Origin of the sequence: Pseudoalteromonas sp. 13-15, assembly GCF_001468205.2 — a bacterium.
GTDB lineage: Bacteria > Pseudomonadota > Gammaproteobacteria > Enterobacterales > Alteromonadaceae > Pseudoalteromonas > Pseudoalteromonas marina.
On sequence record NZ_CP019163.1, the window covers coordinates 518394 to 633736 of the forward strand.

Sequence of the window (115343 nt, forward strand, 5' to 3'; positions counted from 1 at the left end):
CGCTAAAGAAGAGCTTGCTTTATAGCACTCAGATTAACAATAGTTGAAAAAGCCCCTGTAGGTATTTATCTACAGGGGCTTTTTTAGATTAATTTTTAAAATGTTGCAGGGTGTGTTAGCTCAAAGTACGTCGTCTAAAACGGGCAATGCAGGAAAAGCACCCTTTGATAAACAGGCTTTTGAGCCACAACGAAGGCCAAAACTTAATGCGTCTTTAATTACTTGTTTATTATTGAGTTTGTCGCTTGGTAATAGCGCCTCGTTGTAATGATTTAAATGATATAACACACCTGCAATAAACGCGTCTCCGGCACTGGTTGTATCTATTGCATTAATAATCGGTGCAGCTTCACTTACGTTAAACGTTTTATGGTAAACAGTGGCAGGCTCGGGTCCATCGGTTAAGAAAATTAAACTAACGCCTAACTCTAATAGCGATTGTAAATATTCATCACCTGATTGACTGGTGTGTTCTGCTAAAAAATTTAACTCATCACGTGACAGTTTTATAATGTCGCAATGGGCGTAGCAGGCACGCACATTAGGCTCAATATCACGAATATTATGCCAAAGGCTGTATCGTAAATTTACGTCAAAGCTAACAAGTTTATTATGAATTTTTGCTTGTTTTAAAGCGCTCAATGTTGTGTTTGCAATGGCAATACTTGTTAGCGTATTTGAGCAAAAGTGTAGGGTACTTATTTCATCCCACTGAATTTGCTGTAAATGTTCAGGAGCAAGGAGTAGGTCGGCGGTGTTATGGCGGTAAAAATTAAAGCTGCGTTCGCCAGTTTCATCTAAGCTGACAATAACCATCGCTGTTTGCGCATTTTTTATAGTAAATAAATACTCGGTGCCGACATTATATTGCTTTAACGCGTCGGTAAGTTGTTTGGCAAAGTAATCATCACCCATACCACCACAAAATGCAGCGCTACCACCTAACTTTGCATAGCCTACTGCTACGTTTGCAGGTGCGCCACCAGGAATAGGTAAATACGCTGTGTTGTGTGAGTCTTGTGGCAACATATCAATAAGCAGCTCGCCAAGGCTTAGTAATTTGGTCATGTTATAAATCCTAAAAAACCTAGCAAGGCTAGGTTAAATGTAAGGGAGAGTAATAAAATTTAAGTTGAGTAGGGAATAAAGCGCTGAAATAAAACTGCATTTCAGCGCTCAACACACTCAGACTCGGTTAGTTAAACGCGTATTTAAGCGTTAGTGATGTTGTACGGCCATTAATTGTACGTGCGCGTATAATATCGTTTGCTGGTACAGAGCCTTCCTCTGCTTCTGTAATGCCTACTGTATCAAATAGGTTATTTACATTCAGTGCCAGGCTAAGGTTTTCAGATAGGTCGTAGCTTACAAAGCCATTTACCTGTGTGTAACCATCGAATTTAAGGTCGTTATTATCTTGAGCGTAAGCGTCAGTTGTACCAATAAAGCTTAGACCTGCTGCCCCTTTTTCATAGCTGTAGCGAGCCATTAGTGAGTAAATTAAATCCGCTTGACGGCGTGGTGTGTTACCTACAACGTCAGGAGATAGTGCATCTTTAGCAATTTCAGCATCAGTCCACGTCAAGTTACCACGAAAATCCCACGCATCCATGAAGTACGTTGATTCAATCTCAATACCTTTGGCTTCGTATTCACGGTCGAAGAACTTTTGTGATGTTGCTTCAAAGTTTTGCTCTTCAGTTTCTGCGTAGAACGCTGTTGCAAATACCGATAGTGAGTCAAAACGTTTTTTAACACCAAACTCAAATTGATTTACTTCATCAACTGCATCTTCATCAGCTACTGAGCCATCTGAGCGTACTTTACCAAATAAAAGACGATCAGCGTTTGCACGTCCGCCTTTACTGATACGCGCAAATGTTGCAAGGCTAGGGTCTATTTGGTAGTTGGCACCAATTGAGTAAGACGAGTAGCTCCAGTCATAATTTACTGGGCTTGAGTTAGCATGATCAATACCGACAACATTCTGCTCGGGTACTGAAATAACACCATCACGGTTCATATCAACAGTAGATGTTACTGCTCCTGCGTAGTTACCGCGTGCTTCACCGCTGTCGTAACGCGCACTTGCATCAATGCTTAAGTCACCAAGTTTAGTTGAGAAAGCAACATAGGGTGCACGTGTGTCGTATTCAGTGTCGTAGTCGCGCTGACAACAGTTACCCCAAAATGGCGTGCCGTATGCGTATAAACCATTTTCTGAAAACTCAGTGCCGTCGGCAGCCGTTACATTTAACAGTGCTGCGTTGTCACCTTTAAGCTCCATAACGTAAGAGTTCCACAACCACGACATCGCTATGTTTTGCGTTGATGCGTAGTAACCAAACGTAAGGCTTGTGTCATCGTCAAACGATTTTGTTAGTTTAAAGTCGTTAACAATAGAGTCAAAGTCATTCATTGTTACGTCAAACGTATGGATACGCATAGCTAAATCGCCATTGAATGCGTCACCTGTGTTTGCATTGCTCAGTGTTGCGCCTGCTCCGCCAATGCTTGCAGCCATTGCCGATGCATCGCCTACTTCAGCTGGAATAATAGAATTAAAGTTTCCGCTAACTGACGATTTACGAAAACGGTTTTCAATACGCCAATCGTTGTCTAAGTCAAATACAGCTTCAAAGCCAATAGAATCAACATTTGGGTTCATACCATCGCGAATGTCACCATTGCTAATTTGGTTTTGACCATTTAAGCGAACTGTTTTAGTGAACAGTGCTGAATGCGGTGTATCTGACTGAGAATCAAACCCTGGAACTGAATCACCATTTGAGTACATTGGCATTGGAAGGTAACCAACGCTTTTGTCGTCTAAGTGTTTGTAGTAAAGACGCACATAGCCGTTTTCGAAATCTTTAGTCAAATTAGCTTTTATTTGACCACCTTTATTTGATGTGTAACCCGTTTCACGTGGGCCTTCACCTTGGCGTACAAAGCCACCTACATGAAAGCGAACGCTGTCGGTTAAATAAGTACCGTATTCAAAATCAGTACGTACACTGTCAAAATCTAGGCCAACAGTGGTTGCAACGCTGCCCGATTCGTTTTCGCCGTTTTTAGAGATAAAGTTGATGATACCGCCCGGTGCATTACTTGCTGCTGTAGACGCTGAACCACCACGAATTGACTCAACCGTTTGAACCGTGTTGTCAAGGCGCATAAAAATATCAGCATTACCAAAAGCGATGTCACCGTATTGCAGTACAGGTAAACCGTCTTCTTGTAACTGTAAAAATTTAGCGCCACCTGATGCAACCGGTAGACCACGAACTGCAATGTTTGCATTACCTTCACCGCCAGTAGATTCTGAACGGATACCCGGAATGATTCTAAATGCTTCAGCGGTAGAGCGAGGTGTTGAAACTTGAACTTGTTCAAGCGAAACACTGCTTACTGATACGCTTGAAGCCATAATTGTTGTACGGCGTGGAACACCGGTTACAACGATTGTTTCAAGTCCTTTGTTTTGTGATGCTTCTGGCTGAGTTGTTTCTGCTTCTTGAGCATTAATGCCTTGGCTTACTGCAAGTGCTAATGCACTGATTAAATATAAAGGAGTGTTGTGTGTTGTCATGTGAACGCCTCGTTATGTTGAACCTAAATGGTTATTTATTTTTACTTAATCGATTAAGTAAAAATAACAAAATTTTTACAAGATGCAAATTATTTTATTATTAATTTGCTCTTTTTTTACTCACCCATTGATTTATAGGGTAATTTTTTTGTTAAATAATTATCAAATTAATTAGTAACTACGTTATTTTGCTCTAAAGCTGATGCTGATGGGTCACGTAAATAATTAAATAGCATAGCCAAAAATAGAATAACTGCAAAACCAGTTGCTAAGTAAAAACCGTAACGCACATGACCAAAGTAATCACTGATCATGCCCATTAAAAGTGGGGCTAATGCTGCTGACAATGCGGTAAAAAATAATATAACGCCGGCTACAGCACCATGTTGTTGAACAGGGAAACAGGAAATGCCCTTAGAGTTTAAAGTAGGGTAAACCATTGACATAAATAAACCTGAAAGCGGAAGCAATCCAACGGCCCAATCTACACCGCCAATTAATGTGCCTACATAACATAGTGCTATGCCAAGGCTCAGGTAGGTCATTACACCTTGCCAACTAAAGCGATTAAGTAACCATACCGCTATAAAACGACCCGCTGCGCGAAGTATAAAGAATATGGTTAGTGCGTAGGTTGCAAGTAATGGCCATGAACCTGTGTAGTCTTGTAGTAGTGTTGGCATCCATACATAAATAGCCACCTCGGTTGCTACGTATAGTGCGATAGCCATTGAAAAGCCCAGTGCATAAGGGTTTTTAATCATTTTCATGGTGGTGGCAAGTGAGGCGGGTTTTTCGGTTGTTTTTACAACTGGCGGATAATCTGCACGCCACGCCAGAAGCGCAAGGATCAAACACATAACACCAGCAATAATGTAAAGGTATGTCCAACTTACATTTTGAACGAGTAAAACACCTACCAGTGCAGGACCAACAATGGCACCTATTCCAAAAAAGCCTTCTACCTTGTTCATTGTTTTGGTGTGTTCTTCGTTACTGTGTGAAATATCACCCAATAAAGCTAATGCACCTGTTTTGAATAAACCGATTGCCAAACCAATACAGCAAAGAAGTACCAAGAAAAAATTAAAACTAGAACTTACTGCAAATAAAAAACAACTCCCAGAAAAAATGAGTAACCCCAGCATAATGGTTTGCTTTCGTCCAAGGCTGTCGGCTAAAAAGCCTAAAAATAGTCCACTAAAAGCAATTAAAGCCATTGGCGCATAATGAAAGGCACTGGCTTGGGTCATACTTAAGCCAAAGTCTTTTATAAGCTCAGGGATGATCATGCCGACCGCATCAGAGGTCATGGCAAACATAAAAAACATCATGTATGTAAGCCAGCGTATTTGTCGCAACGGATCGCTGCTTACTTGTGTGTGTGGTTTTGTCATTTTATTTAATCCTCGTTAAATGCAGGCTAATACGCGCTAAGTCAGTTAGTTACTTAGTGAAGTATTATTCATGCAACGATATTTGTATGTAAAATTTTTAAAAATTACTTGTAAATTCTCACTCTCTAGTTAAAGATATATCTTAATCGATTAAGATTCAACATGGTAATCACACAATGATGCAAAACAAAGTTCAATTGATCACATATGCTGATCGAATCACTGGCCAAGACATTAATGCACTCACTACACTTTTAAATGGATCTTTAAAAGGTGTATTTGGCGGTGTGCATTTGTTGCCATTTTATAACCCAATTGACGGCAGTGATGCTGGCTTTGATCCAATAGACCATAGTGAAGTAGATTCAAGAATAGGTTCTTGGGAAGACATTAAAGCGCTTGGTAACAACCATGATTTAATGGCCGACTTAATTGTTAACCATGTTTCGGCGCAATCATTTCAGTTTCAGGATGTGCTTGCTAAAGGTAAAACCTCTGAATTTTGGGATTTGTTTTTAACCAAAGAAGACGTATTTCCAAATGGCATGAGCGACGCAGAGCAAAAAGCAATTTATCGTCCTCGCCCTGGTAGTTGTTTTACACCAATGAAATGTGGTGATGGCGAAACGTACGATTTTTGGACTACGTTTACCGATAACCAAATTGACATTAATGTAAAGGTAGAGGCTGGCGTTGCGTATCTAAATAATGTACTCACCAAGTTCTCTGCTAACAATGTAAATATTATTCGCTTAGATGCAGCGGGTTATGCTATTAAGCAAGCGGGCACTAACTGTTTTATGCTAGATGAAACGTTTGGTTACTTAGATAACTTATCTAAGCAAGCAAATAAATTAGGTATGGAAACAATTGCTGAAATACACAGCCATTATCAAACTCAGGTTGAAGTGGCTAAACGCGTAAACATGGTTTATGACTTTGCACTGCCGCCGCTTATTTTACATAGCTTGTTTAATAACGACGTTGATGCACTTTTAAAGTGGCTAAAAATATCACCACGTAACTGTTTAACTGTACTCGATACACATGACGGCATTGGTATTATTGATGCTGGGCCAATGGGCGACAAACCAGGTCTACTAAACGCTGAGCAAATTGATAACCTTGTTGAAACAATGCATGCAAACAGTAATAACGAAAGCCGACAAGCAACTGGAGCTGCAGCCAGTAATGTTGATTTGTACCAAGTTAACTGTACTTATTACAACGCATTGGGGGCTAAAGATTTTGATTATTTATTGTCTCGCGCCATTCAGTTTTTTGCACCAGGTGTCCCACAAGTTTACTACGGCGGTTTATTTGCATGCGAAAACGACATGGAGCTTTTAGCCAAAACAAATGTTGGCCGTGATATTAACCGCCCATATTTAAATGCAGATAAAATAAGCGAATCACTTGATAAGCCCGTTGTAAAAGGCTTAATTGAACTGATTAAAATTCGTAACGAACACCCAGCGTTTTCTGGGGAGTTTTCAGCGCAAGGTGAAGGCGGTATGTGTTGTTTAACGTGGCAACTTGGTGAGCAATCTATTTCATTAAGTGTAGATTTTGAAGCAAGAACCGCCCTTATAACGCAAGTAAATGGTGATGAAGAAACATCGATAAGTTTAGATTCTTTATTGTAACGAATAGAGTTTTGCTTAACAAAAAGCCAAGCTAGTTAGCTTGGCTTTTTTATTAACTGCTGGCACCAATGTCGAGTTCGTAGCTGACTTCTTGTATTTTGTTTTCTTTAGAAATAAATAAGTTTGCAGCAATTACGCCTTTTTCTTCACTGTTTTGATGAATAGTACTTAACCTAGGCACGAACCGTGCTGCTTCATCAATCCCATCAAATCCAACAATACGTAGGTCTTTTCCAATTTTTATACCTTGCTTGATTGCCTCTCGCATTGTGGCGAGTGCAATTAAATCACTCATACAGATAATAACGTTAGGGCGAGGTGAAGCTGATAATACTTCTTTTGCAGCTATATTAGCAAAGCGCTCACTGCTTTCAGGTATGTTCCAAATACGATCGTCAGCAACACTGATATTTGCCTCAACTAATGCACGTTGATAGCCACGTAAACGCTGATGAGAAATTGACTCTCCGGTTTGAAACTCGTGATGTTCATAAACGCGGCATAATACGTTTTCATCGAGAAGTCTTAGCCCTAGAATGGCGACTTTATCGTTTATATTGTGCAAAACATGCTTGGCAATTTCGTAGCTAGCTTGTTCGTTATTGATGTTAACCGACGCATTGCGATTAATGTCAAAATCTACAGTGACGACGTGTTTTGGCGTTGTTTTAAGTTGCTCTACGAGGGCATGGTTACGAGGACGACCATAGCAAATAAAACCATCTACAAAATCAACAACACTATTGAGGTTATTATTACTGCCAGAGAACAATAAAACGTTAATATTGTTTTTTTCGAGTACAGAAGTTACGCCACGCACAAAGCTGCTGGCAACTGGGTCTGATACCATGTATTCAACGCTGTCGGGTAGCACCAAAGCGACAATGTTAAACGTACCGCTTCTTAATGATTGCGCTGCTTTATTTGGGCCAAAGTAACCAAGCTCTTTACAGGCTTTGAGTATCGCTTCTCGGCGTTTTTCTGAGAGCTGATCTGGTCGATTAAATGCATTAGATACCGTTGCATTAGACACACCTAACTCTTTAGCAATACTTTTTAGGGTCCATCGAATTTGTTTACTCATTAACTACTCTTTGCCGTAAAACTACATTACACAAATTAACATATTGAGCTGTTTAACATAATAAAAAGTTTAGGTTTTATCGTTAATTTTTTTAGTTATGAGGCTGCTGCATTTAAATTGTAAGCGATTAGTAACGCAATTAATTTATGCCTATGCAAAAAAGGTGTTTTTATAATATTTGCGGCGCCAGTACATGAACGGGTTAAATTATTTTTACCCGATAATAATGTTAAAAAATTTACTAATTTATAACTATGTGATGAAACTTGGTTATATATTATGGTTTTAGGTTATAAATAACTTCAGTATGCTCTTGTAATAATAAGCTTGATTTTTAAACAAACTGTTGTAATCTAAATCAGGTACACCAAAATCATTACCATGGAGAGAACAATGAGAATAGCTAAAATTTTACCTTTAATTATAGCGTCGGCCTTATCAGCTAATTTGGCTTATGCAAATACAGACCAGGATACAGACGCACTTCCTTTGTGTGAAACTGCTGAATGTACATCGGATTTCAAAAAGCTCAGAAATTTTGCCATTAACGGTAGTAGCGAAGCTGCTAGCTTACTTGCCATTGCTTATGCAAACGGTGAAGGCGTAAGCCAAGACGACGCATATGCCAGAAAGTTTATGTTAAGAGCTATTAAGTGGAAAGACCCTTTTGCTATCCATCAGGCTTCGCGTTGGTATAGAACAGGGCACATTTTTGATAAAAATGTAGCAAGAGCTGATGAGTTATTAAACCGAGTTGTTGATAGAGGTTTTCCGCCAGCTTTGGTTGATAGGGCGAAACAGTTGTTTGCTGAAAATAATAAAAATTCAGACAAATTAGCATTCGATCTGCTAATTAAGGCAAAAGAGTCAACTTATTTGCCAGCTTATGAGCTGTTAGCTGTTTTTTATGAACATGGTATAGGTACTGAAGCTAGTTTGTATCAGTCAGCTAAAATGCATAAAACGCTGGCTATTCGTGGTCATGAAGGTGCGCAAGAAAAATTAGATAAATTAGTTGCAATAATTGAACAGCAAAACATAAACATTGACGGTTTAAAGGTAAGTCAAGACATTGAGCGTTTAGATCCTGTTTTATTGGACGTCCATTCAGAAATTAAAGATTTGATTGCCAAACTAAAGACTACGGATTATGACGGTAGAAGCACTGTTTCTAGAATACAAGGTCAGGTATGTTCAGATGCGGGCAATGGTTGTTATATACAATTTAATAGAAACTCTCCAGGTATGATACCTAATGTTGTTACAGGGACAATTAAAGGTCGCTTTTTAGGTCAATAGGCCTTGACCGTTTGAAAAAGGAGAGCGTATGCTCTCCTTTTTTGTTTGTATTTAAATAATTATACTTAATTTTATTTTGCAAGCTGCTTTAGGTTATATTTGCTTATTGCTAGTATTGTATTTCTTAAGTTTTTGTAGTCATCTTTTTAGTTATTTTCCCAACTAGCTTCTTACTGCCCAGTTTATTTTCAAGGATGTTTATTGTTATGAAAGTTGTCTCAATGCTTACGCAGTTTAGCCTTTTTATGCGAGTGATGCGTTAGCGTGCTCGGCAAGTACCAATCCTAAGCAAGTAGTGCAAGCGCAATTAGAGGCTTATAACGCAATAAATATAGGTCTATTTGCAAGCTGTCACTCGGCAGATATAAAAATTAAAAATAGCCAAGAAGGCGCTCCTGACATTATTGGGCAAGAAAGCTTAATCAAAGCGTATCAGTTTTTAAAAACAGCGCCAAAATCATTTAAAGTGATTCTTGAAAATCGAATTGTGAATGGGCCTGTGGTTGTTGATAATGAGCGGTTAACTAGGCTTGGTGAGAGGCGAGATGATATGTTTGCCGTTGCGGTGTATGAAGTGCGTAATGGCAAAATTGTTAGCGTATGGTTCCCACCAACTAAATAACAAAAGCTTGCTTAAAACACCTTGAGTAGAGGCCTACAGCAAGGTGTTTTAATGTTACCGCTTAAGCATATTTTCAATAATTTTTAGCTTATCGTTATAGCTTTTAATGCCACAAGCATGCAGTAACGCTACCGCACTAAATGAGGCTAGGTTAACTAATTGCTTATGTTGGCTTGTCATTAACTGAGTGAAAATTTGATACACCTTAGTGGGCTTAAACTGCTTGGGGCGTTTAATTTGCCATTGATCAATACCGTCTTTTGGTAATAAACATGGAACATGGCCAGGGTATGCTTGCCAAGGCGAATCTAAGGCTTCGGGGAATGCATAGCGTAAAAAATCATGATAAAAGCGATGCTTTCTTACTTGTGACGTTGGCTGCGACAAAACATGTCTAAGTACTTTCCAGGAATAAAAGGGCAGGCAAAAATCCATTTGATACTCGTCCACTTTATCGAATGGAATGGCTAAATGGTGATGCTGATCGTTAAGTAATAAAAACAGGTAGTAAGCTTTTTCAAGAGGAATATCTCCAAACTCTTTTAATGACGTTACGATATTAGCTTTTAGTCTGGCTTGCATTTTATCAGCGTTATGGATTATTGATTTGGGAATATAAGCAAATTGTTGCGATAAATAAGCGTCAGCAAGGTGCTCAGGTTCTTGTGTTAAAGCCGCTTCGTAAACTTCATCTGAGTAGTAAATAACACCCAGCCCAACACTGCCTCCATTGCCAGACCATGCTAAACGAGGACGTGTTACTTTAGGGTGGTCTGGATGTTTGCCGTTTAACCAATGCTCGCCTAGTCTGTCTTCAATTGTTTTTGCCTGCGTATCGTTAACACGAATAACATCAAGCTCAATTTTTTGGCTTTTTGCGAACGCCGTTGCGCAGTATAAGTCTTGTGTTTGATGCTGTGAAAAATTAAGCGCGGTGATGTTTACATTTTGCCTTTTAAGTAAGCACGCAATCAACCTTGAGTCTAATCCACCCGATAGCGTAGTAAGCACGTGATTATCGTTATCAATATATTTGTTTACATTGTTAGATAGGTCTTGCTTTAAGCTATGCAGTGTTTTTTCGTAATTATCATTATTTTTAGTAAGGCTGCTCCAGTCAAAATACTGTGTTTTAGTAACCCCGTTAGATGATGCTTCTAGGCGAGTTCCTGGGCGAATACACGAAATTTCGTTGTAATGGGTATGCTCAAATAGGTAATACCCAAGTGTTGCATATTCCATCATTCCTTCGTGATTACAGGTAAGTGGTAAGCCTAAGTTTTTGAGTAAGCTATATTGGGTACTAAAAATAAAAGCACCTTCATAATACATATAGTAAAAAGGGCGAACCCCAAGGGAATCGGTAACTAAGTTTAATACATTCGTAACCTTGTTATACCGTGCCATACAAAAAACACCTTCACATTCTGTAAGCATTGCATTGGTATAATGTGAGTTTAGGGTGTTTAAATCATTATTTCGGTTCGCGCTTAAAAGTGGGTGACCAACCAGTGTTGCAATATGCGAATCTGTTTGCAAAAAAGCATGTGGGCCAAAGGTTTCATAATCTAAACTAGCTAAGTAAAGAGCTTGTTCATGTACTTCGTTAATTGTGCCACCGTTTACTTTAGCATCTTCAGCTTTAAATTTATTAATAATAAAATCATGATGTTGAGTTAGCCCAGATGCACAATAAATTCCAAAAAATTTCGCCATAACCCGTACCTGTAAGTCGTTTTGTTATTAATTAGGTATCAAGGTTTGTACCAAGATTAATTAATACTTTGCTAGAGATTCGCAGTACTAATTGAATTTGACTTTTTAGGTACAAATTAATTGCCTCAAAACAAAAAACTATATAACTTATTAAGGTGCATACATCCTATAAAAGTAAATTTATCAATCAGCAGGAAAGCCGAATGAACAATAAAATACTCAAATCATCTACTGCTACGTATCAAAGCGGTGTGGCAAAAGCCGATGGTAAATTTTATATAACGCAAGGTGAGGTACGTTTTGAGCCATACAATGAATGTGCTGGTTTAGGACCTTATACTTTAACACGCAGCGCAATCGTAAAAATTGAAAAGTCAGTAGGTACAGGTGCTGGCATTTTACCACTAACAAGCGATGCAATAACAATCACCTTAGAAAATGAAGATACTTATGATTTTATTATAGCAAACCCTGATGAATGGATTCGTTTACTCAAGCATTAAATGATTAGGGTCTGTTGACCTTTAGGTTAAATTTGCAGCAGTCTGTTTGGTATCATGCAATGTCTCTATTGGACATAATAAAAGAGCAACCCGAAATATTTAAAGCTGTAGCTGCGGGCATGGCTTTATCACTTAAAAGTGGTGATTCATTTTATTTAGAACGAGAGACTAATACGCTAAATAACGTACCACAAGAGCCGTTAGTGAGTGACTTTAAAACTAAGGTGTTTGTTATAGTGCCGCCGCTATGCGCTAGTGCTTGTTTAGATGCGCTTGATAAGTTTAAGCTTTTTGAAAATACCACGTTGTTTGGTGCTCCAAGTAGCGCAGACTCGCTGTATATGGAGGTACGTTTAGCCGATTTACCTTCAGGCTTAGGTAAAGTTGTAGTGCCAAATAAAGTATATGTAAATAGAGCGCGAGGGGCAGGTGATTTTTACAAGCCAGATATTGCGTATAACGGCGTTGATTGGACAACGAATATACTATTAGAGCAGATTAAGCGCATCCCATAGCTCAAAAATAAAAAAACCGCTCTTAGAGCGGCTTTTATTTGGTATTTATTTAAGTTTAGTTACCCATTGAGTATCTAAAACCAAATGCATAACGCGGTCCGTATTGTGCAGCGCTTAAGAACTGGCTTTCAAAACGACTGAACGAACGCTCTGTCTCGTTTGTTAAATTAACGCCTTCAAAGAATACGGTAGTGCTTTCATTCACTTCGTAGTTAACGCTAATGTCCCACTGTAAATATTCTTCAGCATATTGTGGTGGAGCCGTAGCACCCGAATCCGGTAGGCCTTGCGCAATTAGGTATTCATCACGCCATGCACCAGTAATTTTAACTGATAAGCCATCTTTTTCGTAAAAACCTTGTAGATTGGCAGAATCACTCAAGCCAGCTAATACAGCTTGAGATGCAAGGTAATAGTTGTCGTACTCTACATCACCGTCAACAATAGTGGCATTAAAACCAGCGCCAAAACCTGACTCGCCGAATAAGTGCTGTATCGCAAACTCAACACCATTTACTTTACGAGAACCTACGTTTTCTGGTGAGTTGATTGTCCACTCTATTAATGGATCAGTTGCTGAGTCAGGAAGTACACGGTTGTTTTCGCCAATTCCTACGCCATTTGCCACAATCTCATTATAGATAGCAGAGTCAGTTGCCTGCTCGCCACGTCCTTCAATTGCGGTTACTGCATTATTCCAGCGTTGACCTAAATAAACATCATGCAGGCCTTCAAACGTGGTTGTTACTTGCGTGTTATCAATCCAATTATCTACATCTTTCCAGAACATACCCACTGCAGCGTAGCTACCTTCATTGTAGTAATATTCAAGGCTAAGATCGAAATTTGTTGATTTAAACGGTTGTAAATTTGGGTTACCACGGCTACCGCTTCTTGAATTTAACTTAGGTGACGGTGTTAAGCTTAAGTTGCCAAGCATGTCGCCAAGGGTAGGGCGTGTGATTGTTTGGCCCCAAGATACACGTGACACTAAGTTATCAGAAAGGTCGACTTTTACATCTATCATAGGTAGAAGAAGATCGTAATTACCTTTGTAATCAACCTCAACTAATTCGCCGCCACTGGCAAATTCAGTTAGCCACTCAGAACCACCTGCCCAATATACTTGCTGAGCAACACGGCTTTTAGCTGGGCTTACAATGTCAGTTTCTTCGTAGCGAAGGCCTAAATTTACAAAAACATCGTAGTCGCTAACGTTAAATACCCAATTTGTAGAAAGGTAAACACTGATTGTTTCTTCTTCTACTTTGTTAGTTGGGAAGCCATCAAAGGTGCCTATTTGGTAAACATCACTGCCTATTACGTCTTCAGTTAAAAAAGCGCTTTGGCGAGCAAATGCTTCATCAAGATCATAAGTGTAAGCATAGCCTGGCGCTACACCGTTAGGACCAAATGAAAACTCGTCAAGAAAGTCACTTAAATCAACTCGCTCGAACATACTATCTGGGAATATCTCAGCAAATGTACCGTTATTAAAGCCTGGTGCATTGGCATTATTAGAGCCACCCCAGCCACTAAGTGTTTGCTTAGTGTATGCAGCACCAAATTTTACTGTTTCTAAACCAATGTCAGTGTAAGTAAATAGTTTACCGTCTAGTTGTACTTGAGATACTTCTGATTCACCGGGTGTTCTTGTAAATATACTAAAGTTAGAGCCAATTTGGTTTGGGTCAACTTCTTGCGTGCCGTTATTCCAATTTACATTAAAACCAGGTACGTCACCTTCACGGAAAGAGTACTCTTTAGTTGAAATGTCTGCCGAGCCTAAAATGATTCGTGCGTTAGCGCCTAAGCCAGGATCTTTACCATTATCGGTCGTTGTTTTAGATGTGTGAGCATCAAAGTTAAAGCTCAGGTTTTCGGTTGCTAACCACTCAACGTTAATACCTGTTGCTTTTGAATCTACTTCTGATGTTTCACGAAATGCAGTAAAGGATGCATCGTCACCTGCAGAGTTGTAATAAACAGCTGTGCCATTTTCATCAAGTTCATAAGCATTGGCATTACCACCAAACGATCCGTTCCAAATCCCCCAAGACAATGAGTTATTCCCGGTCGTTGCTTGTGAAATCGTATGATCAAGCGTAAAGGTTAGGTTATCTGTTGGCGCAAACTGAAATGTTGCTTGCGCATTTAAGCGCTCACGTTGAATGTCATCTTTTGCAAAACTAACTTCTTGCGGAAAGAAAGCGGCTGAAACAAATTCACCATTTTCCCCAGCGTTTGGGTCAAAGAATTGTTTAGCCGGGTTACCTTCAGCATCCATTGGGCGGTTATCAACAATATTAGCTGCATCAACCGAGAGATTTGGATTAACTAACCAAGAGCGAACATTTGCTGCTTGTCGTTGAAAATCACGACGATGATATGAAAAGTTTGCCGACACACCAAAACGATCGTCATCAAAGGTATTACTGTAGATACCTGCAATTTCAGGTGTTACTTTATCGCCTTCTTCTACAGATGTATCGTGAATACCTTTAGCCATAAAAGAAAAGCGCTCACCAGGCTTTTGTAATGGTTTTGCGGTAACAATATTTACAGTTGCACCCAATCCACCGGTTGGTGAATCAGCGCGTGCAGTTTTCATTACTTCAAGTGAACTTACACCTTCTGATGATAAGTTTTCAAAGTTAAATGAGCGTGTAAAACCTGTTCCCGCCATTTGGCGACCATTAAGTGTTACCAAGTTAAACGATGGACCAAAACCACGAACAGTAATTTGGCTACCTTCACCGTTTGATCGGCTGACAGATACGCCAGTAATTCGTTGTAATGATTCTGCTAAGTTTGTATCTGGGAACTTACCCATTTCTTCAGCCGAGATGGCGTCAACTACACCAGAAGCATCTCGTTTTACATCCATTGAACGGATTAATGATCCGCGAATACCTTTTACTTCAATGATTTCTAGTTCAGGTTCAGCAGTATTTTCTTCTGCTGCATAGGCTAAATTAAATGTACTTGCAGCGATGATAAGTGACACAGAAGCTGCTAACTGGCTCTTTTTAAAAGTGAATGTGTTCATAATTGCTCTGCTTTTCTAAATTTATTACAGTTAGTGGGTGCCTATGTAAAGGCACCTACCATTCAATGGTTGTTCTACGGGTTTGCGATAATTACGTTATCGATACGATAAACCGCGCCTTCACCCGTACTCCATGCTGGGAAAACCATTAACACGTTGATATCACTGATGTCTAAACCGGCGTCAAAAAGTGATTGCAATGTAAATGTGTACGTTTGCCATTGACCAATAACCGGTACTTGACCTTCAACACTTTCTGCAAGAGGAAGCTCCACTGCAGACGCAGCGCCAGTTGATTCAATTTTAAATAACCATTGAGCGTCTGTTGCGTTAGGTGGAGTCACCATTTTCATTTCAAATTGTACAACCCCATTTGCAAGGATAGACGAGGCATCAAAAGAAACACCTTCATCGGCTAAAAAGCCCATAACAGTTGGCGCTGAACCAATTACAAATTCAGCAACGGTACCGTGATCGCTATCGTCTGTTTCCTCAGTAGGTGTTGAACCACCACAACAATCCCATATGCTCCATTGCTCTGCAGCAGTATCTTGGAATATTGTAATTTCACTTCCTGCAGTAGATGCTGCACTTGGGTCATAAATTTTAGCGTTATCTACACGGTAAACTGCGCCTTCACCCGTTCCCCATGCTGGGAAAATCATAACAACATCTATCGCGCTAACATCTAAACCTGCACCTGCTAGGTCGGCTAAGGTGTAAGTGTAAGTTTTCCATTCACCTGCAACTGGCGCGTCACCTGCGTCTGTTAACGGAAGCTCTACCGCTGAGTCACCCTCATTAGATTCAATTTTCATTAACCAAGTTGAGTCAGGGTTATTAGGGTTTGACATTACTTTTAGTTCAAACTGCAGAACGCCATTTTCTAAAATACTAGTCGCATCGAACGGTGTGCCGCTTCCACCCGCAGATGTGCGTGTGTTAAAGCCCATTACTGTAGGCGCTTCACCAATGCTAAACTCTGCAGTTAAACCGTGCTCTTCGTCGTCTAATGCTTCAACTGGGGTTGAACCACCACAGCAATCCCACATAGGCCAATCTAAACTTTGTCCGTTGTCGAATAAAACAACCTCAGGAGAAGCACCCAAGTCACCTTCAATTGCTACATTGGTGATAAGGTACTCAGCACCTTCACCTGTTTGCCATGCAGGGAATACCATAAGCACATCAATTGCGCTTAAATCTAGGCCTTTTTCTTGAAGTAGTGATAATGGAAAGGTATATGTTTGCCATTGACCAGTTACAGGTGTTACACCTTCATTACTTTCACTTAATGGTACGTCGCCTGTATTTGGGCCACCGTCACCTGCTTCTGCTTTAAGTATCCATGTAGTATCCGACGTTGGAGGCGTTACCACTTTCATGTCAAACGTTAAACGGCCGTTTAATTCAAGTAAAGGAGATGCATCAAATGGAGACGATGTTCCTGTAAAGTCGTCTGGAAAGTGACCACCGCGCGTAGAGAAGCCAAGCACAGTTCCGTTGTTATCATTTATATTAAATTTAACAGCGTCACCTTTGTCTGCATCAGTAATAACCTCTGGTACAGTGCCGCCACAACAATCCCATGCAATCCAGTTAGCGTCTAGGCTACCGTTAAATACATCAAGGTTTCGGGCTACGCCGTCGCTTGGTGGAGTAGGTACAGGTGCTGCACCTTCTACAAGTGCGTCGTCTAGGCTGTCGTAACCTGGGCGAACTGTTTCACAGCCTTTGCCTGTGCTTGGGTCTGATGCACATTCGTATACTCGAACGTAATCAATTTCAAAGCTTTGGCCTTGTGCAAATGCGTCTGCATCAATACCTAGGTTGTTAACGTTTTCAGGCCAATCTCCACCCACTGCATGGTTTAATATAAGGTAGAAATCTTTATCGAAAGGGGCGTTATCCCAATGTGTTGTAAGTTCGCCGCTTCCTTGTTCAAAGTATTCCGCAAACCAGCCTTTGTGCTTAAGGCCAACAGCTTCGTCTTTTGAATTGTAACGAACTTCAGAACGACGTTGTGTAGCGTAAAGGTAATCATCTACATACCAGCGGATTTCACCTTCTTGCCACTCTACAGCGTAAGTATGAAAATCATCAGCTGGGTTCATATCTTCAGGTAACAAATAAGCTTTACCTGAGCTAGAGTTATTTGGCCACTCACGACCGTAATGAAGAGTACCGTGCACGTAAGATTCAATAGTGCCATCTTCAGCGGCTACTTTTAGATTTACAGCTTCTAAAATATCAATTTCACCAGAACGTGGCCAAGTGCCATACTCTTCATCAGTTGGCATCATCCAAAATGCAGGCCAGCTACCCTGACCAGACGGTAATTTTGCGCGCATTTCAAAGCGGCCGTATGTAAAGTCTGCGTTGTAACGGGTATTTAAGCGGGCTGATGTGTAAGGTTTAGCTGCGCCTTCTTCTGCAGGGAGTGCGACGATGTTCAGCATGCCGTCTTTGATAAAGGCATTTTCTTCGTTATCGGTATAACATTGCTTTTCGTTGTTACCACCACCAGCACAGTTTAATTCAAAGTTCCATTTGTTTGTATCAATGCTAGTGCCGTCAAATTCGTCATTCCATACCATGCGCCAGTCTGAGACTGGCTCTGAAGAATTAACGACTTCTGTATTTGTGTTTGTTGTTGCAGCGTCACCACCACAGCCGGCCAAAGACGCTAATGAAATAGCTGCCAGAAGGCGTGTAATGCGTGTTGTTTCAATGTTCATAACTGAACCCCGTTCAACTGATAATTGTCAGAATATGTGTTTAAGTTTAGTTGATTTTATAGCTTTTATACTTTCTGTAAGCGCTTACATTTAAGTGTGTAATTGTAAGCGCTTACAAATAGTATTGTGCAGTTGTGATTTGGTCAACATATTTGTCTAAATTATTTACAATTAATTTACTGTTTAACGAATAAATAGTAGTTCTAAAATCATTAAACTGCGTAATTTTGTTTAATGATTTTATTTTTTAAGAGGATAGTTGTTACTTTTTTTGAAATGGCATGGTTAACAAAGCCCAAAGAGACGCGTTTTGCTTTTCGCTTGGGTATTCTTTTAGGCCTACATCTATGTCGTTATCGGTTTTTTGCGCTTCATTTTTGTAACTACCAAACAGTTTATCCCACCAAATAACGCTAAATCCGTAGTTTGAATTGGTTTCGCTCACGCGTTGGCTATGATGAATACGATGCAGTATTTGGGTCATTAAAATTAATCGAAGTGGTTTTTCTATTGCTTGTGGTAAGCGTATATTTGCATGATTAAATAATGCTAATCCATTAAGTGCTATTTCAAATATTAATACAGCAATAGCGGGTACACCCAAAGCGGTAACGGCAATCAATTTTATAAGTATGCTGAGTACTATTTCGACAGGGTGAAAACGCAAGCCTGTGCTGGTATCTACATGGGCATCGGCGTGGTGTACACGGTGCAAGCGCCACAAAATAGGCACTTGATGAAACAGCCGGTGCTGCCAATAAATAAGTATATCAAGTAGTAATATGCTTAAAATAATAGCAACACTACTTGGTGTGGCTATTTGATTAAATAAACCGATACCGTGCTCTTGATTATAAAGCGCTACGGCGGTTAAACCTATTGGCACACTTAAGCGGGCAATTAGTGATGAAGCAAACACCAGTCCAAAATTAGCCAACCACCGGGTGGTACTTTTTATCGGCGATTTACGGGCAGGCATACGCGATTCTAGCAGCATCATAATAGCCAAAATGCTAAAAAAGAACCCTAATCGCCACCAAATTTCATTACTCATTGGCTTGTGTAACCTCATTAGCTTCTTGGAGTTTTAACGTGTTATAACCACCATGTATACGTGTAAAAATAGTAATAGCGCACGCAGTGGCAAAAATACTCGCCATTATGGCAAAGTGCTGCGGCCAAATACAAAAGGCTATAAATAACGCGATAGTTTCTGTACCTTCGGTTAAACCATTTAAATAGTAAAAGCTTTTGTATTTAAACTGAGGTTTTTCGAGCTTAAATTTTTCGGCGGCTATGGCAAAGGCTAAAAAGCTTGAGCCTGTACCTATAAAGGTGGCCAGTAATATGCTACCTGCAATGGCGTTTTGCTCGGGGTTTGCCAAAATAAAGCCAAGCGGAATTGCCGCGTAAAATAAAAAATCGAGGGTAATATCTAAAAAACCGCCAGCGCTTGAACTTAAATTTGCATGGCGTGCCAATGCGCCATCTAGCCCATCTAAAATACGATTTAAAGCAATAGCTGTTAACGCTGCGTACCACATTTCAAACGCAATTAATGGCACAGCTAATAGGCCTATTAAAAAGCCTGCCACAGTAAGTTGGTCGGGCGTTATACCACGCTTGTGCATTAACGCCACAACAGGGGTTAACAGTGGCTTTATTACGGGGGTGATGTATTTGTCTAACATGCTTGGTGCCTTGTACTTTTTGTGCGTTTATTTGGCTAAATTTAAGGTGATCAGCTTGCCGTTTGCGGCCTCTGCATCGCTATGATCGTGGGTGACCATAATAGCGGCCAGTTTATGCTCACGTATTTGGCTAAATACCAGCTCGCGGGTATCTACTCTTAATTGGGTATCGAGCTTGCTAAATGGCTCATCAAGCAAAATAGCTTTTGGCTCGCTTAATAGCATACGCAGTAAAGCTACGCGTGCTTGTTGACCACCAGAGAGGTTGTCGGGGTGGCGATTAGCCATGCCTTTCAATCCTACTTGTTCAAGGGCGTGCTCTATTTTTTCAAGGCGCTGTTTTTTATTGCCTTTAGGCATAGCAAAGGCAATGTTACCGCTTACCGATAAATGCGAAAATAATAACGCATCTTGATAAAGCACACCTATGTGGCGTAAATGTGCGGGTAAATTATTAATATTTTTACCGTTAAGCCACACTTCGCCATTTGCGCTAAAGCCGCTGGGTAATGTGCCGGTAAGCCAGTTTAATAAACTTGATTTACCACTGCCTGATGGCCCCATAATAGTAAGTATTTCGCCGCCTTTTACATGCTCGTTTAAGCTTAGTAATAGCTCGTGTTGACGATAAAGCTCACAATTTTTAATCTCTAAAGATGACTGCATTAAAAACCTTTTAATTTATGGGTTAGCGATGGGCGCTTTTAAAAAAGTACTTAGGTAACACCCACGCCAGTATAAAGCCAATGAGTGGCAATGCCATTTGCATAATGGCATACACCGCACTGGTGCGCCTACTTGCGCCATTTGCAAGGGTAACCGCTTCGGTTGTAATTGTTGCTATGCGCCCGCCACCGGCTAAAAGTGTAGGTAAATATTGGCCAAAGCTAATGGCCAAACCAAGTGCGGCCGCAATTAAAATAGGGGCAAATAACTGGGGTAACTTTACGTGTAAAAACACTTTGCAGGGGGTTGCGCCAAGGCTTGCTGCTACATGGGCAAAGCGAGGGTCTAATCGCCTATAACTGCTCGCAAGCGATAAAAACACATACGGCAGTACAAACAATAAATGGGTAAATACCACATTAAAAAACGCGGCTTGGTTATTTACTAGTTGTTGCAGCCACACTAGGCCAAATAAAAACGCAATACTTGGTACAAGTAACGGTAAATAAATAATTAAGCTGGTAAAGCGCGACATGGGTTTTGCACTTAATTGCTCTGACTCTAAGCACAAAAGGGTAATAATAATGGCAAATAACGTAGTAACTAGCCCTATAGCAAGGGTATTATAAAGCGGGGTTTGCATTTGCATTAGCGCACTTTTAAAGTGAAGTAGCGTGAGTTGATCGGGCAGTGCCGCCGGAAAACGCCAAAATCCGGCAACCGACCACATAATTAAGCCAATTAATGAAAGCAAAATAAAGCCAATTACAAATACTGTTAATACGGTTGTTATTTTTTGCCAATAAACACCGCCATATTCTCGCTCGCCATTGGTGAGTAAATCACTAAATAATGCTTTTATCGCTTTTTCGCCGCCAAGCCAAAGTGCTAGTAAACCACCAGTAAGTACAAGCTGCAATAATGCCCCAGCAGAGGCTTTAATACGCAGGTTTAAATCTACATCGTTAAACCAGTGCATAATAGCGACTGCCAAGGTGGGTGGAGTATTTGGCCCTAGAATAAGTGGCATTTCTACACTTGCGCTGGCATAAGCCAATACGGCTAAAATGGGTAGGCGCAGTAATGGGTAAAGGCTTGGTAATACTACTTTAAAAAAAGCAGTCATAGGGCAGTAGCCTAAATTAAGCGCGACTTTATGTTGTTGGCGCAGTTTTTTGCCAAGCTCAGGTTGGGCAAGCACACCTAGCGCCATTAACAGTAAAAAAGGCAGCTCTTTAAGGGTTAAGCCTAAAATTATACTAATACCAAACGAGTCATGCGGAAACATGCCGTTAGGCGCAAGTTCCCACCCACTAAACCAAGGCGATACTAAACGCGAGATCATACCCGAAGGAGCAATTAAAAAACCAACCGCTATAGCCGCTGCTGCGTGGGGTATTACGAGTATTGGGCTCAGTAAACGCTGAATACGGTTAAGCCACGGGCTATTAAAAAATGCCGCTAAAATCATTAACGTAATGATAAAGGCAAGTAAGGTACTTATTAATCCGCTGCCAACACTTAGCATAACCATGTGTGTTAGGCCGGGTGTTTGCATAAGCATAGTAAAGCCATGTAGGCCAAGTGTTGTGTGCTCAAGTACCGGCGCATAACCAAAAGCGGGCAATAGCACGCTAATTAAGCCGCCTATTACAGGTAAAATAAGCAATGCCAGTAAAAAGCGTGGGCTTAATGTAACTAATTTACTAAACATATCGGCGCTTTTATGTGGTTTAAGCGTTGGGCTTGCTGCTAACTTATTTGAAACAACACTCATTGGCTTACTCCAAAACGCGCTTGCCAACCTTCCATAATAGCGTTTACCCAGCTTGGGTGAGGCTCACTTAGCGTGCGTTTAATACTATTCAAAGGCAGCGCGCTTGGATGTGGTTGCGTTGTTTTAAATAAGGCTTGCTGCTGTGGTGTTAGCGTTGACTGAATAAGTACACTTTTATCGCCCCATATAGGCGCTTTTTGTTTTTGAGCTTGCGCCTCTGGACTTAATAAAAAATTAGCCACTAACTGCGCACTTTGCTGGTGGCTTGCATTATAAGGTATGGCTACAAAGTGGGTGTTACTTAAACTGCCATCTTGCATTGCATAACTGCGAATACTTTTAGGTAAATCATAACGTTTAACGGCGGCGGGGACTTCGGGTGCTGAAAACGTAAACGCTATGCTTAGCTCTGTGTCGCCTACTAAACGGCGCATTTGTGCGCCACTTTGCATAAAGTGTTTCCCGCCGCGCCAAAGTGTTGGGTGCAGTTTATTTAAAAAGTCCCATAATGGGTTTAATACTTGGGCTGTGTTTTGTGCAGTAGCAGGCTGATTTAACTGCGCTTTAAGTGTTTCATCACTTTGTTGATGTAGCATAACAAGCGCGTATTTTAAAAAGCTCATTCCTAAAAAATCAGGTGGCTTTGGGTAACTAAAGCGCCCTGGGTTTTGTGCGCTCCAGCTAAGTAATTGGTTTAGGGTTATTGGTAGTGTGTTATTTGCAGTGCCGTCAATTGCTAAACTGTCGTAGTAAAAGGTGAGTGAAGCTTGACCCCAAGGTGCTTCCATTCCATTAGTGGGTATTCCAAAATCAAAATTAACAGCGGGATTATTGCTAGGGTCGGTGTTGCTAAAATTAGGCAACTTATTAGCCCATTGTTTAAGTAATAATGAGTGCTCGCTCATGGTGGCAAAGTTAGCACCGTTTATCCAAATTAAATCTACGCTGCCTTTATCGTTATTGTTTGCTGATTTTTCGGCAAGTACGCGGCTTACTGCTTCGCTGGTATCACTTAGTTTAACGTGTACTAAGTTTATGTTGTATTTGGCTTTTACTTGCTGCGCAGCCCATTGAATATACGCATTTATTTGCGCATCGCCGCCCCACGCATAAAAATATACGCTTTGGTCTTTGCCTAAGCTTTCAACTTGCTGCCAACGGCTTTGTAATTGTGTACTTGCTAGGCTTTTAAAGCTGATAACAAGGCAAATGCAAAACGCGACACAGCAAAAGCTGTATCGCGATAATGTTTGCCAACATTTATTGGCGAGCATTTAAATCCCAGTTGTAGTCTAAAAACTTAACTTTCATGTCGTTATTTTTAAGCGCTTTTTGCTGAGCGGGTATCAGTTTTAGTGCTTTAGGGTATTGCATAAAAAACTGTTGCAGCGTATTCGCACCTTTAAAGCCTTGTTCAAAATCATCGCCGTACCACTTAAATATTGAAGACACACTTAGCGTGTTATCTTGCGCTATATTACGGGTCATGTCTGATAAAAAGCGGACTGTTTGCGCTTGCAATTGGCTTTCTAAATCAGTGGCTGTGTAGGCTTCTTCACGTAGTGCTGGGCAGCCAATACTTGCGCAATTTACAGCAAAGTGAATACGTGGGTCGTTGTATTTACCACTGCCACGTATTAAACCATGTTCTATATCATCAAGGCTGCGAGTTTTACCAAGTAATGGCACAAACTCTTTGCTCCATGGTGAGCTAAAAAAGCTGCCTAAATCTTTAATTGACTTAAGATCTGGGTATTTTGTTAATATAAGCTCAACAGTAGAGGCGTTATATGCGTTAATTAAAAACGCCAGCTGCTTAGGTTTTTCCCATGTATCAAACTCATTTTGCGTAACAGCCGATAGCGAATCTAAATAGGTTTTAAGCTCGCTGTGCTTAGCTTTTATTGCTGAATAATCAACCTCTGTGCTGTGGCCATGATTAATAGCTACAACATGGTTGTTTAATAATGTATTCCAGCCCTCGTGCATATTTTGAGCTTTGCTTGCAAACGATGTTGCAAGCAAAGCAGACCCTAACAATAGCGTTTTTAAAGGTGTTTTAAACATATTAGCCTCTGCGCCATGTGTGGTATTTTTCAAGCATGTTAAGTACTTTTTCAGGTGCGTGAGCGCGTTTCCACTCGCCTGCTGCGTACTTGTTACCTTCAGCCCACGTGGGGTAGCTGTGAATAGTGCCTAGTATTTTGTTAAGGCCTAAACCGTGTTTCATTGCTAGTACAAACTCAGCTATTAAATCGCCAGCGTGCTCAGATACCACTGTAACACCGAGTATTTTGTCTTTGCCTTTTGGTGTAATTACTTTAATGAAGCCTTTGGTGGCGCTGTCGGTAATGGCGCGGTCTAGCTCTTCAAATTCAAAGCGAGTGATTTCATAGTCAATGCCTTTATCAATAGCGTCTTGCTCGTTTAAGCCAACACGTGCTACTTCTGGGTCAATAAACGTAGTCCACGGAATAACACGGTAATCGACTTTAAACTTTTTAAGATTACCAAATAAGCCATTTACAGCTGCGTACCAACCCTGATGAGCGGCTACGTGCGTAAACTGATACGGACCTACAATATCGCCAGCGGCAAAAATGTTAGGGTAAAGCGTTTCAAGGTATTCGTTAGTGACTACAGTACGGTTGGTTTCTATGCCAAGTTCTTCAAGGCCGTAACCTTTAAGACGAGCGCTTCGGCCCACAGCACATAGTAGCTCATCGTATTCAATATCGATTTCGGTATCGTTATGTTTTACCACAATGAACTTTTTACCATCGCGCTCTTCACAGCGCAGTGCTTGATGCGAGGTTAAAATGTTTACGCCGCTCTCAATAAGCGCTTCGTGAGCAAAGGTAGACACTTCTAGGTCTTCTTTGATCATGATGCGTTCGCTCATTTCAATTTGCGTAACGCTTGACCCTAAGCGTGCAAAGCTTTGTGCAAGTTCGCACCCAATTGGACCACCGCCAAGTACAACAAGCTTTTTAGGGGCTTCTTCAAGCTCTGCAAATTTAGTCCATAATGTATCGCTTGTTACATAGCCAGTTTCTTCAATACCAGGTAATGGCGGTACAAATGGGCGTGCGCCAGTGGCAATAACAATAGTACGGGCGGTTAATGTTTGTGTGCCGCCATCGTTAAGCTTAATTTCTACAGTCCACGGGTCTAATAATTTACCGTAGCCTTTTACAACATCTACGCCTAGGTTTGTGTAGCGCTCAACGCTGTCGTGTGGTGCTACGTCGGCAATTACTTTATGGATACGTGCCATTACTTTTTTAAACGAAAACTGCGGTGTGGCGTTTTCTAAGCCGTAGTGTTCACCGTGGCGAATTTGCTCAGCAATTTTAGCGCTTTTAATAACGGCTTTACTTGGCACACACCCGTAGTTTAAACAGTCGCCTCCCATTTCGCCGGCTTCAATTAGGGTTACTTTGGCTTTAACCGCTGCTGCAATATAGCTTGTCACTAAGCCGCCAGCACCTGCGCCAATAACAATCATGTTACGGTCGAACTTTTTAGGTTTAGTGTAATTTTTGTATACGCGACGTTTTTTAAACACGTTTAGGATTCCTTTAGCAATGAATGGGAACACACCCAATAAAGCGAACGATAAAATAAGATCGAGCGATAAAATGCCTGATAAGCTCTCAATTTGCGCAAGTTGCGTACCCGCGTTTACAAATACAAAAGTACCTGCGAGCATACCTACCTGACTTACCCAGTAGAAGGTCCACGATTTAATTGCAGTAACACCCATTAGTAAGTTAATTAAAAAGAACGGGAATACGGGTACTAAACGAAGGGTAAATAAGTAAAACCCACCTTCTTTTTCAACGCCTGCGTCAATAGCGTCTAAGCGCTCAGGAAAACGTTGTTTAATTGTATCGCGCAGTAAGTAACGAGATACTAAAAAGGCAAGCGTAGCACCTACCGTAGAGGCAAACGAGGCAACCAATAAGCCTTCAACTAAGCCAAATAATGCACCTGCGGCCAGTGTTAATATAGCCGCACCCGGTAAAGAGAGAGCCGTTACTACTACATAAAGTAAAAAGAAGCCGCCAATAACAAGCAGCGGCGACTCTGCTTTGTACTGATCAAATTGATCCATTGACCCTTTTAAGCCATCAAGTGTTAGTAACTGGTGTAAATTAAAATGAAAGAACGCGCCAATAGCAGCGGCGGCAATCACTATTAATAATAATTTTTTTATCATGTTCTCTCTCTTAATTAGGGCCTATTAACCTTTTTGGATTGCACTAGGTAAATCCTTTGGGCTGCGCCTGTTTAGCATTAATTTTACTTTAACGCCTATGAGGAATAACCACACCACATAGGCTTTACCTAGCTTTATAAGAAGCAAATTTATGTATATTTAACCTTTAAAGCTAAATATTCATAAATATTAAAACTTATGGGTCAGAGTCAGCTTGGCATTTATTGGCAATTCAGGGAATGCCAAGGTTGCGCCAAAGTAGCCGCCTTCAAAAACAGGACGCCAATTTTTTTGGTTTGTGATGTTATTTACATCTAAACGTAACTTGGTACTAGGCGTAAATGCATAGCTAATATTTACGTTTAGCGTGTATTGATCACGAATTTTAACTGTTTGTAAAAAGTCTAATGGGTAACTCTTTGTATATAGACCTGAAAAACCAGTTTGCCATTTCGAGGTAATTGAATAATTACCATTAAAACTAAACGATTGCTCTGGAATACCTTGTACTTGACTGTTTGACGGTGCAAATGGTGTAAAGCTTGGCGCGCCAACGCCCGTACCAGCAATAATGTCTGGGCGTGAGTTATCAAACGCATCAGCGACTTGAGCTGAATCTTGGCTGCTTGCAGAGTTATCGTAGCGGGCATCTATGTAGCTGTAGCCCGCACTTAGCCAATAAGGGTAGGCATCGTAAAATACTTGGCTTTCAAAGCCCGTGGTACGAATACCTGTATTGCTGCCATCGCGATTACGTAAACTACGGCGCTGGCTAAATACCGCGCCATCAGCGTACCAGTCGCTGTTGGTTGGGGCGTATTTTAAACCAAATTCTACGAGTGTGTTTTCTGTTGCAAAGTTTTGTGCACTAATCACGTTGCCGCCACCCAGCACATTACCGCCAGCCATACTGTTTGATGTGGCCTCGTTATAACTTGCGGCACCGTAGCCTGTGAAATCAGCGTTTAATTTGTAATTAAAGCTTACCTGACCTGACTGAAGCGTGTCGTTAATGCTATCACTTGCTGCAGTTTGGCCTTGTGGTGCAATAGGATCACGTGCTTCTACATCATAATAATCTACCCGGTAACCTACGCTTGTATGAAGTTTATCCGTCCAATCCGAGTCTTGCTGAATAGCAAAACCTGTTTGCCATGAACGAGAGTCAGTGGTGTCTGATAGGTTAAAGTCGCCGCTACCGTCGTTATCTATATCGTACTGTGCACCAGGTGATACGAACACACCCGGGCGAAGCTCAACCAAACGTGCCTTTTGTGCGTCTGTTAAAGGAATGCGGCGATTTGATAATGGGCCAGTTAAATCAATAGGTAAGTCGGCCTCTGTGGTGAACTGGCTGTAGCCAAGCACTTTGTTATAGCGTACGTCAAAAGCAAAAATAGTTTGTTGTTCGTCGTTCCAACTATACGTTAGTTCTGTTCGATTTTGCGCCGTGTCGGCGCCGTCAATAATTTCAACAAAGCTATTTTGGGCAATCTCTTCACGCTGTAAATGTTGAAAGTAGGTGATGTTTTTAAGTGAGGCATTTGCACTTAGCTCACGTTTATAAATACTGTGAATTAAATAGGTTGTAGCTTCGTTTTGGTTATCAGGGTCAGTAAGTACAGTGCTGCGATCAATGTTTACTTGCCCAGTAGGCGACACAATCGAACCCGCCGCCGGTACTGTACTGCCATTTGCTTGCACGCCTTGGCCAGTAATATAAAGGCCATCATCAATTAAAGCTTGGGTAGGGCGGTTAATACCGGCGTTGTCGGTAAATTCGACTTGGTATAGCTCAAAGTTAATATCCCAAGTGCTTTTATCGTCTGGCAAAATGCGTAGTGCTGCAAATAAACTGTCGCTTTTAGTACCTGAATAATCGTAATAGCTGCCATGGTCAAGATGTTCATAGCTTACTCTAAACCCGACTTTGTCTTTAATAATTGGCGCAGTGTAATCTATTTGCGCACTGTATTGGTCCCAACGACCGGCCGATAAACTCGCTTTGCCTTTACTTTCGTCCGTTGACGCTACTTTTGACTGTAAGTTAACAAATCCACCGTTGCGTTGGCTTGAACCAAACAAAACCGGCGGTGCGCCTTTTACTACATCTATTTGTTCGACAGAATTGAACGATAACGGCACGCCAAACCCATTGTTACCTGCTTGACGACGTGTACCATCTTGAAAAAGCTCACCCAATTGACCGCGAATAGTAGGTAAACTTGGCGCGCCAAAGCCACTTGCAGAGTATGTGTTTGGGCTTACTGCTAATACATCTTGTAAAGTAGTAATGTTAAGCTGTTCTATAAGTTCGCTTGAAATAGGCGTAACTGAGCGTGCTATGTCTTGAAGTGCTAAGTTATCACCAAAAGGACCGTCAATTGTTTCATTTTTAACAGAAAGCCCTTGAGACTTTATAACTTGACCAGCCACCTCAATGTGTTCAATCGAATCTTTCACTTGCGTTTTTTCAGCTGCAAAAGCAACAAGGGGAGTGTTTAATATGGTGGCTAACGATAGTGCTAAGTATGCGTGTTTCAAGGGTTGTCTCTCTAGTGTAATTAGTTATTGGCGATAAAGACCGAAAGGAATAAAAATATCTTTCAATTAAAGTATAACTTTTTTAATTTTTAGAATGGATGCGTGCAAATTATTCTTATTATAGTCTTAAGCTTTAAATGTTGTTGAATACCTACTTGGATTAAATCTAAATAGTTTGAAATTAATCATAACTTATACGGTCTTGTTCTGTTCTTGGTTTATTTATATATTTTTAAAGGAAATTTCATGACGGATTCTTTAAGTAGTGATGTTCAAAATCGTTTGCAGTGGTCACTTTTATCTTTGCGTGTAGGTGTGTTTATTGTAATGGTTATGTGGACATTCGATAAGTTTGTTAACCCTGGACATAGCGCACGTATTTTTGAGCATTTTTATGGGATCAGTGGCTCTACAGATATGGTGGCTTACATTATTGGTGCGTTGCAGCTAGTACTTGTTTTAGCGTTTTTAGCAGGTATTAAAAAACGTATAACTTACGGTATTATTTTTATAATGCACGGCCTATCAACGCTGTCATCTTACAATCAGTACATTGATGGCTTTAATAACTTATTATTTTTTACTGCGTGGCCAATGTGGGCAGCGTGTTTTGCGCTTTATTTATTACGAGATCAAGACGTAAAATATACTATTAAATAAAACAGCCAAACAAAAAAATGGTTATAAGCCAATTAGCTTATAACCAAAAGTACACAGGGAGGTGTATGAATTCTCACTTTTACGATTAATGCATTGCGTCGTTGTATTTGTCGCCTAAGCGCTCTTTTTGCCCTTCAGACAGCGCTTTACCTGCTAGTTGAAATACTTCATGTTCTTCTTCATCTAAGTGATGATGCACTAAATGGTGTAGTTTTTTAGCTTCTACTAACCATGCTGATGAGCTCATTTCGGTGTCTTCAAGTTGTTCAATTAGTTCATCAATTTCATGATGCTCTGCAACACTGTGGCGTGCTTTTTCTTGCGTTAGATCTTCACAAATTAATGGATTATAAAAGTAGCGCTCTTCAAATTTTGCATGTTCTTCTAGCTCTGTTTTTAGCTCATCCATTAAGCTATGACGTTTTTTTGTGTCGCCCTTGGTTTGAATAAGCGCGTCAACTAGTTTGCGTTGTTTGTCATGATCATTACGTAGTGCTTCAAAAATATTCATAAATCATCCTAATCAATTACGTTGCTTAATAACTATTAAGCAAACGCAGTGCCAGATTTCAAGTTATTGAAAATAATGAGTTTATATATTTTAGGCTATATTTTTGGATTGTTTGTGTATTTTTTACAGACGAGAGGATGAAATAATTTCTTACTTTTAATACGAGCTTATACTTCACGTGCAGCTTTTTACAATTAGCTTGTTAAAAACATATTGGGGGGTTATGTGTTTGTTAAGCTTGAATACGCCTAGGGCTGCTCAACGTTAACCTGATTGCGGCCACTTTGTTTGGCTTTATAAAGAAGCTCATCAGCATGAATGATCAGTTTTTCAAGTGAGCGGTTAGAGGAGGAGCTAATTGCTGCACCTGCGCTAAACGTAATGGTTTCAGTATTATTTAAGCCTTCTATTTCGCTACAAATATCTATCAGTGTATTGGCAATAGAATCGAACGTTGTTTTAACGCTTTGTTTATCAACAGTGTTTAAAACAAATAACCATTCCTCACCACCATAGCGGCCAAATTGGTCGTCACCAGCAAGTGTATTTTGTGCTGCACGAGCAAAAGCTTTAAGAACGGAGTCACCCACATCGTGGCCGTAAGTGTCGTTAATGTGCTTAAACAAATCTAGATCGACAATGGCAATTGTAGCATTGCTTTGCTTAAGTTTTTGAGCCGCTTTTTGCATAATACCGCGTCGATTTAAACTGCTAGTTAAGTAGTCAGTCAGCGCAATGTTATAATATTTTTTACGTTGTAGTACTTGTTTATAAATAAGTAATAACGACACAATAACTAAAATAAACGCAATTGTTGCGCTTAACCGCCAAATTATTTTTTGTTGATACTCTTCTTTGGCGAGTAATTCGTTAATGTTTTTGTCGTATTCTAGTTGGAGTATTTTTTCTTCTTTTTCTTTTACTTCAAATTTTATTTGCAGTGTTTTAATGTTTGTTTCGCTGGTGGCTTCGTAATGCTTTTTCATAAATGTAAGCATTTGCTCCATTGCGTCAAATGCATCGTCTGTTTTGTTGAGGCTTCGTTTTAACTGGTATCGCTTTTGAAGGTAATCGGCTTTATAAATGCTGCGGCTAAAATCATCGATCATCGAAAATACTTCATCGTTCATTTTATCGGCTTTTTCAAGTAAACCTTGTTTTTTATAAATATCTAGCATCAATATCATCGATGCGAGTTTCATATCACCTATTCCGGCTAGGTGGGCAACCTCAATATTTTTTGTGGCTAAGGCGAGCGCATCTTCGTAGTTTTCTTGTTTGTATAAAATATTAGCAATTGAATACTGAGCAAAAGACAGTCCTTTTTGCATGTTAACAGATTCAAAGTAAGAGAGTGCTTTGTCTAGATAAATGAGGGATTCGTTTGGTTTATTTATTTCAAGTAATACATTGCCCAAGCTCCAGTAAGCTTTAGCTGTATATAAGCCATCTTGAGTTTGCTGATATGCGATCAGCGCTTTTTTAGCGTATGTTATTGCTTTTTCTTTGTTTTCTAAATAATTATACGCATCGGCTATCTTCCTGTAAAAATAGCCTTGCGATGCAATATCGTTGTTTTGCATCGCCAGTTCTAATCCATCAAGTGCCACGCTCAAGGTTTTTTTCAGTTCATCTGTTTCGGTATAAAAGTATGCAAAGGCTCTTAAAATAATGATTTTTTCAGCCGGTGTAGATTGAGAAAATCGCGTTTTTAGTTGATTAACAACATCGTTTGCCTTTTGGAGTTCTTTTTGTAGGCTAAGCAGTTTTAATTGTGACTCCAAAAATAGCAGTAATACGTCAGGTTGTTTAGATAATTGCTGATTTGATAAGTAAACAGTGAGGTGTTTATCTAATTTTTCGTACTTTTCTTCCCTAAAAAGCAGTTCGGCATAAATGGCTGCAGCTTCTAAATGCAAAGCGTCATTCTGTTTTAATTTACTTTGCTCGTAAGCTTGAGTGATTTGTTTTTTGTTTTGCAGGTAATCAAGTTTATCTGTTCTTACACTTTTAATCAGCGCGCGTACGTCTTGCTGACTGAGCTCAGGGGCAGCGGAGTTGTTTGAATAAGCAATACTTTGAAAGGCGGCGAGTAAAAAAAACACAACAACAAGCTGTTTAACCAACACCGAGAGGTAACTTGCTTTAAATTGCATGTTATTAGTCATATTAAGCCCTTACTAACTTGATACGTGTTTTTTTTGAAAAACGTAGGGTTAGTTAAATTTTGGCTAAACCTCATCCATATACTTTTACTAATCAAAAACTTAAGCAGGTTGTAGCCTTGAGAGATGTTTATATCTAGCATTTTCAATCTCTATTAAGTATTGGTTAACCATTAATTATCCAATTACATTACCATAAAAGTTATTTTATAAAAATATCTACGCCTATAATCCTAGTATAGGCGTGATAGCAGCCTTATTTATGGTGGTTTTAGTATTTGTCAGTTAAAAATCAGCATCAATTTTAAACTCTAAACGCTCGTGATTAATCGGGTGCGTGAATGCTAGATACTCTGCATGCAGGTGTAACCGGTCTGCTTTTTTACCATAATGTGTATCACCAATAATAGGGGTGTTTAAACCTAATACGTGTGCGCAGTGCACACGCAGTTGATGTGTGCGCCCTGTTTTAGGGTAAAGCTGCAAGCGAGTTGTGTTGTTTTTTCGCTCAAGTACTTGCCATGTTGTAAGTGCAGGCTTTCCTTTTTGGTAACACACTTTTTGACGCGGCTTATCATCAAAATCTGGTGTTAGTGGTAACTCTATAGTACCGCTTTCTTGTTCTATATTCCCGTCAACTAAAGCAACGTAGCGCTTTTCTATTGTGCGCTCAATAAATTGTTTTTGAATGGCTTTATGTGCCCGTTTATTTAGGGCAATGATTAATAGTCCTGAGGTTGACATATCCAATCGGTGCACAATAAGTGGGCCTGTAGCTTCTGGAAATTGTGTTTTCATACGCAAGAATACAGAGTCGTCTATGGTAATGCCCGGGACCGATAAAAACTCTGCCGGTTTATTCACTATGACCAAATCGTCATCTTGGTAAACAACAGTAAGCTCTTTACCTTGTGCAGGGTTATTCAACAGTGGGCTAGGTTCTACATTTAAGCCTTTTAGCATGTGGCCTAAGATAGGCTGACATTTACTAAAGCAAGATGGGTAGTAGTTTTTATGCTGCCTAACCGCAGATTTAGGCGGGGCTCCCCACCAAAATTCACCCATGGCAATGGGTGTTAAGTTATGTTTAAACGCATATTGAAGCAATTTAGGGGCTGCACAGTCACCTGCCCCCGATGCCGGCGTATGCTCAGGTAATTTGGCAAAAATAGCATTGAGGTCTTCTATTTCGCCGTCAATATTAAGAAATTGATATTGAGCAAATAGTATTTTTTGTAAGCTTTTGGAGAGCGTTTTACGGCGTTTTTTTAAATGTTCAAGTTCATCGTTTATTTTGCTATGCGCTTGTTCAAGTGTGACTAGCTGTGTTTGCCATTTTTGCTTTAATGCCTGAAGCTGCTTTTTTTCTTCAATGCTTTGTGTTGCTAGCTTTTTTTTGAGTTGTTGGATTTTGGTTTTACTCGATTTTTTTTCAGCGTCGCTGCGTTGTTTTTTACGCTTTTTTCTGCTTTTTTGCATTAAAGCATGCTGCGCTTGCAGCTCTTTTTCAAAGCCTTCGTTGGCGGTAGCTAATAATTGGCTAATGCTCTTTAGCTGCTCACTGTTTTCAAGTTCGTCTATTTGTGCGTTCAAGTCATTTATTATTTTGCTTTTAGCTAAGTAATTTTCATCGTTTAATTGCATACTTGAAATAGGGGGCACAAAGTTAATACTGGCTTTGTTTGCGTCAACTTGCCCTGAGTAGGCAGCTAAAAAGCCCAGTTCGTTTTGCTCATTTTTAACCACTAACACGCCAAACATTTTACCCGCGTTTTCAGCTTTTAAATGTGGCAGTGTTTCGAGCTGGTGTTGCAATTGTTCGCTTGCTGCAATAGTTAACGGGTGTGGCTCGTAAAAAAAGGGGTAAGTAAACTGTTCCGGTAAAGGAATAGTGGAAACAGGTTGAGCAAATGGGGTAAAACAAGGGCTGTTAGACATAGCGGTCGAATTATGAAATTGAGGCGAAGAATTAATTTAGATTTTATCACAGCATGAGCTTGCTAGGGGATATTGGTTCTACAAATAATAAAAAAAGGCCAGCAACAATGCCGGCCTTGATATTTTAACTTACCACAAATTATTTATTGGCATCTTTTACTGCTTTAAGTTTTGCTGCGTGGTCTATTTCGTAATCAGGCATGTCTTTTTTACCCTCTATTAAATAGTTATCCATCCAACGCATTAAACGTAAGCTGTAGTCGTATTGTGCTGCCACTTTACGGTTGCCGTGGCCTTCACCCGGGTAATAAACAAGGCGTACATCTTTACCTTGTACTTTCATATAGCGGTAGAGTTCCATAGATTGCGCAGGGTGAACGCGTGGATCGTCTTTACCGTGCATAATAAGCAACGGTGTTTCTGACTGACCAGCCCAGTAAATTGGGCTGCGCTCTAAATACCATTGCCATTTATCCCACGGGTATGAACGGGCATGCACTAGGTGCATTTCGTTTGAAATATCAGTGGTACCAAACTTAGAAAGTTGGTTAGTGACACCCACAAACATAACACTTGCTGCAAAATGTTCAGTTAGTTTTGTTGCACCCCAAGCAGAGGCGTAACCGCCGTAAGAACCACCTGTGATACCAACGCGTTTGCTGTCAACTAGACCCATGTCGACTAAATGGTTTTTAAAGTCCACTAGGTCGTCAAACTCTTTACCAGCGTAATCGTTTTGCCCTAGCTTTGAATAATCAACGCCTTTACCTGTAGAACCACGATAGTTGGGATAAAATACTGCGTACCCACGTGCAGCACCCATTTGGCCAGGGCGAGAGTAATTGGTGACCCACCCATCTTTGTCGTGACTTTCTGGGCCGCCATGTACTGACATTATAAGTGGGTAGCGTGTGCCTTTTTTGTAATCGAGCGGGTATACAAGTACGCCGTCTAGTTCAACCCCATCACGCGCTTTAAGTTTAATCGTTTCTTGTTTAGCAAAACGTTTATCGTTCAGCCAGCTGTTTGAGTCTGTTAAACGCTTTGCTTTTTTACTACGCACAATAAACACTTCGTTAGGATGCTTAGCACTGTTACCACGAAGTGCCAATGTTTTATCTGAGTCAGAAACACTTAACTGCGTTGCAATAAATTGGCCTTCATCAACTAGCTTTTTGTATTTATTAGAGCCTGCTTTGATACTGGCAACAAAGCTTTGCGTACCTACATTGGCAATAAAGTTAAGCGTGTTACGCTTATGCGACCATTCAAAATCAACGACGTGGCCCATAAAGTTAGGTAGCCACTCAGTGATTTTTGCGGTTTCAGTGTCAGCAATAAATAAACGACCTGTAGCAGGGTCATGCTTATCTTCTGCGCCTAAAATAGCGACGTATTTACTATCATGCGACAGCTCGGCATCGCCCAATTTACCCTGTGTTTTAAACGATAAAGTTACTTTTTCGTTAGCAATATCGTAAAGGTGCCACATTGATTTAGTATAGCGATCGTCAATAAGTGCTGTAGGTTGAGTTTTAACGAGTAGCTTTTCACTGTCGGCTGACCAGTTAACATCGCTTACATAGCTATTAATGTTTATGGCTGTTGGCGATAATGGTTTATCTTCTTTGGCCAAATCAACAACAAAGAGTTGTTTGTTTTTTAAACCTAGTTCGTATACTTCTGCTTTAAAACCAAGTTTTTTTAATTCTTTATCTGATTTGTCGGCAGCGGGCATCGCTAATAACGCAAGCTGTTTATTGTCTGGGCTTAGTTGATAACTTGAAATAGAAGTCCCTTTTAACGACATAACTGCTTGTGCTTGTCCGCCATCAACAGGAATTTGGTAAAGCGAAGTAAATTTATCGTCTTTAAGCTTTGCCAAAAAGTAAATTGTTTTGCTGTCGTTTGACCATTGTAGGCTTTTAATATTAACCGAACCGGTAATGAATGGGCGTTCAACACCTTCATCGTCTACAACGTAAAGTTCGCTGTAATTGCTGCCATTTTCGTCAACGTAAAGTTTGCGTGGTAACGAGCGTGTAAATGCAACGCTTTCACCATCTGGGCTAATACTTGTTTGTATTACCGATTTTACTTTTGGAATGTCTTCAACTGTGATTGCTGATTGCGCAAATGCAAGGCTGCTTGAAAGCCCGATTGCTAGCGCTAAGCTTGTCTTAAGCATTGTTATATCCTTTATTTTTAAAATCCAGATTAGTATAACAAGCTAAGGTTAATAAACTAAAAAATGCGATTAATGCTCAAAAGAGGGCGTTAAATGAAGGTGATAAAATAAATAATGAATAGCGCGGAATGTACCGCGCTGCTTTTTATAAACTTTTTTTAGGCGGTAAGGCAACGTTTGCAAATATAAGCCCGGCTACAAGCGACATAAATATTAAAAATGTTTGCTGGCCTATATGCTCTGCATATATAAAGTCTTGGCCTTCAATAAGTGAATTTAAGCCAATGTAGGTTTTGCTACCTGGGACTAATACAATCAAGCCCTGCATTGCCACAATTGAAGCCGGCGCATTAGCAACACGGTTAAATAAATTACTAAAAATACCCACCGATAACGCGCCAACAAAAGTACCCAATGTGTAATCTAAATACATTGCTGACCCAATACTTGTGCCATAGGCTATAAAACCTGATGCAATAGACCAACCCGCATGTTTTAGTTTGGTTCTAAATATAACTATTAGGCTGCTACACAGTAAAAATATAGCAAGCCAAGGTGTCCAGCTGGGTAAAGGCTCCGGTTGAACAAAGTCTGCTTGGCCAAAAAGTGCAAAGCCAATGCCTATACCTATAAAGCCACCAAAATAGAGTTTAAACAGCAACATAAATGAGTCCATTACTCTTGCTGTACCCGAGACCAAGTGGCGAGCTGCAAGCTCTGCCAATCCAAGTGCAAGCGCAAGGCCCGGTATAAATACAATAATGGCAGAAAGCACCACTAAGCGTATGTTTACTTCGGGTGTTATATAAACGCTTACAGCACAGGCCATAATTGCTGAAACAATAGCAACAAGTGGTTCAAGCATATGCGCTACACGTTTAGAGCGCATAGACCACAATACAAACATATACACCACAAGGGTGAGTAACGCAGACCAAATTACATCGGTCCAACTGGTGCCCATAAGCATTGCAAATGCGCCGCCCGAGGTTGCAAATGCAATACCTGTCGTTAATTTATTGTAAGGGTTAGGGGCATCAAAAATTATATCTAGCTGTTGGTCTACTTCTTGAAGAGACAATTCTTCATTAAGCATTTTATTTACAAGGTCGTCGGTATCGGCAAGTGATCCTAAATCATGATCGCCTGGGTCAACTCGTGCCACATGCGTATACTCATCTTCATGGCCGTCGGTCCAAATAACAAAGGTGACCGAGGTGGGCGACATAACAAACGACGATTTGAGGCCTAAGTATGTGGCGACTTCCATTAAGTGTGCTTCTAGGCGGTAGGCAGGCGTACCGTATTTATGAAGCATTTTACCCAACTTAACGATAAATTTGCGTTTTTCTGTAAAGGTTGCAGTTTTCAAATCTTATTTAGGCCAGTGTGTAAATAAATTAGCTAAAAGTATAGGCTAAAACGCCCATATGTAATGGGCGCGATTTTAAAGACTAATTGGTGTGTGTCTAGTCATTTTTAATCTAATTTTTTATTTTTCTCCGCTATCCATTGCGCCATGTATTGTGTGCTTCGCATTGTATGATGTTTGAGCATTTGTCCGGTAAAGTTTTTTTCACGATGCGTGCTTAAATCGCTGCTTATTGCATCTATTTTATTAATGAGTGCCGCGCTCAATTTTACTTTGTCGTATACGGTGTTAAGTAGCGTATTGCCAGCTTGCTGGGCATGTTCAAAATCGGTTTCATTGGTGTAAAGCTCAACGGCTGCATTTGCAAAGTCTTCGGTATTATTAGCCACTTTACCAGACCAAGGTAAATCGTTGTGCATGCCCTCTTCACCAATACTAGTGGTAACGCTGGGTGTTCGCATAATCATGGCTTCAAGTAATTTACCTTTAATACCGGCGCCAAACCTAAGAGGGGCTAAACATACGCGCGCACTTTGCATTACATCATAGGCGTTATCGGCCCAGCCTTTTATTAAAAAACCCGTTTTAGGGTTATTAAGTGCTGTGGCTTTAGGTGGCGGGTAAGAGCCATAAATATGTAGCTCAGCTTTTGGTAGTTGTTTACGAATTAACGGCCATATTTTTTGCAAGTAAAGTACTGCGTCCCAGTTTGGCGCATGCCTAAAATTACCTATCGTCATAAAGTGCTGACGTTCATCAAAGCTTTTTATGGTTTCGGGCAGCGAGGTTAAATCGACCATAAACGGTAAATGGTGTAATAAGCTTGGTTCGACCTTAAATACGCTATTGAGTAATTCCATTTCGTAGCTTGAAATAATTAGGCTTAGGTCGCAACGCAAAATAGCCGCTATTTCGCGTTTTGCTATGTCTGAATGTAAATCGCTGGTTGTAAATTCACGCTCGCCTTTGTGCGCTTCATGGCGTGCGTTTCGCAGGCACTGTAAATCTTCGGTATCGAGAATCTTAATGGCATTGGGGCAATGCTTATCAACGCGCCAACCAAATTGTTCTTCCATCATAAACCGGTCAAACATTACAATATCTGGGTTATAGGCTTTAACGTATTCGTCAAAGCTTTCGCAATTAAGGGCAATGCTTTGGCTTGTTATACCAAAGTCGTCAAGGTTTACCATGTGCTCTGTGCGTTGAGCGGGAGTAGCAAACTCCACTTGCCAGTTTTGTGCTGTAAATGCGTTCAATAATGACATCATGTGCGTACCCGCAGCGGATGAGTTGGGCTCTGGCCATACGTAGCCAATTACCAGCACTTTTTTCATTGGCTAGACTCTTTAATTTGTAAGTTAACATTTACCAGTGTTTTAACCGGTGGGGCTGTATTTTGTAATAGTTCTTGTAGTACTAAAAGGCAACGTTTTGCGATTTCATGCGTGCTGATTGCAACACTCGTTAATGTATCGTCAAGTAAGGCGCTATTTTTAACTTGCTGACAGCTTACTACTTTGATGCGTTGATTAGCTGCTAAGTTTAATGTGTTAATGCTTGCTAGCACGCCGTGGGCGATAATGTCATTCGCACACACAATGGCGTTAATAGCAGGGGTGCTTTTATAAGTCTGTGCAAAAGCATTTTTGGCACTAAGAGCGGAATTTTCACCACATTCGATTGCGTTTAGTGGCGATATACTGTGTTGTGCACATGCGGTATTAAAGCCGTGTTGAAGTGTTAAGCAGCTGCTTAATTGTAAATTGCTGCCTATAAACGCAATGTTTGTAACCCCTTGAGAAAGTAAATGCATGCTAACTATATGGCTTGCTTTTTTGTAGTCGGGTAACACACAAGGTGCATTACTAAATGCAAGCTCTTGCATTAACGTAACAACGCTATGCTGAGAGCTTAATGTGTCTAACCATTGGGTGCATGTATTAGTCACAGGGCAAATTATAAATCCGGCGGCGTTGTATTCTTTTAGTTTATTAATTGCCTGTGTTTGCTGCTCAACGTTATTGTTACTGCTAACAATAACGGCCTGAAAACCTTCATTGTTTAATATTAGCTCAAGCTCGGTGGCCAACTGTGCCATAACAGGGTCAGTTAAATCATTTATAACCACAGCGATTAAGTTAGAGCGCTTTGAGCGCATAGCTGCGGCATCGCGGTTATAAACGTAGCCTAATTCATCAATTGCTTTTAATACTTTTTGTTTGCTTTTATTACTGACTTTTTTACTTTGAGTCAGCACCAAAGACACCGTTGACTTAGACACACCTGCAAGGTCGGCAACATCAAAAATTGTGACAGATTTAGCTTTGTTATGCATAGTTGTGTTTGTCGTAGTGATAAATTAAAAACGCGTTAGTGTAGCTTAAACAGGGCTGTGAAGTCATCTTTTGCTATGTATTGAGCCACCTTAATGCTTTATGAACAAAGCAAAACGTGTTTATATACACTTAATTGTGTAAAAAATAACAAAAGGATAAAAACATGAACGCTTTTAGGCTGTTAGTTGCCTTTATTTGTTGTGTTGTATTACTACCATTTAGTCATGCAGAGCCGGGCTACCAAACTCCTTCGCCTGATTTAGCGGCAGTGGTAGATGCTAAATTGGCGCCCACAAGTTACTTATCAAGTGATGGTCAGTGGCTTGCGCTATTTGAACGCAGGCGTGTTGTATCGCTTGATGAGCTTGCAATTGAAGAGTTAAAGCTTGCGGGGATTAAACTAAACCCGGCTAATTTTTCACGCACACGGGTGCGCGCAAATTTTAGTGCTGTAGAACTTAAACATGTGCAAAGTGGCACTGTTATTAATATTAATAACTTACCAAATGGTATTATTCGCTCGCCTAAGTGGTCTTCTAATAGCAAATACTTAGCGTTTATTGTTGAACAAACAAACGAAGCAAATTTATGGCTTTATAGTGTTGAAAGTAAACAAGCAAAAATGCTTTCAAGTGCTGCGTTAAATTCAGTTTTAACGGCATCGCCATACCAATGGTTACCAGACAGCACAGCCATTATTGCAAACCTAGCTGTAAATGTGGGTAAACCAGGACTAGAAAACAACAGCCAAAATGTTGTGCCAGTTATTCAGCAAAGTACTGGTGAAAAAGCCCCTGCACGCACGTATCAAAATTTATTAACGAGCCCATTTGATGAAGCTCAATTTAAGTTTTTTGGCCAAGGCCAGTTGGCTTACATTACCCTTGATGGAAAAGCCCAAGCTATTGGCAGTCCTGCACTTTTTAAATCGTTTTCGGTGTCGCCCGACTCGACTAATATTTTGGTGGCGGGAATTAACGAGCCGTTTTCGTATCAAGTGCCTTACAGCCGCTTTGCGACAACGTGGCAAATATGGGGTATGCGCGGTTTTGCATTAGCCGAGCTTGCTAAGCAACCTTTGGCCGATAATATTCCACAAGGTTACGACAGTGTGCGTACAGGAAGACGTAATTTTGAATGGCGAGCAGATCAGGGTGCTGAAGTTATTTGGGCAGAAGCGCAAGATGGCGGCGACATGAAAACTGACGTACCGCACCATGACTACATTTATAGCCTACGTGCACCGTTTAAACGCGAGCCAAAGTTATTTGCAAAAGTAGAACGTCGTTATGCGGGTATGGAGTGGGCTAATAACGACATTGCTATGCTGAGCGATTGGCGCTTTAGCGACCGTCAATTGCGTACGTATGTAATACAGCCACGTAATGCCGATAGTAACCGTGTGCTGTTTTCAGAGCGTAGTTATAACGATGCTTATAAAGATCCCGGTAATGCTATTTACGAGCGTAACGATTTAGGCGCTAATGTAATTAAAGTGGTTGGTGGGCGTTATATTTACCTGCGCGGCAATGGCGCGTCAGAACAAGGTAACATCCCGTTTTTAGACATGTACGATGTAAAAACAAATAGTAGCAAGCGTTTATGGCAATCACAAGCGCCTTATTACGAGCGTGTAAGGGCGCTGCTTGATGACGAAGGCGAACGCTTTATTACTGTTCGTGAGTCTAAAACTGAGCAGCCTAACTTTTTTATTCGTGATTTAGATAACGATTCGTTAACCCAACTAACGCAATTTGAACACCCATACCCTGCTTTTAAAGGTGTAACAAAAGAACAAGTGCGTTATACGCGCGACGACGGTGTTGAGCTTTCTGGCACGTTATATTTACCACCAGGGTACGACAAAACACAAGGCACTTTGCCTGTGCTTATGTGGGCTTACCCGCTTGAATACAAAGACAAAGCCGTAGCGTCGCAAGTTCGCGAGTCGCCTTACGAGTTTACGTATATTGGTTACTGGGGCCCAATGCCGTACCTTGCCAAAGGTATTGCCGTGTTTGACGATCCTAAAATGCCGATTGTAGGTGTTGATGGTAGTGAGCCAAATGATCACTTCAGAAAACAGCTGGTTTCTAGCGCCAAAGCAGCAGTAGATGTACTGGTTGAAAAGGGGATTGCTGATAAAGACAAAATAGCCATAGCAGGGCATTCATACGGTGCATTTATGGTTGCTAACTTATTGGCGCATAGTGATTTATTTAAAACAGGTATTGCTCGAAGTGGTGCGTATAACCGTACGTTAACACCGTTTGGTTTTCAGGGGGAAGAACGTGATTTTTGGCAGGCGCAAAGTGTATACGCTAATATGTCGCCGTTTTTTCACGCCGAAAAAATCAATGAGCCAATGCTCATGATACACGGTAAAGAGGATCCTAATTCAGGCACTTTTCCAATGCAAAGTGAGCGCATGTATGCCGCGCTTAAAGGCTTAGGAAAAGATGCCCGTTTAGTTATGCTGCCTTACGAAGCTCATGGCTACCGTGCACGTAAAAGCTTATTACATGTATTGTGGGAGCAAGAGCAGTGGCTAGATAAGTATTTGTTAAATGATACACCACAGCCAGTAGAGGTTGTTAGCGAACCTGCTGTTAATACCCAGCAATAACAATACACATAGGTAAGCAACAGCGCGGCTAATTATAGCCGCGTTTTTGTTATGAATACGAGAGTAAATTAATGATTGATGTAGCAGCACTGGCAGTTTTTATTCCTACGTTCTTTTTTGTATCTATCACACCGGGTATGTGCATGACGCTTGCCATGACATTAGGTATGAGTATCGGTGTGCGCCGAACCCTTTGGATGATGATAGGTGAGCTTTTAGGGGTTGCAAGTGTAGCTATTGCGGCGGTACTTGGGGTTGCAAGTGTCATGCTAAATTACCCTGATGCGTTCGCTATTTTAAAGTGGGTCGGTGGTGCCTACTTAATTTATATAGGTATAAATATGTGGCGCGCCAAAGGTAAAATGTCGGTTAATACACATAGCCCAAGTGATGTAAGTAGGCAGTCGCTTTTTACGCAAGGGTTTATTACCGCTGTTGCTAACCCAAAAGGGTGGGCGTTTATGATCTCACTATTGCCGCCGTTTATTAATGTTGACCAGGCTGTTGCGCCACAGTTATTTATTTTACTTAGCGTAATTATGATAACCGAATTTGTAAGTATGTTAGCGTATGCAACAGGTGGTAAAAGCCTACGCTTGTTTTTAGCCCGAGGCGATAATATTAAATGGATGAACCGAATTGCAGGCAGTTTAATGATGCTTGTAGGTGTTTGGTTGGCCTTAGATTAATAATAAAGAGCCCGTGGCTCTTTATTATTTTGTGCATAACGACTATTAATTTTTAATTAGAACCTGCGTGATTTGACTGCGCTTTTAAAAATGGCGCCGTTTTACTTTTTTGTGACTCAGCGACCTTTTCAGGTTTACCTTGTGCAACTATTACCCCGCCTTCGTCGCCGGCTCCTGGGCCAATATCAATAACCCAATCACTGTTACTGGCTACTTGCATATCGTGCTCAACCATAATGACGGTGTTGCCAGCATCAACTAAGCCATTTAGCTGCGCCATTAGCATGGCTACATCTTTTGGGTGTAGGCCTGTGGTTGGCTCATCTAAAATATAAAGCGTATCGCCGCGCTGTGTACGCTGTAGTTCAGTGGCAAGTTTAATGCGCTGGGCTTCACCGCCCGAAAGTTCAGTAGCAGGTTGCCCTAAACGTAAATAGCCAAGGCCCACTTGTAAAAGCGCATTGAGCGCGCGCAAAATAGCGGGTTCATTGGTAAAAAATGTATGTGCTGACTCTACCGTTAAATTAAGCACATCGGCAATGGTTTTCTCTTTGTAGGTAATATCGAGTGTTTTTTGGTTATAGCGTTTGCCATTACACACAGGGCAAGGCGAATACACGCTGGGTAAAAATAACAGCTCTACGCTTACAAAGCCTACGCCTTCGCAGTTTTCGCAGCGGCCTTTTTTAACATTAAACGAAAAGCGACCGGCATCGTATTTTCGCTTTTTTGCCTCAGTGGTGTTTGCAAATAGCTTACGTACTTGATCGAATAAGCCCGTGTACGTTGCAAGATTTGAGCGAGGCGTACGGCCAATGGCTTTTTGATCAACCGTTATTAGGCGCTTTATGTGTTCAATGCCCTGAGTTATTTGCCCGCCGGTTGCTACGTTGAGCTCTTGCTCGAGTAACTCTGCTTCGTCGGTTGGCATTTGTGGTTGCGATTTTTGCCCAAGTGCATCGTATACCAAGTCAACAAGTGCTTGGCTTACTAAGCTCGATTTACCAGAACCAGATACTCCCGTAACACTTGTAATAACCCCAAGCGGAAATTCTACATTAAGCTTTTGTAAGTTATTACGTTCAACATTTTTAAGCGCTAGCCACGCTTTAGGTTGGCGTTGCTTGTTTTGTATGGGTGCCTGCTGGGTTTGGTTATTTTTAAATAAATACTGACTAGTGTGTGAGCTACTAATTTGCTTTAAGCCTTCAACAGGGCCGCTATAAACTATATTACCGCCATGGGAGCCCGCATTTGGTCCAACATCGACTACCCAATCGGCATGTCGAATAACACTTACGTCGTGCTCAACCACAAATACAGAGTTACCAGCGGCTATTAGTTCATCTAATGCGCTTAAAAGTGCTTGTGTATCGGCAGGGTGTAAACCTGCCGAAGGTTCATCTAACACATACACAACACCAAATAATTTTGAGCGAAGTTGCGTTGCTAGCCGCAAACGTTGTAACTCCCCTGGTGATAACGATGGGGTGGTGCGCTCAAGCGATAAATACCCTAGGCCAAGTTTAGTCAGTGACTCTATACGTTTAATAATATCGCTTGTAATACGCTTAGCGACGATGGCTTTTTCTGGGTTTGAAGCGTTACTTTTAGCAGGGGTATTAGCGGCAATGCTTAATTTATCTGCAAGTTCGTTCAATGTTAACTGCGAAATTTCGCCTATATCAAGGCCTGCGACTTTAACCGATAACGACTCTTTTTTAAGCTTTTTACCTTTACAGCTTGGGCATGGGGATATTTGCATAAACTGCGACACTCGTTTTTTAATACGAGGACTTTGTGTTGTAGCAAAAGATTTAAGAACAAAGCGCTTAGCACTGGTAAAAGTACCTTTATAGCGAGGTTTTTCGCCATTTTTAATGGCGTTTTTAACCTCTAAAATAGTGTAGTCTGGATAAACAGGCACAGTGGGGGTATCGTCTGAAAATAAAATCCAATCGCGTGCTTTTTGCGGCAACTCATACCATGGTATGTCGATGTCGTAACCAAGTGATACCAGTATGCGACTTAAGTTTTTACCTTGCCATGCTGGTGGCCAAGCTTCTATTGCACCTTCGCGTATCGTTTTTGTATTGTCGGGCACAAGTAGTTGTTCGGTTACCTCAAAAGTGCGGCCAATGCCCGAACACTTTGGGCATGCACCTTCGGGGGTATTTGGAGAAAACGCATCGGCATACAAAATGCTCTGCCCTTTAGGGTATTCGCCAGCGCGTGAGTAAAGCATTCGCAGCGCGTTAGAAATAGTAGTTACGCTGCCAACCGATGAACGAACAGAAGGCGCACCGCGCTGTTGTTGCATTGCAACTGCTGGTGGTAGCCCTTCAATTGAGTCTACGTCGGGTTCGTCAACCTGATCGATTAATCTGCGTGCATAAGGCGACACCGAATCAAGGTAACGATGCTGCGATTCAGCAAATAATGTTCCAAAGGCGAGCGATGATTTACCTGAGCCCGATATACCAGTAAACACCACAAGCGAATTACGGGGCAGGTTTACATCCACATTTTTTAAGTTATGAACACGTGCGCCTCTTACTTGAATGCTGTGCTCAGTGTTTAATAAAGCCAATTGCGAATGTTCAATCGCGGCTGAACTGTTAAATGTGGTTGCCATGTAATTTTCTCCGTTTCATCGCCATGCTTATTAGGTGAAATTAAAACTAAGGTTACACAAGCCACCCTGAATGAGCGCTTAGTGAGCATTACTGTATTTGTTGTGTATGTTTACATAATAGGTAAATGCTGAGAGTATGCTTAACTATGTAGACTATACAAACGTCAATAAACGCTCGAAGGGGGTTATTAATATGGTTAAAGCATGGATTTTAATGTTGATTTTACTGTCGTCTTCGGTATTGGCAAATACTGAGAACGTAATAAACGTAGACAGAGCCATACCTAATAGCTTGCATTTAGCATTTCCAAACGATGCTAACATTACGCCTAAAAAAGGCGACTTCAATGTTTTAAATTACATATTAATGAGTAATAACGAGGGTGAACGCTGGGCGGTAATAACACTCACTAATTTATCGACGGCCAATCGTGAGCTTAACGAAGACCACTTACTGGCTTTATTCGCTGATGGAACGCGACTACCTCCTCAACCTTTTAAGTTAAGTTTTAAGGGTAACGAAACGCAGTCGGTAACTGTCTCGTTTGCTGAATATAAATTTCCTATTTTAAGTGTTTACTCAAGTAATGATCAGTAGCTAACTTTAAAATAAGCCTAAATATGCAGTAATTGTTTTAGCTTATCGGCACCGGCTCTGCTGGTGCTTAGCTCCGATTTTACATCGTCGTTTACAATCACCATCAATTTGCCGTTAAACCAGCGCTGTATTTCTTTTATATGGTCAATATTAACCAAATAACTGCGATGAATACGCACAAAGTTGTGCGCGGCTAGGGCGTGTTCAAGCTGATCGAGCGTGTCGCTCAAATGATTAAACGTTTCTCCATTCCACGCTAAGCTATTTCCTTGCTCTGATTTAATAAATTTAATATCGCTTGGGGAAAGTAAAAATATGCGCTCGCCACTTTTACTAACCAGTTTGTTTAATGAACTTTCTGTAAGTGTAAAAGCGGGTTCACCTGCGCAGCTAGTTACATGAGTGTGCGCTCGTTGTTGCTCTAATTGCTGCTGCGCTTTGGCTAACGCTTTTTTTAATCGTGCAATTGGAAAAGGTTTGAGTAAATAGTCAGTTGAGGCGTGCTCAAATGCTTCAATCGCAAATTGGTCGTACGCGGTGGTGTAAATAATAATGGGTTGGTAGTTAAGTAAATCAATAAGTTCAAGGCCATTAATTTCAGGCATTTGAATATCAAGCAATACCACATCAGGAGTCAGCTCATTAATTAATGCAATGGCCTCTTTGCCATTTGTGGCTATGCCTACCACGTCAACATGCTCCATTAAGCTTAATTGATGGTTTAATTTTTCGCGAGCAGGAAGCTCGTCATCGGCAAACAGTATGCGCATTTTAGTCGTTTTATTTGGCAGGTTTATATTGTTCATAACGCTAGCTCCAGCGTAACAACAGCACCATTATCATTACTGAGCAATACTTTACTTTGTCCAAGTTGATTAACGCGTAGCATAATGTTTTTCATCCCTATACCTTTTCCGTAGCCACATTTTAATACATCGTCAGTAAAGCCTTTTCCGTTGTCGCTTATCACAATTTTTACCCCGTTAGACATTTCACTCAGGGTAATATTAAGTGTAAGTGAGGTTTGTTTAGCATTGTGCTTAATTGCATTTTCAATAATAGGTTGAATAAGTAGCGGTGGTAGCGTTTTGTTTTTAAGGGTATTAGGAATGTGGTAATTAACCTTAAGCTTATCGCCAAAGCGTGCTTTTTCAATATTTAGGTACTTTTCTATTATGGTAAGCTCTTGCTGTAAAGGTATTTGCTGTTGCTCTGCGGTATCAAGCGAGTACCTTAAAATATCAGCCAGTTCATGCAGTACTTCATCGGCTAAATCGGGTTTTGTGTGTATGTAAGCGGAAATTGTATTTAAGCTATTAAACATAAAGTGAGGGTTTAGCTGGTATCGCAATGTAGCAAGTTGGGCTTGTTTAAGCGCATGTTTTTCGGCAGTTACGCGTTTTTTGCTTTCAATAAAAATACTGGTAAGGTAAATACACGAGCCCCAAAGTAAGCCGTTAAATACAACAAATATCCCCATTGATTTATGCCCATCAAAAAGCAGTGTCAGTAATACATCGGTAAGCACATTACCGAGGGCCATAAATACAACGGCAATTAACCATTCAAGTGCTGTTTTATTAATGTGCTTATTGCGCAGGTAAAAAATAACCGCTGCCGCACTCCATACCGGAACCCAATAAAAAGTAATAAACCACACGGTTGCGGCGAGTGCACTGCCGCCTGTTAAGGGCGCAGAGTTAGCAATTATCAGCCCAAGGGCATAAGCAATATCAACAATAAGTAGAATAAAAAAGCTGTATTTGTAAAAAGGATGTTTGAGCATAATAGGTGCTTCTTTTTGTAAGTGATTAAACCATAACAAAAAACAGTCAAAACCCAAAGAGTTTGTGTTTTGACTGTTACTTATTTAAAAGTAAGTTAGCTCTTTGATTTGTAGTGTATTTTTTAACGGCTCGTTGCTTGCGCCTGGCATTTTACGCCACATTAAGTTAACCCCTGTTAATTCTGTTGCCGACCACGTAACGGGGCTACCAAACCCAAACTGTTTAAATGTAGTGAAAGGTATATCAAGCGTGGTCCACTCATCGCGTGGTTTTAAAAGTACACTAAAGTGATCCCAATCTTTTACATCACTATGATAAACAGACATAGCAAAAGGTGTAGTTGAGCCTTTATAGGTTAAGCGAATACCTTTAAATGTTGAGGCATCAGCCGGTGACGAAAACTTAATTTCAGCGCCCGCCCATGCACCAAAGCTGGTAGGCTTTGTAATGGTTGTATCAATAGTTAAGCTATTTTTATGCGTGGTAAGCGTTGCAACAGACTGCCCACCCATTACCGAATCGCTCATAGCTTGCCATGGTGTATCACCGGTAAAATCATCAATAGTATGCTGTGCTTGGCTGCTTTTAACTTCTTCATTGCAGGTAGGGCCTTGTGGTGTAATGGCCTTGTTTTGAGCAATAAGCGCTGAGCGGTCTACTTTTAAACCTGTTTTATACACCTGTGAGATAGTGTGAATATGATTTATATCACTAAGTGGGTTTTGTTTAAGCAGTACAAAACTTGCCTCAAAACCTTTAGTAAGTTTGCCAATGCTCCCGGCTTTATTAATCGCTTTTGCGCCGTTAACCGTTGCTGCGTTAATTATTTCACCATTAGTTAGGCCTGCTTTTTTAAGCGCATCTAACTCGTTGTGTAACCCTGTACCGTGCAGCGTGTAGGGGTTTCCGGCATCAGAGCCTGTGCCAATAGCAATATTAGCTTTATGTAGCTTTTGTATATTTGCATAAGCGGTTTTACGCTCATCCCACGCGTGCTCTTTCCACTTTGAAGGTGCAGGCACCTTTTCAAACAAACACCCTTGAAGCTTTTCAGGAATGGTTTTTAGTAACTCGCTTTGTGAGCTAATAGTGTGGTTATGCTTTTCATCGCTATGATTGTGATACACCGCAAGGGTAGGTATGTAGGTTACATCATGCTGTTTCATTAGCGTAATAAATTCATCGTCAATCGCTTCGCTATTAATACCGTGCGCTAAAGCCGTTGCACCGGCTTTGATAGCACGTTTACCATCATTTAGTGTAGAAACATGCACAAAATACGGTAAATTAGCGGCTTTAGAGCGCTTACCTAGCTCAGCCAGTTGGCTATCAGTTAACGATTTACCTACACCGCCAAAGGTTTCAATAACCGCTTTAGTTACATGTGGATTAGTGCTTATATGTTTTTGCCACAGCGCTGCTATGTCTTCATCTTTTGCAATTTCGTATGCTTGACCACCAAACTGCGTGCCATGCCCGCCAGGGTTGGTAAACAAAGTACCCGCATAAAAAAGGTTAGGGGTTAGTTGGGCTGCTTTTAATTGCGCAGCTTCGTTTAGGGTTTGCTCAAACGAAAACAAATCAACAATATTAGTTACGCCTAAATACAAATTAGAATTAAAGTGCGATTTAACCGGCAAATACTGAAACTCAGTAAAGTTACTACCCGATGAACCCAAATGTACATGTAAATCAATTAAACCAGGTATTGCATATTGGTTGTTAGCATCAATAGTTTTATCGGCGTTTTGTAGTGGGTCAGTCGCTTTAGTAATGCTTACAATTTTGCCCTCATCAATATACAGCGAACTTGGCGCAGAAAAGCTTTGTGAACTACTTTGGTACAAACGAATGTTATCGACTCGCAGGTCAATGGCGTGAGCACTAAAGTGGCTTGCTAAACTCAGTGCTATAACTGTTTTTGTAATAATGTTCATGACTGTATTCCTTATCAAAAAAATAGGTGTTTGGCGTTTTGTTGATAAGAAAGTTAGCGACTTTTATAACCTGCTTCATTAATGTTTATCTGAATCGACATTATTGGCAGTTGAACCGACACAAAAGTAAATAAGCGTTGTGGTGGGACGGTTCAGGTTCACTAAATTAAGTGCTTTGAATGAGCGATAGGTTTTATTAACGGGGGGCCTATTTTAAGGCAAAGCTATAAAATTTGATCATGTTTGAATGGTTATTAAGGGCTGCAATGAGCGAGAAATAGTTAGTCAAAAGTCTCAATGTCTGAAGTCAAGATTTGACCCTCGGCTTTGAAGGCGGTTATGAGCTGTGAGAACCGGTCATTGAGATTAGCTAAATATCGTCGTTAATTGATTCGTTAAACTGCTCTTTGCGCATATATTCATGAAAATGAGCGCTGCGCGCATATTGATTCGCTTAACTTTATCTAAAAAATTTAGAATACTTAGAGATAGTAATACCTTAGGTTATTTGTTAAAACTATATAAAGTAGATAATTGAGCGTGGCGTCAGTAGAAATATGCGCGGTGAGCGCACTATTAAATTGTTAAGTGCAAAAACTATGACACAACATACATCACCAGTTGGATGGTACGTAGGTTCATATATGTTGAGGTTTTTCGAGCTTGAGGACTCAGCAAAAGATGATCCAGAAAAGAGATTTCTTTCCTGGGAGAATACTGTGCTTGTACGAGCGGATTCAAAATCGGAAGCATATGAGAAGGTCGAGAAAATTGGTCGAGAGCATGACTATCCGTACAAAGGTGGCCCCGAAGGTGTTGATGTGAAATGGGAGTTCATTGGTGTTACACAGGTTCTAGCGATTTACGAAGAAATTGGAGATGGGGGCGAAATTCTATGGTCGGAATCTACCCGTAAACTCAAGAATCTAAAATCAAATATTCTTAGTAAAAGTCAATGTTTGGAAGGGTAACACTTAACAAATTGCTCCAGTTGACGTATCGGTCTACGCTCCTTTTTGTGCATTCGCGGTGCTCCTTTTCGCACAAAAATCCACTACAACCGCTGCGCAACTGAGCAAGGCGTTATATTTCAAGGAGCAATTGATGCTCAAATACTTTTTTGGACTTCTAATTTCACTATCATTTGGCGCCCAAGCAGGGTGTAGTATTTCAGATGAAATGATAGAAATGTATAACGCCAAGTACACAGAGCAAATATCAATAGATGTAAAACTATCTGGGCATAACTACACAGTGTTGATTTCAGCCCCAAAAGCACTTAACTCTGAGCCGTTTCAAGGTTTCCACTTAGTCGCTGACAGTTTTAACGAACCAACGTTTGCGGCAGCCCTAGAAAGTTTTGAAGAAGGAAGTGAATTTAAAACTTGGTTTGACATCGACGCAGGCTTAGTTCGAAAACACTTGATAGTCGTTACATTCGGTGAGGATTGTGGCTTTGATGTCACCAAGGAAGTCTTTTACCAATGAAATATAACAAACAAATTATGGCACTCGCTGGCGTCCCATATTTGGAAGTTATGTGTACAAGGACAATTGAGCATTGGAAAACACTCCAGAATATCCTATTTGCATCGTTTATGAGGACGAAACAGAAAATGTTGTGTTAGCTAACGCAATGGAGGTTATGACTCACCTCGAATGGTTTGACTCTGATGATCCTGAATCTTGTGCTCAAGTAACAGATGCAAAAAATAAAGCTGTTAGCCTTAAAGTTGAAGCTCTGGAAATTATAGAGCTAAAGTACACATAACAAGGCAAATTAAAAAGGGCGGACAAAAACCAGTTGGCTTTGTTCGTGCCTCACAAACTATAGCCAACTAATTTTTGCCGTTTATTTGCGGCGTTATGACAGAAAGGATTCCGCCAAATGGTTCAAAATTTAGTTTTAATCTTTCTTTTATTCTTTGCCAGTTATTCACTGGCTTTGGACAGTGAGGATATAAAGCAAGATAAATCTGTTAGTCTCGCAACGATTGCAGACAGCATCGCCATGCAATACCAGCAGATGGGCTGGTTTTCCGGCGCATTACTGATAACTAAAGATAATGAGGTGGAGTTTGCGTCATCTTATGGCTTTCAGAATGTCGAAGAAAAAATAAAGAACAGCATTCAAAGTCGCTTTAATCTTGGCTCAATCATGAAAGACTTTACCAAGGTCTTGATCTTGCAACAGGTTGAGGCTGGCAAATTAAAGTTAAGTGATAAACTAGTTAGCTTCGAGTTGGGGTTCAAACAACCTGATGCTGATAAAATCACGATTGAGCACCTACTAAATCATAGTGCAGGCTTTGCTGATATCTTTGTGGCCGAATATCGTCAGAATCAACTTGCATTTGATACTCTAAACAAGAAAATAAAGATATTGATAAATAACCCCCTTTTATATACACCTGGAACTGATCGAAAATATTCAAATTATGGGTATGTGGTATTAGGAGTGATTCTTGAGAAAGTAACTGGAAAGCCTTTCGAAGAACTACTCAAAAACAATATCTTTAATCGGGTTGAGATGTTTTCAACGACCTTCAGGCCGGTTAATTCTCATGAATATCAGTCAGTCCGATATACATTCCAGTACAATGGCAATTTGAGAAAGGTCGGTATTAATGAACACCCTAGTCCCGATGGCGGCATTGAATCGACCGTTGTGGATGTGCAACGATTTTATCGAGCGTTATTCTATAGTAATAAGTTATTAAAAAATTCAGACGCGATTAATCGCCACCTATTTGCAATGGACGGCTCCCATTGGGGCGCATATGGAGGTGGTCAGGGCGTCAGTGCAGCCGCGGAAGTAGATTTGGACACTAGCTATGAAATAGTTGTTCTGGCAAACACTGATCACTTAGTTGCCGAACGCATTTCTGGTCGAATACACTCTTACATCAAAAATGGTGAGTATCAACCAATTAGACAATTGGAAAAAAACTTTGCCTTTAAGTACTATCAATCAAAAGGAAAACAACAATTCTATAAACACTTCAAACAGGTTTATAAAGACAATGGTTACAGTCGATTCATCGGCAGAACAATTAATGAAGTAGGAATGGAACTACTTAGTACAAAATCATGGACCGAAGCATTTGATATTTTCGAATATTTAGTTTCATTGTTTCCCAATGCACCGCAGGCCTACGACAGTTTGGCATTCGCCTATTTATCGAAAGGAGATAGCGAGGCTGCGAAAAGTACTTTTAGCAAATCTTTAACTATTGATGGTAGTTTTAAAAGTGATTACGTGAGTGATAATTACGGTCATAACAATATGCTCAAGTAATGACAGGCTATCGCCAGCCGCTTAGCTTTGCGTTATGTGCCATGAGTAACAGAAAGTTTAGACTCCTGTTTAGAGTCTTACTTATGCTTCTAGTCATTTCAGGAAGTAAGCGGGGTCAAATTTTGACTTCAGACATTAAAGCCTTCGATGTCTGCTCATGGCACTTTGCAGATTAAACCTAATCTATCGAGTTAAATGAAAATTTAACGGAATATGAGTCAGGTGAGTTAAAGCAAGTACAGGCATAACTATCTGTAGTGTTATTAAATTGATGATTTACGCCAAACATTTTTGTTATTGCTTTCCCGGTGATTGCTTAGCGGTTTAGTGTGAAGTGGTACAGTGATGTTTACGGTTACTGCATTTCCTTTTGGTTTTAAGTGTTTATTTCTGTTTTTATTTACCTAAATATTGTCTTACTTAGGTTTTGGCTGAGTTTTAGCACGGTAGTAATAGCAATAATAAACGGTTAGATAACGGTAGTAAAAATACTTTATTATAGTGAATGTAGGTTCCTACCCTGTTGTGAATTTTATGTATAATGTTACTTAAAATATAAGGATTTAAGCAGTGGGATCAAAATGCTAATACAGCTTATTATTGGAACATTTGTTATTTGTGGCACGGTGCTAATACAAGCAATGTTTATTGGTGTTTTGTCTAAAGCGCTGGCTAATATTAACGATTGGTTACTAAATGGCTCAAAAACTCTAAAGATGATTTTAGTCGTCACGGCAATGGTAATTTGGTTGGTAGGAGGCTTAACGGCGAGTGCGTGGTTATGGGCTGCTATATTTTTAATTTTTGATGTTTTTAGCGAATTAGAGCCCGCACTTTATTTTTCGGTTGTTACCTTTACAACACTTGGTTATGGCGACGTTGTGTTGGGCACTCAATGGAGGCTGCTTGGCAGTTTAACGGCTGTTAATGGGTTAATAATTGTAGGGCTTAATACGGCTTTTTTAATGGAAGCTATTTCTCAAATAAGAAAAGTTCAATCTAAAAAGCCAAGTTAAATGCTCTCTATTGCAATATATAAAAGCTCTCTAGTGAAAGCTGGGAAGTTTATTGTGTTATGAATATATAAACCTAAGCTTTAACTTTGGCTTATAAATTCACTTTTACTAAAGCAATGCATAATTAATGGCTATTGCAACGTAATTCCTTGCTCTAATAGGTAATTTTGAGCCTCGTCAGTATGAGGTTTAAATGCCTTCCAACGCCCAATGGCTTTGTTGTTTAGCGGTTGGCGTACTTGCACTTTACTGGCAGTAGATACCGGTGCGGTGTTTAAGTGAAAGTCTATACACTGTGCTTGCCACTCTAAATCACAAAAGCTGACTAACTCTTTTATTTGCTGCTCGGGCTGTGCGACTAATTCTTCGTATTTCACAATTTTTATATTGCTGTGCACGGTGCTGAAGTGCTGTATGAGTTTATAAAAACGGCTATAAAATTTAGCAGTGTCGAGTAGGTCTAGCGAATACGTGTAGTAAGGGTTGTTAATAGTAAATAGTTGGCGGTAGTTACCAATACAGGTGTCCATTGGGTCGCGCAGCATGCAAATAATTTTAGCGTTTGGCAGTGCTTTAGTGATTAAGTCGATATAAAAAAAGTTAAACGGGAGTTTATCTATAAAATGTTTATGGCTACCGGTAGTAACGCGGGTGGCGTTTAAATATGTTGAGCCAAGCTGATTAAAATCAAGCTCATACGCTTTAGTGAGTGTTTGTATATCGAGCACGTTAGGTGTGGGTGTGTTGCTTAACCTTTTTACACTTAGGCCGAAGTCTTGTAGTTCACCAGCCGATTGCACGTCGCTATGGCTCGATAATATTCTCTCAACTAATGTGGTGCCAGAGCGGGGCATACCTAGTACAAAAATAGGCTCAGCAGTGGGATTACCCCCCGTTTGTGGAGCTTTGTGCTTAGCACTGAGTTGTTTTATATGTTCAAACAACGCATTTGACGACGCGTTATCAAACGGGGTAAGCGCATGCTTTGCTGCTTTACCTTGTTGTAACGCGGTAAAGGCGTCAGAAAATGCCCCAATATCTTGGTATTCTTTTGCCAGTGCATGACCTATGTGTAATTTAGCATCAGGGTGTGAAACCTGCTCAAACACTTGCTTTAACCGTGTAATATTATTTTTTTGCTTTGTTACTTTAGTTAAATCACTGAGTGCAAAGTGGCTTTGGTGATGAAGCGGATTAATAGCAATGGCATGTTCAAAAGCGGTGTGTGCTTTGTCAAATAGGCCCAAAAACTTGGCGCTTACTGCAAAGTTGTAATAAAACTGGGGTTGAGGTTGTTGTTTGGCATTGGCTAATGTGAGTGCACATTCAAAATAATGTAAAGCGTGTTCGTGTAGGCCTGCTTGCGTAAGTGCAACGCCTAGAGTATCGGCGTCGAGTGCTTTATTTATTTGTGTAATAGGCACCGACAGCGCTACATTTTTTGCTTTTTTTAAGTCACCGGTAAGCGCATAACATTTTGCCAGTTGAGCAGTATATTCAATGCTAGAGCCAAGCGTTAAGGCTTTTTCGATTAGCTTGATGGCTTTAAAAATTTGCCCTACTTGCAAGTTAACCATTGCCAGTAAAAAATAGCCGTCGGCAAAGTCAGGTTTATGCGAAACCAGTTCAACTAAGCTTTTGTGGGCAAGTTGTACTTTGCCTTCGTTTAAATATTTAATGGCGCTTTGATGGAGTTGTTTTAAATTTGGCTGCATTTTTTATTTGTATTGTTTAGTTACGCGTTAATAAAGAAAAAAGGCCCAAATAAATTTGAGCCTTTTGATTGTACTTAAACTTAACAGTTAATTATATTTCAAACTTATAATTAAATTTAATGCCTACCGTTAATGGACGGTTGATAAAGTAACCATAGTTACGTTGTATATCAGTTCTATTTGCCGAGGTAATATCGGCATCTGAACGGCGAACAGACGTAACGGCGTATTTATTAAATACGTTGTCTACGTAAACGGTCGCTGACCACTCATCGGCGGTTAATTTAGCCGAAATATTGCTTAAGCTATAACCTGGTAATGTTTCACCGTTATCGCGTAAACCAACACGAGAAATTACATCGCTTTGTGCGGTAATACCGTAGTTAATATCAAGCGTTTTGTCGTTAAACACATCGGTTTGATAGTTTACACCCATTGAAAACTGGTGCTCAGACGAGCCTGGTAAACGGTCGCCATCTTCTGCGCCATCTGTGCCATCTGAATTAAATAAGAATGGTGCGTCTGATGTTAACTCTGCTTTTGTGTATGCATATGTAGAATACACAGAGAATGAGTCAGATAAAATTGCACGCGACGATATTTCAATACCTTTCGCATTGGCTGAACCGGCATTAGACAAGTACGGTAGTTGGCCTACCTCGGTTGCACCCGCAACTTGTGCATCGTCCCAATCTATATTAAATAATGCAGCGTTAAAGTGTAAACGGCTTCTTAACCATGTGCTTTTAAAACCAAGCTCGTAGTTAGTTGTTGTATCTGCATCGTAAAGCATTTCACTTGGGTTACCACAACCCGCTTGGTTAGCTGGTAATGGATCAGGACAAGGTGCTAAACCATTTGAACCACCAATCCTGAAGCCTTCACTTATTGTTGCGTAACCCATTACTGAATTAGTAAATTGATACTTGGCGTTAAACTTAAATAGGCTGCCGTTGTCGCTTGCTTCATTTTGTTCAAAGTTAAGTGTTACGTCGTCTGGGCCTGCGCCGCCGAATAAGGTATTAAATAATGGAAAATCGACCGCTGACTCAGATTCTACATCGTATTTGTAAAAACGAGCGCCTACAGTAATATCGAGTTTGTCGGTAACTTGGTAGCCAATTTCACCAAATAAAGCCGATTCTGTTATTTCAACGCGGTCAATTGAGTAGTACTCAAGTTGATCTGGACGAGATTGATCTGCGCCAAAATTTTCTACTGCAAAGTCGCCAAAGCCTGGCGTGTATTCTTGGCTAGACGCATCGCTTTCAATTTTGTTGTAAAAGCCACCTACAATCCAGTTAATGTCACTGTCGTTTTGTGATACTAAACGAATTTCTTGTGTGAACGTGTCTTGTTCTTCAATTTCACGTGTGAACGATGAAAACGCAGGAAATTCTTCGTAGCCGTAATCAAGGCGAATAAGTAAATCGGTTTGGTCACGTTGGCCGTCTGCATCAAAATTTGAAATACCTGTTGCCGATACTAATTCAGCAAAACCTAGGTCTGCTTTTAACTCTAAGCTTAGTAGTTGGTTTTCTTTTTCACGCGGTTCTTCGTAGCGATAACCTGACTCGTATTCACCAATTAAATCGCTAAGACCGTTATCGGCGCTTAATGTATTGTAATGAACAATTGAACGACCTTCGCTGTCTTGGTTTTGGTAAAAGTAGTTAAGTGTACCTTCAAATGTTTCGCTTGGTTTAAAGCGAACAGAAATACGCCCTGTAGTGGTTGATTCACCGTTGGCGTCTTCTACATTTTTAAGGTTGTTGTTAACTGCTGCGCTGTCGGTCCAATCTGGGTCAGGTAACGATACGCCCGGCTCACGCACTACGTAACCATAGTCAATAAAACCTGGGTCTTCGTAAATGTTTAAACTAGCACGAACGGCAAGTGTGTCTTCAATTAATGGTAAGTTAAATATGAATCCACCTTCACCGCCAATAGAGTCGCTTTCTTGTGTTTGCGATACATTGCCGAATACTTCAAGTGATGTGAAATCAAGCTCAGGCTCTTTAAGCATGTAACGAATAGCACCACCTAATGTACCTGCACCGTACAGCGTACCTTGTGGCCCAATAAGAACCTCTACGCGCTCTACGTCGACTAGGCGCATATCAATGGCGACTGGGATCTCGTTAATGTAAGTTGCAACCGTGCCACCGTCTGATGATGGACCTGAAGAGTTTGTGTTTAAACCACGTACAATAATAGGTGAACCAGAACGACCACCTTGATCGGTAATTGTTAAACCAGGTACCCAACGTGCTACATCGGCGAGCTCGCTGATGTTTTGGTCTTTCATTATGTCGGCATCAAGCGCTGTAATGTTAAGCGGTGCGTTTTGCACTGAGCCGCTACGTCGTGTTGCTGTTACTTCAATAACTTCAAGTGATTTGTCTTTTGCGGCTTCTTGCTCTTGGGCAAACGCAGTATTTGGAAGTAAAAAAGCGCTAGATAGGGCGCCCGACATAGCCAAGGTTAACAAGCTTGGTTTAAACATAAAAATGATCCCTAGTTCAAAGATTTAACATAAGTAAAGTACAGTGAATATGATATCAGTCACAATCGAATCAGGGAATGTGTAAATTGAATTAAAATTCACTTTTTTAGAATAAAAAAGGGTTAGATGAGTGTGGTTTGTTGGGTTTGTTAAATTTATCACCCATTTATTATTAGCTTTACCCGTGCAAGGTACAATTAATGTACGGTTTTAATTTTTGTGAATATTTGAATGACTATTCATGATTTTTTGTATGCTTGGATTTTGGTGGTGTTAATTTTTTGTAAGTTTATTTGGCTGGACAGGGAGCCATTTATTTTTTAGTAAGTTGTAGCGGTTTAAAAAAAGTTTTACCTCCCCATAACCTACTTTTAAATAAAGGTTTTTATATGACTAAATGGGCGAATGTGTTTATTAGTTCGTACATTTAATTTTTAATTTTTAATTCGTATGCATCAAGGATCTGTTATGAGCCAGCTTTTTTCACCGTTATCTTTGGGTAAGCTCAGTTTACCTAACCGCATTATTATTGCACCTATGTGCCAATATTCAGCTATTAATGGTGAGGCAACTGATTGGCATACTATTCATTTAGGTCAACTGAGTTTAAGTGGAGCCGGTTTACTTATTATGGAAGCGACGGCGGTAAGCCCTGAGGGGCGAATAAGCTATGGTGATTTAGGTCTGTGGAATAATGAAACCCAAAAAGCATTAGGTAAAACTTTAAACACGGTTAGGCAATATAGTGACATGCCTATAGGTATTCAGCTTGCGCATGCAGGGCGTAAAGCGTCAACCGGTAAACCTTGGGACGACGTAGGTGCTATTTCACCTAGCGATAAAAATGGTTGGCAAACTATTGCGCCATCGGCACAGGCTTACGATGAGCACTCGTTTGAACCTGTTGAAATGAGTAAAGCAGATATTGGCCAATTAATTGCGGACTTTGCAAGCGCTGCTAAACGCGCCGACGAGCTAGGCCTTGATCTGATCGAATTACATGGTGCTCATGGGTATTTGTTGCATCAGTTTTTATCACCTTTGAGTAATAAGCGTGACGATGAATATGGAGGCAGTTTACAAAACCGTATGCGCATTGTAATGGAGGTATTTAAAGCTGTTCGCGCAGAGTTTAACAGTAACAAACCCGTGGGTATTCGAATCTCAGCGACTGACTGGGTTGAAGATGGTTGGGATTTAGAGCAATCAATAGTGCTTGCTAAAGCGCTTGATGAGCTTGGTTGTGATTTTATTCATGTAAGTACTGCGGGTTTAAGCCCTTTACAGCAAATACCTGTTGAGCCTTGCTTTCAGGTGCCTTTTGCTACTGCAATAAAACAGGCCGTTAATATGCCGGTTATTGCGGTAGGTTTAATTACCGAAGCGCAACAAGCAGAAAATATTTTAAGCGAGCACAAAGCGGATGCAGTGGCTTTAGCTAGAGGTATTTTATATAACCCACATTGGCCATGGCATGCAGCAGCTGAATTGGGTGCAACAGTTAACGCACCTAAGCAATATTTACGTTCAGGCCCGCACGGAAAGCCTTCGCCCATAAAGTGACCTAATAAAACCTCAGTTTTTTGAGGTTTTATTTAATTAATTTTGAGAATGCCATGTCTAATTTAAGCGCAGACCCTGTGCAGATCAGCCATACTCTTGTAAGCGTTATTGCACTATGTTGCGGCTTAATTGTTGCCAACATTTACTATGCACAACCTATTATAGAATTGTTAGCTCCGGATGTGGGTTTAAGTGCACACAGTGCCAGCTTTATTGTGTCTTTAACTCAAATTGGCTATGCCATTGGGTTATTTTTTTTAGTGCCGTTAGCCGACTTAGTTGAAAATAAACGGTTAATGTTAATTACTCTGTGTATTACATTTTTTAGCCTAATTGGGCTGGGGGTTGTTCAAACTCCAAATACAATGCTGTTTTTGTGTTTGCTAGTGGGGGCAAGCTCGGTATCGGTGCAGGTACTTATTCCGTTGGCGGCGCATTTATCGTCAGACGAAAAGCGGGGGCAAGTTTTAGGTAATATTATGGCGGGGCTGTTGTTGGGTATTTTGCTAGCAAGACCTGTAGCCAGCATAATTGCTGATCATTTTGGCTGGCGTGCCGTATTCTTTTTTGCCGCGGGATGCATGCTATTTATTGCTTTAGTTATTTACTTTGCTATACCCACAAGGTTGCCAACGCATAAAACACGTTACTTTGCTTTATTACGATCGTTAAAATCGCTGGTAATAAGTCAACCTGTGCTTCGTCAACGTGCTTTTTATCAAGGGCTAATGTTTGCGTCATTTAGCTTGTTTTGGACGACAGTGCCTGTTGTGCTTGCCAGAGAATATGGTTTTTCGCAAACTCAAATAGCATTGTTTGCTTTAGTAGGCGCAGCCGGTGCTGTTGCAGCGCCTATTGTTGGGCGTTTAGCTGACAAAGGCTATACCTACGAAATGTCGTTATTAGCCAAAGTGATTGCATTATTGTGTTTTTTACCCAGCCTATTTGATTTACCAAGCGGCATTATCATATTGGCGCTAACCGGTGTTTTAATTGATTTTGCAGTGCAAGCCAATATGGTACTTGGTCAGCGGGTAATCTATTCGCTAGAGCCACAAAGTCGTGCTCGGCTTAACGCCATTTACATGACCAGTATATTTTTGGGCGGTGCAGTTGGGTCATTAATTGCTAGCTCATTATATGAGTTTGGGGGGTGGGGAAGTATAGCTTTAGTTGCGGCTGCAATGCCGCTTATTGCGTTAATAGGGTTTGTATATTCTGCTAAAAAAGAAAAACAAAAAGCACATATAGCTTAACAAAAAAGCCATCGTGGTTGATGGCTTTTGGTTTAGGCTACTTTTTTGATTCGCCAGAGAAGGAGCTTCCTGCCGAGGCTATAATTACTAATAAGATGGCTAACCACTGCCAGAGTGTGAGTAGCTCCCCTAAAATAAGAAAGGCAGCAAGTGATGCAATGGCAGGTTCAAGGCTCATCATTATGCTAAAGCCTTGAGAAGGCATATTACGCAGTGCCACCATTTCAAGCGTATAAGGTAACGCACTTGATAAAACTGCAATACCAATCCCCAGAGGAATAACTTCCCATGTGAATGCGCTTGCTTGCATAATGCCTCCGTAGGGCACAAGCACAATGGCCGCAACGGTCATACCTAGGGCAACCGTTGCACCACCTGAGCTTTGCATTCCGGTTTTTTTACCAAACAATATATAGCCAGCCCAACATGCACCTGCTGCTAAAGCTAAAATAACACCAACAGGATCTAAGCTCTCTTCACCGCTCATATCTGGCAATAAAAGTAATATACCGGCAATGGCGCAGGCAACCCAAAATAAATCGCGTTTACGGCGAGAGCTAAATAAAGCAACGGCAAGGGGACCAGTAAACTCCAGTGCTACACCAATACCCAAGGGTATGCGCTCAATAGCGTAGTAAAACAGAATGTTCATTCCACCTAGGCTTAAACCATAAACCACAATAGCTAAGCGGTTTCCTCTAGTGGGTATATGTTTCCATGGTTTAAATACTAAACATAATATAAGTGCAGAAAAACCAAGCCTAAGCGCGGTCGTCCCTTCGGGGCCAACAATGGGGAATAGTTGCTTTGCAAACGACGCACCCGATTGAATGGTCATCATGGCAATTAATAAGCAAACAGTTGCTAATATGAAGTCTTTGGTACTTGATTGCATTGTTGTCCCTAATTTAAAGCACTGTTAATAGGGGTTAATAAATTTCCACTATTTAAGATGCAATGGCTATATTTTGTGGCGGGATAATATCTGCTTTTAGTACGATTGGTAAGTGTTTGCGATTAAAAAATAGGTGTGGCTGTACAGAGTAAGAGCTAATGAAGGGCAACAAACTAGCAAACAGGTGTTTGCTAGTTTGTTTAAACTTAGTGAGCGCTTTTATTAACGAGACCGTCCAAAGAGTAAAGACCGCGTTTTTCGTCATTTTTACGTTTTATTTCTTCAAGAGCACGCGCTTCTACAGCGTCAAACAATGCATTTATTAACCGGTTGAAGTGTTTATGCATGGCCGCACGGGCTGCACTTGCGTCATGTGCTTTTAGTGCCGTGTAAATAGCGGTGTGCTCATCCATCACACATTCGTTGTTATTAGTACAAACACTACTGTAATCGGCAACAATTTGTGGGTTTTTTAATCGTAAATCCCACAAGTTAGAAACAGCAAATTCAAGCGCTTTATTGCGTGTTGCTCTGGCAATTATTTCATGGAATTCTCGGTCTGCTTGCTCTACATAAAGCCCTTTTTCCATTACTATTAGCGTTTGATTTAGCTGCTCAAGTTCTTCTTCTGTAATGCTTTGAGCGGCAAGTGCTGCAATTTCGCCTTCGATGAGTGCGCGGGCCTGAGTTAATTCAAATGCGCTGATCTCTTTTGATTTTATAGAGGCATTTTTTTGTTCAACAACATAAACACCCGAACCGGTTTTAACTTCAACCCGTCCACGTACTTCTAATGCAATAATTGCTTCTCGAATTGTTGGGCGACTTACGTCAAACATTTCTGCAAGTTCACGCTCAGGAGGTAAACGACTCCCTGCAGTAAATTCGCCTTGATTTATTAAAGACTCTATTTTATCAACAATGCGCCAAAATAAGCGACGATTACCCATATTGTACCTTCATACCCTAAGGAATATTGACCATTTAGGTCTAAAAATTTATATCATTTATTAACCGACAAGGTTACCCCAAACCTCACTAATATGTCAAAATTCTAGCGCTATGATTTGGTTATAAAACAATATTGTTTGTTGGTTTAATTTGTGTAATACCAATTTAGTTTAAAATTAAACAATTGGCCAGCTTGATTGGTTGTGTTTTTGTGTGTTAGTTTTGATTTACGCCGTTAAAATGAGCAATGGCTGTTTTCTGATTAAGATTGAGTAATAGCTCTATTGTCAGTCAGTAATTGGTAAATACTTTAGGTCATTTTATCAAATTGATTGCCCACGGATGGGGATCGTTGTTGTAATGTGCGTAAGTAAAAGTGTGTAGTTAGTATAGTGATTTGCATTTCCCCATGGGCGTTAACTGTCGTTGGTTAACGCCCATATACAACTTACCCCAGTCAAGGGCTAAATTAATGTGTTTTATCGTTTGGATAAATCACACCTAATTGTTTACGAGCTTCGTCAAGTACATTCATAACATCTAATGACAACGCGAAGGTGTTTACATCAGATTCCCACTGTTTTTTTTCTATGAGTTGCATAAAGTGAGCAACTTCAAACTTCATAAAATGCTTATCAAATTGCTCAGATATAATTTCTGATTCGCCATTGTTAGCAATAAACTCTACTTTTTTGAGTTGCGATACGGCTTCAATACGCATTCTGCCTAGTTCACCTTGTATTTCTGTTATGTTGTCGCCTTGCGATATTTTTGAGTAGCTAATCACAGCTTGCTTATTTGAATAATTAAGCAGTACATCGCCTGCGCCATCAACACCGGTATCTAGTAATACGCCACTTGCATTTACACTATGCGGCGCGCCCCAAAGTGCAATTAACAAGTAAAGAGGGTATATACCTAAATCGACCAAAGCACCGTTGGCAAATTCAGGTAAAAAGGTGTTAGGGCGCTCCCCATTTTTGTACTTATCGTAACGAGATGAATATTGACTGTATTGACCTATGTACTTTCGAGGAGTGCCTATTCTGCTAAGTGCTTGCTTTAACAATGTGAAGTTAGGTAAATGGGTGGTCATCATTGCTTCCATGTATAAGCACTGGTTTTGCTTAGCGGTGGCAATGATTTCTTTTAGTTCTTGGCTATTGGCTGCAGACGGCTTTTCACCGAGTACATGTTTACCTGCGTTTAAACACCTAACCGCATACTGTTTGTGCAAGCTGTTGGGCGCGGCTATATAAACTGCGTCAACGCATTCGTCTTGGCAAACTTGTTCAATACTGGTAAACGTTTTTGCATGTGTATTTTGCGGGTGTTTTGCTAAAAATGCTTCGCCGCTTGAAAGCGCGCGAGAGCAAACCCCGTATAAATTAAAATCAGCGAGGGTATTAGCAGCGTCAAGTAATGTGTCGCTGATAAAATTAGTACCTACAATTACAAAGTTCATACTCATTCCTTAGAATTATGTTTATTTAAGTTTATCATTTTTTTAGCTCTGTATGCTCGCGGAGAATAACCAAACCAACGTTTTACACTGGCGCTAAGAGTTGCTTGTTCTTGATAACCTAATAGCTCTGAGATGGTTGAAATACTGTAATGGTTTTGCGCCAAATAGTGCGCAGCTAATGAGCGCCGGGTTGAGTCTTTTAGTTTTACAAAGCTTGTGTTGTGTTTATTTAACTCTCTGTGCAATGTTCTTGGGTGCATACCCAGCGCTGCTGCTATGGTTTCGTTTGTGCATTGATATATTGGCAACATGGGCCTAATTAACGCGCTTACTTGAGTTGGCAGGGATTGATTTTGCTGTTCGCTTTGAGCTAAAAACTGCAGCGCGGCAGGTACTTTATCGTACTGGGGTTGTGCAATTGATAATGCTAAATCTGTTTTTAAAATAACAATACCGGCACTATTTCTATTGTGCGTGACTTTGCAGCCAAAGTAAGTGTTATATGCGCGGGTATTAGCAAGTTGCTTTTGAGGTAAGAATACCGATTGTGGTTTACAGGTGTTATTACTTAATTTTTTTATTACTCCCATGGCGAGGCCGATAGTTAGTTCTAAAACCTGGGTTGTTTTAGGTAATGGGGTTAAGTTTATTTGAAATGATAAAAAGAGTGTTTTATCAGCCTCTAACGGATGAATAGTTAAGCTTAAAGCGGGAGTGTGTAGGTGCAAATATTTAATAACCCAATTGAGGGCGTCACCTAAATTAGTGCTACTTTTTGCTGCTATAGCAATAGGGCCAAGTATATCAAAGCTCTGCTTATTGGCTAGTTGCAGCCCAAAGCTTGGGCAGTTGAGCGTATGTGCACAATGCTCAAGGAGCTCGGCGTAAGTACTATAGGGCAAGTATTGTTGCTCTAAGTTATTAAAGCAAATGTTAAGGCCAAGCTGTGTCATTATTTGTGATATGTCAGCGCCTAAGCTCTTAACAAGCGAGTCTATCCCTTGTAGTGATGTGGCCTTAATAAAATTTTTCATGCATTACTCCAGCAACTTGGTGTCTAAAAATATCAAGTTTTGATGTGTTTTTCTATGCAGTATTAATAAGGTATTAATTTTTCATAAGGGCTCACATGCAGAGCACAACATTTGATTACATTGTTATAGGGGCAGGTAGTGCTGGGTGTGTTATTGCTTCGCGTTTATCTGAAGATAAAAATGTGAGTGTATGTTTAATTGAAGCCGGCGGGGGAGATAAAAGCGCTCTTGTTCAAATGCCAGCTGCAGTTGCTGCCAGCGTGCCTTATGGTATTAACAGTTGGCACTATAATACAGTACCCCAAAAAGCACTTAACAATCGGTGCGGTTTTATGCCAAGGGGTAAAGTGCTCGGTGGTTCAAGCTCAATCAATGCAATGGTTTATATTCGAGGTAATAAACACGATTATGATGAGTGGGAAAAGCAGGGGAACATTGGCTGGGATTATAAAAGCATGTTGCCCTATTTTATAAAAGCTGAAAACAACAGTGAATTTATAAATAACCCATTGCATGGAGTTGGTGGACCGCTTTATGTACAAGAGCTAAATACGCCAAGTTCTGTTAATCAGTATTTTTTAAATGCTTGCGCTGAACAAGGGGTACCGCTAAATGATGATATTAACGGTAAAGAACAAAGTGGTGCACGTTTGTCGCAGGTTACACAGCATAAAGGAGAACGTTGTAGTGCAGCGAAAGCGTATTTAACACCTAATTTAAATAGGGATAACCTAACCGTATTCACACATTGCCACGTTAAAAAAATAAATATAAAAAATAAAACTGCGCAAGGAGTGCAAATAACACGTAACAAACAGCAAATAGAGTTAACGGCTAATAAAGAGGTGATTTTGAGTGCGGGGGCTATTAATTCGCCGCAAATTTTAATGCTATCGGGGATTGGACCAAAAGAGCATTTAAAATTACATAATATTGATGTGAAGGTTGTGTTAGAAGGCGTTGGTGAAAATTTACAAGACCATCTAACAGTGGTTCCACTTTTTAAAGCCAATAATAGTGCCGGTACGTTTGGTATAAGCCCAAAAGGTGCGCTTCAAGTTACCAAAGGGGTTGCAGATTGGTTTAGTAAACGAAACGGATGTTTAACAAGTAACTTTGCGGAGTCTCATGCGTTTATTAAATTATTTAAAGATTCGCCGGCACCTGATGTTCAACTCGAATTTGTAATTGGGCTAGTAGACGATCATAGTCGCAAGTTGCATTATGGGCATGGGTACAGTATTCATAGCAGTATTATGCGACCTAAAAGTAGAGGGACTATCAAGCTTGCAAACAATGACCCCTATGCAGCACCACTGATTGATCCTAATTATTTAAGCCATCAAGATGACTTAAACATAATGTTGTTGGGTTTGAAAAAAACACTCGCAATAATGAATAGCCCAGCCTTTGATGAAATACGTGCAGATATGGTTTATCCACTCGATATAAATAATGATCAGCAGTTAATAGAGTTTATTCGTGAAACAGCTGACACTGAATATCATCCCGTTGGGACATGTAAAATGGGTAAGGACGAGATGTCGGTTGTTGACAGCAAGTTAAAAGTGCATGGCGTTAATAATTTACGTGTTGTTGACGCGTCGATAATGCCCACAATTGTCACAGGTAACACTAATGCCCCTGTTATAGCGATTGCAGAAAAAGCGGCTGACTTAATTAAGGCAGCCAATAGTTAGCTGTAAAAGGTGTTTAGCCAGTGTTGCCAATCAGATTCTAGGCGTAACATTTGTAAGTGCTTTTTAGCTTTAAGATGTTTTGCTTGGTCTTCTTCTGCGATGAACGGTCCAACTCGGCAAAGCGCGCAATGGTTTGATGTCAAGTAGCTGGGTTTGGTTAATTGTTTGGCTAGTTGGGGTTCTAAGGTGCTACTTTTTGGGCTAAATACATACGTGATCCCGCTTGTGTCTTTGACGTGTTTGTCACGGTCAACATTACGAATTTTATAGCCCGAAAAACGTGTTATATCAAATGGCATTTGGCCACAATATTTGCTGCTTAAACGTTCGTTTAAACTGCCTTCTATGTTCCATTCACGATAAGGTTTTACATCTTTAGAGGTTATAAAGCAAAGCATTGGGCCATTTGGGTTTAACGCAAACTCAGTGGCATATTTAATAAATTGATGTAATAGGGCTCTGTTTAAAACGTTCATACTTGATTTACGAGTGCTAGCTTCAAACGCCTCTTTACCTACAAATGCAGGAATAAGTGGGAACTGAAAAATGACTACATCAAAGTATTGGTTGTTACTTTTTAATGTTTGCCAACACGCTTTGCTCGTCACATCAAAATTATTAAGAACGTCAACACTGCATTCACGCAATTTTTTTAAAGCGTTATCAGGGTATTTTTGTTCTATGGTTTGTGCGCTATCGTAAGTTGAGGCGACTAACTTATTTGGTTTTACGTGCTCAAAAATCGCATGAGAAAACGATAAGTCGCCATCGCCAACAGTAAGTATTCGCCAATTAGGATTTAAGTACATACTTTGCTATGTGTTTTGCTTATTAACGTTTTGAAGTTGCTTATTCGCCGTATTTAAACGCTCAAAAGCAAGCCTTGTTTTTAGGCCTTCGATGGCTATTTGCTTAATAATTAAGTTAAAAGTGATTACAATTGCAAATGCAAAATGCAGTGGGCCATCTGTAAACCCACCGTCCGCTTTATATAACGTTACGCCAAATAATATGAGCAAAACAACTAAAAATATCTCAATAAGTTGATTTGAATAAAAGTTGAGGCGGTTTTCATTTTTGTGATCTTTTTTAATGCTAATAGCGCAAAAAAATGGAATGACCTTGATTTTGAAAGCGGCGTTTTTTTCTACATAGTTTTCGCCAAGCTCGTCAAGCTGCTGGCGTAATTGGTCAATCATGGTGAGTCCTCAAATAGCTGTGCGCGGATGGTACATTATTACCGCGCAATATTTAAGGTAATAGCTACTATTTTGGGTAAATACTCATACCAATAATAAATATGTGGCATACAAACACGACCGACGTCAGCACAAAGCGCATTTTTTGATAGTCTTTGTCGTAGGTTTGCCACTGTGATGTTGATTTTTCAAAAAGTAGAACAAGCCAAAAACTCAGCGATAACCACCCTAAAACCCATTCAACAGGTAAAAATGCTAAAAAAGGTACCGGAATAACAGGTAGTACCGCTTTTATTGCATCAGCATAGCTTTGCTGGCCGGCATGCCAAAGATTACCTGCCATAAAAGCAAGAATAGCAATGCTATAAAACGTAAAAAACTCTAAGTTAACACTGTTACTACCGAGCATCAGCGGCCACGCTAAACAGGCTAGAAATGGTATTAGGCCAAGATAGCCTAATTGGATGTGATTGATAAACTTGTTCATAACAGTGTGCCCTGGGTGTTTTTAATAGTAAGCGAGGCAATTGTATCAGCCTTACGCGTGTAAACCGATATATTGTAATAAATTAAGTACGAATCTAGTTATTATTTAGTTTCATCCTAAAAATCGATTGTTTTAATCTAAACAATCAATTTTATTTAATTTATCGATGGGCTTATTATATTAATCAAGCCAGCAAGGTTAGCCAACAAATCTCGCTTTGCTTGGTAACTTAAATTAATACATTAAATATAAATGAGGAATACTATGAGCACTTCATTAATCAACACAAAAATTCAACCTTTTAACGCAACTGCATACCACAATGGTGATTTTGTAGAAGTATCTGAAAAAGATGTACTTGGTAAGTGGTCAATCTTCTTCTTTTACCCAGCAGATTTCACATTTGTATGTCCTACTGAACTTGGCGATGTTGCTGATTACTACGAGCAACTTCAAGAAATGGGTGTAGAAGTTTACTCAGTATCAACTGATACTCATTTTACTCATAAAGCATGGCACGATACGTCAGACACAATCGGTAAAATTAAATTCCCGATGATTGGCGACCCAACAGGCCGTATTACTCGCAGCTTTGGCGTTATGATTGAAGATGATGGCCTAGCACTTCGTGGTACGTTTGTAATGAACCCTGAAGGTGAAATTAAAGTAATTGAAACTCACGATTTAGGCATTGGCCGTAGCGCTAAAGAGCTAGTGCGTAAAGTACAAGCTGCACAATACATTGCAACTCACGACGGTGAAGTTTGTCCTGCATCTTGGCAGCCAGGTGAAGACACACTTGCTCCTTCATTAGACCTAGTTGGTAAAATCTAGGTTTAGATTACCTCAACTGTAAGGGCAGGTAACTGCCCTTAAACCAATAAATATTCGTTTATTGGTGCCTCCTATCTCAATTTGATGATTAAGCACATGCATTAATTGGCATGGGAGGCTTGCTGTTTAAATTTTCCTAAAAAGGGTTAAGCCATGTTAGATAACAACATTAAAAATCAATTAAAAAGCCATTTCGAATCGCTTACTCAACCTGTTGAGCTGCTTATTGCCTTGGATGACAGCAAAAAATCAACAGAAGTAGAAGACTTAGCAAACGATTTAGCATCATTAAGCGATAAGTTTAAGGTAGTTAACAACCCAGATACCAGCGCACGCCGCCCGTCTATGGTTGTACATTCACCAGTTAAAAATACCCATATTACGTTTGCAGGCGTACCAATGGGACATGAATTTACAAGTTTAGTGCTAGCGCTTTTACACACTGGCGGACACGCAAGTAAAGCAAAAAGCGAAGACATTGAACAAATACAATCACTTGATCAAGAACTTAATTTTGAAATTTACATTAGTTTGAGCTGCCAAACGTGCCCTCAAGTAGTGCAGGCGCTAAATACAATGGCCGCGACTAATAGCAAAATTAAAGCAACAATGATTGATGGCGCACTATTTCAAGAGGAAGTAGAAGAGCGCAACATTTTAGCCGTACCGGCTGTTTATTTAAATGGCGAACCATTTAGCCAAGGTGCACTAAGCCTAACTGACATTTTAAACAAGGTAGATAGTAAAGGTGCAGCACGCCAAGCAGCGGCACTGAGTGAAAAAGATGAATTTGACGTGCTAATAGTAGGTGGAGGACCTGCCGGTGCATCAGCTGCAATTTATTCTGCACGTAAAGGGCTAAATACCGGTATTGTTGCAGAGCGATTTGGTGGGCAAGTTGCTGACACATTAGCTATTGAAAACTTTATCTCGGTTAAAGCCACTGAAGGGCCAAAACTTGTTGCACAGCTTGAAGAGCATGTGAAAGAGTACGATGTTGATGTAATGCATAACCAACGTGCAGCAGGGCTTGAACGCGTTAATAACAAATACGAAATTACGCTTGAGAACGGGGCTACTTTAAAAGCTAAATCACTAGTTTTAGCAACCGGTGCACGTTGGCGTGAAATGAACGTACCCGGTGAGCAAGAGTACCGTGGGCACGGTGTAGCATACTGCCCACATTGTGACGGTCCTTTATTTAAAGGTAAGCCTGTAGCTGTAATTGGTGGTGGCAACTCAGGTATTGAAGCTGCAATTGATTTAGCAAACATTGTTGAGCATGTAACAGTGCTTGAATTTGCAGATACATTGCGCGCCGATGAAGTACTTATTCGCAAAGCAAACAGCTTAAATAATATTACTATTATTAAAAACGCCCAAACTACAGAAGTACTTGGCGATGGTAAAAAGGTAACAGGACTCACTTACACAGACCGAGTATCAGGTGATAGCAAGGCACTTACTCTAGCGGGTATTTTTGTACAAATAGGCTTAATTCCTAACACTGAGTGGTTAAAAATTAGTGACTTAGCGCTAAGTAAATTTGGTGAAATATTAATTGATGCAAAAGGTGCTACGTCATTACCAGGTGTTTATGGCGCAGGTGATGCTACAAATACCCCATTTAAGCAAATTATTATTGCCATGGGCAGCGGTGCAACAGCAAGTTTAGGTGCTTTTGATTACTTAATTCGCAACAGCGAAGAAAGCGAGCAAGACAAAACAGCTGCTTAACGTGCAAAACCTCTCTTGATATAACAGCAAGGTACACCCATCGCTGTTTGTTAACCCAAGCCGCCCTCTCCAAAGGCGGCTTTTTTATGGCGTAATTAATCATATATAAATAGGTTAATCGCCACCGCCACCACAGCCAGAATCTGAACCGCTGCAATTATTATCAGAGTAACTTGTACTAGTATTATATGTGGTTGCACCTTGTTTTGAGTTTGTAGTGACAAAGGTAAGTAGTAGCAAAAAGCCACTAACAATTAAAATTACCATGATTGACTGCCAATCCTGTGACGAATAACCGACATAAAGTGACAAAGCTAAAATAGTAATCAAAATGGTCCGAGCTATTAATTTCATTGTTATTTCCTTTTACTTACTGTCAGGTACATTTAATGTAATTTTGGCTTAACGGTTTTTATTGCTGATGCGATAGCGAGCTCAAGTGAGTACATTTTAAAAGGTTTTGATATAAACATATCCATGCCAGCTTGTTTACAGGCAAGTTTATCTTGCGACGACGTATTAGCCGTTAATGCAACAATATACGTTTTATCTGCGGGGCAAATTTTTTGCTCTCTTAACTGCTTAGTCGCTTCAAAACCGTCCAAAATAGGCATAATACAGTCCATAAAAATAAGGTCATACGGCTTTTGCTTACATTTTAAAACAGCGTCTTGACCATCAACCGCAAAGTCGGGGTGTATATTAAGCTTATTTAGGGATGCGTTAAGCACTAATCTATTGATGTCGTTGTCATCAACAACAAGCACAGATAACTCGCTTGTGTTTAAATCAATGTTAGCGAGCGGTTTATCTTCAAGTACTTGCTCTTCACCTCGGGTTATAGGGATATAAACTGAAAATGTAGAGCCTTTATTAATTTCGCTACTGACTTCAATTTTACCGCCCATGTACTGAACAAGTTCTTTTACAATTGCTAAGCCTAGACCTGTACCGCCTTTTGTATTTTTAGCATCGACTTCTTGCGTAAATGGAGAAAATAGCGATTTAAGAAATTCAGGAGTCATCCCTCTGCCTGAGTCCGTCACGGTAATAGTGAGTGACAAAGCGTCGTCAATATTGGTCAAAAACGTGTCCAGCTTTACACTACCTTTTTCTGTAAACTTTAATGCATTACTGAGTAAATTGGAGGTAATTTGGCTTAGGCGTGTGTTGTCGAAAAAGGCCCAGCAATCGTCATTAATTTCATTTTTCACTTCAAGTGCGACACGCTTTTCAGTAAATAAAGGGGTATAAAGTGAAACAAGGTCAGTGAAAACAGTTTTTAATAAAACATTATTTGGTTCAAGCTTAAGCTCGCCATGATTAATTTTTGAGAAATCAAGAACCTCATTAATAATATTCAATAATATGTCTGAGCTGCGTAGCGCAACTTTAATTTTTTCTGTTCTTTTTTGTTCATCATGCTCATCTATCAAGGTGGTGAGCATGCCTGTAATACCATTGAGTGGCGTTCTAAGTTCATGGCTAATTTTTGCAAAAAGCATGCTTCTATCAAAAAGTAAGCGTTCAGCCTCTGCTTTTTTGCTTTTAAGTTCTTCACGAAGTGTCATCGACTCTGTTACATCTTGAAACGTGCCAAATAACCTTACGCAGGTGTCGCCTTCAAATTCAGCTTCTCCAAAGGTCGATACCCAAATGTTGTTATTTTTTGCAGTAACAATTTCAAGGTCTAAATTCCACTTTTTGCCTTTGCTAACGGCTAACTCTACTGCTTTGGTAATATTTTCTCGGCTTGATCCCTCTTTATAGAAGTTAATTGCGGTTTCCATCATAGGTTGATAGTTTTCATCAACTTCGTGAATTAGTTTGGTTTGCTTGCTCCAATAAATTTTATTGTGGGCAATATCAACTTCCCAAGTTCCTATATTCGCAACGCTTTCAAGCTTAACAAGGCTATTACTATTTTTTATTAGGCGATCTTTTGTTTGGTTTCTGGCAAATTCCGCACCTAACCATTGTGCAAATAATTCTATATAATCATAGGTTTGGTCTGTAAAAACAGGCGATGAATCAGCAGAAGAAAAGTTAACGGTTCCAAACACTTCATTACCTATTTTAATAGGAGCACCAATGTAGGATTCCAGTTGGAAATTAGCAAAGCAAGGGTGGTCTGCAATTTCGCTCTGAGATACATTGTGAAAAGCGAGGGCTGAGCCTGCTTTGAGGGTGTGTGTGCAGTAAGTACCTTCTAGGTCAAATTGTGTACCTATAGCAAGATCGTTGTTGGGGGTAACCGCATATAAAACAGTGTAACACTGGTCTTCAACCTTACTAATAATAGCTAAATTAAGATGAAAAACGTTAAGCCCAAACGTTAAAAGCTTTTGCGTTTTGTTGTCAAATGTTAAACTTTGATCAGAGACTATGTCGTGAAATTGCCTAAGAAAATTCAATAGAAAAACCCTATAGTATTAATTTTTTTAAACTTTATTTAGCAAGCTTAGAATAACGTTAAAAAGTGATAAAAAGCTATTACTATCTCGGCAACTAAATACATAAAAAACGATTTTATTAAAACATAGATTTAGCGTATTTGTGTGCACGTTATCTAATTTGTAATTTAGTATGTTGAGTTAGGTGTGTACTCTGGGTTGATATTTCCATCAACTTCTTCTGGATCAACATCGTTTATCATAAGTGTTTCTCTTACGGCTTCTATATGATCAAGGACCGTTTGATAGTGCTCACCATATTCATATTTAGTCACTTCAATAGCTTTTGGCATATATGTAAACGCTATTTTAAGAGCATGAAGTGCATCGTCATTTATTTTTTCACTCATATTTTTTTCCTGACTAAATTATAATTAATATCGGCGGTTAAAGTATTTTCTTTAATTGTTTATTTTAGAGGGATTGCAAGTATGCACGTGCCTCAGCTATGCCCATTTGGTATCCTTTATTTAAAATATTAAACGATTTAGTGGTTCTGCCCACTTTAAAGTGCTTTGGTGGTGCAATAATATTAACTATACAATCGCTGGGTGGGTTTTCTATAAAATCGATACTTTTATTATAAACGTCAGCTCTATTTAATGCTGCATTTATGAGTGCAGGATAGCCCTTATAAATTTGTTTAGTGAGCCAAGACGTTTTTGTCGCTTTTTTTTTGTACCCTCGTGAACGTGACAAGATAACCGTTATTTCGCGCGCCCCCATTTCATACGCCTTGATAACAGGAATAGAGTCTGCAACTCCACCATCCGTCATAGGTGTGTTATTTATAATCGGGTAATCACGATATGCAATAGGAATTGCGCAGGATGCTTTTAATTGCTCAACCATATTGTCGTTTGTTGCTTCTAAATAATAGGCTTTACCTGAATCTATAGCGGTAGTAACAATATAAAACGGTTGTGGGTTTTGCTCAAATATTTCGGTTTGTAGACGAATTTCACGAATAGTTTCTTCCCATAACCAATCAAGGTCAAATAAGTGACCACCTTTTAAAAACCGAGCCAGATTAATAAACTCCGGCCTACATGAATAATCTGTGATCACTTTGTAGTTTCGCATGGGTTGCTTACATAAGAATGCAGCTACATTTGTTGCTCCTGCAGAAACGCCAAAATAACAATCAAAGGGCTGATGATTTTGCGATAAAAATTCATCAAGGACACCTGCAGCAAATATACCGCGCATTGCGCCACCTTCGACTACAAGTGCATGTTTTATATTTTTAGCCATAATTGTAACTCCTTTTAATCTGACTTTATGTTACCAACTAAGGCCAGTGAGGGCGAGCTATAAAACACATATTATCAATAAGTTGCATTCCTATTGAAGGTTAATTCAATAATAAGTAAACAATAAATAAGACATTTAATTTAATAAATATGTCGGTAGTTAATATATTAATTAATTGGCATGATATTTTTAGTAATTTTATGGCTGTAATTCCATCGCACTGAGTTATATTTTTTGTTAATGTTAGGCTTCAAGCTTATGTTAATAATAAACCTTTAAAAGGGTCACTGATTTTGCAACATTAAGATGGATAATATGCGTCAATATTTTTGCATAAATTGACATTGTTATAGTTATTATATCGCGAACGTAAGTCAGCATAATTTAGCCGTTGTTGCTTTCGAGCCCGATAATTTAAGAGCCTTGTACTGCGAATAATTGTACCAAGGTCATAGTTTGCTCCTACAAGGTAAATAAACTCTATAATGAGCGATTTTAAAATCACCTTATTTAATAATACGCAAAATCAGCTTGGCGAAAGTCCGCTATGGCACCCAATGTTGGCAACACTCTTTTGGGTTGATATCAATGAAAAACTGTTATTTTGTCGTTCACTCGATGAACCAGCAAATGCTTACTCGGTTGAAATGCCTTTTATAGTGACAGCTATAGCTTGGCAAGATAAAGAGCATTTAATTTTAGGAACTGAATCTGGGATTTATCGTTACAATATAAAGCGTAAAATACCTCAGTTAATTACGGAACTTGAAAGTGGCGAGACGAATAGGCGCTCAAACGATGGGCGTGCCGATCCCTGGGGTGGTTTTTGGTTAAGTACAATGGATATGACTGCCGAAAAAGGGCAGGGCAAGATATACCGCTATTACAATAAAAAGCTAAATTGCATTGTGACTGATTTAACCATTCCTAATGGTTTGTGTTTTGATAAAGCTCGCTCTCGTGGTTACTATAGTGACTCTTTTACAAGCTGTATTTATGTTCTTGACCTTGATGTTAACACAGGTGAAGTTGCTGGCACGGCGAAGGTATTCTATCAATTTAATAACACCGATGTAGATCCCGATGGTTGCGTAATCGACAGTATTGGTAACTTGTGGTTAGCGGTATGGGGAATGGGCTGTATTATGTGTTTATCGCCTGATGCAGAAGTAATTCATACAATAAAAGTAAATAACCTCAATCCTACATGTACAGCATTTGGCGGCAAACAAGGTGAGCTGCTATTTGTGACTTCAGCAGTGTGCGAGTCTAATAAGGACTTACAAAATATACAAGGGACGACAATTCAAATTAGCGGGATAAAAAACGGGCAACTAGAGCCACCCGTTATTTTATAATTTGTTTACAGGTTACTGGGAGACTGGTTTGACCCACATAACGCCAACATCTTTTTTCATAACGTATACGCGAGTGCCTGCAGTAATTGTTTGCTCACTTTTTAATTTCCAGCTAATACCTGAATAATTATACGTAGTTAACCCTTGATCGGTAACGTCGTCATCTAGGGTAAAAGTAAGCTCTGCAAAATCGTTTGTTACGGGCTTTGTATCCACACGGTTTTGCATTTTTTTTAGAGGTTTCCACAGGCCAATGGCTAAAATAGCCGTTACCACTGTGTTACTCCATAGTGCAGTTGTTAATGAGTCAGGCAATATTCCTATACTCATTGAAAAACCAGTTATCAGTAGTGATAAGCCAAAAAATAATAGAATAATAGTAGAGAGACCCAGCACGGCTACTTCTATTATTAAGGCAATTATACCAAGCACCATAAGTGCTTGTGGTAAATTTTGCATAATAAAATCCATACAAACCTCTTTAGGTGTTAACCTTTATTTTGCTTGTTTAAACTATTAATGATTGCCATGCCTTGCGCAACCATTGAGCTTGCATCTGTTGCGTTGTCAGGGAGAAGAACAACAGATGATTCACGTGCAATGGCTTCTTTAGCCGAAATGGCTTTAGTTGCTAAATCAAGTTGAATCGCTTTTTGCCCTTGCTCTGTATCAGCGGCTTCACCGACTTTTAATAGTGCATTGGCTTGTGCTTCAGCGACGGTTGTAATTGCGGTAGCTTCACCTTCCGCACGTAAAATTTGCTCAGCTTTATCTGCTTCTGCAGCAAGCACTTGTGCTTGCTTTTTGCCTTCAGCGACATTTATATTTGCTTGACGGTCACCTTCAGACTCTAAAATTTGAGCACGTTTTACACGCTCGGCCTTCATTTGTGCTTCCATAGCTTCCATAATCGAGTTCGGTGGCACAATATCTTTAATTTCGTAACGCAGTACTTGAATACCCCATGGCTCAGATGCTTGGTTTATTGCAGCTACGATATTTGTGTTTAGTAGGTCACGCTCTTCAAAAGTTTTATCTAGCTCCATTTTACCAAGCTCTGAACGCATTGTTGTTTGCGAAAGCTGAACAACCGCAAATGTATAATCGTCAACACCATAGGTAGCTTTGTACGGGTCTAATACTCGAAAGTATAATACGCCATCTACAATTAACGAGATGTTGTCTTTTGTTATAGCTGATTGAGATGGTACATCTTGCGCCTGTTCTTTTAAGCTGCGGTCGGCAGATATTCTATCGATAAACGGAATAATAAAATTAAGGCCGGCTTCTTTGGTTGATTGGTATTTACCAAAACGTTCAATTAGCCAAGCTCTATTTTGAGGGACAAATTTAACACTGCTTTTTAGAAGCACAATAACAAATATGAGTAAAAATGCCTCAACAGTAAATACGACATCGAGGATTTGTGACACTGGATCCATTTAAATATTCCTTATAATAATTAATCATAAAATGGTGTGTTGTTTTAATTTTAAACTAATAAAGACTACCACTTTTCAATGTAATTACCTACAAAAAGTGGGCACTTAAGAAGTACATATTATCGAGGGGGGCTCTCGGAAATTTTATTTCGACCAGTTTCTTTAGCGTTATAAAGAGCAGCGTCTGCTTTTGCAATAATGTCTTCTGCTATTGTTTTTGTGTTAGGAATTAAGCTATAAAAACCAATACTTAAAGTAAGCATATCACTTACTTCTGAATATTTATGCTCTATGCCCAACTTGGCTATTTCTTTTTGAATTAGAATGGAAAAGCAATATGCATTATCAGTATTGGTACAGGGTAAAATAAGTGCAAATTCTTCACCACCATATCGAGCTGCTAGATCGCCGGGGCGCTTACATAAATTTTGCAGTGTTTCAGCAACTTGTTTTAATGCCTCATCCCCTTTTTGATGACCATAACTATCGTTGTATTTTTTAAAAAAGTCGATGTCGCAAATAAGTAAGCTAATGGGTTGTTGGTAACGAACGCATCGTTGTATTTCGTCATCTATAGTTTGATCAAAGCACCGACGATTAGCTATGTTAGTCAAGCCGTCTGTATTTACCAGCTCACTTAATTGTTGATTTGCTGTGATAAGTTGCTGCTGAGTAAGTTCTAATTTTTGTTTATAGTTTATATTTTTGAACGCGTTGGTTAGTATTTCACCCACTAATTTTATTCTGATTAAATCAAGGTTTGTCCATTCACGTTTTACTGCTACACAATCGCAACCAATAAAACCAACAAGCTCTTTTTCGTAGCTTAAGCCAATGCACATTACTGATTTGATTTTTTGTAGTTCAAATTCTTTTTTTTCACCACCTGCAGAGGCTGGTAAATCCGCCACATCATTTACTTTAAAAAGGTAAGTGTCGTTCATTAATTTAAAAAAGTAGGGTAGTTCACTTTTAGGTACATTTTGCAACGAATCCTTAAAAGGCATTATGCCTTTATTTACCCATTCATGTGTATTACTCATTTGTGTGTTTTCGTCGTTAAATTTAAATAAATAGCTGCGATCTGCATGGCATACAGTGCCAATTGCTTTTAATGCATAATTAATATGTTTATCTACATCATCGTTTTGAATATCAATGAGATCGGCTGATATATTCGATATAACAACATCAAAATTATATTGTTCATCAATTGTTTGTTTTTCTATTTCAAAGGTGATCATTGAAACGGTCTCGGTAATATTGGCAAATTTAATGTTCAGTAAGAAGGCTGTTTGATCTACTTCAAGCACCACTTTATTTTGAACATTAGGTATAAGATAAACATCAAAAAGGTTCTGTAATAATAAAGTTTTTTTACTTAAAGGGCTTATTAGCTTTATGTGACTAAAGTGATTTTCATTCAAGTCAGAATGCTGCTTTAAATTAAACAGGTTTAACGCGGATTCGTTTGCTTTGTAGTTGCGTGTTTTTGAGTCGTGGACCAAAACAGCAAAAGGGAGACACTTTAATGTACTCCAGATCTCTTTAATCGAGTTCAACGTTTAAGTTACCTCATTTTCTATAAAAGATAGGACATATCCGATTGATTTTTATTCTTATAATATAGTTTTAGTACAGTTTTGTTGATATTACTAACTTTTTTAGTGCGTTTATGTGAGTCACGCATTATAATTGATACTGTATATCATTACTCCTTTCTTCAGTGAGCCTTTAGCGGCTTACTTGCATTTTAAGTATAGGTAATCCAAGTATTTCATGACCGAAATTACAACACACCAAGCTTCTCGTAGGCGCTTACTCATTGCGCTTGCAATAACATGCTCATTTATGATCATACAAGTAATTGGCGCGTATTATGCTAATTCGCTTGCTGTATTAGCTGATGCAGGACATTTGTTTGTGCATAATAGTTCGCTATTTATTGCCTTAATTGCTTCAAGTTTTGCTATTCACTTAGCTAAAACTTTCAATGATGGCTATCAACGGGCTGAGTTAATGGGTGGGCTTATTAATGGCATTTTATATCTCGCAATTAGTTTGGTGATTCTATATGAAGGTGGGGAGCGATTTATTCATCAGCATGAAGGTAACGAACTTGAGATAAATAGTTACTTAATGTCGGTAATTGCGGGGCTGGGCTTTTTGTTCCACGGTGCCGCTGCTTGGGTGTTATACAAGGGACGAAAAGCAAGCATTAATGTTTATGCCGTGTTCTTACATTCGTTTTTTGATTTGATTTCTACTGTGTCCACTTTTGTTGCTGGTGTATTAATATATTTCACAGGCCTTGCGGTCATCGATATTTTATCGAGTATGCTTATAGCGTCGTTTGTATTGTTTACGGGCATTAAAGTAATTATAAGTTGTATTAAAGGTTTGCGTTTAAATAAAGCAAAACTTCCTAAGGTAGCAGATATTGAAAGCGAAATCACAAGCATAGAACACGTACATAACGTACATAATGTAACTGTAACACGTAATTACGATGGCCTAGTGGTGGGGGCTCATGTGGTACTCAAAAAGCACTGTACTATTGAAAAGCATGACGAAGCATGTCGCTTAAAGGTAGAGAATCTGCTTGCTGAAAGGTTTAGAGTAACGAGTAGCGTACTGCAAATTGAAAGCCATGAATGCCATCATATTCACTAGAGTTTATTAACCTTTCAAAGTTAAATTCCAACGGCCTACATGGTGCTTAGGCAAGACAGTGCACATAAGGTGTGTACCTTCACAAATAGTTGATAACGCAGAATTAATGCAAGCAGACGCGGCCCCAAAGGAATCTCCCGGGGCAGTTTAATTCTTGTTGCTCGGCTTTGGTTTACTGTTACACCGTGTAAAGGCTGAAGAGTAGTGCAGGAGTAGTAGCCAACCTGGTGCTGCGATTAAACCGCTGTTAGTTTTAACAAACACTAACCCACAAAGGTCATTAGAACTGTGTGTTAGTGGATGGGGGTTCTAATGCCTTGCTAGTTGCTTCAAATAAGCTCAATAATTTTTCTAAAACAACTATTTTCATTAAGTGCTTCGGCGCTCATTGGTTTTGCAAAGTAATAACCTTGAAGCACATGGCAACCAGCGTTAACTAAAAACTCCATTTGGTCACGATTTTCAACGCCTTCAGCAATACAATATAAGTTTAAATTTTCAGCTAAAGAAATAATAGTTTTAATAATTGACTCGTCTCCTTTGTCCTCACCAATACTATTTACAAAACTTTGATCTATCTTTATGACGTTAATTGGGAATTGGCTCAAGTAAGTCAGCGAGGAATAGCCTGTACCAAAGTCATCAAGCAATAATTTAAATCCTGCTGCTTTTAATTTTTGTAACTGCTTAGCAGCTTTCAGTTTATCTTCAAGCAATATAGTCTCTGTAATTTCGAGCCTCAGTTGCTTTGGCAGAATACCCGCGTCTGCTAGTATGCATTGTAAACGTTCGGTTATGTTCTCCTTTAAAATATGTTTTGGTGATAGGTTTAAGGAAATATAAAATAATGGATTGTCATTCAGTAGTGGCGCTAATTCAATAAGTGCGCGTTTAAGGGCTAACTCAGTTAAGCGCTCGATTAAACCTGTTTCTTCTGAAATTGGAATAAACACTGCGGGTGAAACAAATTGCTCTTTGTTTTTCCAGCGCATTAGTAGCTCTACACCATTTATTGTTCTTGCTTCAATATCAACAATTGGCTGATAATGATTAAAAAATAAGTCGGCTTTTACTGCATCTTTTAAATCATTTTCGAGCATTAGCTTTTGTTTTATTTGTTCGTTCATTTCATCGCTAAAGAAGCTAAAACCATTCCTGCCATTTTGCTTTGCTTGCATCATAGCGACGTCTGCGTTACGAATTAAAATGTCGGTTGTTATTGCATCAAATGGGTACAAAGCAACGCCTATACTGGCAGAAATATTAATCGCAAAGTCTTCAATCATCACTTTATTTGCTAATTCTTTACTAATTAGCATAACTGTTTCTTTTAATGAGTCCTGAGATTCTACATTTTTAATAAGAACTAAAAACTCATCTCCACTTTGGCGGCCAAGCTGTGCATTTTCGTTAAGAATATTATTCACCCGTTCAGTAATATTACAAAGAAGCTTGTCACCTACAGCATGACCAAAAGAGTCATTTACTGGCTTAAACTTATCTAAATCTATAAATAAGAGTGCGCAATGTGTATTTGAACTTTCGGCTTGTTTAATGGCTTCCTCAATTTCTTGATACATTAAACTACGATTTGGCAGTTTTGTTAGTGCGTCGTAATTGGCTAAATAACGCAGCTCATTTTCAGCTCTTTTTTGCTCTGTTAGGTCAGAAATAACAATTACATAGTAGCTTACTTCTGTTGTACTTTTTGCTACAGCAGTCACATTAATATGCACTGGGTGCTTACTGCTTTTAGCTGTTTTTATTAACGTATCAATATGCCAGTTTTCAGTTGGTTGCAATTTTTTAAGTATTTTTGCGAACTCTTTACAGTGTTCTTTACCAATAGACTTTATAAATAGTTTCGGGCTAATATTTGTAAATTCCTCTGAATCAGAGAACGTTCTTATAAAACTATTATTTGCTGAAAATGGCATTAAATGATCGTCTAAAATCAGTAACCAATCGTTTATTTGGCTAAATGCTTCACCTAGTATTTTGGCTTGTTCTTCATTAGCACGCTGCTCTGTAATATTGGTATAAATACCAGATACATACAAAGGTTTGCCTGTTTGAGTGTCAAAAATTATTTGGCCAGTGTCTTGATACCACAACCACTGCCCATTTTTATGGCGGAGACGATATGTTGATTGCCAATTTTTATTTTTACTTTTTTTGCTTATAAAGCTTTGCCATTTGGTTTCAAATCGACGCTTATCGTCAGGGTGTATAATAGAAAAAAACAGCTCTATCGATACTCGTTCTTCAAGGTTCTCATAACCCAGTTCTATGCCGCGTAAGGTATTTACAGAACCATCTTTAAATCGAAAATCCCATATTCCACTTTTATTATTTTTAAGAGCGAGCTCTGTTTGTTTTTTCGAATTTATAGTATCTGTATGCGCTTGTTGAATAACATTTTGGCGGTTACGGTATTGCCAGAAAAATAAAGCGAAGAGACTTAACATAACTATAATATAGGTGAATATCGCAAAGGGAGACTTCCAAGGAGCATAGGCTACATTCATGCTCAGCTTAACTGGTGGGGCTTTAATTAAACCATCTTTAAAATGTGCGTTTATGGTGAGAGAGTAGCTTCCCGGTTGAAGTTTAGTAAAAAACACCTGATTTGATTTTAAGTTGTCATAGGTAAGTGATGTTGGGCCATCAAGAACCACATCATATAACGTTTTATTTGTATCTGGGTAAGAAAAGTCAGAAAAGCTTACCGTTAACCCCATATCATCATGGCTCAATTTGAGGGGGTGATTACTGTATGCAAGAGGTGAAAAAGGTAATTCTCTTGTCAATAGACTGACATCTGTAATTGCTAATTTATGTTTTTTAGTTGTTGCTTTTGTATTGAAATCAGCAGGATTAAAAAGAAGGGCGCCAGCATTACTACCTAATATTATTTGCCCATTATTCAATTTTCTTTGCGTGTAGTCTGTAAATTTATTGGTGCTTAAACCATCTTTAACAGAAAAACTTGTAACATTAAGTGTGTTGAGGTTTACCTTGTAGAGCCCATTCTCAGAGCTTGCCCACAGGTAATCATTTTCATCAGGCACTAAAGACAAAATTGAATTTGAATTTAAAGAACTTTTAAGCCCCAGAGAATGTTTACGTTCATAGCTTTGTGGGTCTATGCCAATTAAGCCTTCATGAGTAGTTGCAAGCCATAAAACATTTCTTTTTAAGTCAAGGTAATAATTATCTACAGTGTAATAGATGTCGTCTCTATTCTTTGATGACTGAAATATTTGGTTTAAGCTTTGTGTGGACTCATTATACCTATATAGGCTGTTGGTCATACTAATTAAAAGTTCATTTGGGTGTGTTTCTATTGGCGGAAGGAACACATAGGCATATATCGGGTCTAGAAAGTTTTTAAGTCCTTCAATAACCCTTATATCACCCGTTTTTTCGTTAAATAGGTAAAAGTTTTTGTCGTTTGCAAATGCATATTGATGAGTGCCAATTTTGGCAAAACCGAAAACAGTAGGTTGAGTAAGTAAATCGTTATTAGTACTTAAATTTGATACTAATTGCTTACTATTTTTATCAAACAATTCAAACCCATTGTAAGAATATAGCCATAAATATTGGTTGTTTCCAAGAGAGGAAGCAAAAATATCATAAACTGCTGACGAACCAAACACTGCTTTAGCGTCGGTTGAGTTTAAAAAAGTACGTGTAGTTTTTGTTTTAGGGTTGTATTGAGCTAGGCCATCGTTTGTACCAAACCAAATAGTATTATCTTCGTCTTCGTGAATTTTGTTTATCGTATTATTGACGGGCAACTTAATATTTTTAAATCGTCTTGTATTAATGGGCCACGTGAATACCCCTTGGCTTCTTGATGATAACCAAAGTACTCCTGTTTGGCTTATTGTTAAATCGTCAATTGAGTTATCGTTTATATTAAATTTACTTTTTTCATAATTTAATATGAACTCTATTTCGCCGTTTATTCGGCTAAAACTAAATAATCCTTTTTCTGTTGCTACAAACTCACCCTGCTCAGAATTAATGTAATCCCAGATATTAAGATCGGGAATAAGCGTCGTTATTTTAGAGCTGAGTACAAGGTTATCTTCTGAAAATGCGAATTTATACAGCCCTTCTACCGTGCCAACTAGAAGACCAAGCTCTTTATCTACCTGTAAAAACTTTACATTGATGTTGTCTATTGTTGTTTTTTCGACAGGGTGAAGCGGTATTTCTGTAAGCTGATTACTAACAAGGTTGAACGTGAATAGCCCATCATTGGCACCAATGAAAAGTGTATTATTGTGTAGTATTAGAGCACGTATATACGACGTTTTGTTGGGTAAAGCCGCTGTTTGTGTGAAAGCTCCAGTGATTTTATTGTAAGTGAGTATTTGGTTATCAATTGCTAAGTAATAAAGTTCGTTTTTTTCGGCCATTGCTGAAACAGGTGAATAAATTTGTTTTTCTTTATCGAGCTGTCCTGAGTAGATTTTTTCTGTTTTTAAAGTTTGCGGGTCTATTAGGTATGCACCAGCTATATCAGTAGAAACAAGTAACTTACCGTCTTGTGTTTTTAGTACTGTAAAAATGTAATGTTTGTCTAGGTCAAAACCACCGTCGAATGTTTCAACGTTATAGCCATCAAACCTATTTAGTCCTTGTTGCGTTGCAATCCAAATGTAGCCAATCTCATCTTCTTGTATTTTTACAACGTAATTTTGTGAAAGACCTTCATCAGTAGAAAGGCGTTGTAACTGTTGGGCATAATTTTGCGATGCAAATGCATGAGGAATACACAACATTATAAATAGAAAAAAAAGGGATAATTTACTTATTGGCACTGATGACCGATCTCCAAAACAGGTGCAGCTACATGCAGCTAAGTGTTAAATATAGCACAGTTTTTATTTTGTTTTTACAAAAAATAAACATATTTTGTCAGTGCAAATTTAATGCAATGAACTAATATTTAACATTATTTAAGGGTTTTAGGGAGGTCTTAAAATGGCTTTAACTAACATACAAGCCAAAGATAGTCTTTTACTGATCATAGATATTCAAGAGCGACTTTCCCCCATGATTAGTGATTTTCAAAGTCTTTTAAAAAATACACTAAAATTAGCGCAGGCATCTTGTGTGCACGATATACCAACACTTATCTCAGAGCAGTACGCCCAAGGATTAGGAGAAACCGACAACAAAATTAAATCTGTTTTACCGCGTGCTACGTATTTTAGTAAGGTGCATTTTAGTGCTTGTGAAGAAGCTGGCTTCTTAGATAAGTTAATTAGTTTTAACAAAAAAACGATTGTTGTAGTGGGCACTGAGGCGCACGTGTGTGTTTTACAAACGTGTATTGATTTATTAAAAAATGGATTTGAAGTGGTTTTAGTGACAGATGCAATAGGCTCTCGTAATGCTGAGCATAAAATTATTGCAACAGAACAACTAAAGCACGGCGGAGTGGTAATTTCATGTGCAGAAATTATTATATTTCAATGGACAAAAACTGCAGCTACGCCTACGTTTAAGAAAATATTACCTATAATTAAATAGGTTACTTGTATATAGTGTAAATTAAATGTTTATTAATATTAAATTTTAAATTATTCATTGATAATATTGGTACTATTTGGCTGTATTTTCACTAGGCTAAATGTATTAGTAAAATTAAAAGTTAGGGTCTTTATGTCTAGTGTTAGCCGTTTATTAACAGTAATTTTTGTCATCTTATTCGTCGAATCTATAGGATTAGGCCTTTATTTTGGTACGTTAACTCAAGCATTTATAGTCGGTTTGCCGTTGTGTTTATTACCAATATGGCTACTTAAAACTCAAGAAAATAACCCTATTACACCCCACATAGTCGCTGCTGCAATTATGATGTTTTCTTTTTTGCATATACAGCAAGCATTTGGCTTAATTGAAGTGCATTTTGAAATTTTTATATTAATGCCTATTTTAATTGTTTTTGTTCAGTGGCGAGTTTTTATTACAGCCATTGTATTTGTTGCCGTCCATCACCTTTCTTTCTACTACTTACAAACCCAAAATACGGGCTTTTATGTTTTTGACCCTGATAGGCTTGCTTTTAGCACTGTGATTATTCATGCAGCTTATGCAATAGTTGAAGTGCTTGTTGTAGGTTACATAGCAATTACTTTAGAGAGAGAGCGCCGGGCTGGAACATCACTTAGCTCAGCGACTGAGCAAATTATGGAAAACTCTGAGCACATTAAATTATCTCTTAGAGCCGATTACACGCAAAGCGAAGCTGTTGTTGGTTTTAACACCTTACTCGATTACTTGTCGGACGTTATTAAACAAGTTAAAACTCAATCGTATTCTCTAAAAACCAATTCCGGTGAATTAATTCAAGTTCATGATCAACTAGCGAATGGTGCACAGCAGCGAACTCAGCAAACAGATGATATAGCTAATTCGGGTGCTCAAGTTGCGCATGGTTTCAAATTAGTAGAGCAAGAAAGCGAAGTGTTGAAAACACAAGTAGATAGCATCACACAATCTGCTAAAGGGGCTCTAGACGACGTATTACAGACCGACAGTAAAAGTAGAGAGCTACTGAATTTGTTAAATCATACAGAAGAGCAAATTAATCAACTCGTTGCTGCCGGCGATGTCATTTCAAGCTTATTAAACGAAATATCTGGGATTGCTGAGCAAACAAATTTACTTGCGCTCAATGCAGCCATTGAAGCTGCCAGGGCTGGCGAGCACGGAAGGGGCTTTGCAGTTGTAGCGGATGAAGTACGATCATTGGCAAACCATAGTAAAGCAACTACTGACAAAATAGGCCTGACTCTTAAAGACTTGGTTACAAATAGTAAAACATCTACTCAATCAATGACTCAGTGCGTAAGCTTTGTTGTTGATTTAACTGAAATAAGCACTGCAATGAAAGAAAACATTTCAGCAATGAGTGAACAGATAAAAGCGGTATCCAGTAGTACTACCTCGGTTGCACAAGTTGTTTCAGAGCAAGCTGGTAATACAGAACAAATTGCTAATAGCACAGACCAAATGCGCCAAAACCAGTACGAAGATTCCAATATTGTTAAGCAGCTCACCGACAAAGTACAGTTAATCGACGTCAGTATTGATGTACTTGAGCAATCAATTGCTAAATTTAAGTAGCCCACATTTTTTAAAGTTTATAATACTAGCCTGGTTAGGATTCGTTATATCAGGCTTAGTTTATTTTCAGGTTAGCCAGCTAAAATCGTTTGATAGTGACAGAGTACTATTACAGGATGGTTGGTTTTTAAGTTTTAAAAAGCAGCTAGGGTTGAATACGCAAATACACGAGGCGTCTTTAGTTCTTGTCATAGAGCAAAACTGTGGTTGCGCAAAGCAGGCTAAAGCACACATTACCGCACTTAAACGGTTTGCTGACGAAAAAGGCTTTAATATTATCGAGCATCCTTACTCAGCTGAGTTACATCATGTTATTCCAGCTACGCCAGCCGCTGTAATTATTGATAAGAATGGCGAGTTTGTTTATGCGGGGCCATTATCCGAAGGATTGGCTTGCTCACAGGGCAGTGGTTTTGTAGAAACGGCTATGACTAACTTAGTTGCTGGGTTTAACTCAAAATTACTCGTAGCAGATACTAAAGGCTGTTATTGCAAAAATAGGGTCTAGTTTAAGAGTGCCGCTTCCTTAAAGTAAATTTGTTGAGTGTTAAATCACACTCTACGTCCTTTTTCAAAAAGAGCTCGACTTCCCAACTTTCATTAGACAGTTTTTAACTTAGAATAATAGGCTTCCTCTAATTAAGCAGGTGAAACATCGCCTGAGTGTGAATGTTTTTTTTGATAGTAGAGCATTTCCATAAAATTGAATATCTCGGCTTTCGTATCTTCGCGTGTCGAGTACATATTAAACTTAATTATTCGCCTTTTAATCGTTGCGAAAAAGCTTTCAGCAAGTGCATTATCATGACAGTTCCCAGCGCGGCTCATTAAGCACAAGATTATGTTCTTTGATAAATGCGAGATAGTCAGCGCTATCGTATTGACTAGCTTAATCGCAATGAACCATTACTTAGTCTTCGGTTGAAGTTGATATACAGCTATCAACAGTGTGCTTATAACAAGGTACTTACCCATATTTTATCCATTGAGCAACACAATACGCCGAGAGAATAAATCCATCACTGTTTCCACATATAAAGAACCTTAATAGGTTCTTATGTAAGTTTTGTCGCTCACCTAGGATTGATTCGGTGCTGGCGGGTTAAATTGACGCGCTAATAAGTTATCCGCAATTCGTGGTGCCTCACCGCTTTTAATATGGCGACGTTTATACCCAATTTTTGCTTTAAGCTTATGTTGTCGCATGATCTTAGCTACATGGTTTACATTGCATAGCTCACCGGCTTTACGCAAGTCTGCCTGTATCCAAGGGCTACCATACGTACAAACACTGGCTACATAAAACGCTTTAATGAGCTTCATCAAGCGGATATCATCAAGCGATCTATCGCTTATAGGCTTTTTTAACCAGTGATATAACGTTTGTCTTTGCTCATAAACACCGATTGTTAAAAGTTACAATGTAACTCATTAGGTGACTAGCAAATTATGGGAAGTCATTTTGGGGCCACAGAGCTGCCTCTGACAATTAATTCGGTTGGCAAAAAATAAGGAGCTGGTGCTTTATTTTGAGCAAATTTTCCCTTGATAATATCGCATAAAAGTTTCATTGCCTCAGAGCCAAGTTCTTTTGCTGGTTGGCGAATTGTTGTAAGCGTAGGATCGCAGAACTTTGCAAACTCAATGTCGTCAAAGCCGACCACTGAAATATCTTCGGGAACTTTTAAGCCAAGCTTTTTAAAGCCCTGAATTAACCCTATTGCCATCTTATCACTCATGCTAAATATTGCGGTTGGTCGTTTGGGCATGTCAGCAAAAAGTTTTGCAGCTTTTATGCCACACGTTGAAGAAAAATCGCCATCAATGATTAAGTCAGAGTCAAAAGGAATATTGGCTTTTTTGAGTGCGTTTTGATAACCCTTTAGACGATGTTTTGTTGCATGTATAAAATTTAAACCACTAAGACAGCCAATGTGCTTATGACCCAAAGATGTAAGGTAATCGACCATTTCTTCAGCCGCCCCTACATCATCAATGGAAACAACTGGATAGATACCATTAGGTTTATAATCACAAAGTGTAACAATATTTTGCATCGGGGGGGAGGGTGTTTTAGAGTCTTTAAGCCTAGCTTGAAAGTCAATTATCCCATCGACGAGTCGTGTTTCTAACATGTTGTAATAGTATGTACCATCGCGCTGTGACTGCATAATGTCGGCTAGTAGTACAGTATATCCATTAGCTATAGCAACTTCTTGAATACCACTTATTACATCAAGTAAAAAAGGGTTATTAATTGGCGCAATAACTAAAATTGAATAGGATTTAGATTGTGTAAAGTTTCTTGCCAGCAAATTTGGTTTGTAATTAAGTTCTTCGATAGCTTTTGCCACTTTAACGGCCGTTTTCTTTGATAGTTTTTCTGGTGAGCTGAAGTATCGAGATACTGTTGCAACAGAGGTTTCAGCGGCAAATGCAACATCTTTTATGTTAGCCATAGAGAATTAGTTCCGAAAATATACTACGACTAGTATACACATAAACCCAAAACTGTAACCAATTACAAATTACGTATTTATATTATTGATTGTATGCATCAAAAATAACAATAGATTAAAGCATATAACTTTATCTCTCCCTTTAAAATTTATAACCAATTGATTTTATGCGTTTAATGCTTAATCTAAGATAGGTGATTTGTAAGCATGTAATTTTTGTTAATATTTTGTTGTTGAGTCATGTGATGTAATCGATTACATTTTGTGTGGCGATTATATCGCCATCATACAAAGATAAATTGCGTTACGTTATGTTGCTGTAATTTTTAGGTAAATAAATCAATGGATTAACTTTATGTAACGTAAAACACACTAGGACCAACTATGAATCACCACACAAAAACACGATTAAGCTGTCTTATTTCTGCGGCATGTACATCTATGGCTTTATCTGCACCATTAGCTTTTGCACAAAACGAAAATCTAAAAAAAGAGGAAAATCTTGAAGTTATTGTTGTATCGTCAACTCGAACAGGAAAAGACCTTGCTAACACATCTGCTGCAGTCACTGCTCTATCTGCAAAAGCGTTGATGAGCGCAGGGATTTCAGATCCCACTACGTTACAAGATCAAGCACCTAATATTTCTATTGATCGTGCAGGCTCAGATGGACTACAAATAACAATACGTGGTGTATCTAGCACCGATAACACTGAAAAAGGTGACCCCTCAGCTGCATTTTTACAAGATGGTATTTATATTGCGCGGCCTCAAGCTCAAGAAGTCTCATTTTTTGACCTAGATCAAGTTGAAATTTTACGAGGCCCCCAAGGTACACTTTATGGGCGAAATGCAACAGCAGGCTTAATTAATGTTATTTCAGCCAAGCCGACTATAGATGAAATATACGGATCACTTGATGGCGGAGTAGGAAATTATGGAAGCCGTCAAGCCACAGCTATGGTCAATGTACCTATTTCAGAAAGTGCGGCCATACGTGCTGCAATAAATTGGGATAAGCGCGATACATACCTAAATAAAAATCCGGAATCTGAATACAGTATTGATCCAGGCAAAGATAACACCTCGATTCGATTAAGCGGGTTGTTTGAGCTTTCTGATGATGTAAACCTTTTAGTTAGAGCAGACCATTCCTCTATCGAGGGCTCTGGGCGCAGTGCAGTAAAGCTTTCTAATTTTTATGATTTGAGCAATATAAATACATTAAATACAGTCAAAGGAGAAAACCCACCTTATATTGCAGATAACTTAAGCTCAGATGAGTTAAGAACTATAGGTTGGAAAGACTTAGCGCAAGCTTCAAAAGATGGTTCTTCTTGGGGAGTCATGAGTGAGCTTAATTGGGAGATATCACCGAGTTTAACAATGACCTATTTAGGCTCATACAGAGAATTTAAACGAAATGATCAAAACACTACTGGTTTAGTAGGAACAGTAGAACTGCCTTTTGGCATAATCAACATATCAGACAGACAAGTGTTTGAAGGTAACTACGACCAAAACTCTCATGAGCTTCGCTTTACTCATGTGACTGATAAAATGAACTTGCAAGCGGGTATTTATTCATTTGCTGAGAAATCAGCCATTGACTACTATATTTATGCGGGTGAGCAAGGCGAGGATGGTTACATATTTGGTTTTCCCCAAGAACCAACAAAATCTGAATCCTTGGCTGTATTTAGCCAGGGCACGTTTAACTTAAGTGATCAGTTCAGCTTCACGTTAGGCGCACGTTTAACACAAGATAAAAAATCCCGTGTCGGCGCTATTATTAATCATTATACCGTTGATGAACCACTTGATTTTACGTTTAATGAGCAAACCAATCCAATCCCAGATTCTTTAAATAACGCAGAAGTTGATTACTCAGAGCTAACTTGGAAAGTGGGCCTGGATTATGACTTAAGCGAAGATACTTTACTTTACGGCCTGGTATCAACAGGTTATAAAGCTGGTGGGTTTAATGACGGGTGTACACAAGGAATGCCTAATTGTTTTAATCCGTTATCTGAGTCGGCATTATTTTACGACCCAGAAACACTGACAGCATATGAGCTGGGCATAAAAATGGACTTAGATAATGGCTTACGTACCTTTATAAACCTGTTTAATTATGACTATCAAGACCTTCAGCTAAGTAATGTTTCTGAAATATGTGGTGGTTCATGTCAAGTAACCAGTAATGCGGGGGAGGCTAGTGTAACGGGTCTTGAGGTGGAATCTCGTTATTATATTACTGCTAACGATAAGCTTAATGTAGCCTTCACATGGCTAGATGCTCATTATACTGATTATCAGTTAAATCAAGACATAAATTTAAAAGGCGAAAAACTAAATCGCTCTCCAGAGTTTACAGTGTTACTTAATTACCAGCATGTATTTATGCTTGATAGCGGGGCTGATATAGAAGTTGATCTTTCATCTCGATGGAGTGACTCGTATTCAATTTTATCAACTGCGTCGATATCACAGTTTGAACAACCTTCTTTTCATAAATCAGATATTTCTTTCACTTATCGCTCAGCTGAACGCGATTGGTTTGTACAGGCTTATGTTAAAAATATAGAAGATGAAATTACCGTATCTAATGCATCATTGGGCCCAGTGTTTCCTGGCTTATCAGATGGAACTGTAACAATTTCAGACCCTCGTACAAGCGGGGTACGCTTTGGGTGGGAGTTTTAAGCTTTAACAGCTCGTACGCTGTACGAGCTTTTTTATTGTTAGTCATTATCTTCAGTTCTAAATACATAGGTATGTTTAAATGAAAAAAATTAATAATAAATCTGCAAAATTTAAAACTGCATCAGCAGTGTGGTTCTCCTTATTACTTGCCAGTGCGTTTACTACATTAGATACGCGATCTACTGAGTTACCTAAACTTGGTGTTGACCCTCTTGATGATGTAATTAAAGCATTAACAGTGGAAGAAAAAGTTAAACTCGTTCGTGGTACAGGTATGGATACAGGTCAGGGCAGTCCAACCGTTGGTCAAACAAAAGACAAAGTGGCCGGTGCTGCAGGCAATACCTTTTCTATTCCCCGTTTAGGGATTCCTTCAATAACATTAGCAGATGGACCCGCTGGTCTGAGAATAGATCCCAAGCGAGATACCGTTAAAAGCAACACGTTTTATGCAACGGCATTTCCTATAGCCAATTTGATCGCTTCTTCTTGGAACTTAAAGTTAGCGCAAGAGGTGGGTGAAGCCATTGGGAATGAGTCAAAAGAGTATGGGGTTGATGTATTACTTGCACCTGCACTAAATATTCATCGCTTTGCATTAGGGGGGCGTAATTTTGAATACTATTCAGAGGATCCACTACTGAGCGGAAAAATAGCTGCAGCGGTTGTGAATGGGGTTCAGTCTCAAGGTGTAGGTACATCACTTAAACATTTTGTAGCAAATAACCATGAATGGAACAGGAATACGATTGATGTTCAATTAAGCGAGCGAGCTCTTAGAGAAATTTATCTGCGTGGATTTGAAATTGCCGTAAAAGAAAGCAATCCGTGGACAATTATGTCGTCTTATAACAAGGTAAATGGTGTTTATACATCGCAAAGTCGCTACTTATTAACAGACGTTTTAAGAAAACAATGGGGATTTGATGGCATTGTTATGACAGATTGGTTTGGTGGCACAGACCCTGTTGCACAAATGCAAGCAGGGAATGATTTGCTTATGCCTGGTATGGATTATCAAGAGCAAGCAATTTTAGGTGCTATTAGTGCTAAAAAATTAGATAAAAAATTGTTAGATCAAAACGTTAAGAACATTCTGACGTTAGTTCAAAAAAGCTTAGTCTATAAACAATATAAGTACTCTGATCAGCCGGACCTAAAGGCACATGCAAAGCTTTCTCAAGTGGCTGCTGAAGAAGGAATGGTATTACTAAAAAATAACGCAGATACTTTACCATTAAAAGAAGCTCAATCGGTTGCGTTATTTGGCATTCATTCATTTGATATTATTATTGGGGGAACGGGCAGTGGTGATGTAAATGAGGCTTATGTTACTTCTCTGGAGCAGGGTTTAAAAAATGTAGGAGCAGAAATAGAAGTTGGTCTTGCTGATGCCTACAAGGCTCATATAAAAAAAGAACAAGCTAAAATACCGGTTTCAAAGCATCCTTTAGCGCCTTTCATGCCTAAACAAGCTTTACCAGAGTTTTCACTTAATCAAAAGTACCTTAATGCTTCAGCTAAAAAATATGACTACGGACTCGTAACACTTGGCAAAAGTTCGGGTGAATTTATAGACAGACCTGAGCACGATTTTTATCTTACTGATAAAGAGTTAGCTATGCTTAACGATGTGTCTAAAGCATTTCGTGAGCAAGGCAAACCCGTTGTTGTCATTCTCAATGTGGGTGGTGTAATTGAAGTTGCTAGTTGGCAAGACAAAGCCGATGCAATTTTATTGGCTTATCAGCCTGGGCAGGAAGCAGGCAATGCAATTGCCAATATTTTAGTAGGTAATATTAATCCATCCGGTAAGTTAACAGATACGTGGCCGCTAGAGCTTAATAATTACCCCGCGGCTAGAGGATTCCCAGGCACCGTTCTTGATCCTGATGCAAAGCCTGAAGGCATAATGCAAACTGTGCCTGCAAAGGTTACCTACGATGACGACATTTGGGTGGGGTATCGCCACTTTAATAAACACAATGAAGAGGTAGCCTATCCGTTTGGTTTTGGTATGTCTTACACCAATTTCACTTATGGTGATATTACACTTAGCACTGAAACGTTTACCAATAAAATAACGGCAAAATTAGCGATCACCAATACAGGTAAGTCATCTGGAAAAGAGGTTGTTCAGCTTTATATATCGGCGCCCCAAAATGTGTTAAAGAAACCTGAAAATGAACTCAAAGCATTTGCTAAAACTAAGCTCCTTGAGCCAGGTGAAACACAAATAATAAGCTTTGAATTTGATTCTAGAGCGCTAACATCTTTCGATCAAAAACAAAATGTATGGTTAGCAGAAGCTGGTCAATATGGCGTCAATATTGGTTCCTCTTCACGCAATATTCTAAAGCGCGCTGCATTTAATTTAGATAAAGCTTTGGTTATTGAGCCTTAATGCTCAATAGAATAATTAAGTTAAATAGTGCGGCTTTTAGATTTAGCAGCACTGTCTAATAATCAGTTGCTTAATAAAGCAACTGATTATTTAGGGATTTTTATATGAATACTTTAAGAGTAAGCCGTATTATCACTGCAATTTTTATGAGTATAAGTATTTGTGCAAATGCTCAAGACTTAACTGAACTCAATGAGCAAGCAAAAACTACACATAATGTGATTGCAAAGACACAATTAGGGTTTGTCAAAGGGGTATCTGTAATAGATACAAAAAGTCCTGTTAATAAATTTTTGGGGATCCCTTATGCACAAGCACCTATTGCTAATTTACGTTGGCAAAAACCTAAAAGTGCAACGCCTTGGCAAGGCGTGCTTGATGCAACTCAATATGCTCCTGACTGTATGCAAGTTCCATTTATGAGTGACTTGGCGCCCTTAAAAGGCCCATTGAGTGAAGATTGCCTTTACTTAAATATATGGACACCAGCACAAGGTGCCATTCGAAAGCGCCCTGTTATGGTGTGGATACATGGCGGAGGCTTTGTCAATGGCGGTTCGTCAGCAGCTATTTATAGTGGTCAGTCGTTTGCTGAGTCGGGTGTTGTATTTGTTAGTTTTAACTATAGGTTAGGGCGTTTTGGATTTTTTGCTCATCCTGAGTTGAGTGAGCAAAGCAAAAATACACCAGTTGGAAACTACGGCTTGATGGATCAAATTGCTGCATTAAAATGGGTTAAAAATAACATTACCCATTTTGGTGGGGATCCCAATAATGTAACTCTTTTTGGTGAGTCAGCGGGTGGACGATCAGTAAATGTTCATATGTTATCGCCTCAATCTGAAGGGCTGTTTCATAAAGTAATTGTGCAATCAGGCGGAGGGAGAAGCGATTCAACAGAAACGGTCGTATACTTAAATAAAAAAGGCACTAGAGGTAACCTTTCAGCTGAAGATGCTGGCGTTCAATTTGCTAAAAGTGTGGGTATTAATACCAATGATAAAGAAGCACTCGCAAAACTACGTGCTTTGCCTGCAGAAAAGGTTCTAAGCGGGTTGAATATGATGAACGCAAATACGCCTACTTATAGCGGGCCGATGATTGACTCATCTATTGTATTAACAACTGACGAGGTGGGGTATGCTCAAGGTCAGCAAAAAAAAATTCCCTTATTTATTGGGAGCACTGATTTTGAATGGGGGTTTTTAAAAGACTATAATCCTCAAGGTGCTATTGCAATAGCCACAGAAACGCTCAAATCAGTGAACAATAGAGTACAGTTCACTAAAGCGTATTTGCCGTTTGTGCTAGCTAAAAACGGGGAGTTAAATTATCCACTGCTAGGCTCTATGATATTCGGTGATAAGCGTTTTGTAGAACCTGCGCGCTATATTGCAAGCAAAGCAAGTATGAATGATCAGCCTATATGGCTTTATCGCTTTAATTACGTTCCTAGTCAGTTAAAAGGCAAAGTTGATGGTGCATACCATGCTACTGAAATACCTTTTGTATTTAATATACTAGAGCAAAACCTATCAGCATCGCAAAACGATTTTAAAGTTGCCAGTGCAATGCACACTGCATGGGTAAGGTTTGCTAAATACAGTGATCCGTCACCTAAGCAAGGCAGTGCTTGGCCTACCTACAATGCTAAAGATAATAGAATAATTGAATTTAACGAGAACGGAAGTGAGGTAAAACAGGACCCACTGGCGAATCGCTTAAATGAGATAACCAATCTAATTAGCCAATAAATATTTATGGAACCCGTGCTGATTGAATTAAAATCTACCAAATATGGGCTCTCATCACATTATTGCACTCAACGTTGGCCACTATATTTAGCAATAAAGAATGAAACTATTGAATTTAATTAGTTCGAAGAAGCTAAGGAGGTAGATTGAAAATTGAGCGTTCGCACGAAATAATTAAGTAAGTTAGCTGGTTGTATTCATTAATAAAGTAAGCCCATATGACACATGTCATATGGGCTTACTTTATTTTAAGGGAATTATTTAAATTTTTTCGTATGGCATTCCCACATATTGGATAGCCATAACTTTTTTACCTTCTTCATAATTTAGATGAAAATCAAGGTCGGATGCCATGAATCGTTTAAACGTTTTAGCCTCGTTTTCATTTATGTTGTCATCATCGTATTCATGCAGCATGTTTGACATCCACCATGAGAATCGCTCGGCATGCCATACTCTTTTTAATGCAATTTCGGAGTATTTTAATACTGCATTAGGCTCTTCACCATTGTATGTCTTATTTAGCAATTTGCTAAGAGTGGACACATCAGATGCTGCCAGATTAAGGCCCTTAGCGCCTGTGGGAGGTACAATGTGAGCTGCATCTCCAACTAAAAATAAGCGTCCATCTTGCATTGGTTCGCATACAAAGCTACGAAGGGGGGCGATACTTTTTTCTAAACTGGGACCGGTAATCAGCCTGTTAGCTGCATCTTCAGGTAAGCGTTTTTTAAGCTCAGCCCAAAATGCATCATCAGACCAATCTTCAACTTTATCAGTTAATGGCACCTGTAAATAATAACGTGAACGGGTTGAAGAGCGCATACTCGCTAAGGCAAAGCCTCGTTTAGTTTTACAGTAAATAAGCTCATCAGCAACAGGGGGGGTATCGCTGAGTAATCCAAGCCAACCAAATGGGTAAATGCGTTCAAATTCGTTACGTTTCTCTTTAGGGATAGATTGTCGAGAAACGCCATGAAAGCCATCGCATCCAGCAATATAATCACAGTCTAATTTATATTCAATACCATTTTTAGTAAACGTTACAAATGGGGAGTTTGAGTTTTGCTCATGAATGACAACATCACTAGACTCATAATAAGTTGTTGCACCTATGCTTTGGCGTGCTTGCATTAAATCACGGGTAACTTCTGTTTGCCCATAACACATAACTGTGCTGCCGTTTGTGAGTGCTTTTATATCTATGCGATGGCGTTTACCATAATGTGCTATTTCAAAGCCATCGTGAATATGGCCTTCTTTTTTCATTCGCTCATCTACACCAGCTTCTGCTAGTAGACTAACCAATCCTTGCTCTAAGATACCTGCGCGAATGCGATTTAAAATATATCCACTTGATGCGCGTTCTATAATTACGTTATCGATCCCTTTTTTAGCTAGAAGTTGGCCGAGTAACAATCCAGAGGGCCCTGCACCTATGATTGCTACTTTAGTTTTTAATGATTGCATTTTTATACTCGTTGAAAACATCGTGTTGGTTTATATTGCTCATTAGTTAACGCTTAAACCATTCACAATTGACGTGATCTGTTGTACTTTTGAGTCAAAGTTAATTTGAGTAAATATTTACATGAAGAAAAACATTCCATTTTATGGCTTATACGGAGAGCCGTTTATTCGCCAAGAGCCCGGTGATGTGCATGTGGAAGATATCGCTTTTCGAAGTAGTGAACTGATGTGGGAGATATCACCACATCGCCATAATAAATTAGCACAAATTGTCATTGTATTTAATAACACTTGGACGGCAAGGTTAGATGAAAAAGCGTATCAACTTAATGGGGATTGGGGGGTCATTATTCCAGCAGGTGTTGTACATGGCTTTCATTTTAAACCACGGACACAAGGGTTTGTAATTTCAATAGACGACAGTTTTTTAATAAGCAATCATGATGAGACTAATCTCAACCAGTTGTTATTAAATCCATTAACGGTTGAGTTTGAAAATACAGCACGTTTAGCACATTTAAATCACTATATAGAGCTACTCATGTACGAAATTAATTATAATGAATTAGGCACATCTATTGCCGTTGAGCAATTGCTAAAATTGATTTTATTAAATATTTATAGGCAAAAAAATACGACTCAGTTTACAAGTGGCGCCCGCAGTCGAGAAGCAGAAATGGTCTTTAACTTCAGAAACTTAATTGAGCTAAATTATACATCGCATATGACTATTCCAGAATACGCTGAGAAACTACATATATCTACTTCAAAGTTAAACCGTATTTGTAAAAGCTTATTAAATGATTCTCCCAAAGCGATTGTTCACCAGCGTCTGATTACTGAGGCAAAGCGACGTTTAATCTATACTACACAAACAATCGACGAAATAGCACTTCATTTAGGTTTTAAAGATAGCGCGTATTTTTGCCGTTTTTTCAAGTTAGCCACCAGCACGACGCCAACATTATTCAAGCAACAGTCCAATACTAACTAGCTTGATTTTAGCGTGCGCGTATGATTATTAATTATTGTTAAAAAACGCGATTGCATTTTGGTAGGTTGCCAGTCTTTTCTTATCGTCAGTCCTATATTACGGTCAGTATCGGGTAGTGTCATCGGGCATATAGCTAATATTCCCGATTGAACTTCTACTTCAACTTGTTTGGCTGGTAATAAGGCTGCTCGCGAACTGTTTAATAAAATACCACGCACAGCAATTTGCGAACTACACTCTATCACATGGCTTGGTGGGGTCAGGCCACGGCTGACAAATATACTACTAAAAACCTGCCATGCGGGTGTGCTTTTGTTCGGTGCTACCCATTCTAGTTGCTGCAGTTCTTTCGTTGAAATTGTTTGGCGACTTGCTAAAGGATGTTGAGCATTCACTACAATACAAAGTTGATCTTTAAATAATGGAATTTGTTCAATATCACTATGTTGAGCCGGGATGCGTAATGCACCGACAATGATGTCAATTTCACCATGAAGTAAGTTAGCTAGCTGCTCTTGGTATGGACCGTCTATAATACTTAGCTGCGCATCAGGAAATTCATTATTTAGAGCAATAATACTCAATGGTACAATAGCTGAGCGTGCCAATGGTAAACTCCCCACTTTTAGAGAACCATCCATCTGCCCATTAAACTCCCTCATTTCATAAATACCTTGGCGTAATTCAGAGAAAAACAGCTTTGCAAAGCGATTAAGCAAGTTTGCCGTCCACGTGGGTTCAATGCCCGTGGGAGAGCGCACTGCTAGCTCCTTTTGACACAGTTGCTCTAAATCTTTGATGCTACGATGCAAGGTAGGTTGTGACAAATTGAGCTTATTAGCTGCGGCGGTGTAGCTTTTCATTTGAACTAAATTTATGAGCGCTTCTAGCTGCTTTGAAGTGACAGAGCGATTAAAGCCATCTTGCTTATTTCTACTATTAAAAATGATTCTCGAAAATTCATCTAAATACTCAAATGCACGTTCAACTCGGTTTAAGAAAAATAAACCACTAGGCGTTGGTGTCATTCCCGAGTGGCTGCGAACAAATAGGGGTTGATTAAGTTCGTCCTCAAGTTTTTTAATGCCTTGAGTGAGTGCTGATTGGGTTAGGTGAACAGCATTGGCTGCTTTGCTTAACGACTTCAAGTTCTTAATATGCAAGGATATTAGTAAGTGTCTATTATTGAATTTCATTTTTATTTAGCTATTTAATCAACGCATAGTTAATTGCACTATAGAAAAAATTAATGATCTTTAACAGCTTTTTAAAGTTCTTTATATAGCCCTCTTGAATATACTCGTTGCATCAACAACGTATAATTATAAATAAGGTGAGTAGTATGGCTGTGTGCATTACAGATATAGCGCGTCCTAATAAAGAGACGTTAGATAAATACCAAAATGCTGAAGTTGCAACAGTGCATGAGGCACAAGGTCGAGTTGGTTTATTAGCCAGCTATATGAAGCCTATTTATCGCTCAGCTCGTATTGCTGGCAGTGCAGTAACATGTGAAGTAGCTCCTGGCGACAACTGGATGATTCATGTAGCTGTAGAGCAATGTCAGCCAGGTGATGTACTTGTTGTTACACCTACAAGCGGGTGTATTGACGGTTTTTTTGGTGACTTGTTGGCAACTTCATTACAAGCGCGTGGTGTCAAAGGATTAATTATAGATGGTGGCGTACGCGATATCGCAACATTGACTGAAATGAGCTTTCCTGTTTGGTCTAAAGATGTTTGTGCGCAAGGTACAGTTAAAGAAACCATTGCAAATGTTAACGTACCTGTTGTGTGCGCAGGGGCTTATATAAAACCTGGAGACATCATTGTTGCTGATGATGACGGCGTCGTTGTTGTTGAGCAAAGTCGCGGTGAAGAGGTTCATGAAAAAGTCCTGAAGCGTGTTGCTAACGAAGAAGACAAGCGAAAGCGTTTAGCTTCGGGTGAGTTAGGTTTGGATATATATGCTATGCGCGAGCGTTTAGCAGCTAAAGGCTTAACTTATATAAAGCAAAGTGAGGATAAGTAAATGCACGCGGCTATTCCTTGCTCAATTATGCGCGGTGGTACCTCTAAAGGGCTTTATTTTTTAGCCAGTGATCTTCCGAGTGATCCTTCAAAGCGCGATGAATTACTGTTACACATAATGGGGTCGCCTGACACAAGGCAAATTGATGGTTTAGGTGGTGCGCATCCTCTCACCAGTAAAGTGGCTATTGTTGAAAAATCAATGCGAGCAAATACTGATGTGGATTACCTTTTTTTACAAGTTGTAGTTGATAAAGCGGTGGTGAGTGATACACAAAATTGTGGCAATTTACTCGCCGGTGTTGCGCCATTTGCAATTGAGCAGGGCTTAGTGAATGCAAAAGAAAAAACAACCGATGTACGAATTCATATGCTAAATACTGCAGCCTCAGCTGTTGCACGCGTTCAAACTCCTAATGGCAAAGTAAGCTATAAAGGGGAGGCCGTAATCGACGGTGTATCAGGTTCAGCAGCGCCTATCACGCTTGACTTTCTAGATATAGCGGGTGCCAATTGTGGTGCACTTTTTCCTACGGGTAATGCCATAGATGAAATTAATGGGTATTCAATAACCTGTATTGATAACGGCATGCCGGTGGTTATTTTAGATGCTAGCGAGTTTGGTTTAGTGGGTGATGAGTCGCCTAATACACTCGAAGATAATACCGATTTAAAGCAAAAGATTGAAGCTATTCGTTTGATCGCGGGTGAGAAGATGAATTTAGGGGATGTGACTAATAAAACGATTCCAAAAATGTCTTTAGTAAGCCCTGCAAAAAATGGTGGGGTAATTAACACTCGAACATTTATACCCCACCGTGTTCATGAGGCCATTGGGGTGTTAGGCAGTGTAAGTGTAGCTAGTGCGTGTGTTTTAAAAGGTACAGTAGCCCATAGGTATGCCAGCCATAGTTTTGATGATGGGATATTTGATATTGTTGTCGAGCATCCAACGGGTCAGTTTACGGTTGAAATGCAGGTATCAGGTGTCACTAAATTGAATAGTTATAAAATACATCGCTCTGCACTGTTAAGAACCGCGCGCTTATTAATGGTCGGCTCAGCAATGGCTTGAACTACAACAAATAAATAGTTTCACTAATACTCTCAGCAGGAGACAACAATGATAATAGACTGCCACGGCCATTACACAACAGCGCCAGAGCCATTACAGCTTTTTAGAGAAGCGCAAATTAAAGCATTCAAAGAGGGAAAAGCGCTCCCAGACGTTCCCCATATTTCAGACGATGAAATTCGCGAAAGTATTGAAAAAAATCAGTTAAAATTGCTCGATGAGCGCGGCCTAGACATGACCATTTTTTCACCTCGTGCATCGGCTATGGCGCATCACGTAGGTAATGAAGAGGTATCAAAACAATGGACCTCAGCGTGTAATGATTTAATAGCAAGGGTTGTTGACTTATACCCAACGCGTTTTATAGGAGTGTGCCAATTACCACAATCACCAGGTGTACCGATTGAAAATTCAGTTGTTGAGCTAGAGCGCTGTGTTAATGAATTAGGATTTGTTGGCTGTAATTTAAATCCTGACCCTTCTGGCGGTCATTGGACTTCAGCGCCGTTAACCGATCCGAGTTGGTTTCCACTTTATGAAAAAATGGTTGAGCTAGATGTTCCTGCAATGATCCATGTATCGGGCTCATGTAACCCAAATTTTCACGCAACAGGTGCGCACTATATGAATGCTGATACCACCGCATTTATGCAATTTTTGCAAGGTGACTTGTTTAAAGAGTTCCCTGATTTACGGTTTATTATACCTCATGGTGGTGGAGCTGTGCCTTATCATTGGGGGCGTTACCGAGGATTGGCTGATATGATGAAGCAGCCACCTTTAAATGAGCACGTAATGAAAAATGTGTATTTTGATACCTGCGTATATCACCAACCGGGGATTGATTTATTAGTAGACGTTATTGATACTAAAAACATTTTATTTGGCTCTGAAATGATTGGTGCCGTGCGCGGTATTGATCCGCAAACAGGACACTATTTTGATGATACTAAACGTTACATTGACACATTAGAAATATCGGCAGCGGACAAAAAAGCGATATTTGAAGACAATGCGCGTCGCGTATACCCACGTTTAGACGCCAAATTAAAAGGGTTGGGTTTATGAGTCAATTTGTAATGGATGCCGATTGGCTTCATTGGCATCAATCGCCATCACAACCTAGCTTTGAGTTACCGAAAGGGGCTGTTGATGCGCATTGTCATGTGTTTGGCCCTGGCAATGAGTTTGGTTTTGCACCCGAACGTAAATACACACCATGCGATGCATCAAAACAGCAGCTCTGGGATTTACGCGACTACTTAGGGTTTAGTCGAAATGTGATAGTGCAAGCAACCTGTCATGGAGCTGATAATAATGCGATGGTAGATGCGCTTTTGGCATCAAATGGTTTAGCACGTGGTGTTGCAACTATTAAAGAGGATATTAGCGACGCTGAGCTTGATAGATTGCATGCTGCAGGTGTTAGAGGTGTACGCTTTAATTTTGTTAAGCGGTTAGTTGATGCTTTGCCATTTGACTCGTTAAAACGCATTGCAGAACGAATAGTTAAACGTGATTGGCACATTGTTATTTATTTCGAAAGCCAAGATTTACCCGAGCTTTATGATTTTTTCACTAGTTTACCAACGATATTAGTTGTTGATCATATGGGGCGCCCAGATGTTACTAAATCTGTTGAAGGGGAAGACTTTGCGTTGTTTTTAAAGTTTATGCGCGAAAATGAAAATGTATGGTCTAAAGTAAGCTGCCCTGAACGAATTTCTATTGATGGTCCAAATAAAGGCTATCAAGATGTTGTTCCTTTTGCGCGCAAAGTCGTCGAAAGTTTCCCTGACCGTGTTTTGTGGGGCACAGATTGGCCTCACCCAAATATGAAAAGCCACATGCCTGACGATGGTAAATTAGTGGACATGATCCCGCTGTTTGCCCCTACTGCTGAATTACAGCAAAAGTTATTAATTGATAATCCAATGCGTTTGTATTGGTCAAAATAAGGAATACATATGGCGATTAATAAACCATATAAAGAAGTGCCAGGCACCACTATATTTGATGCTGATATGGCGCGTTTAGGGTTTCACTTAAATCAATTTTGCATGTCGCTAATGAAAGCGCCAAATCGTGAAAGGTTTAAAGCAGGTCAGAAAGCCTATCTTGATGAGTGGCCAATGAGTGAAGCACAAAAAGAAGCGGTTATAGCACGTGATTACAACAAAATGATGAGCCTAGGCGGCAATATTTATTTCCTTGCAAAAATATTTTCTAGCGACGGTATTAGTTTTCAAGCCGCAGCATCAACGATGACGGGTATGACACAAGATGAATACGCGCAAATGATGCTATCAGGGGGTCGTGTCCCCGACAGCAGTAATACATTAAAAAAAGGAAGTTAATCATGGCCAAAATAAAAGCAGGTGTTGCAACATCACATGTTCCGGCTATTGGTGCCGCAATCGATAATGGCATAACTGATAATGAGTATTGGAAACCATTATTCGAGGGGTATGATTACGCTAAAGAATGGATAAAGGAGCAAAAGCCTGACGTTGTATTATTGGTATACAACGATCATGCAACCGCGTTTGACTCTAATTTAGTTCCTACCTTTGCGATTGCAACAGGTGAAGAGTTTAAACCAGCAGATGAAGGGTGGGGGCCACGTCCTGTACCCAATGTAAAAGGCTATCCTGAATTTGCATCACATCTTGCTCAATCTGTTATTCAAGACGACTTTGACTTAACTGTTGTTAATACTCTAGATGTTGATCATGGCTTAACGGTCCCGTTATCGCTAATGTTTGGTCAGCCTGAAAATTGGCCGTGTAAAGTTATTCCTATTGCTGTCAATGTAGTACTTTATCCAACCCCATCTGGGCAGCGTTGTTACAATTTAGGTAAGGCCTTACGTAAAGCTGTAGAAAGCTTTGATGAAGACCTAAATGTACAAATTTGGGGGACGGGCGGCATGAGCCATCAATTACAGGGGCCACGTGCAGGTTTAATTAATAAAGAATTCGATAATGCCTTTTTAGATGACATTGTTGATGATGCTGAAAACTTAGCCCTAAAACCTCATCTTGAATACATTAACCTTGCTGGCTCTGAAGGGATTGAGCTTATTATGTGGCTTGTAATGCGTGGAGCGCTCAATGATGAGGTTGAATTAAAGAAGCGTCATTACCATGTACCCGCATCGAATACTGCTGTTGGTCATCTTGTTTTAGAGAATAAATAACCTGGAGAAATTTTATGAAAGTAATTGTTGTTGGACCAGGCGCATTTGGCATTAAGCACCTTGATGGTATTAAAAATATCGACGGTGTTGAAGTGGTTGCACTCGTTGGTCGTACGCCAGAAAAAACTCAAAAAGTGGCTGATGACTACGCCATACCGCAAGTTTTTACAAGCTTAGACGATGCGCTTAAAATTGATGCCGATGCAGTGATTTTATGCACACCCACTCAGCAACACGCTGCGCAATCTATTCAATGTATGGAAGCGGGTAAGCATGTGCAAGTTGAAATCCCATTAGCAGATAGCTGGGAAGATTCATTAAAAGTAGTTGAGGTACAAAAGCGCACGGGGCTGACCTGTATGGTTGGGCATACTCGCCGCTTTAATCCATCTCATCAATGGGTTAATAATAAAATTTCGGCTAACGAGTTTAATATTCAGCAAATGGATGTACAAACGTACTTTTTCCGTCGTAAAAATATTAATGCTAAAGGCGAGGCCCGGTCATGGACTGATCATCTTTTATGGCACCATGCTGCTCACACTGTTGATTTGTTTGCTTATCAAGCTGGCGCTAAAGTGGTTAAAGCTAATGCTATTCAGGGGCCAATTCACCCAGAGCTCGGTATTGCTTTAGATATGTCTATTCAATTATTAGCTGAAAATGGTGCAATTTGTACCCTGTCATTATCGTTTAACAATGATGGTCCTTTAGGGACATTTTTTCGCTATATCGGTGACACAGGTACATATATAGCACGCTATGATGATTTAGTGGATGGCAAAGAAAATGCGATTGATGTCTCTAATGTTGACGTATCTATGAATGGTATTGAGCTACAAGATAGAGAGTTTTTTACTGCTATCAAAGATGGCCGAGAACCTAACTCGAGTGTTGATCAGGTACTTGATTGTTATCGTGTGCTTCACGACTTAGAGCAACAATTAAATAATCAATAATTAATCGCAAAGGAGGGGGGTATGAATAAGCGTCAAATTAATGGTTATAGCGTTAATCCAGTTGGGTTGGGGTGTATGAACTTGAGCCATGCCTATGGGCATCCCCCCTCAAATGAATCTGCAATTAATTTATTACACGAGGCGATTGAGTTAGGTGTTGAACATTTTGATACTGCCGCTTTGTATGGATTTGGTAAAAATGAAGCCCTGCTGGGCAAAGCATTAAAACAGCACAGAGATAAAATTTTTTTGGCGAGCAAGTGTGGTATGGCCGGCGTTAATGGTAAACGCGTTATTGATGGGCGTCCTAAAACGCTTCGCTCAACAATAGAGTCGTCTTTAACTAGACTAAATACAGAAGTCCTAGATTTATATTACTTGCACCGTATGGATAAATCTGTACCGATTGAAGAGAGTGTTGGTGAGCTTTCGCGTTTAGTTACTGAAGGAAAAATTAAAGCAATTGGCTTATCTGAGGTGTCAGCTGAGTCAATAATGCGAGCAAATAGCGTACATTCGATTGCAGCAGTGCAAACAGAGTATTCGTTATGGACGCGTAATCCTGAGATTGCAGTCCTCGAAACATGTAAGCATATAGGGGCTGCTTTTATTGCATTTTCACCATTAGCCAGAGGCTTTTTAACTGATCAGGTCACCAGTCGAGAGGCACTAGTTGAAGGGGATATTAGACGTGGAATGCCGCGCTTTAACGAACCTCACTTTAGCAAAAATAAGCAATTGTTAAGTGCACTAAAATCTATTGCACAGAGCACACACTTAACACTGGCTCAATTGTGTTTAGCTTGGGTGCTTCATCAAGGTGAGCATGTACATGTTATTCCTGGCACACAGAATAGTCATCATTTAGCCGATAATGTAAGTGCTGAAAATATTGTACTGTCTGCAGAACAGTTAACGCAACTATCAGCTTTATTCTCACCATCTTCAGTTAGTGGTTCGCGTTATCCTGAAGCAACTCAAGCAGAAATAGACACAGAAGAGTTTTAAATGTAGCAATTAAGGTCTTTCGGTTTGAGCTTATTACTAAATGATTTACTCACCCCGCTTTATGCGGGGATTTTAATTGCATCCGCTTTTTTTGGATCATTTATTACTGCCGCATTTGGTGCAGGAGGCGGGTTATTACTACTTCTTACAATGGCCTCAATGCTGCCTATGTCCATTGTCATTCCTGTTCATGGCCTTGTTCAGTTAGGCTCTAATGCGACTCGTGCAATAGCAACGTATAGATACATTGACCTAGATATGTTGGCTTATTTTTCAGTAGGGGGGCTGTTTGGTGCTGTGTTATCGACTACCGTATTAACACAAATAGCACTTGAGCCGATGAAAATTGTGTTGGCAATATTTATTTTTTATTTGTTGTGGGGTCCAAAGCCCAAATTTAGTGGCACATCACCAAGCGTGCGCCTTATTGCAGGGTTGAGTACTGCCTTTCTCTCTGTATTTGTTGGCGCTAGCGGCCCAATTGTAAGCAGTTATTTGTATACAAAAGAGTATGAAAAATTAAAATTTACGGCAACATTTTCAAGCTGTATGGCACTTCAGCATGTATTAAAAGCGGCGGTTTTTAGCGTTGTTGGATTTGCTTTTCTTGATTGGCTGCCTTTAATTTTTTGTATGGTTATTAGTGGTGTGTTCGGAACGTTTGTAGGTTTACATGTATTAAATAAAACGCATGGAGCTAACTTTAGAAAGGCATTACGACTTATCTTGAGCTTTTTATCCCTGCATTTGATATGGCAAGGCATCCGTTATTTTTATAATTAGTTGGGATAAGGTAAATAATACCCCCTCGCTGTCACTCATTTTCAGCGAAGGGGTATTAACAACCTAGTTAACCTAAAATCGGGTCAGTTATATTGCTTTAGCTAAAGCAATATGGGAGTCGCGCATAATTGCAGAGTGCTCAGCTTTGTCGCCTCCTTCTATTTCAATTTGAGCAAGCCGCCCCGAGTTTTCAACAACAAGCTTACAACGCTCCCAACGGCGCTCTTTAAAGGCGCTAAGTGCTTGTTCCAAGTGAGCATGATTAGTTAGTTCATCAGCCAATACAATAGCATCTTCAATACCTATACATGCACCCGACGCTAAATGGGGTGTTGTTGCATGTACTGCATCGCCGATAAGGACGATTCGGTTTTTGTGCCATGCATCTTTAACTAATAGTCCTTCAAGCGGGCGGTAATCAATTTTAGAGTTTTCATTTAGATGAGCATGTATCTCTTGTACTACAGGAGCCGGAAATTTGGCTACAAGTGCTTTTAATAACGGTAAAAAGTCTTTTGGTTCAATATAATTATTTTCAATTTTATCTTCAGTAACAAACATATACATTTCGTTTTTCGACATAGGGTTAACCCCTACTTTAATATGTTCGCCTACCCACATTACCGTGTTATCAATGCCTTCAAGGCGAGGCAGTACGGCTCGCCATACACCTTGGCCTACAAATTTAGGCTTTTCAGCTTCAGGGAATATGATTTGTCGTACTTTTGAGTACAAGCCATCAGCACCAATAATTAGGTCATATGTTTTTGTCGTGCCATCGGTAAAGGTGACTGTTGCCCCATTTTCGTCTTGTTCTATAGATGAAAATGTACAGCCAAGCCTAACATTGGCATTGGTTTGTTTCGTTTTATTTGCCAAAATTTGTGCAAGTGCTGGTCGCATTATAGCGCCCGCTTTTGGAATATTAGCATCAGCCATTAATGGCGTTGGTATATGGGCAAGGTGCAAACCATGCGGGGCATATATATCTAGCCCTTCATGGGCACTGCCTTTTGCTAAAAACTCTTCTAAAATTCCAAGTTGTTGAAAAGCTCGAATGGTAGCTCCACCTAAACTGATCCCAGCCCCTTCTGCTCGCCAGTTAGGATCAATTTCGACCAAATCGACAGCAATATTTTTTTTCTCAAGTTCGATGGCTGCTGACATACCAGAGAAGCCACCACCAATTATTAATACATTAGAAATACACGGGTTCATTTTAGAACTCCTTTATTGTTGTTATATCCACCCAAATTTCATTGTGTTGGCGAATATCTAATTCAATGTTTGTTAAGGCCTGATTTTTACATGGCCCTTGTGTGCAAATACCAGTGCGAATTTCGAATAAAGCGCCGTGGGCAGCGCAGACTATTTGATCACTTTTTGAATCTAAGTATTTATCTTTTTTCCAAGGTAATGTGGTATCACCGTAGTGAGGACAGATATCTTTATAGCCATAATACTCCCCATTTTTATGAACTATAAAGAGGCTGTCGCGCCCTTGATTAAGAGGGTCAAAGCCTTTCGCTTGCCCCTCTGTAATATCGCTTTTATGGGCGATAAATACTTTACTCATGATTACTCTGGTTTACCCGGAGGTGGGCCCATTGGTGCCCACTTTTCCCGGTACTGAAGTAAGAAAGCTTGCGAATTATCAGCACCAGGCATCGCTTCTCGCGCAGTCCATTCATCATCATGTAAATCCATATCAGCATCATATTCAATGTTGCAGCCAAACGGACTTTTGAAGTACCAAAACCAGTTTGATCCAAATATATGACGACCTGGCCCCCAAAAGCTTTGGTAGCCTTTATTAACTAAGGCAGTACCAGCTTGAGAAACTTCTGTTGGTCCGCTCATATGAAAAGTAAAATGCTCAATACCTTGCATGTGTGGCGGGGTATTTATAAAAAATAATGTGTGGTGATCATTGGTACCGGCAGGGCGCATAAAAGGACCTACATGGGTAAAACGATCCGTAGTAATAAAGCCTAAACGCTGTGCGTAAAAAGCTTCGGCTTTAACGGCATCCGGTACAAAGTACACAACATGAGAAAGGCTACGAGGTTGCGCCTTAAAGTCTGTATTAATACCAATATTATTTACCGCACGGTTATTTTCAGACCCAGGCGCGTTGACCTTTTCTGCTGGTAGGTTCTCGAGTGATTGTCGTATAGTTACTTGAAAACCAATAACAAAACCTAAATCGTCAACAGACTCGATACTGCCATCGTCTAGAGTTGTTACTGTTCGGTCTTTCTCAAGCTCAGTTTTTAATGCATCAATAGTATGCTGATCTTTTACGCCGTAAATCGTTTTACGTAGCATTGAACCAGTTGCAAGAGGACTCGGTAGTGAGCTGTCATCTGCTTTTTTTATTTCAATGCCTGTCCCGTCAAGTGCTGCGAAGCGAGTATCGCTTTGCTGCGTTAAACCATAATCAAGTGCAAACTGCTTACAGCTTTCAGTGTCTTCAACACCAAAAACAAGTGTATCTGGGCCAATAATATTCATGGTGTGACTCCTATTGTGCCTTTAATTCATTAAATGTCTCTGCTACCCAATCAGCAATGTATTGGCCCGCGTTTGAACTGTTATCAAAACTTGAGTGCTGAACACCGCCTTCGCGCTCAGTAAATATTTTTAGCTCACGTTTTGGGCTGTTCACTAGCTGATCAAATGTTCTGTGTGCCCATTTAAGGGGTATTTGAGAGTCTTTAGCGCCATGAGTGACTAAAAATGGCACTTTAATTTTTTCAATTTGGCCGTCGAGATGCACGTTTTCAGCAATTTCCATAAAATCGTCAATATCTTTGGCGCCCCAAACCCATTGCACATGAGTCCAATAATGAGGTACTGGGAAGTCACCTTCTTTTTCTAATCGACGCTTTTGAACATCTCGCCAATCGTGGTTTGCACCCCACACACAACCCAATGCTAATCTAGGTTCATTTGCAACCGCGCGAGGACAGTAATAACCACCTAAAGAAACACCTTCCATACCAATCAGTTTGCTATCAACGTCGCCATGTTGTTCAAGCCAATCAACCACCACACTTGCCCAATGCTCAGTATCAAAACGCGCATGTAACCCTTGAAGTTTTAATGCTTCACCAGTACCTGGTTGATCTAAAATTAGTGATGAAACCCCACGCTCAGCCAACCATTGTGGTAAACCAACGCGATATTTCATTTCCTTTGATGAATCAAGGCCGTTTATCTGAATAAGAATTGGGGCAGGACCTTCGACGCCTTTAGCTTTTACATAAAGGGCTGAAAGGTGCTTACCTTCATACGGGATTTCAACGCGCTGGCAGTCTTCTTGACTCAGTTCGATAGACTTATGGAAAAGTTCGAGTGAACGTTTGTAGAGCTCAGTTCTACCCGGTGCACCATGTGCTTGCAGACGTTCACACGTTATAAGGTAGGTTGCAGCACGATTATATTTATACCCTGCTGAAAGTAGTCTGCCACGTTCAATGTCTTCTTCGGCAAGCCCGCAGAGTTTATCGGCCATTTTAGCCCACGTGTCTCTAAATGCTTGAACTCCTTCTTTATCTGGTGATTTTGCGGCTTCTTGTAACGGGCCACACATTTCTTCTATTTCACCAATGCGAGCACCCATTTCTATGGCTAGGTTAATTGATAAATTCCATACGTAATTTGTTGGGAAATACTTAAACATAATATTTTCTCTCTTCGTTAAGTGTGTTCTGTTTGCATTAATTATTTTTCTAAAAATGCAACCGCTCGGACAAAACCAGCGGATGCATGTTTTATTTTGTAGGGGAAGCAAGACACTAAAAAACCCGTACTAGGCAAGGCTTCTAAGTTTGCTAGTTTTTCCATCTGCCCATAGCCTATGTCTCTTCCAGCTTTGTGGCCTTCCCATATAATTGACGGATCGCCAGTTTCTTCAAAGCGTTGCTTTGTATATTTAAATGGTGCATCCCAGCTCCAGGCATCGGTTCCAACTACTTTTACGCCGCGCTCTAAAAGGTACAGGGTTGCTTCGCGACCCATGCCGACACCTGCATCTAAGTATCCTGGCTTTCCAAATACAGAGCCCGCACGCGTATTCACTAGCACAATATCCAATGGACAGAGAGTGTGATTAATGCGAGCAAGTTCTTTTTCAACATCGTCAGCAGTAACCACATAACCATCTGGAAGATGCCTGAAATCCAATTTAATACCGCGTTGAAAGCACCACTCAAGCGGTAATTCGTCAATACCAAACGCTGGTTTTCCGCCATCGGTCGTTGAGGCGTAATGCCAAGGTGCGTCCATATGTGTTCCACTGTGCGTGGTGATCTCTAAACGTTCCGCAGCCCATGATTCATCGCCCGGTAATTGCTCTTTTTTTAAGCCGGGAAACATTGAGGCCATCTCAGGCCAGCCTTGTTGGTGATCGGTGTACTCAATTTTAGGCAGAAGTGGTGGGGGATCTGTGTATGGATTATTTTCAAGCGTAACTGACAAATCGATAAGTTTATATTGTGATGGATTAAACATCTGTATTCTCCACTGTAACGTGTTGTTTTATTTCGCCAAATACAGTTTTACCGCGCTGATCAAGTACCTGCATGTGAACAATCTCGCCAGATTTAAGAAATTCTGTTTGCGGTTTACCTGTCGCGATCATTTCTTTAGCACGAAGTTCTGAGATACAGGCTTGGCCTTTGGTAACATCAGCATTAGAAACGGTTCCCGAGCCGAATACTGTGCCTGCTTTGATAGGGCGAGTTTTTGCGACATGAGCGATGAGCTCATGAAAGCCAAAATGCATTTGTGAACCCTCCGGTGACCCAAACCATTTATCGTTGCGATAAACGTCTAAAGGGAGGTTTATTCGCCCGTTATGCCAGTGTTGGCCGAGTTCGTCAGGTGTAATAGCAAAAGGAGCAAATGAGGTAGGTCCTTTTGCTTGCACAAAGCCAAAACCGGTTTTCATTTCTCGAGGGCCAAGTGCGCGATAACTAATGTCGTTAAGCATAACGATTAAACGTATTTGACCAAGCGCATAATCTGCGCTGCTCCCCATAGGAATGTCACCAACTATGACGCCAAATTCACCTTCAAAATCAATACCGACTTGCTCGCTAGGAGCAATGATTGGTGTACTGCCCGACAAAAAACTATCACCAGCACCTTGGTAAACTAGCGGGTAAGAATCGGCACCTTCAATAGGTTCAAGGTGAAACGCTTGTTGCATAAGCGTTCCATGATTCAAAAATAAAGAACCATCGAGCCATTGCCAGCTACGCGGTAAAGGAGCCATAAACTCGGCGTCACTTACTTTATTAATGTCAGTTAGTTCTAGAGCGTTAAGGGCCTCATAACGTATTAAAAGCTTTTCTTCTATAGCAGGCCATAAATCTAACGCATCTTGAAGTGTAGTGGCCAGGTCGCCTACTTCTACGTAGTCTTTCAAGTCTTCAGATACTAAGACGAGTTGACCATCTTGATTTGTGTTTTTAATTGTTGCTAGTTTCATTGTTTGGTCGCGGTGTTTGTTAAACTATTATTTAATTCATGTTAATCCTTAAATTGCAATTGATGAAATTGAATGTTTAGATAGGTTGTATCCAAAAATTTAATACATTAAAGTTATTAAATTTAAACAATCAGCAGTGAGTAAATTATGAGATTTGAGCATTTAGATTTGAATTTATTAGTCGCATTAGATGTTTTGTTAGAGGAAAAAAATATAACAAAAAGTGCAAAACGCCTTCATCTATCTCAATCAGCAACCAGTAGTATATTAGGCAGAGCAAGAATCTTTTTTGAAGATGATTTACTTGTTCAAGTAGGTAAAACAATGCAACCAACGCCCTTTGCTTTAGAGCTACAGGTGCCTATTACAGAAGTTTTAACAACAATTAGGGGGGTGATCATCGGAAAGCGTTTTAACGATCCCTTAAAAAGCGAACGTCATTTTAAAATTGTTGCATCAGATTATGTTATTCAAGTCCTGTTTTCCAGTATTTTAACTGAGCTTGCGGAACAA

General features: G+C 39.7%; 91 protein-coding genes and 1 pseudogene (2 of these 92 cut by a window edge). 39 read left to right on the forward strand and 53 right to left on the reverse strand.

Going from position 1 to position 115343, the window contains the following annotated elements; translation table 11 throughout:
• Positions 1-25, forward strand: partial view of a hypothetical protein gene (locus ATS72_RS17865; protein WP_006792633.1) — the 3' portion only. It extends 380 nt beyond the left edge of the window; 25 of the gene's 405 nt are visible here — the last part of the coding sequence; its start codon lies off the left edge, out of view; its stop codon occupies positions 23-25.
• A gap of 95 nt (positions 26-120) precedes the next feature.
• On the opposite strand, the gene ATS72_RS17870 is transcribed toward ATS72_RS17865, so the two are convergent.
• From ATS72_RS17870 to ATS72_RS17880, 3 genes are all read right to left on the reverse strand, one after another.
• Complete coding sequence (locus tag ATS72_RS17870; RefSeq protein ID WP_058429903.1) at positions 121-1068, reverse strand: carbohydrate kinase family protein; 948 nt, start codon at positions 1066-1068, stop codon at positions 121-123.
• 127 nt (positions 1069-1195) lie between these two features.
• Entirely contained in the window at positions 1196-3592 is a 2397-nt protein-coding gene (locus tag ATS72_RS17875; protein WP_058429902.1) for a TonB-dependent siderophore receptor, read from the reverse strand.
• Positions 3593-3759: 167 nt separating this feature from the next.
• Positions 3760-4989, reverse strand: coding sequence for an MFS transporter (locus ATS72_RS17880; protein WP_058429901.1), 1230 nt, complete (start codon positions 4987-4989; stop codon positions 3760-3762).
• A 176-nt stretch (positions 4990-5165) separates the two neighbouring features.
• Here ATS72_RS17880 and gtfA point away from each other — a divergent pair, with 176 nt between their 5' ends.
• Positions 5166-6635 carry a sucrose phosphorylase gene (gene gtfA, locus ATS72_RS17885; protein ID WP_058429900.1) on the forward strand — a complete coding sequence of 490 codons (1470 nt, stop codon included), beginning with the start codon at positions 5166-5168 and terminating at the stop codon, positions 6633-6635.
• Positions 6636-6687: 52 nt separating this feature from the next.
• Here the strand turns inward: gtfA and ATS72_RS17890 are convergent, their stop codons facing one another.
• On the reverse strand, positions 6688-7719 hold the full coding sequence (locus ATS72_RS17890) for a LacI family DNA-binding transcriptional regulator (protein ID WP_058429899.1): 1032 nt from the start codon (positions 7717-7719) through the stop codon (positions 6688-6690).
• Positions 7720-8112: 393 nt separating this feature from the next.
• On the opposite strand from ATS72_RS17890, the gene ATS72_RS17895 reads away from it, so the two are divergent.
• Together ATS72_RS17895 and ATS72_RS17900 are read left to right on the forward strand one after the other, a co-directional pair.
• Positions 8113-9018, forward strand: a complete 906-nt coding sequence (locus tag ATS72_RS17895; RefSeq protein WP_058429898.1) for a tetratricopeptide repeat protein — start codon at positions 8113-8115, stop codon at positions 9016-9018.
• A 295-nt stretch (positions 9019-9313) separates the two neighbouring features.
• Positions 9314-9640 carry a nuclear transport factor 2 family protein gene (locus ATS72_RS17900; RefSeq protein ID WP_058429897.1) on the forward strand — a complete coding sequence of 109 codons (327 nt, stop codon included), beginning with the start codon at positions 9314-9316 and terminating at the stop codon, positions 9638-9640.
• Positions 9641-9694: 54 nt separating this feature from the next.
• On the opposite strand, the gene ATS72_RS17905 is transcribed toward ATS72_RS17900, so the two are convergent.
• A complete protein-coding gene (locus ATS72_RS17905; RefSeq protein WP_058429896.1) occupies positions 9695-11356 on the reverse strand; it encodes an asparagine synthase-related protein in 1662 nt (553 codons plus the stop codon).
• Positions 11357-11559: 203 nt separating this feature from the next.
• Here ATS72_RS17905 and ATS72_RS17910 point away from each other — a divergent pair, with 203 nt between their 5' ends.
• Positions 11560-11859: a hypothetical protein gene (locus ATS72_RS17910; protein WP_058429895.1), complete on the forward strand. Its 300-nt coding sequence runs from the start codon at positions 11560-11562 to the stop codon at positions 11857-11859.
• Positions 11860-11912: 53 nt separating this feature from the next.
• Positions 11913-12374, forward strand: a pseudogene (locus ATS72_RS17915) (S41 family peptidase); the annotation flags it as partial.
• A 55-nt stretch (positions 12375-12429) separates the two neighbouring features.
• On the opposite strand, the gene ATS72_RS17920 reads toward ATS72_RS17915, so the two are convergent.
• The 10 genes from ATS72_RS17920 to ATS72_RS17965 form a co-directional block, all read right to left on the reverse strand.
• The gene (locus ATS72_RS17920) at positions 12430-15423 is read right to left on the reverse strand and encodes a TonB-dependent receptor (protein ID WP_058429893.1); all 2994 of its coding nucleotides are present in this window, start codon (positions 15421-15423) and stop codon (positions 12430-12432) included.
• Between the two features lie 74 nt (positions 15424-15497).
• On the reverse strand, positions 15498-18161 hold the full coding sequence (locus tag ATS72_RS17925) for a glycoside hydrolase family 16 protein (protein ID WP_058429892.1): 2664 nt from the start codon (positions 18159-18161) through the stop codon (positions 15498-15500).
• 262 nt (positions 18162-18423) lie between these two features.
• Positions 18424-19215 (reverse strand): sterol desaturase family protein, encoded by a 792-nt coding sequence (locus ATS72_RS17930; RefSeq protein ID WP_058429891.1) that lies wholly within the window; start codon positions 19213-19215, stop codon positions 18424-18426.
• Entirely contained in the window at positions 19208-19852 is a 645-nt protein-coding gene (locus ATS72_RS17935) for a CDP-alcohol phosphatidyltransferase family protein (protein ID WP_058429890.1), read from the reverse strand. Before ATS72_RS17935 ends, ATS72_RS17930 begins: the two co-directional genes overlap by 8 nt.
• A gap of 27 nt (positions 19853-19879) precedes the next feature.
• Positions 19880-20518, reverse strand: coding sequence for an ATP-binding cassette domain-containing protein (locus ATS72_RS17940; RefSeq protein ID WP_058429889.1), 639 nt, complete (start codon positions 20516-20518; stop codon positions 19880-19882).
• 22 nt (positions 20519-20540) lie between these two features.
• The gene (locus tag ATS72_RS17945) at positions 20541-22295 is read right to left on the reverse strand and encodes an ABC transporter permease (RefSeq protein WP_058429888.1); all 1755 of its coding nucleotides are present in this window, start codon (positions 22293-22295) and stop codon (positions 20541-20543) included.
• Complete coding sequence (locus ATS72_RS17950; RefSeq protein WP_058429887.1) at positions 22292-23569, reverse strand: ABC transporter substrate-binding protein; 1278 nt, start codon at positions 23567-23569, stop codon at positions 22292-22294. Before ATS72_RS17950 ends, ATS72_RS17945 begins: the two co-directional genes overlap by 4 nt.
• Positions 23556-24362, reverse strand: a complete 807-nt coding sequence (locus ATS72_RS17955; protein ID WP_058429886.1) for a DUF547 domain-containing protein — start codon at positions 24360-24362, stop codon at positions 23556-23558. Before ATS72_RS17955 ends, ATS72_RS17950 begins: the two co-directional genes overlap by 14 nt.
• Position 24363: 1 nt before the next feature.
• On the reverse strand, positions 24364-26517 hold the full coding sequence (locus ATS72_RS17960; protein WP_058429885.1) for an FAD-dependent oxidoreductase: 2154 nt from the start codon (positions 26515-26517) through the stop codon (positions 24364-24366).
• A gap of 189 nt (positions 26518-26706) precedes the next feature.
• The gene (locus ATS72_RS17965) at positions 26707-29061 is read right to left on the reverse strand and encodes a TonB-dependent receptor (protein ID WP_058429884.1); all 2355 of its coding nucleotides are present in this window, start codon (positions 29059-29061) and stop codon (positions 26707-26709) included.
• 246 nt (positions 29062-29307) lie between these two features.
• Between ATS72_RS17965 and ATS72_RS17970 the strand changes: the two genes are divergently transcribed.
• Positions 29308-29721, forward strand: a complete 414-nt coding sequence (locus ATS72_RS17970) for a hypothetical protein (protein WP_058429883.1) — start codon at positions 29308-29310, stop codon at positions 29719-29721.
• 85 nt (positions 29722-29806) lie between these two features.
• Here the strand turns inward: ATS72_RS17970 and ATS72_RS17975 are convergent, their stop codons facing one another.
• From ATS72_RS17975 to ATS72_RS18005, 7 genes are all read right to left on the reverse strand, one after another.
• The gene (locus ATS72_RS17975) at positions 29807-30232 is read right to left on the reverse strand and encodes a hemerythrin domain-containing protein (RefSeq protein WP_006792655.1); all 426 of its coding nucleotides are present in this window, start codon (positions 30230-30232) and stop codon (positions 29807-29809) included.
• Positions 30233-30480: 248 nt separating this feature from the next.
• Complete coding sequence (locus tag ATS72_RS17980; RefSeq protein WP_058429882.1) at positions 30481-32400, reverse strand: tetratricopeptide repeat-containing diguanylate cyclase; 1920 nt, start codon at positions 32398-32400, stop codon at positions 30481-30483.
• A gap of 282 nt (positions 32401-32682) precedes the next feature.
• A complete protein-coding gene (locus ATS72_RS17985; RefSeq protein ID WP_058429881.1) occupies positions 32683-34335 on the reverse strand; it encodes an RluA family pseudouridine synthase in 1653 nt (550 codons plus the stop codon).
• A 139-nt stretch (positions 34336-34474) separates the two neighbouring features.
• Positions 34475-36523: a S9 family peptidase gene (locus tag ATS72_RS17990; RefSeq protein WP_058429880.1), complete on the reverse strand. Its 2049-nt coding sequence runs from the start codon at positions 36521-36523 to the stop codon at positions 34475-34477.
• A 145-nt stretch (positions 36524-36668) separates the two neighbouring features.
• A complete protein-coding gene (locus tag ATS72_RS17995; RefSeq protein WP_008129681.1) occupies positions 36669-37895 on the reverse strand; it encodes a threonine/serine ThrE exporter family protein in 1227 nt (408 codons plus the stop codon).
• A gap of 107 nt (positions 37896-38002) precedes the next feature.
• On the reverse strand, positions 38003-39232 hold the full coding sequence (locus ATS72_RS18000; RefSeq protein ID WP_058429879.1) for a glycosyltransferase: 1230 nt from the start codon (positions 39230-39232) through the stop codon (positions 38003-38005).
• Complete coding sequence (locus ATS72_RS18005) at positions 39229-40233, reverse strand: LacI family DNA-binding transcriptional regulator (protein ID WP_058429878.1); 1005 nt, start codon at positions 40231-40233, stop codon at positions 39229-39231. Before ATS72_RS18005 ends, ATS72_RS18000 begins: the two co-directional genes overlap by 4 nt.
• A 164-nt stretch (positions 40234-40397) precedes the next feature.
• Between ATS72_RS18005 and ATS72_RS18010 the strand changes: the two genes are divergently transcribed.
• Positions 40398-42860, forward strand: a complete 2463-nt coding sequence (locus ATS72_RS18010; protein ID WP_058429877.1) for an alpha/beta hydrolase family protein — start codon at positions 40398-40400, stop codon at positions 42858-42860.
• 71 nt (positions 42861-42931) lie between these two features.
• Positions 42932-43549: a LysE family translocator gene (locus tag ATS72_RS18015; RefSeq protein ID WP_008129686.1), complete on the forward strand. Its 618-nt coding sequence runs from the start codon at positions 42932-42934 to the stop codon at positions 43547-43549.
• A gap of 52 nt (positions 43550-43601) precedes the next feature.
• Here the strand turns inward: ATS72_RS18015 and uvrA are convergent, their stop codons facing one another.
• Positions 43602-46184, reverse strand: coding sequence for an excinuclease ABC subunit UvrA (gene uvrA, locus ATS72_RS18020; RefSeq protein ID WP_058429876.1), 2583 nt, complete (start codon positions 46182-46184; stop codon positions 43602-43604).
• Positions 46185-46377: 193 nt separating this feature from the next.
• Between uvrA and ATS72_RS18025 the strand changes: the two genes are divergently transcribed.
• Positions 46378-46782, forward strand: a complete 405-nt coding sequence (locus ATS72_RS18025; RefSeq protein WP_058429875.1) for a hypothetical protein — start codon at positions 46378-46380, stop codon at positions 46780-46782.
• A gap of 17 nt (positions 46783-46799) precedes the next feature.
• Here ATS72_RS18025 and ATS72_RS18030 read toward each other — a convergent pair whose 3' ends face one another.
• The 3 genes from ATS72_RS18030 to ATS72_RS18040 are packed head-to-tail and all read right to left on the reverse strand — an operon-like array spanning position 46800 to position 50506.
• On the reverse strand, positions 46800-47588 hold the full coding sequence (locus tag ATS72_RS18030) for a LytR/AlgR family response regulator transcription factor (protein WP_058429874.1): 789 nt from the start codon (positions 47586-47588) through the stop codon (positions 46800-46802).
• Positions 47585-48625 (reverse strand): sensor histidine kinase, encoded by a 1041-nt coding sequence (locus tag ATS72_RS18035; RefSeq protein WP_010556810.1) that lies wholly within the window; start codon positions 48623-48625, stop codon positions 47585-47587. The genes ATS72_RS18030 and ATS72_RS18035 overlap by 4 nt, the downstream gene beginning before the upstream one ends.
• A gap of 27 nt (positions 48626-48652) precedes the next feature.
• Complete coding sequence (locus tag ATS72_RS18040) at positions 48653-50506, reverse strand: CIA30 family protein (protein WP_058429873.1); 1854 nt, start codon at positions 50504-50506, stop codon at positions 48653-48655.
• Positions 50507-51105: 599 nt separating this feature from the next.
• Between ATS72_RS18040 and ATS72_RS18045 the strand changes: the two genes are divergently transcribed.
• The 5 genes from ATS72_RS18045 (at position 51106) to ATS72_RS18065 (ending at position 54820) form a co-directional block, all read left to right on the forward strand.
• On the forward strand, positions 51106-51477 hold the full coding sequence (locus ATS72_RS18045) for a DUF4288 domain-containing protein (RefSeq protein ID WP_033019169.1): 372 nt from the start codon (positions 51106-51108) through the stop codon (positions 51475-51477).
• Between the two features lie 133 nt (positions 51478-51610).
• Complete coding sequence (locus tag ATS72_RS18050) at positions 51611-51994, forward strand: hypothetical protein (protein WP_058429871.1); 384 nt, start codon at positions 51611-51613, stop codon at positions 51992-51994.
• Positions 51995-52067: 73 nt separating this feature from the next.
• Positions 52068-52277 (forward strand): hypothetical protein, encoded by a 210-nt coding sequence (locus ATS72_RS18055; RefSeq protein ID WP_004586969.1) that lies wholly within the window; start codon positions 52068-52070, stop codon positions 52275-52277.
• Between the two features lie 117 nt (positions 52278-52394).
• Positions 52395-53804, forward strand: a complete 1410-nt coding sequence (locus tag ATS72_RS18060; RefSeq protein WP_058429870.1) for a serine hydrolase domain-containing protein — start codon at positions 52395-52397, stop codon at positions 53802-53804.
• A gap of 581 nt (positions 53805-54385) precedes the next feature.
• A complete protein-coding gene (locus ATS72_RS18065) occupies positions 54386-54820 on the forward strand; it encodes a potassium channel family protein (protein ID WP_008129698.1) in 435 nt (144 codons plus the stop codon).
• A gap of 131 nt (positions 54821-54951) precedes the next feature.
• Here the strand turns inward: ATS72_RS18065 and ATS72_RS18070 are convergent, their stop codons facing one another.
• Together ATS72_RS18070 and ATS72_RS18075 are read right to left on the reverse strand one after the other, a co-directional pair.
• Positions 54952-56535 (reverse strand): tetratricopeptide repeat-containing sulfotransferase family protein, encoded by a 1584-nt coding sequence (locus ATS72_RS18070; RefSeq protein ID WP_058429869.1) that lies wholly within the window; start codon positions 56533-56535, stop codon positions 54952-54954.
• 91 nt (positions 56536-56626) lie between these two features.
• Entirely contained in the window at positions 56627-59041 is a 2415-nt protein-coding gene (locus ATS72_RS18075; RefSeq protein ID WP_058429868.1) for a TonB-dependent receptor, read from the reverse strand.
• 468 nt (positions 59042-59509) lie between these two features.
• Between ATS72_RS18075 and ATS72_RS18080 the strand changes: the two genes are divergently transcribed.
• Complete coding sequence (locus ATS72_RS18080) at positions 59510-60604, forward strand: NADH:flavin oxidoreductase/NADH oxidase (protein WP_058429867.1); 1095 nt, start codon at positions 59510-59512, stop codon at positions 60602-60604.
• A 53-nt stretch (positions 60605-60657) separates the two neighbouring features.
• Complete coding sequence (locus ATS72_RS18085) at positions 60658-61860, forward strand: MFS transporter (RefSeq protein ID WP_058429866.1); 1203 nt, start codon at positions 60658-60660, stop codon at positions 61858-61860.
• A 37-nt stretch (positions 61861-61897) separates the two neighbouring features.
• On the opposite strand, the gene ATS72_RS18090 is transcribed toward ATS72_RS18085, so the two are convergent.
• The 4 genes from ATS72_RS18090 to ATS72_RS18105 form a co-directional block, all read right to left on the reverse strand.
• Positions 61898-62755, reverse strand: coding sequence for an EamA family transporter (locus tag ATS72_RS18090; protein WP_058429865.1), 858 nt, complete (start codon positions 62753-62755; stop codon positions 61898-61900).
• 206 nt (positions 62756-62961) lie between these two features.
• Positions 62962-63705 carry a FadR/GntR family transcriptional regulator gene (locus tag ATS72_RS18095; protein ID WP_006791608.1) on the reverse strand — a complete coding sequence of 248 codons (744 nt, stop codon included), beginning with the start codon at positions 63703-63705 and terminating at the stop codon, positions 62962-62964.
• Positions 63706-64175: 470 nt separating this feature from the next.
• The gene (locus ATS72_RS18100; protein ID WP_058429864.1) at positions 64176-65171 is read right to left on the reverse strand and encodes a Gfo/Idh/MocA family protein; all 996 of its coding nucleotides are present in this window, start codon (positions 65169-65171) and stop codon (positions 64176-64178) included.
• A gap of 2 nt (positions 65172-65173) precedes the next feature.
• On the reverse strand, positions 65174-66205 hold the full coding sequence (locus tag ATS72_RS18105) for an AraC family transcriptional regulator (protein WP_058429863.1): 1032 nt from the start codon (positions 66203-66205) through the stop codon (positions 65174-65176).
• A gap of 95 nt (positions 66206-66300) precedes the next feature.
• On the opposite strand from ATS72_RS18105, the gene ATS72_RS18110 reads away from it, so the two are divergent.
• The gene (locus tag ATS72_RS18110) at positions 66301-67905 is read left to right on the forward strand and encodes a GMC family oxidoreductase (RefSeq protein WP_058429862.1); all 1605 of its coding nucleotides are present in this window, start codon (positions 66301-66303) and stop codon (positions 67903-67905) included.
• On the opposite strand, the gene ATS72_RS18115 is transcribed toward ATS72_RS18110, so the two are convergent.
• The 3 genes from ATS72_RS18115 to ATS72_RS18125 all read right to left on the reverse strand — a co-directional run bounded on the left by ATS72_RS18115 (position 67902) and on the right by ATS72_RS18125 (position 69591).
• Positions 67902-68714 (reverse strand): class I SAM-dependent methyltransferase, encoded by an 813-nt coding sequence (locus ATS72_RS18115; protein WP_058429861.1) that lies wholly within the window; start codon positions 68712-68714, stop codon positions 67902-67904. The two genes, ATS72_RS18110 and ATS72_RS18115, sit on opposite strands and share 4 nt — an antisense overlap.
• 6 nt (positions 68715-68720) lie before the next feature.
• Positions 68721-69104: a hypothetical protein gene (locus ATS72_RS18120; protein ID WP_006791613.1), complete on the reverse strand. Its 384-nt coding sequence runs from the start codon at positions 69102-69104 to the stop codon at positions 68721-68723.
• A gap of 67 nt (positions 69105-69171) precedes the next feature.
• Positions 69172-69591: a DUF3429 domain-containing protein gene (locus tag ATS72_RS18125; protein WP_058429860.1), complete on the reverse strand. Its 420-nt coding sequence runs from the start codon at positions 69589-69591 to the stop codon at positions 69172-69174.
• Positions 69592-69855: 264 nt separating this feature from the next.
• Here ATS72_RS18125 and ahpC point away from each other — a divergent pair, with 264 nt between their 5' ends.
• Together ahpC and ahpF are read left to right on the forward strand one after the other, a co-directional pair.
• Positions 69856-70425, forward strand: coding sequence for an alkyl hydroperoxide reductase subunit C (gene ahpC / locus ATS72_RS18130; protein WP_004587118.1), 570 nt, complete (start codon positions 69856-69858; stop codon positions 70423-70425).
• A 153-nt stretch (positions 70426-70578) separates the two neighbouring features.
• On the forward strand, positions 70579-72162 hold the full coding sequence (ahpF, locus tag ATS72_RS18135) for an alkyl hydroperoxide reductase subunit F (RefSeq protein ID WP_058429859.1): 1584 nt from the start codon (positions 70579-70581) through the stop codon (positions 72160-72162).
• A 114-nt stretch (positions 72163-72276) separates the two neighbouring features.
• On the opposite strand, the gene ATS72_RS18140 is transcribed toward ahpF, so the two are convergent.
• From ATS72_RS18140 to ATS72_RS18155, 4 genes are all read right to left on the reverse strand, one after another.
• Positions 72277-72516, reverse strand: a complete 240-nt coding sequence (locus tag ATS72_RS18140; protein ID WP_058429858.1) for a hypothetical protein — start codon at positions 72514-72516, stop codon at positions 72277-72279.
• Positions 72517-72548: 32 nt separating this feature from the next.
• Positions 72549-74576 (reverse strand): hybrid sensor histidine kinase/response regulator, encoded by a 2028-nt coding sequence (locus ATS72_RS18145; protein WP_058429857.1) that lies wholly within the window; start codon positions 74574-74576, stop codon positions 72549-72551.
• 167 nt (positions 74577-74743) lie between these two features.
• Positions 74744-74965 (reverse strand): hypothetical protein, encoded by a 222-nt coding sequence (locus tag ATS72_RS18150; protein WP_058429856.1) that lies wholly within the window; start codon positions 74963-74965, stop codon positions 74744-74746.
• Positions 74966-75029: 64 nt separating this feature from the next.
• Entirely contained in the window at positions 75030-75869 is an 840-nt protein-coding gene (locus tag ATS72_RS18155; protein ID WP_058429855.1) for a patatin-like phospholipase family protein, read from the reverse strand.
• Between the two features lie 485 nt (positions 75870-76354).
• Between ATS72_RS18155 and ATS72_RS18160 the strand changes: the two genes are divergently transcribed.
• A complete protein-coding gene (locus ATS72_RS18160; RefSeq protein ID WP_058429854.1) occupies positions 76355-77227 on the forward strand; it encodes an SMP-30/gluconolactonase/LRE family protein in 873 nt (290 codons plus the stop codon).
• Between the two features lie 12 nt (positions 77228-77239).
• Here ATS72_RS18160 and ATS72_RS18165 read toward each other — a convergent pair whose 3' ends face one another.
• The 3 genes from ATS72_RS18165 to ATS72_RS18175 all read right to left on the reverse strand — a co-directional run bounded on the left by ATS72_RS18165 (position 77240) and on the right by ATS72_RS18175 (position 80231).
• Positions 77240-77698 (reverse strand): NfeD family protein, encoded by a 459-nt coding sequence (locus tag ATS72_RS18165; protein WP_006791621.1) that lies wholly within the window; start codon positions 77696-77698, stop codon positions 77240-77242.
• A 17-nt stretch (positions 77699-77715) separates the two neighbouring features.
• A complete protein-coding gene (locus tag ATS72_RS18170; protein WP_006791622.1) occupies positions 77716-78669 on the reverse strand; it encodes a slipin family protein in 954 nt (317 codons plus the stop codon).
• Between the two features lie 119 nt (positions 78670-78788).
• Positions 78789-80231, reverse strand: coding sequence for a sensor domain-containing diguanylate cyclase (locus ATS72_RS18175; protein WP_074210184.1), 1443 nt, complete (start codon positions 80229-80231; stop codon positions 78789-78791).
• A gap of 217 nt (positions 80232-80448) precedes the next feature.
• On the opposite strand from ATS72_RS18175, the gene ATS72_RS18180 reads away from it, so the two are divergent.
• Positions 80449-81342 (forward strand): cation diffusion facilitator family transporter, encoded by an 894-nt coding sequence (locus tag ATS72_RS18180; protein WP_006791624.1) that lies wholly within the window; start codon positions 80449-80451, stop codon positions 81340-81342.
• Between the two features lie 329 nt (positions 81343-81671).
• Here the strand turns inward: ATS72_RS18180 and ATS72_RS18185 are convergent, their stop codons facing one another.
• A complete protein-coding gene (locus ATS72_RS18185) occupies positions 81672-86138 on the reverse strand; it encodes an EAL domain-containing protein (RefSeq protein WP_058429852.1) in 4467 nt (1488 codons plus the stop codon).
• Positions 86139-86340: 202 nt separating this feature from the next.
• Between ATS72_RS18185 and ATS72_RS18190 the strand changes: the two genes are divergently transcribed.
• From ATS72_RS18190 to ATS72_RS18200, 3 genes are all read left to right on the forward strand, one after another.
• The gene (locus ATS72_RS18190; protein ID WP_058429851.1) at positions 86341-86892 is read left to right on the forward strand and encodes an isochorismatase family protein; all 552 of its coding nucleotides are present in this window, start codon (positions 86341-86343) and stop codon (positions 86890-86892) included.
• A gap of 132 nt (positions 86893-87024) precedes the next feature.
• Positions 87025-88491, forward strand: coding sequence for a methyl-accepting chemotaxis protein (locus tag ATS72_RS18195; protein WP_058429850.1), 1467 nt, complete (start codon positions 87025-87027; stop codon positions 88489-88491).
• Positions 88457-88999, forward strand: a complete 543-nt coding sequence (locus tag ATS72_RS18200) for a DUF6436 domain-containing protein (RefSeq protein ID WP_082650902.1) — start codon at positions 88457-88459, stop codon at positions 88997-88999. Before ATS72_RS18195 ends, ATS72_RS18200 begins: the two co-directional genes overlap by 35 nt.
• A gap of 569 nt (positions 89000-89568) precedes the next feature.
• On the opposite strand, the gene ATS72_RS18205 is transcribed toward ATS72_RS18200, so the two are convergent.
• Complete coding sequence (locus tag ATS72_RS18205) at positions 89569-89814, reverse strand: IS3 family transposase (protein ID WP_082650901.1); 246 nt, start codon at positions 89812-89814, stop codon at positions 89569-89571.
• 134 nt (positions 89815-89948) lie between these two features.
• Entirely contained in the window at positions 89949-90950 is a 1002-nt protein-coding gene (locus ATS72_RS18210) for a LacI family DNA-binding transcriptional regulator (protein ID WP_058429847.1), read from the reverse strand.
• 384 nt (positions 90951-91334) lie between these two features.
• Here ATS72_RS18210 and ATS72_RS18215 point away from each other — a divergent pair, with 384 nt between their 5' ends.
• The 3 genes from ATS72_RS18215 to ATS72_RS18225 all read left to right on the forward strand — a co-directional run bounded on the left by ATS72_RS18215 (position 91335) and on the right by ATS72_RS18225 (position 97814).
• Positions 91335-93656, forward strand: a complete 2322-nt coding sequence (locus ATS72_RS18215; protein WP_058429846.1) for a TonB-dependent receptor — start codon at positions 91335-91337, stop codon at positions 93654-93656.
• A gap of 79 nt (positions 93657-93735) precedes the next feature.
• On the forward strand, positions 93736-96060 hold the full coding sequence (locus ATS72_RS18220; RefSeq protein ID WP_201020839.1) for a glycoside hydrolase family 3 C-terminal domain-containing protein: 2325 nt from the start codon (positions 93736-93738) through the stop codon (positions 96058-96060).
• A gap of 104 nt (positions 96061-96164) precedes the next feature.
• A complete protein-coding gene (locus ATS72_RS18225) occupies positions 96165-97814 on the forward strand; it encodes a carboxylesterase/lipase family protein (protein ID WP_058429845.1) in 1650 nt (549 codons plus the stop codon).
• 261 nt (positions 97815-98075) lie between these two features.
• On the opposite strand, the gene pobA is transcribed toward ATS72_RS18225, so the two are convergent.
• On the reverse strand, positions 98076-99284 hold the full coding sequence (gene pobA, locus ATS72_RS18230) for a 4-hydroxybenzoate 3-monooxygenase (protein ID WP_058429958.1): 1209 nt from the start codon (positions 99282-99284) through the stop codon (positions 98076-98078).
• A gap of 121 nt (positions 99285-99405) precedes the next feature.
• Here pobA and ATS72_RS18235 point away from each other — a divergent pair, with 121 nt between their 5' ends.
• Entirely contained in the window at positions 99406-100278 is an 873-nt protein-coding gene (locus ATS72_RS18235) for a helix-turn-helix domain-containing protein (protein WP_058429844.1), read from the forward strand.
• On the opposite strand, the gene ATS72_RS18240 is transcribed toward ATS72_RS18235, so the two are convergent.
• Positions 100275-101474, reverse strand: coding sequence for a LysR family transcriptional regulator (locus tag ATS72_RS18240; protein WP_058429843.1), 1200 nt, complete (start codon positions 101472-101474; stop codon positions 100275-100277). The two genes, ATS72_RS18235 and ATS72_RS18240, sit on opposite strands and share 4 nt — an antisense overlap.
• Positions 101475-101620: 146 nt before the next feature.
• On the opposite strand from ATS72_RS18240, the gene ATS72_RS18245 reads away from it, so the two are divergent.
• From ATS72_RS18245 to ATS72_RS18285, 9 genes are read left to right on the forward strand one after another with little or no spacing between them, the layout of a single operon-like run.
• Positions 101621-102310: a 4-carboxy-4-hydroxy-2-oxoadipate aldolase/oxaloacetate decarboxylase gene (locus ATS72_RS18245; protein WP_058429842.1), complete on the forward strand. Its 690-nt coding sequence runs from the start codon at positions 101621-101623 to the stop codon at positions 102308-102310.
• The gene (locus tag ATS72_RS18250) at positions 102311-103384 is read left to right on the forward strand and encodes a 4-oxalomesaconate tautomerase (RefSeq protein WP_058429841.1); all 1074 of its coding nucleotides are present in this window, start codon (positions 102311-102313) and stop codon (positions 103382-103384) included.
• Positions 103385-103432: 48 nt separating this feature from the next.
• Entirely contained in the window at positions 103433-104452 is a 1020-nt protein-coding gene (locus ATS72_RS18255) for an amidohydrolase family protein (RefSeq protein WP_058429840.1), read from the forward strand.
• A complete protein-coding gene (locus ATS72_RS18260; RefSeq protein ID WP_058429839.1) occupies positions 104449-105342 on the forward strand; it encodes an amidohydrolase family protein in 894 nt (297 codons plus the stop codon). The genes ATS72_RS18255 and ATS72_RS18260 overlap by 4 nt, the downstream gene beginning before the upstream one ends.
• A gap of 9 nt (positions 105343-105351) precedes the next feature.
• Complete coding sequence (ligA, locus tag ATS72_RS18265) at positions 105352-105741, forward strand: protocatechuate 4,5-dioxygenase subunit alpha (protein WP_058429838.1); 390 nt, start codon at positions 105352-105354, stop codon at positions 105739-105741.
• A 2-nt stretch (positions 105742-105743) separates the two neighbouring features.
• The gene (locus ATS72_RS18270; protein ID WP_058429837.1) at positions 105744-106583 is read left to right on the forward strand and encodes a class III extradiol dioxygenase subunit beta; all 840 of its coding nucleotides are present in this window, start codon (positions 105744-105746) and stop codon (positions 106581-106583) included.
• A 14-nt stretch (positions 106584-106597) separates the two neighbouring features.
• On the forward strand, positions 106598-107542 hold the full coding sequence (locus tag ATS72_RS18275) for a Gfo/Idh/MocA family oxidoreductase (RefSeq protein ID WP_058429836.1): 945 nt from the start codon (positions 106598-106600) through the stop codon (positions 107540-107542).
• A 21-nt stretch (positions 107543-107563) separates the two neighbouring features.
• Entirely contained in the window at positions 107564-108550 is a 987-nt protein-coding gene (locus ATS72_RS18280; RefSeq protein WP_058429835.1) for an aldo/keto reductase, read from the forward strand.
• Positions 108551-108574: 24 nt separating this feature from the next.
• Positions 108575-109333, forward strand: a complete 759-nt coding sequence (locus tag ATS72_RS18285; protein WP_058429834.1) for a sulfite exporter TauE/SafE family protein — start codon at positions 108575-108577, stop codon at positions 109331-109333.
• Between the two features lie 87 nt (positions 109334-109420).
• On the opposite strand, the gene ATS72_RS18290 is transcribed toward ATS72_RS18285, so the two are convergent.
• From ATS72_RS18290 to ATS72_RS18315, 6 genes are read right to left on the reverse strand one after another with little or no spacing between them, the layout of a single operon-like run.
• On the reverse strand, positions 109421-110551 hold the full coding sequence (locus ATS72_RS18290; protein WP_058429833.1) for an FAD-dependent oxidoreductase: 1131 nt from the start codon (positions 110549-110551) through the stop codon (positions 109421-109423).
• 1 nt (position 110552) lies between these two features.
• The gene (locus ATS72_RS18295; RefSeq protein ID WP_058429832.1) at positions 110553-110909 is read right to left on the reverse strand and encodes a Rieske (2Fe-2S) protein; all 357 of its coding nucleotides are present in this window, start codon (positions 110907-110909) and stop codon (positions 110553-110555) included.
• 2 nt (positions 110910-110911) lie between these two features.
• Positions 110912-111847, reverse strand: coding sequence for a VOC family protein (locus ATS72_RS18300; RefSeq protein ID WP_058429831.1), 936 nt, complete (start codon positions 111845-111847; stop codon positions 110912-110914).
• 10 nt (positions 111848-111857) lie between these two features.
• On the reverse strand, positions 111858-113018 hold the full coding sequence (locus tag ATS72_RS18305) for an alpha/beta hydrolase family protein (RefSeq protein ID WP_058429830.1): 1161 nt from the start codon (positions 113016-113018) through the stop codon (positions 111858-111860).
• 41 nt (positions 113019-113059) lie between these two features.
• Entirely contained in the window at positions 113060-113848 is a 789-nt protein-coding gene (locus ATS72_RS18310; protein WP_058429829.1) for a cyclase family protein, read from the reverse strand.
• The gene (locus tag ATS72_RS18315; RefSeq protein WP_058429828.1) at positions 113841-114830 is read right to left on the reverse strand and encodes a fumarylacetoacetate hydrolase family protein; all 990 of its coding nucleotides are present in this window, start codon (positions 114828-114830) and stop codon (positions 113841-113843) included. The genes ATS72_RS18310 and ATS72_RS18315 overlap by 8 nt, the downstream gene beginning before the upstream one ends.
• 147 nt (positions 114831-114977) lie before the next feature.
• Between ATS72_RS18315 and ATS72_RS18320 the strand changes: the two genes are divergently transcribed.
• Positions 114978-115343, forward strand: the 5' end (the start) of a protein-coding gene (locus tag ATS72_RS18320) for a LysR family transcriptional regulator (RefSeq protein WP_058429827.1). It continues 543 nt past the right edge of the window; 366 of the gene's 909 nt are visible here — the first part of the coding sequence; the start codon lies at positions 114978-114980; its stop codon lies beyond the right edge, outside the window.

Bases quoted from the DNA above. Each gene is read 5' to 3' on its own strand.
- ATS72_RS18250 (WP_058429841.1), top strand. From the start codon at position 102,311: ATGCACGCGGCTATTCCTTGCTCAATTATGCGCGGTGGTACCTCTAAA.
- ATS72_RS18160 (WP_058429854.1), top strand. From the start codon at position 76,355: ATGAGCGATTTTAAAATCACCTTATTTAATAATACGCAAAATCAGCTT.
- ATS72_RS18215 (WP_058429846.1), top strand. From the start codon at position 91,335: ATGAATCACCACACAAAAACACGATTAAGCTGTCTTATTTCTGCGGCA.
- ATS72_RS18255 (WP_058429840.1), top strand. From the start codon at position 103,433: ATGATAATAGACTGCCACGGCCATTACACAACAGCGCCAGAGCCATTA.
- ATS72_RS17990 (WP_058429880.1), bottom strand. From the start codon at position 36,523: ATGCTTAAGACAAGCTTAGCGCTAGCAATCGGGCTTTCAAGCAGCCTT.
- pobA (WP_058429958.1), bottom strand. From the start codon at position 99,284: ATGCAATCATTAAAAACTAAAGTAGCAATCATAGGTGCAGGGCCCTCT.
- ATS72_RS18275 (WP_058429836.1), top strand. From the start codon at position 106,598: ATGAAAGTAATTGTTGTTGGACCAGGCGCATTTGGCATTAAGCACCTT.
- ATS72_RS17980 (WP_058429882.1), bottom strand. From the start codon at position 32,400: ATGACTAATAACATGCAATTTAAAGCAAGTTACCTCTCGGTGTTGGTT.
- ATS72_RS18090 (WP_058429865.1), bottom strand. From the start codon at position 62,755: ATGCAATCAAGTACCAAAGACTTCATATTAGCAACTGTTTGCTTATTA.
- ATS72_RS18200 (WP_082650902.1), top strand. From the start codon at position 88,457: ATGTACTTGAGCAATCAATTGCTAAATTTAAGTAGCCCACATTTTTTA.
- ATS72_RS18235 (WP_058429844.1), top strand. From the start codon at position 99,406: ATGAAGAAAAACATTCCATTTTATGGCTTATACGGAGAGCCGTTTATT.
- ATS72_RS17930 (WP_058429891.1), bottom strand. From the start codon at position 19,215: ATGAGTAATGAAATTTGGTGGCGATTAGGGTTCTTTTTTAGCATTTTG.
- ATS72_RS18290 (WP_058429833.1), bottom strand. From the start codon at position 110,551: ATGAACCCGTGTATTTCTAATGTATTAATAATTGGTGGTGGCTTCTCT.
- ATS72_RS17875 (WP_058429902.1), bottom strand. From the start codon at position 3,592: ATGACAACACACAACACTCCTTTATATTTAATCAGTGCATTAGCACTT.
- ATS72_RS18050 (WP_058429871.1), top strand. From the start codon at position 51,611: ATGCTCAAATACTTTTTTGGACTTCTAATTTCACTATCATTTGGCGCC.
- ATS72_RS18095 (WP_006791608.1), bottom strand. From the start codon at position 63,705: ATGGGTAATCGTCGCTTATTTTGGCGCATTGTTGATAAAATAGAGTCT.
- ATS72_RS17920 (WP_058429893.1), bottom strand. From the start codon at position 15,423: ATGAACACATTCACTTTTAAAAAGAGCCAGTTAGCAGCTTCTGTGTCA.
- ATS72_RS17870 (WP_058429903.1), bottom strand. From the start codon at position 1,068: ATGACCAAATTACTAAGCCTTGGCGAGCTGCTTATTGATATGTTGCCA.
- ligA (WP_058429838.1), top strand. From the start codon at position 105,352: ATGGCGATTAATAAACCATATAAAGAAGTGCCAGGCACCACTATATTT.
- ATS72_RS18300 (WP_058429831.1), bottom strand. From the start codon at position 111,847: ATGAATATTATTGGCCCAGATACACTTGTTTTTGGTGTTGAAGACACT.
- ATS72_RS18060 (WP_058429870.1), top strand. From the start codon at position 52,395: ATGGTTCAAAATTTAGTTTTAATCTTTCTTTTATTCTTTGCCAGTTAT.
- ATS72_RS18225 (WP_058429845.1), top strand. From the start codon at position 96,165: ATGAATACTTTAAGAGTAAGCCGTATTATCACTGCAATTTTTATGAGT.
- ATS72_RS18205 (WP_082650901.1), bottom strand. From the start codon at position 89,814: ATGAAGCTCATTAAAGCGTTTTATGTAGCCAGTGTTTGTACGTATGGT.
- ATS72_RS18150 (WP_058429856.1), bottom strand. From the start codon at position 74,965: ATGAGTGAAAAAATAAATGACGATGCACTTCATGCTCTTAAAATAGCG.
- ATS72_RS17950 (WP_058429887.1), bottom strand. From the start codon at position 23,569: ATGCTCGCCAATAAATGTTGGCAAACATTATCGCGATACAGCTTTTGC.
- ATS72_RS18305 (WP_058429830.1), bottom strand. From the start codon at position 113,018: ATGTTTAAGTATTTCCCAACAAATTACGTATGGAATTTATCAATTAAC.
- ATS72_RS18070 (WP_058429869.1), bottom strand. From the start codon at position 56,535: ATGCAGCCAAATTTAAAACAACTCCATCAAAGCGCCATTAAATATTTA.
- ATS72_RS18065 (WP_008129698.1), top strand. From the start codon at position 54,386: ATGCTAATACAGCTTATTATTGGAACATTTGTTATTTGTGGCACGGTG.
- ATS72_RS18110 (WP_058429862.1), top strand. From the start codon at position 66,301: ATGCAGAGCACAACATTTGATTACATTGTTATAGGGGCAGGTAGTGCT.
- ATS72_RS18075 (WP_058429868.1), bottom strand. From the start codon at position 59,041: ATGTTTAAACCAAGCTTGTTAACCTTGGCTATGTCGGGCGCCCTATCT.
- ATS72_RS18210 (WP_058429847.1), bottom strand. From the start codon at position 90,950: ATGGCTAACATAAAAGATGTTGCATTTGCCGCTGAAACCTCTGTTGCA.
- ATS72_RS17975 (WP_006792655.1), bottom strand. From the start codon at position 30,232: ATGAATATTTTTGAAGCACTACGTAATGATCATGACAAACAACGCAAA.
- ATS72_RS18260 (WP_058429839.1), top strand. From the start codon at position 104,449: ATGAGTCAATTTGTAATGGATGCCGATTGGCTTCATTGGCATCAATCG.
- ATS72_RS18085 (WP_058429866.1), top strand. From the start codon at position 60,658: ATGTCTAATTTAAGCGCAGACCCTGTGCAGATCAGCCATACTCTTGTA.
- ATS72_RS18140 (WP_058429858.1), bottom strand. From the start codon at position 72,516: ATGAAATTAATAGCTCGGACCATTTTGATTACTATTTTAGCTTTGTCA.
- gtfA (WP_058429900.1), top strand. From the start codon at position 5,166: ATGATGCAAAACAAAGTTCAATTGATCACATATGCTGATCGAATCACT.
- ATS72_RS18280 (WP_058429835.1), top strand. From the start codon at position 107,564: ATGAATAAGCGTCAAATTAATGGTTATAGCGTTAATCCAGTTGGGTTG.
- ATS72_RS18155 (WP_058429855.1), bottom strand. From the start codon at position 75,869: ATGGCTAAAAATATAAAACATGCACTTGTAGTCGAAGGTGGCGCAATG.
- ahpF (WP_058429859.1), top strand. From the start codon at position 70,579: ATGTTAGATAACAACATTAAAAATCAATTAAAAAGCCATTTCGAATCG.
- ATS72_RS18170 (WP_006791622.1), bottom strand. From the start codon at position 78,669: ATGGATCCAGTGTCACAAATCCTCGATGTCGTATTTACTGTTGAGGCA.
- ATS72_RS18025 (WP_058429875.1), top strand. From the start codon at position 46,378: ATGGTTAAAGCATGGATTTTAATGTTGATTTTACTGTCGTCTTCGGTA.
- ATS72_RS18220 (WP_201020839.1), top strand. From the start codon at position 93,736: ATGAAAAAAATTAATAATAAATCTGCAAAATTTAAAACTGCATCAGCA.
- ATS72_RS17955 (WP_058429886.1), bottom strand. From the start codon at position 24,362: ATGTTTAAAACACCTTTAAAAACGCTATTGTTAGGGTCTGCTTTGCTT.
- ATS72_RS17960 (WP_058429885.1), bottom strand. From the start codon at position 26,517: ATGATAAAAAAATTATTATTAATAGTGATTGCCGCCGCTGCTATTGGC.
- ATS72_RS17890 (WP_058429899.1), bottom strand. From the start codon at position 7,719: ATGAGTAAACAAATTCGATGGACCCTAAAAAGTATTGCTAAAGAGTTA.
- ATS72_RS18190 (WP_058429851.1), top strand. From the start codon at position 86,341: ATGGCTTTAACTAACATACAAGCCAAAGATAGTCTTTTACTGATCATA.
- ahpC (WP_004587118.1), top strand. From the start codon at position 69,856: ATGAGCACTTCATTAATCAACACAAAAATTCAACCTTTTAACGCAACT.
- ATS72_RS18245 (WP_058429842.1), top strand. From the start codon at position 101,621: ATGGCTGTGTGCATTACAGATATAGCGCGTCCTAATAAAGAGACGTTA.
- ATS72_RS18270 (WP_058429837.1), top strand. From the start codon at position 105,744: ATGGCCAAAATAAAAGCAGGTGTTGCAACATCACATGTTCCGGCTATT.
- ATS72_RS18185 (WP_058429852.1), bottom strand. From the start codon at position 86,138: ATGTTGTGTATTCCTCATGCATTTGCATCGCAAAATTATGCCCAACAG.
- ATS72_RS18080 (WP_058429867.1), top strand. From the start codon at position 59,510: ATGAGCCAGCTTTTTTCACCGTTATCTTTGGGTAAGCTCAGTTTACCT.
- ATS72_RS18165 (WP_006791621.1), bottom strand. From the start codon at position 77,698: ATGGATTTTATTATGCAAAATTTACCACAAGCACTTATGGTGCTTGGT.
- ATS72_RS18125 (WP_058429860.1), bottom strand. From the start codon at position 69,591: ATGAACAAGTTTATCAATCACATCCAATTAGGCTATCTTGGCCTAATA.
- ATS72_RS17935 (WP_058429890.1), bottom strand. From the start codon at position 19,852: ATGTTAGACAAATACATCACCCCCGTAATAAAGCCACTGTTAACCCCT.
- ATS72_RS18100 (WP_058429864.1), bottom strand. From the start codon at position 65,171: ATGAACTTTGTAATTGTAGGTACTAATTTTATCAGCGACACATTACTT.
- ATS72_RS18010 (WP_058429877.1), top strand. From the start codon at position 40,398: ATGAACGCTTTTAGGCTGTTAGTTGCCTTTATTTGTTGTGTTGTATTA.
- ATS72_RS17925 (WP_058429892.1), bottom strand. From the start codon at position 18,161: ATGAACATTGAAACAACACGCATTACACGCCTTCTGGCAGCTATTTCA.
- ATS72_RS18040 (WP_058429873.1), bottom strand. From the start codon at position 50,506: ATGAACATTATTACAAAAACAGTTATAGCACTGAGTTTAGCAAGCCAC.
- ATS72_RS18295 (WP_058429832.1), bottom strand. From the start codon at position 110,909: ATGAGTAAAGTATTTATCGCCCATAAAAGCGATATTACAGAGGGGCAA.
- ATS72_RS18240 (WP_058429843.1), bottom strand. From the start codon at position 101,474: ATGAAATTCAATAATAGACACTTACTAATATCCTTGCATATTAAGAAC.
- ATS72_RS17880 (WP_058429901.1), bottom strand. From the start codon at position 4,989: ATGACAAAACCACACACACAAGTAAGCAGCGATCCGTTGCGACAAATA.
- ATS72_RS17970 (WP_058429883.1), top strand. From the start codon at position 29,308: ATGACGGATTCTTTAAGTAGTGATGTTCAAAATCGTTTGCAGTGGTCA.
- ATS72_RS18120 (WP_006791613.1), bottom strand. From the start codon at position 69,104: ATGATTGACCAATTACGCCAGCAGCTTGACGAGCTTGGCGAAAACTAT.
- ATS72_RS18030 (WP_058429874.1), bottom strand. From the start codon at position 47,588: ATGAACAATATAAACCTGCCAAATAAAACGACTAAAATGCGCATACTG.
- uvrA (WP_058429876.1), bottom strand. From the start codon at position 46,184: ATGGCAACCACATTTAACAGTTCAGCCGCGATTGAACATTCGCAATTG.
- ATS72_RS17940 (WP_058429889.1), bottom strand. From the start codon at position 20,518: ATGCAGTCATCTTTAGAGATTAAAAATTGTGAGCTTTATCGTCAACAC.
- ATS72_RS18045 (WP_033019169.1), top strand. From the start codon at position 51,106: ATGACACAACATACATCACCAGTTGGATGGTACGTAGGTTCATATATG.
- ATS72_RS17905 (WP_058429896.1), bottom strand. From the start codon at position 11,356: ATGGCGAAATTTTTTGGAATTTATTGTGCATCTGGGCTAACTCAACAT.
- ATS72_RS18000 (WP_058429879.1), bottom strand. From the start codon at position 39,232: ATGAAAAAAGTGCTGGTAATTGGCTACGTATGGCCAGAGCCCAACTCA.
- ATS72_RS18180 (WP_006791624.1), top strand. From the start codon at position 80,449: ATGACCGAAATTACAACACACCAAGCTTCTCGTAGGCGCTTACTCATT.
- ATS72_RS18315 (WP_058429828.1), bottom strand. From the start codon at position 114,830: ATGAAACTAGCAACAATTAAAAACACAAATCAAGATGGTCAACTCGTC.
- ATS72_RS18005 (WP_058429878.1), bottom strand. From the start codon at position 40,233: ATGCATAACAAAGCTAAATCTGTCACAATTTTTGATGTTGCCGACCTT.
- ATS72_RS17945 (WP_058429888.1), bottom strand. From the start codon at position 22,295: ATGAGTGTTGTTTCAAATAAGTTAGCAGCAAGCCCAACGCTTAAACCA.
- ATS72_RS18310 (WP_058429829.1), bottom strand. From the start codon at position 113,848: ATGTTTAATCCATCACAATATAAACTTATCGATTTGTCAGTTACGCTT.
- ATS72_RS18105 (WP_058429863.1), bottom strand. From the start codon at position 66,205: ATGAAAAATTTTATTAAGGCCACATCACTACAAGGGATAGACTCGCTT.
- ATS72_RS18015 (WP_008129686.1), top strand. From the start codon at position 42,932: ATGATTGATGTAGCAGCACTGGCAGTTTTTATTCCTACGTTCTTTTTT.
- ATS72_RS18195 (WP_058429850.1), top strand. From the start codon at position 87,025: ATGTCTAGTGTTAGCCGTTTATTAACAGTAATTTTTGTCATCTTATTC.
- ATS72_RS18115 (WP_058429861.1), bottom strand. From the start codon at position 68,714: ATGTACTTAAATCCTAATTGGCGAATACTTACTGTTGGCGATGGCGAC.
- ATS72_RS17895 (WP_058429898.1), top strand. From the start codon at position 8,113: ATGAGAATAGCTAAAATTTTACCTTTAATTATAGCGTCGGCCTTATCA.
- ATS72_RS17910 (WP_058429895.1), top strand. From the start codon at position 11,560: ATGAACAATAAAATACTCAAATCATCTACTGCTACGTATCAAAGCGGT.
- ATS72_RS17985 (WP_058429881.1), bottom strand. From the start codon at position 34,335: ATGTCTAACAGCCCTTGTTTTACCCCATTTGCTCAACCTGTTTCCACT.